Source organism: Pantoea sp. SJZ147, assembly GCF_007828605.1.
GTDB classification, from domain to species: Bacteria; Pseudomonadota; Gammaproteobacteria; order Enterobacterales; family Enterobacteriaceae; genus Pantoea; species Pantoea allii.
Genome location: NZ_VIVB01000013.1, coordinates 1 through 115,343 on the forward strand (window position 1 = coordinate 1; position 115,343 = coordinate 115,343).

Annotated in this window: 105 protein-coding genes, 3 tRNA genes and 1 rRNA gene (1 of these 109 running past the window's edge); 68 read left to right on the top strand and 41 right to left on the bottom strand. The window is 53.8% G+C overall.

Annotation, left to right across the window (positions count from 1 at the left end):
• Positions 1-86 (top strand): 5S ribosomal RNA (gene rrf, locus FBY13_RS18080); the annotation flags it as partial.
• A gap of 353 nt (positions 87-439) precedes the next feature.
• Here rrf and FBY13_RS18085 read toward each other — a convergent pair.
• The 14 genes from FBY13_RS18085 to msrP form a co-directional block, all read right to left on the bottom strand.
• On the bottom strand, positions 440-1,198 hold the full coding sequence (locus FBY13_RS18085) for an amino acid ABC transporter ATP-binding protein (protein WP_063877447.1): 759 nt from the start codon (positions 1,196-1,198) through the stop codon (positions 440-442).
• Positions 1,199-1,205: 7 nt separating this feature from the next.
• On the bottom strand, positions 1,206-2,306 hold the full coding sequence (locus FBY13_RS18090) for an amino acid ABC transporter permease (RefSeq protein ID WP_109716809.1): 1,101 nt from the start codon (positions 2,304-2,306) through the stop codon (positions 1,206-1,208).
• 15 nt (positions 2,307-2,321) lie between these two features.
• On the bottom strand, positions 2,322-3,500 hold the full coding sequence (locus FBY13_RS18095; RefSeq protein ID WP_096011271.1) for an amino acid ABC transporter permease: 1,179 nt from the start codon (positions 3,498-3,500) through the stop codon (positions 2,322-2,324).
• Positions 3,501-3,569: 69 nt separating this feature from the next.
• On the bottom strand, positions 3,570-4,595 hold the full coding sequence (locus tag FBY13_RS18100; RefSeq protein ID WP_063877444.1) for an amino acid ABC transporter substrate-binding protein: 1,026 nt from the start codon (positions 4,593-4,595) through the stop codon (positions 3,570-3,572).
• Between the two features lie 544 nt (positions 4,596-5,139).
• Positions 5,140-5,436: a DNA-binding transcriptional regulator Fis gene (fis, locus tag FBY13_RS18105; protein WP_003855228.1), complete on the bottom strand. Its 297-nt coding sequence runs from the start codon at positions 5,434-5,436 to the stop codon at positions 5,140-5,142.
• A 23-nt stretch (positions 5,437-5,459) separates the two neighbouring features.
• The gene (gene dusB, locus FBY13_RS18110) at positions 5,460-6,425 is read right to left on the bottom strand and encodes a tRNA dihydrouridine synthase DusB (RefSeq protein ID WP_063877443.1); all 966 of its coding nucleotides are present in this window, start codon (positions 6,423-6,425) and stop codon (positions 5,460-5,462) included.
• A gap of 411 nt (positions 6,426-6,836) precedes the next feature.
• Positions 6,837-7,721, bottom strand: a complete 885-nt coding sequence (gene prmA, locus FBY13_RS18115) for a 50S ribosomal protein L11 methyltransferase (RefSeq protein ID WP_145394817.1) — start codon at positions 7,719-7,721, stop codon at positions 6,837-6,839.
• A gap of 15 nt (positions 7,722-7,736) precedes the next feature.
• On the bottom strand, positions 7,737-9,182 hold the full coding sequence (panF, locus tag FBY13_RS18120) for a sodium/pantothenate symporter (protein ID WP_145394818.1): 1,446 nt from the start codon (positions 9,180-9,182) through the stop codon (positions 7,737-7,739).
• Positions 9,172-9,414, bottom strand: coding sequence for a YhdT family protein (locus FBY13_RS18125; RefSeq protein WP_063877440.1), 243 nt, complete (start codon positions 9,412-9,414; stop codon positions 9,172-9,174). The genes panF and FBY13_RS18125 overlap by 11 nt, the downstream gene beginning before the upstream one ends.
• Before the next feature lie 72 nt (positions 9,415-9,486).
• Entirely contained in the window at positions 9,487-10,836 is a 1,350-nt protein-coding gene (gene accC, locus FBY13_RS18130; protein WP_145394819.1) for an acetyl-CoA carboxylase biotin carboxylase subunit, read from the bottom strand.
• Positions 10,837-10,847: 11 nt separating this feature from the next.
• Positions 10,848-11,312 (bottom strand): acetyl-CoA carboxylase biotin carboxyl carrier protein, encoded by a 465-nt coding sequence (accB, locus tag FBY13_RS18135; protein ID WP_096011267.1) that lies wholly within the window; start codon positions 11,310-11,312, stop codon positions 10,848-10,850.
• A gap of 25 nt (positions 11,313-11,337) precedes the next feature.
• Positions 11,338-11,790, bottom strand: a complete 453-nt coding sequence (gene aroQ / locus FBY13_RS18140; RefSeq protein ID WP_145394820.1) for a type II 3-dehydroquinate dehydratase — start codon at positions 11,788-11,790, stop codon at positions 11,338-11,340.
• Positions 11,791-12,011: 221 nt separating this feature from the next.
• Entirely contained in the window at positions 12,012-12,614 is a 603-nt protein-coding gene (gene msrQ / locus FBY13_RS18145; RefSeq protein ID WP_063877437.1) for a protein-methionine-sulfoxide reductase heme-binding subunit MsrQ, read from the bottom strand.
• Entirely contained in the window at positions 12,615-13,619 is a 1,005-nt protein-coding gene (msrP, locus tag FBY13_RS18150) for a protein-methionine-sulfoxide reductase catalytic subunit MsrP (RefSeq protein WP_096011265.1), read from the bottom strand.
• A gap of 284 nt (positions 13,620-13,903) precedes the next feature.
• On the opposite strand from msrP, the gene csrD reads away from it, so the two are divergent.
• The 8 genes from csrD to tldD all read left to right on the top strand — a co-directional run bounded on the left by csrD (position 13,904) and on the right by tldD (position 26,396).
• Positions 13,904-15,853 (top strand): RNase E specificity factor CsrD, encoded by a 1,950-nt coding sequence (gene csrD, locus FBY13_RS18155; RefSeq protein ID WP_109716812.1) that lies wholly within the window; start codon positions 13,904-13,906, stop codon positions 15,851-15,853.
• 309 nt (positions 15,854-16,162) lie between these two features.
• Complete coding sequence (gene mreB, locus FBY13_RS18160) at positions 16,163-17,206, top strand: rod shape-determining protein MreB (RefSeq protein ID WP_003855260.1); 1,044 nt, start codon at positions 16,163-16,165, stop codon at positions 17,204-17,206.
• A 147-nt stretch (positions 17,207-17,353) separates the two neighbouring features.
• A complete protein-coding gene (gene mreC, locus FBY13_RS18165; RefSeq protein ID WP_063877434.1) occupies positions 17,354-18,376 on the top strand; it encodes a rod shape-determining protein MreC in 1,023 nt (340 codons plus the stop codon).
• A complete protein-coding gene (mreD, locus tag FBY13_RS18170) occupies positions 18,373-18,861 on the top strand; it encodes a rod shape-determining protein MreD (RefSeq protein WP_006120976.1) in 489 nt (162 codons plus the stop codon). Before mreC ends, mreD begins: the two co-directional genes overlap by 4 nt.
• A gap of 8 nt (positions 18,862-18,869) precedes the next feature.
• Positions 18,870-19,451 carry a nucleoside triphosphate pyrophosphatase gene (locus FBY13_RS18175; protein ID WP_145394821.1) on the top strand — a complete coding sequence of 194 codons (582 nt, stop codon included), beginning with the start codon at positions 18,870-18,872 and terminating at the stop codon, positions 19,449-19,451.
• Position 19,452: 1 nt separating this feature from the next.
• Entirely contained in the window at positions 19,453-20,922 is a 1,470-nt protein-coding gene (gene rng / locus FBY13_RS18180) for a ribonuclease G (protein WP_063877432.1), read from the top strand.
• A 132-nt stretch (positions 20,923-21,054) separates the two neighbouring features.
• Positions 21,055-24,885 carry an AsmA2 domain-containing protein YhdP gene (gene yhdP, locus FBY13_RS18185; protein ID WP_145394822.1) on the top strand — a complete coding sequence of 1,277 codons (3,831 nt, stop codon included), beginning with the start codon at positions 21,055-21,057 and terminating at the stop codon, positions 24,883-24,885.
• Positions 24,886-24,950: 65 nt separating this feature from the next.
• Complete coding sequence (gene tldD, locus FBY13_RS18190) at positions 24,951-26,396, top strand: metalloprotease TldD (RefSeq protein ID WP_096011260.1); 1,446 nt, start codon at positions 24,951-24,953, stop codon at positions 26,394-26,396.
• 32 nt (positions 26,397-26,428) lie between these two features.
• On the opposite strand, the gene aaeR is transcribed toward tldD, so the two are convergent.
• Positions 26,429-27,346 carry an HTH-type transcriptional activator AaeR gene (gene aaeR, locus FBY13_RS18195; RefSeq protein WP_063877429.1) on the bottom strand — a complete coding sequence of 306 codons (918 nt, stop codon included), beginning with the start codon at positions 27,344-27,346 and terminating at the stop codon, positions 26,429-26,431.
• 230 nt (positions 27,347-27,576) lie between these two features.
• On the opposite strand from aaeR, the gene aaeX reads away from it, so the two are divergent.
• The 6 genes from aaeX to FBY13_RS18225 all read left to right on the top strand — a co-directional run bounded on the left by aaeX (position 27,577) and on the right by FBY13_RS18225 (position 33,719).
• Positions 27,577-27,780, top strand: a complete 204-nt coding sequence (aaeX, locus tag FBY13_RS18200) for a p-hydroxybenzoic acid efflux pump operon protein AaeX (RefSeq protein ID WP_006120970.1) — start codon at positions 27,577-27,579, stop codon at positions 27,778-27,780.
• A 7-nt stretch (positions 27,781-27,787) separates the two neighbouring features.
• On the top strand, positions 27,788-28,720 hold the full coding sequence (gene aaeA / locus FBY13_RS18205) for a p-hydroxybenzoic acid efflux pump subunit AaeA (protein ID WP_145394823.1): 933 nt from the start codon (positions 27,788-27,790) through the stop codon (positions 28,718-28,720).
• 9 nt (positions 28,721-28,729) lie between these two features.
• Positions 28,730-30,682 carry a p-hydroxybenzoic acid efflux pump subunit AaeB gene (gene aaeB, locus FBY13_RS18210; RefSeq protein ID WP_145394824.1) on the top strand — a complete coding sequence of 651 codons (1,953 nt, stop codon included), beginning with the start codon at positions 28,730-28,732 and terminating at the stop codon, positions 30,680-30,682.
• A gap of 112 nt (positions 30,683-30,794) precedes the next feature.
• The gene (locus tag FBY13_RS18215) at positions 30,795-32,249 is read left to right on the top strand and encodes an NAD-dependent succinate-semialdehyde dehydrogenase (RefSeq protein WP_063877427.1); all 1,455 of its coding nucleotides are present in this window, start codon (positions 30,795-30,797) and stop codon (positions 32,247-32,249) included.
• A 55-nt stretch (positions 32,250-32,304) separates the two neighbouring features.
• The gene (locus FBY13_RS18220) at positions 32,305-32,574 is read left to right on the top strand and encodes a barstar family protein (RefSeq protein ID WP_096011258.1); all 270 of its coding nucleotides are present in this window, start codon (positions 32,305-32,307) and stop codon (positions 32,572-32,574) included.
• A 188-nt stretch (positions 32,575-32,762) separates the two neighbouring features.
• Positions 32,763-33,719: an Rpn family recombination-promoting nuclease/putative transposase gene (locus FBY13_RS18225; protein WP_096011257.1), complete on the top strand. Its 957-nt coding sequence runs from the start codon at positions 32,763-32,765 to the stop codon at positions 33,717-33,719.
• 244 nt (positions 33,720-33,963) lie between these two features.
• On the opposite strand, the gene yhcN (FBY13_RS18230) is transcribed toward FBY13_RS18225, so the two are convergent.
• The 4 genes from yhcN (FBY13_RS18230) to argR all read right to left on the bottom strand — a co-directional run bounded on the left by yhcN (FBY13_RS18230) (position 33,964) and on the right by argR (position 35,897).
• A complete protein-coding gene (yhcN, locus tag FBY13_RS18230) occupies positions 33,964-34,227 on the bottom strand; it encodes a peroxide/acid stress response protein YhcN (protein ID WP_063877424.1) in 264 nt (87 codons plus the stop codon).
• 93 nt (positions 34,228-34,320) lie between these two features.
• Positions 34,321-34,593: a YdgH/BhsA/McbA-like domain containing protein gene (locus tag FBY13_RS18235; protein ID WP_063877423.1), complete on the bottom strand. Its 273-nt coding sequence runs from the start codon at positions 34,591-34,593 to the stop codon at positions 34,321-34,323.
• 75 nt (positions 34,594-34,668) lie between these two features.
• A complete protein-coding gene (yhcN, locus tag FBY13_RS18240) occupies positions 34,669-34,932 on the bottom strand; it encodes a peroxide/acid stress response protein YhcN (RefSeq protein WP_063877422.1) in 264 nt (87 codons plus the stop codon).
• Positions 34,933-35,426: 494 nt separating this feature from the next.
• The gene (gene argR / locus FBY13_RS18245) at positions 35,427-35,897 is read right to left on the bottom strand and encodes a transcriptional regulator ArgR (RefSeq protein WP_013027416.1); all 471 of its coding nucleotides are present in this window, start codon (positions 35,895-35,897) and stop codon (positions 35,427-35,429) included.
• A gap of 552 nt (positions 35,898-36,449) precedes the next feature.
• Here argR and mdh point away from each other — a divergent pair.
• The gene (gene mdh, locus FBY13_RS18250; RefSeq protein ID WP_145394825.1) at positions 36,450-37,388 is read left to right on the top strand and encodes a malate dehydrogenase; all 939 of its coding nucleotides are present in this window, start codon (positions 36,450-36,452) and stop codon (positions 37,386-37,388) included.
• A gap of 50 nt (positions 37,389-37,438) precedes the next feature.
• Here the strand turns inward: mdh and mscM are convergent, their stop codons facing one another.
• The 3 genes from mscM to rsgA form a co-directional block, all read right to left on the bottom strand.
• Entirely contained in the window at positions 37,439-40,774 is a 3,336-nt protein-coding gene (mscM, locus tag FBY13_RS18255) for a miniconductance mechanosensitive channel MscM (protein WP_186440836.1), read from the bottom strand.
• Between the two features lie 5 nt (positions 40,775-40,779).
• A complete protein-coding gene (gene asd, locus FBY13_RS18260) occupies positions 40,780-41,676 on the bottom strand; it encodes an archaetidylserine decarboxylase (protein ID WP_145394826.1) in 897 nt (298 codons plus the stop codon).
• Between the two features lie 92 nt (positions 41,677-41,768).
• Entirely contained in the window at positions 41,769-42,818 is a 1,050-nt protein-coding gene (gene rsgA, locus FBY13_RS18265) for a small ribosomal subunit biogenesis GTPase RsgA (RefSeq protein WP_063877419.1), read from the bottom strand.
• Between the two features lie 100 nt (positions 42,819-42,918).
• Here rsgA and orn point away from each other — a divergent pair, with 100 nt between their 5' ends.
• From orn to FBY13_RS18285, 4 genes are all read left to right on the top strand, one after another.
• Positions 42,919-43,467: an oligoribonuclease gene (gene orn / locus FBY13_RS18270; protein ID WP_063881043.1), complete on the top strand. Its 549-nt coding sequence runs from the start codon at positions 42,919-42,921 to the stop codon at positions 43,465-43,467.
• Between the two features lie 153 nt (positions 43,468-43,620).
• Positions 43,621-43,696 (top strand) — tRNA-Gly (locus FBY13_RS18275).
• A gap of 25 nt (positions 43,697-43,721) precedes the next feature.
• Positions 43,722-43,797 (top strand) — tRNA-Gly (locus tag FBY13_RS18280).
• A gap of 26 nt (positions 43,798-43,823) precedes the next feature.
• Positions 43,824-43,899: transfer RNA gene (locus tag FBY13_RS18285), tRNA-Gly, on the top strand.
• Positions 43,900-44,239: 340 nt separating this feature from the next.
• Here FBY13_RS18285 and queG read toward each other — a convergent pair.
• A complete protein-coding gene (gene queG, locus FBY13_RS18290) occupies positions 44,240-45,379 on the bottom strand; it encodes a tRNA epoxyqueuosine(34) reductase QueG (RefSeq protein ID WP_145394827.1) in 1,140 nt (379 codons plus the stop codon).
• Between queG and nnr the strand changes: the two genes are divergently transcribed.
• The 15 genes from nnr (at position 45,378) to FBY13_RS18365 (ending at position 63,415) form a co-directional block, all read left to right on the top strand.
• Complete coding sequence (gene nnr, locus FBY13_RS18295; RefSeq protein WP_145394828.1) at positions 45,378-46,898, top strand: bifunctional ADP-dependent NAD(P)H-hydrate dehydratase/NAD(P)H-hydrate epimerase; 1,521 nt, start codon at positions 45,378-45,380, stop codon at positions 46,896-46,898. The two genes, queG and nnr, sit on opposite strands and share 2 nt — an antisense overlap.
• Complete coding sequence (tsaE, locus tag FBY13_RS18300; RefSeq protein WP_096011250.1) at positions 46,895-47,371, top strand: tRNA (adenosine(37)-N6)-threonylcarbamoyltransferase complex ATPase subunit type 1 TsaE; 477 nt, start codon at positions 46,895-46,897, stop codon at positions 47,369-47,371. Before nnr ends, tsaE begins: the two co-directional genes overlap by 4 nt.
• Positions 47,368-49,044 carry an N-acetylmuramoyl-L-alanine amidase AmiB gene (amiB, locus tag FBY13_RS18305; protein ID WP_145394829.1) on the top strand — a complete coding sequence of 559 codons (1,677 nt, stop codon included), beginning with the start codon at positions 47,368-47,370 and terminating at the stop codon, positions 49,042-49,044. Before tsaE ends, amiB begins: the two co-directional genes overlap by 4 nt.
• A gap of 49 nt (positions 49,045-49,093) precedes the next feature.
• Positions 49,094-50,938: a DNA mismatch repair endonuclease MutL gene (gene mutL / locus FBY13_RS18310; RefSeq protein ID WP_145394830.1), complete on the top strand. Its 1,845-nt coding sequence runs from the start codon at positions 49,094-49,096 to the stop codon at positions 50,936-50,938.
• The gene (gene miaA / locus FBY13_RS18315) at positions 50,931-51,881 is read left to right on the top strand and encodes a tRNA (adenosine(37)-N6)-dimethylallyltransferase MiaA (protein WP_145394831.1); all 951 of its coding nucleotides are present in this window, start codon (positions 50,931-50,933) and stop codon (positions 51,879-51,881) included. Before mutL ends, miaA begins: the two co-directional genes overlap by 8 nt.
• Positions 51,882-51,985: 104 nt before the next feature.
• The gene (gene hfq / locus FBY13_RS18320) at positions 51,986-52,300 is read left to right on the top strand and encodes an RNA chaperone Hfq (protein ID WP_063877413.1); all 315 of its coding nucleotides are present in this window, start codon (positions 51,986-51,988) and stop codon (positions 52,298-52,300) included.
• A gap of 75 nt (positions 52,301-52,375) precedes the next feature.
• Entirely contained in the window at positions 52,376-53,656 is a 1,281-nt protein-coding gene (gene hflX / locus FBY13_RS18325) for a ribosome rescue GTPase HflX (protein ID WP_096011273.1), read from the top strand.
• A 165-nt stretch (positions 53,657-53,821) separates the two neighbouring features.
• Positions 53,822-55,054 carry an FtsH protease activity modulator HflK gene (gene hflK, locus FBY13_RS18330; protein ID WP_096011246.1) on the top strand — a complete coding sequence of 411 codons (1,233 nt, stop codon included), beginning with the start codon at positions 53,822-53,824 and terminating at the stop codon, positions 55,052-55,054.
• Between the two features lie 3 nt (positions 55,055-55,057).
• Positions 55,058-56,062, top strand: a complete 1,005-nt coding sequence (gene hflC / locus FBY13_RS18335; protein ID WP_063877411.1) for a protease modulator HflC — start codon at positions 55,058-55,060, stop codon at positions 56,060-56,062.
• Positions 56,063-56,117: 55 nt separating this feature from the next.
• Positions 56,118-56,318 carry a DUF2065 domain-containing protein gene (locus tag FBY13_RS18340; protein WP_013027400.1) on the top strand — a complete coding sequence of 67 codons (201 nt, stop codon included), beginning with the start codon at positions 56,118-56,120 and terminating at the stop codon, positions 56,316-56,318.
• Between the two features lie 165 nt (positions 56,319-56,483).
• Positions 56,484-57,782: an adenylosuccinate synthase gene (locus FBY13_RS18345; protein WP_063877410.1), complete on the top strand. Its 1,299-nt coding sequence runs from the start codon at positions 56,484-56,486 to the stop codon at positions 57,780-57,782.
• Positions 57,783-58,004: 222 nt separating this feature from the next.
• Positions 58,005-58,448 (top strand): nitric oxide-sensing transcriptional repressor NsrR, encoded by a 444-nt coding sequence (nsrR, locus tag FBY13_RS18350; protein ID WP_063877409.1) that lies wholly within the window; start codon positions 58,005-58,007, stop codon positions 58,446-58,448.
• A gap of 16 nt (positions 58,449-58,464) precedes the next feature.
• Positions 58,465-60,900, top strand: a complete 2,436-nt coding sequence (gene rnr, locus FBY13_RS18355; RefSeq protein ID WP_145394832.1) for a ribonuclease R — start codon at positions 58,465-58,467, stop codon at positions 60,898-60,900.
• A gap of 66 nt (positions 60,901-60,966) precedes the next feature.
• Entirely contained in the window at positions 60,967-61,701 is a 735-nt protein-coding gene (gene rlmB, locus FBY13_RS18360) for a 23S rRNA (guanosine(2251)-2'-O)-methyltransferase RlmB (protein WP_096011272.1), read from the top strand.
• 85 nt (positions 61,702-61,786) lie between these two features.
• A complete protein-coding gene (locus FBY13_RS18365) occupies positions 61,787-63,415 on the top strand; it encodes an isovaleryl-CoA dehydrogenase (RefSeq protein ID WP_096011244.1) in 1,629 nt (542 codons plus the stop codon).
• Here FBY13_RS18365 and bsmA read toward each other — a convergent pair.
• Together bsmA and FBY13_RS18375 are read right to left on the bottom strand one after the other, a co-directional pair.
• Complete coding sequence (gene bsmA, locus FBY13_RS18370) at positions 63,389-63,715, bottom strand: biofilm peroxide resistance protein BsmA (RefSeq protein ID WP_063877406.1); 327 nt, start codon at positions 63,713-63,715, stop codon at positions 63,389-63,391. The genes FBY13_RS18365 and bsmA overlap by 27 nt on opposite strands.
• A 57-nt stretch (positions 63,716-63,772) precedes the next feature.
• Entirely contained in the window at positions 63,773-65,704 is a 1,932-nt protein-coding gene (locus FBY13_RS18375; RefSeq protein ID WP_109716827.1) for a methyl-accepting chemotaxis protein, read from the bottom strand.
• Between the two features lie 156 nt (positions 65,705-65,860).
• Here FBY13_RS18375 and yjfP point away from each other — a divergent pair, with 156 nt between their 5' ends.
• The 5 genes from yjfP (at position 65,861) to rplI (ending at position 68,324) form a co-directional block, all read left to right on the top strand.
• Entirely contained in the window at positions 65,861-66,610 is a 750-nt protein-coding gene (gene yjfP, locus FBY13_RS18380; RefSeq protein WP_145394833.1) for an esterase, read from the top strand.
• Positions 66,611-66,883: 273 nt separating this feature from the next.
• Positions 66,884-67,279 carry a 30S ribosomal protein S6 gene (rpsF, locus tag FBY13_RS18385; protein WP_063877403.1) on the top strand — a complete coding sequence of 132 codons (396 nt, stop codon included), beginning with the start codon at positions 66,884-66,886 and terminating at the stop codon, positions 67,277-67,279.
• A gap of 6 nt (positions 67,280-67,285) precedes the next feature.
• A complete protein-coding gene (priB, locus tag FBY13_RS18390; RefSeq protein WP_013027390.1) occupies positions 67,286-67,603 on the top strand; it encodes a primosomal replication protein N in 318 nt (105 codons plus the stop codon).
• Between the two features lie 4 nt (positions 67,604-67,607).
• On the top strand, positions 67,608-67,835 hold the full coding sequence (gene rpsR / locus FBY13_RS18395) for a 30S ribosomal protein S18 (RefSeq protein WP_000135199.1): 228 nt from the start codon (positions 67,608-67,610) through the stop codon (positions 67,833-67,835).
• A 39-nt stretch (positions 67,836-67,874) separates the two neighbouring features.
• Positions 67,875-68,324 (top strand): 50S ribosomal protein L9, encoded by a 450-nt coding sequence (gene rplI / locus FBY13_RS18400; RefSeq protein ID WP_006120926.1) that lies wholly within the window; start codon positions 67,875-67,877, stop codon positions 68,322-68,324.
• Positions 68,325-68,662: 338 nt separating this feature from the next.
• Here the strand turns inward: rplI and FBY13_RS18405 are convergent, their stop codons facing one another.
• Positions 68,663-69,328 carry an OapA family protein gene (locus tag FBY13_RS18405; protein WP_156506640.1) on the bottom strand — a complete coding sequence of 222 codons (666 nt, stop codon included), beginning with the start codon at positions 69,326-69,328 and terminating at the stop codon, positions 68,663-68,665.
• 220 nt (positions 69,329-69,548) lie between these two features.
• Here FBY13_RS18405 and fklB point away from each other — a divergent pair, with 220 nt between their 5' ends.
• Positions 69,549-70,169 carry an FKBP-type peptidyl-prolyl cis-trans isomerase gene (fklB, locus tag FBY13_RS18410; RefSeq protein WP_063877400.1) on the top strand — a complete coding sequence of 207 codons (621 nt, stop codon included), beginning with the start codon at positions 69,549-69,551 and terminating at the stop codon, positions 70,167-70,169.
• 35 nt (positions 70,170-70,204) lie between these two features.
• Here fklB and FBY13_RS18415 read toward each other — a convergent pair whose 3' ends face one another.
• Entirely contained in the window at positions 70,205-72,145 is a 1,941-nt protein-coding gene (locus tag FBY13_RS18415; protein WP_145394834.1) for a bifunctional 2',3'-cyclic-nucleotide 2'-phosphodiesterase/3'-nucleotidase, read from the bottom strand.
• 294 nt (positions 72,146-72,439) lie between these two features.
• On the opposite strand from FBY13_RS18415, the gene cysQ reads away from it, so the two are divergent.
• Positions 72,440-73,183 (top strand): 3'(2'),5'-bisphosphate nucleotidase CysQ, encoded by a 744-nt coding sequence (gene cysQ, locus FBY13_RS18420; protein WP_109716830.1) that lies wholly within the window; start codon positions 72,440-72,442, stop codon positions 73,181-73,183.
• 40 nt (positions 73,184-73,223) lie between these two features.
• Here cysQ and FBY13_RS18425 read toward each other — a convergent pair whose 3' ends face one another.
• Positions 73,224-73,781 (bottom strand): YtfJ family protein, encoded by a 558-nt coding sequence (locus FBY13_RS18425; RefSeq protein ID WP_186440837.1) that lies wholly within the window; start codon positions 73,779-73,781, stop codon positions 73,224-73,226.
• A 313-nt stretch (positions 73,782-74,094) separates the two neighbouring features.
• Here FBY13_RS18425 and FBY13_RS18430 point away from each other — a divergent pair, with 313 nt between their 5' ends.
• Positions 74,095-74,301 carry a DUF1107 domain-containing protein gene (locus tag FBY13_RS18430; RefSeq protein WP_003855513.1) on the top strand — a complete coding sequence of 69 codons (207 nt, stop codon included), beginning with the start codon at positions 74,095-74,097 and terminating at the stop codon, positions 74,299-74,301.
• A 32-nt stretch (positions 74,302-74,333) separates the two neighbouring features.
• On the opposite strand, the gene FBY13_RS18435 is transcribed toward FBY13_RS18430, so the two are convergent.
• Entirely contained in the window at positions 74,334-75,653 is a 1,320-nt protein-coding gene (locus FBY13_RS18435; RefSeq protein WP_063877397.1) for a hemolysin family protein, read from the bottom strand.
• A gap of 513 nt (positions 75,654-76,166) precedes the next feature.
• On the opposite strand from FBY13_RS18435, the gene FBY13_RS18440 reads away from it, so the two are divergent.
• The 3 genes from FBY13_RS18440 to FBY13_RS18450 are packed head-to-tail and all read left to right on the top strand — an operon-like array spanning position 76,167 to position 82,002.
• The gene (locus FBY13_RS18440) at positions 76,167-77,882 is read left to right on the top strand and encodes an autotransporter assembly complex family protein (protein ID WP_172823915.1); all 1,716 of its coding nucleotides are present in this window, start codon (positions 76,167-76,169) and stop codon (positions 77,880-77,882) included.
• Entirely contained in the window at positions 77,879-81,646 is a 3,768-nt protein-coding gene (locus tag FBY13_RS18445; protein ID WP_145394836.1) for a translocation/assembly module TamB domain-containing protein, read from the top strand. Before FBY13_RS18440 ends, FBY13_RS18445 begins: the two co-directional genes overlap by 4 nt.
• A gap of 2 nt (positions 81,647-81,648) precedes the next feature.
• Positions 81,649-82,002, top strand: a complete 354-nt coding sequence (locus FBY13_RS18450) for a gamma-glutamylcyclotransferase (protein ID WP_063877394.1) — start codon at positions 81,649-81,651, stop codon at positions 82,000-82,002.
• Between the two features lie 73 nt (positions 82,003-82,075).
• On the opposite strand, the gene ppa is transcribed toward FBY13_RS18450, so the two are convergent.
• The 3 genes from ppa to FBY13_RS18465 form a co-directional block, all read right to left on the bottom strand.
• Positions 82,076-82,606 (bottom strand): inorganic diphosphatase, encoded by a 531-nt coding sequence (ppa, locus tag FBY13_RS18455; RefSeq protein WP_063877393.1) that lies wholly within the window; start codon positions 82,604-82,606, stop codon positions 82,076-82,078.
• 100 nt (positions 82,607-82,706) lie between these two features.
• The gene (locus FBY13_RS18460) at positions 82,707-83,156 is read right to left on the bottom strand and encodes a DUF441 domain-containing protein (protein ID WP_063881038.1); all 450 of its coding nucleotides are present in this window, start codon (positions 83,154-83,156) and stop codon (positions 82,707-82,709) included.
• 60 nt (positions 83,157-83,216) lie between these two features.
• Positions 83,217-83,627 carry a lysozyme inhibitor LprI family protein gene (locus FBY13_RS18465; RefSeq protein WP_063881037.1) on the bottom strand — a complete coding sequence of 137 codons (411 nt, stop codon included), beginning with the start codon at positions 83,625-83,627 and terminating at the stop codon, positions 83,217-83,219.
• A 176-nt stretch (positions 83,628-83,803) separates the two neighbouring features.
• On the opposite strand from FBY13_RS18465, the gene FBY13_RS18470 reads away from it, so the two are divergent.
• The gene (locus FBY13_RS18470; protein ID WP_096011238.1) at positions 83,804-85,363 is read left to right on the top strand and encodes a methyl-accepting chemotaxis protein; all 1,560 of its coding nucleotides are present in this window, start codon (positions 83,804-83,806) and stop codon (positions 85,361-85,363) included.
• A gap of 34 nt (positions 85,364-85,397) precedes the next feature.
• Here the strand turns inward: FBY13_RS18470 and fbp are convergent, their stop codons facing one another.
• Entirely contained in the window at positions 85,398-86,405 is a 1,008-nt protein-coding gene (gene fbp / locus FBY13_RS18475) for a class 1 fructose-bisphosphatase (protein WP_145394837.1), read from the bottom strand.
• A gap of 167 nt (positions 86,406-86,572) precedes the next feature.
• Between fbp and mpl the strand changes: the two genes are divergently transcribed.
• Positions 86,573-87,928, top strand: coding sequence for a UDP-N-acetylmuramate:L-alanyl-gamma-D-glutamyl-meso-diaminopimelate ligase (gene mpl / locus FBY13_RS18480; protein WP_063877390.1), 1,356 nt, complete (start codon positions 86,573-86,575; stop codon positions 87,926-87,928).
• Positions 87,929-88,013: 85 nt separating this feature from the next.
• On the opposite strand, the gene yjgA is transcribed toward mpl, so the two are convergent.
• Positions 88,014-88,559, bottom strand: coding sequence for a ribosome biogenesis factor YjgA (gene yjgA, locus FBY13_RS18485; protein WP_063877389.1), 546 nt, complete (start codon positions 88,557-88,559; stop codon positions 88,014-88,016).
• Positions 88,560-88,672: 113 nt separating this feature from the next.
• Here yjgA and pmbA point away from each other — a divergent pair, with 113 nt between their 5' ends.
• Both pmbA and cybC read left to right on the top strand, forming a co-directional pair.
• Complete coding sequence (gene pmbA, locus FBY13_RS18490) at positions 88,673-90,013, top strand: metalloprotease PmbA (protein ID WP_063877388.1); 1,341 nt, start codon at positions 88,673-88,675, stop codon at positions 90,011-90,013.
• A gap of 95 nt (positions 90,014-90,108) precedes the next feature.
• Entirely contained in the window at positions 90,109-90,495 is a 387-nt protein-coding gene (cybC, locus tag FBY13_RS18495; RefSeq protein ID WP_063877387.1) for a cytochrome b562, read from the top strand.
• Positions 90,496-90,532: 37 nt separating this feature from the next.
• Here cybC and FBY13_RS18500 read toward each other — a convergent pair whose 3' ends face one another.
• Both FBY13_RS18500 and FBY13_RS18505 read right to left on the bottom strand, forming a co-directional pair.
• Positions 90,533-91,330, bottom strand: coding sequence for a DeoR/GlpR family DNA-binding transcription regulator (locus FBY13_RS18500; protein WP_063877386.1), 798 nt, complete (start codon positions 91,328-91,330; stop codon positions 90,533-90,535).
• A gap of 34 nt (positions 91,331-91,364) precedes the next feature.
• Positions 91,365-92,261, bottom strand: coding sequence for a sugar kinase (locus FBY13_RS18505; RefSeq protein ID WP_063877385.1), 897 nt, complete (start codon positions 92,259-92,261; stop codon positions 91,365-91,367).
• 165 nt (positions 92,262-92,426) lie between these two features.
• Here FBY13_RS18505 and yihU point away from each other — a divergent pair, with 165 nt between their 5' ends.
• The 17 genes from yihU (at position 92,427) to FBY13_RS18590 (ending at position 110,169) form a co-directional block, all read left to right on the top strand.
• Positions 92,427-93,323: a sulfolactaldehyde 3-reductase gene (yihU, locus tag FBY13_RS18510; RefSeq protein ID WP_145394838.1), complete on the top strand. Its 897-nt coding sequence runs from the start codon at positions 92,427-92,429 to the stop codon at positions 93,321-93,323.
• Between the two features lie 22 nt (positions 93,324-93,345).
• Entirely contained in the window at positions 93,346-94,221 is an 876-nt protein-coding gene (gene yihT, locus FBY13_RS18515; protein WP_145394839.1) for a sulfofructosephosphate aldolase, read from the top strand.
• A 14-nt stretch (positions 94,222-94,235) separates the two neighbouring features.
• Positions 94,236-95,477 carry a sulfoquinovose isomerase gene (yihS, locus tag FBY13_RS18520; RefSeq protein ID WP_145394840.1) on the top strand — a complete coding sequence of 414 codons (1,242 nt, stop codon included), beginning with the start codon at positions 94,236-94,238 and terminating at the stop codon, positions 95,475-95,477.
• Between the two features lie 60 nt (positions 95,478-95,537).
• A complete protein-coding gene (locus FBY13_RS18525; protein ID WP_063877381.1) occupies positions 95,538-96,380 on the top strand; it encodes an aldose-1-epimerase in 843 nt (280 codons plus the stop codon).
• Between the two features lie 42 nt (positions 96,381-96,422).
• A complete protein-coding gene (locus tag FBY13_RS18530; RefSeq protein WP_145394841.1) occupies positions 96,423-98,480 on the top strand; it encodes an alpha-glucosidase in 2,058 nt (685 codons plus the stop codon).
• A 14-nt stretch (positions 98,481-98,494) separates the two neighbouring features.
• Entirely contained in the window at positions 98,495-99,388 is an 894-nt protein-coding gene (locus FBY13_RS18535) for a sulfite exporter TauE/SafE family protein (RefSeq protein ID WP_145394842.1), read from the top strand.
• Between the two features lie 47 nt (positions 99,389-99,435).
• The gene (locus tag FBY13_RS18540; protein WP_096011230.1) at positions 99,436-100,830 is read left to right on the top strand and encodes an MFS transporter; all 1,395 of its coding nucleotides are present in this window, start codon (positions 99,436-99,438) and stop codon (positions 100,828-100,830) included.
• A gap of 45 nt (positions 100,831-100,875) precedes the next feature.
• Positions 100,876-102,312 (top strand): MFS transporter, encoded by a 1,437-nt coding sequence (locus tag FBY13_RS18545; protein WP_145394843.1) that lies wholly within the window; start codon positions 100,876-100,878, stop codon positions 102,310-102,312.
• Between the two features lie 295 nt (positions 102,313-102,607).
• Positions 102,608-102,952 carry a glycine dehydrogenase gene (locus tag FBY13_RS18550; RefSeq protein WP_370513243.1) on the top strand — a complete coding sequence of 115 codons (345 nt, stop codon included), beginning with the start codon at positions 102,608-102,610 and terminating at the stop codon, positions 102,950-102,952.
• Positions 102,953-102,979: 27 nt separating this feature from the next.
• On the top strand, positions 102,980-103,336 hold the full coding sequence (locus tag FBY13_RS18555; RefSeq protein WP_063877375.1) for an SFCGS family glycine-rich protein: 357 nt from the start codon (positions 102,980-102,982) through the stop codon (positions 103,334-103,336).
• A 3-nt stretch (positions 103,337-103,339) separates the two neighbouring features.
• Positions 103,340-103,636 carry a DUF4312 family protein gene (locus FBY13_RS18560; protein ID WP_063877374.1) on the top strand — a complete coding sequence of 99 codons (297 nt, stop codon included), beginning with the start codon at positions 103,340-103,342 and terminating at the stop codon, positions 103,634-103,636.
• A 34-nt stretch (positions 103,637-103,670) separates the two neighbouring features.
• Positions 103,671-104,447 carry a DUF4311 domain-containing protein gene (locus FBY13_RS18565; protein WP_063877373.1) on the top strand — a complete coding sequence of 259 codons (777 nt, stop codon included), beginning with the start codon at positions 103,671-103,673 and terminating at the stop codon, positions 104,445-104,447.
• A 13-nt stretch (positions 104,448-104,460) separates the two neighbouring features.
• Positions 104,461-105,105 carry a DUF4310 family protein gene (locus FBY13_RS18570; RefSeq protein WP_013027353.1) on the top strand — a complete coding sequence of 215 codons (645 nt, stop codon included), beginning with the start codon at positions 104,461-104,463 and terminating at the stop codon, positions 105,103-105,105.
• Between the two features lie 54 nt (positions 105,106-105,159).
• Positions 105,160-106,293 (top strand): amidohydrolase/deacetylase family metallohydrolase, encoded by a 1,134-nt coding sequence (locus FBY13_RS18575; RefSeq protein WP_145394844.1) that lies wholly within the window; start codon positions 105,160-105,162, stop codon positions 106,291-106,293.
• Positions 106,277-107,392: a DgaE family pyridoxal phosphate-dependent ammonia lyase gene (locus FBY13_RS18580; RefSeq protein ID WP_063877370.1), complete on the top strand. Its 1,116-nt coding sequence runs from the start codon at positions 106,277-106,279 to the stop codon at positions 107,390-107,392. Before FBY13_RS18575 ends, FBY13_RS18580 begins: the two co-directional genes overlap by 17 nt.
• Before the next feature lies 1 nt (position 107,393).
• Positions 107,394-108,134 carry a KDGP aldolase family protein gene (locus FBY13_RS18585; RefSeq protein WP_145394845.1) on the top strand — a complete coding sequence of 247 codons (741 nt, stop codon included), beginning with the start codon at positions 107,394-107,396 and terminating at the stop codon, positions 108,132-108,134.
• A gap of 124 nt (positions 108,135-108,258) precedes the next feature.
• On the top strand, positions 108,259-110,169 hold the full coding sequence (locus FBY13_RS18590; RefSeq protein ID WP_145394846.1) for a transcription antiterminator: 1,911 nt from the start codon (positions 108,259-108,261) through the stop codon (positions 110,167-110,169).
• 25 nt (positions 110,170-110,194) lie between these two features.
• Here the strand turns inward: FBY13_RS18590 and FBY13_RS18595 are convergent, their stop codons facing one another.
• The gene (locus tag FBY13_RS18595) at positions 110,195-111,094 is read right to left on the bottom strand and encodes a LysR family transcriptional regulator (protein WP_063877367.1); all 900 of its coding nucleotides are present in this window, start codon (positions 111,092-111,094) and stop codon (positions 110,195-110,197) included.
• 129 nt (positions 111,095-111,223) lie between these two features.
• On the opposite strand from FBY13_RS18595, the gene FBY13_RS18600 reads away from it, so the two are divergent.
• Positions 111,224-111,928 carry a pirin family protein gene (locus FBY13_RS18600; RefSeq protein ID WP_063877366.1) on the top strand — a complete coding sequence of 235 codons (705 nt, stop codon included), beginning with the start codon at positions 111,224-111,226 and terminating at the stop codon, positions 111,926-111,928.
• Between the two features lie 166 nt (positions 111,929-112,094).
• Here the strand turns inward: FBY13_RS18600 and dolP are convergent, their stop codons facing one another.
• The 4 genes in view from dolP to FBY13_RS18620 are tightly spaced (at most 14 nt apart) and all read right to left on the bottom strand, a layout consistent with a single transcriptional unit that may run on beyond the window.
• The gene (gene dolP / locus FBY13_RS18605; RefSeq protein WP_063877365.1) at positions 112,095-112,667 is read right to left on the bottom strand and encodes a division/outer membrane stress-associated lipid-binding lipoprotein; all 573 of its coding nucleotides are present in this window, start codon (positions 112,665-112,667) and stop codon (positions 112,095-112,097) included.
• Between the two features lie 14 nt (positions 112,668-112,681).
• On the bottom strand, positions 112,682-113,269 hold the full coding sequence (diaA, locus tag FBY13_RS18610) for a DnaA initiator-associating protein DiaA (protein WP_013027345.1): 588 nt from the start codon (positions 113,267-113,269) through the stop codon (positions 112,682-112,684).
• A gap of 14 nt (positions 113,270-113,283) precedes the next feature.
• On the bottom strand, positions 113,284-113,679 hold the full coding sequence (locus FBY13_RS18615; RefSeq protein WP_063877364.1) for a YraN family protein: 396 nt from the start codon (positions 113,677-113,679) through the stop codon (positions 113,284-113,286).
• On the bottom strand, positions 113,637-115,343 hold the 3' portion of the coding sequence (locus tag FBY13_RS18620; protein WP_145394847.1) for a penicillin-binding protein activator. It continues 333 nt past the right edge of the window; 1,707 of the gene's 2,040 nt are visible here — the last part of the coding sequence; its start codon lies off the right edge, out of view — the gene reads right to left on this strand; its stop codon occupies positions 113,637-113,639. Before FBY13_RS18620 ends, FBY13_RS18615 begins: the two co-directional genes overlap by 43 nt.

Below are 115,343 nucleotides of genomic sequence, written 5' to 3' on the forward strand. Positions count from 1 at the left end.
GACCCCATGCCGAACTCAGAAGTGAAACGCCGTAGCGCCGATGGTAGTGTGGGGTCTCCCCATGCGAGAGTAGGGAACTGCCAGGCATCAAACAAAAAAGCCCTGAACGAAAGTTCAGGGCTTTTTTACGTCTGTTATTCGGTAAAAAGTCTCTGTTAAACGTATATGGGTCGCCACAAACACTGTTGATGCACTTAAAACAGCCGGGTGGCTCTCTCCTGACCCGTAAAATGGCCAATAAAAGCCATGTAACCGGCCAGAAGAAGGACCGCTGGCGCAATGAAGTATGATTGCGGACAGGCAACTCTGGCAGTTGAAGCTTTGTGTAATCAGCGTTAGCGAAGTGAGAATATACGGGGAATAGACGCGCTGTATGCAGTTGTCAGGCGCGGCAGAACAGCACCTCCGTATGACGGAGGTGCTGAGAGATGGAGCAGGGTCAGTGAATAACCTGAGACAGGAAAGCGCGGGTGCGTTCTGACCGGGGATTCGCAAAAAACTCCTGCGGCGGCGCAACTTCTACGATCTCACCGCGATCCATAAAGATCACTCTGTCGGCCACCGTACGCGCAAAGCCCATTTCATGCGTCACACACAACATCGTCATACCGTCTTCTGCCAGCCCAATCATCGTATCGAGTACTTCTTTTACCATCTCTGGATCCAGGGCAGATGTCGGCTCGTCAAACAACATGATCTTGGGTTTCATACATAACGAACGTGCGATAGCGACACGCTGCTGCTGTCCCCCAGACAGTTGACCTGGAAACTTATGCGCATGCTCTTCAATACGCACCCGCTTCAGGTAATGCATAGCAAGCTCTTCAGCCTCTTTTTTGGCAATCTTACGAACCCACATCGGTGCCAGCGTACAGTTTTGTAAAACGGTAAGATGAGGGAAAAGATTGAAGTGTTGAAACACCATACCGACCTCAGTACGAACTCGCTCGATATTGCGCACATCCTCATTCAAATGAATACCATCTACAACAATACGGCCCTTCTGATGCTCTTCAAGATGATTGATGCAGCGAATCGTGGTGGATTTACCTGAACCAGAGGGACCACACAACACGATACGTTCACGAGGTTTCACCTGCAGATTAATATCTTTCAGCACGTGAAATTGCCCGTACCACTTGTTCACATTTTCAAGCGAAATCATCGCATTGGTTGAATCAGTTATTATTTGTGTCATAGAAACCTCAGTGCGATTTGCGCCCGGTGTGAAAACGTTTTTCCAGATACTGGCTGTAACGCGACATGCTAAAACAGAAAATCCAGTAGACCAGCGCGGCAAAGACATAGCCTTCAGTAGACATGCCTAACCAGGCGGGATCGACGGTAGCCTGTTGCACGCTACTAAACAGATCGAACAAACCAATAATGATCACCAGGCTGGTATCTTTGAATAACGCAATAATGGTATTCACCAGTCCCGGAATAGTCAGCTTTAATGCCTGCGGCAGGATGACCAGCATCTGGGTCTTCCAGTATCCCAACGCCAATGATTCAGCGGCTTCAAACTGCCCTTTTGGTAACGCCTGTAACCCACCACGTACCACTTCGGCCACATAGGCCGACTGGAACAAAATGACGCCAACCAATGCGCGCACCAGTTTGTCGATGGTTGTCCCTTCTGCCATAAACAGCGGCAACATAACCGATGACATAAACAGCACCGTTATCAGCGGCACGCCACGCCAGAACTCAATAAAAATCACTGACAGCGTTCGTACCACCGGCATCCGGGAGCGTCGCCCCAGCGCCAGCAAAATACCCAGAGGTAATGCCCCCGCGATACCAACAGACGCGATGATTAACGTCAGCGTGAGCCCACCCCATTGACGGGTTTCGACCCGGTCGAGTCCTAAGAAGCCGCCATACAACAGAAACCAGACAACGAGGGGATAACATACTGCCCAGGCGGCAATATAGCGCCCACGGTAAGGCAGACGTTTAACAAACATCGGAACGAGAGACGCGAGCCCAATGATCAGCGCCAGATTGATGCGCCAGCGCAGTTCATGAGGATAGAGCCCATACATAAACTGACCGAAGCGAGCATGAATGAAGACCCAACATGCGCCCTCTTTGGTGCAGTCAGCCCGTGTTGTGCCAAACCAGTTCGCATCAAAGATCAGCCAGTTCAGAGCAGGTGGAATCACATGCCAGATAAGCCAGATACAGAACAGGGTCAATAAAGTATTAAACCAACCTGAAAACAGGTTCTTGCGTGCCCATCGCCATGCCCGATTCAACGGCGAGGAGGCTATCAGCGGTGTTTCATGTGCAGTGACAGACATAATTATCCCGTTCTCTTAACGCTCAACCAGCGCGATTTTGCGGTTGTAGAAGTTCATCAACATTGAAATCAGCAGGCTGATAATCAGGTAAACGCTCATGGTGATAGCAATGGTCTCAATGGCTTGTCCGGTCTGATTGAGCACCGTGCCGGCAAACAACGACACCATATCGGGATAACCAATTGCAGCAGCCAGTGAAGAGTTCTTCACAATATTCAGATACTGGCTGGTAAGGGGCGGAATAATTACGCGCATGGCCTGCGGGATAATGACCTGACGCAGCGTAACGGGATTCGGCAACCCCAGCGAGCGGGCCGCTTCATGCTGCCCATAGGGCACGGCCTGGATACCTGAGCGAATCACTTCCGCAATAAAAGAGGAGGTATAGATCGACAGCGCCAACGTAAGGGCGGCCAGTTCAGGAATCATGACAAAGCCGCCCCTGAAGTTGAAACCGCGTAACTCAGGTATATCCCAGTGCATCGCTGCGCCAAAGCCCAGATGTGCAATGAAAGGGAACACCAATAACATCGCAATGGCAGCAGGCCAGGTACGACGTAATTGACCGGTTTTAAGCTGATGCTGACGATTAAAACGGAACAGGCCGTAAATCGCTACAATAGCCAGTGCAAGGGCAATAACGAAAGGCCAGCTGCCCGGCGCATAGGTCGGCCAGGGTACGTACAGACCGCGGTTACTGACAAAGGCGAGATCAAAAGCGTTAAGGGCCTGACGTGGACCGGGCAGATTACGTAATACCGCAAAGTACCAAAAGAAAATCTGCAGCAAAGGGGGAATATTGCGGAAGGTTTCAATGTAGATATTGGCGATTTTACGCAGTAACCAGTTATCGGAAAGACGCGCCAGACCAATAAAAAAACCCAGTATTGAAGCAAAAACAATACAGAGTGCCGACACCAGTAACGTGTTAGTCAGGCCCACCAAAAAGACGCGTGCGTAGGTGTCACCTTCAGTGTAATCAATAAGATGCTGCACAATGCCGAAACCAGCATTGCGTTCCAGAAAACCAAAGCCGGAAGTAATACCGCGATTAGCGAGATTGATAACGGTGTTGTGGATGAGATAGCCCACCACAGCAAGTACGGTAATGATCGCAACTATCTGGTAAAGCCAGGCTCGAACCGTGGGATTACCGAACGAAAAATCCCTTTTCACGGTTGGGCGTTGTGACATGTTTAAACCTCAGTAACGAAAGCTTTGCTGGGGCACCGTAGAAAACGGTGCCCGACGGGTGAGGCGTGATTAACGTACCGGTGGTGCGTACTGAATGCCGCCTTTGTTCCAGAGCGCATTCTGACCACGGGCAATTTTCAGCGGGCTGTCTTTACCGACGTTACGATCAAAACTTTCCTGATAGTTACCAACCTGTTTAATGATGTTGTAAGCCCATTTGTTATCCAGCTTCAAATCTTTGCCAAAGTCGCCTTCAGCGCCCAGCAGGTGCGCCATATCAGGTGTGGTAGGTTTAGCCGTCATCTCATCAACGTTTTTAGAGCTGATGCCCATCTCTTCTGCGTTCAGCATGGCGAAAAGCGACCATTTAACGATGGTGAACCAGTCATCATCACCGCGACGCACAACCGGGCCCAATGGCTCTTTAGAGATCACTTCAGGTAAGACGATGAAGTCATCTGGTTTACCTAATTTAATGCGCAGGGCGTACAGCTGAGACTGGTCGGATGCCAGCGTATCGCAGCGGCCACTATCCAGTGCTTTGGCGGATTCATCCGAGCGGTCAAAGGTGACCGGCGTGTACTGCATTTTGTTGGCTTTGAAGAAGTCAGCCACATTCAGCTCGGTATCAGTACCAGCCTGGATACAGACGGTCGCACCATCCAGCTCTTTCGCACTCTTCAGGCCGGCTTTCTTATGGGTCAGGAAGCCAATGCCATCGTAGTAGTTAACGCCGGTAAACATGAAGCCCATGCCGCCGTCACGTGATGAAGTCCAGGTGGTGTTACGAGAAAGAATATCGACTTCCCCTGACTGCAAAGCGGTAAAACGTTCTTTTGCGGTCAGCGGGGTATATTTCACTTTTGTTGCGTCACCAAACACGGCGGCGGCGGCTGCACGACAGATATCCACATCAAGGCCGGTAAATTTGCCGCTGGCATCTGCATAAGAGAAACCCGGCAGGCCATCGCTGATACCACATTGAACGAACCCTTTCTTTTTAATCGCATCAAGTGTGGTACCTGCATGAGCCTGCTGAGCAACGGCAAGCAGAGAAGCCGCAGCAACCAGAGTAGAGAGCATCATCTTTTTCATAAAGCATCCTGTGTGGCATGTCGTGTTGTGTTGTTATGTATTGCGCACTTTGATGTGCGTTCCTGTCTGTGGCGATCGGCCATCCACGACTTTGCAAAGCCAGTGCCAGGTTTGCATAATCCTGAAGTCACCTGAAAGATCGGGTAATAATCTGAATCATCTGGAGGGCTGCAATAATATGACGCACCAAAAGGAAGCATTTCGAGTCGAAGGGATCACATTTAGTGCAAATTGTTTCACTATTTAGCAACATTGTGAGCTGCATGGCAGGTGGTGGCTGTAAACGATTGAGGTGTTGCGTAAAATGTTAATCAGGCTCACAAAAGGCTGTTATGACAGGGTTGTAAGGCAGGCGATCAGAAAAAGATGAGCGTGTAGCGGGAGACAGTTTAAAAAGGACGGCCTGTAAAAATCACGCTGGCGACTGCAACTACAGCTACCATATTTGACGCAACTGTTTCACAGGATTTAAAAAAATTTGCGCGTTAGCGCACAAATAAAAACGCCAGCCCTGAGGCTGGCGAGATTAACGGTCTGAACTGAATCAGTTCATGCCGTATTTTTTCAGTTTCTTACGCAGCGTACCGCGGTTGATACCCATCATCAGGGCAGCACGGGTCTGGTTGCCACGGGTATACTGCATCACCATGTCCAACAGAGGCTGCTCGACTTCAGCCAAAACCAGCTCATACAGGTCACTCACATCCTGACCATTCAGTTGAGCAAAATAGTTCTTCAGTGCCTGTTTAACCGAATCACGCAAAGGTTTTTGAGTTACCTGATCCTGTGAGTTAACGGTAGAAACGGTCAGTACGTCAGAATTTACGCGTTGTTCGAACATAGTTCTTTCAGCTCTTTATTTCGTTACGCAAGATTTTCGAAGTATGCCTCCAACGCCTCCAGCTGTTCGCTGGCATCCTCAATGGCGTTGAATGTGCGCCGAAACTGGTCATTTGGGGCATGTTCCTGGAGATACCAGGAGACGTGCTTTCGCGCTATACGGTATCCCTTGCCTGAACCGTAAAAGTCGTGCAGCTCACGTATATGCGAAACAAGCAAACGCTTGACCTCTGCCAGTGGCAGCGGGGCAAGCAGCTCCCCAGTGTCCAGATAATGCTGGATTTCCCGGAAGATCCACGGTCTTCCCTGAGCAGCGCGTCCTATCATCAGAGCATCGGCTCCGGTGTAGTCGAGCACTGCTCTGGCTTTATGCGGGTCAGTTATGTCTCCATTCGCGATAATCGGAATAGAAACACTCTGCTTAACTGTCCGAATACTGTCGTATTCAGCGTCTCCGTTGAACAGGCAGGCACGAGTGCGGCCATGTATCGTCAAAGCCTGAATGCCACAGCGTTCAGCCAATTGGGCAATCGCGACACAGTTTCTGTTTTCTGGATCCCATCCGGTACGAATTTTTAATGTTACCGGAACATCAACGGCATTCACCACGGCAGAGAGAATAGACTCCACTACTGTGGGATACTGCAATAAGGCGGAACCCGCCATTTTGCGGTTCACCTTTTTTGCCGGGCAACCCATATTAATATCAATAACCTGTGCACCAGCATCGACATTAATACGCGCAGCCTGGGCCATCTCACTGGGATCGCATCCTGCAATCTGGACGGCACGAATGCCGGGTTCATCACTGTGCACCATGCGTAAACGAGATTTGTCACTGGCCCAGACTTCGGGATTCGATGACAACATCTCAGAAACCGCCATCCCTGCACCCATCTCGTGACAAAGCGTTCTGAAAGGCCTGTCAGTAATACCGGCCATCGGCGCTGCAATCAGTCGATTTCTCAGTTGGAGGTTTCCAATGCGCATGAAGTCGTAATGCCATACTGTATCTGCAAGGCGGCGTATATTACGCATTTTTTTAGGAAGATGAAAGGCCAAACTTTGAACAATTCATAAGAAAACGGCTTTTGCCCTCATCTTATCGCAGGCATATGAATTAATTTATTTATAAATCAAATGCTTAAGTATTTGTGTTTATTTTGTGAACAAAGGTTTTTCCGACGAAGATTCGGCATTTGCCAGATAAAAAACGTCACATACCGTGATTAACGATACAAGCAACGGCTTAAGCGACGGCAAAAGCTGTGCTGCTGAGTGTTACAGCCTTCGGTGCTGTCGGTAACGGTTGTAAGCGAAACGCGGAACCGACGGCACAGGCATTCAGGCAGTCCTGTCGAACTGGCAGGACTGCTTCTGTGACGGGCAACGTCTTAAAGACTAGGCTGTTTTGACGCCCGTAATACGACACCACTCTTCCTTGACCGCAACAGGATCGAGTGCAAAGTGCGCCACGTAAGCTTCACAGACGCTCTCGGCCTGGCTCTCCAGCACGCCGGATAAACCAAGATGCCCGCCCGATTTAGGCAGCACGCTGATAAGCGGTGCCAACTCACGTAGCGGCCCGGCAAGGATATTGGCCACCACAACATCGGCCTGAAGGTTTTCCGGCTGCTGGTGCGGCAGGTACAGCGATAAACGATCGGCAACGCCATTACGCTCTGCATTGTCACGGCTGGCCTGGATCGCCTGAGGATCGATATCAATACCGATCGCCTGCGCCGCGCCGAGCTTAAGCGCCGCGATCGCAAGTATTCCTGAACCGCAGCCAAAATCGATCACGGTTTTACCGGCCAGATCCAGACCATCGAGCCAGGTCAGGCAAAGCGAGGTGGTAGGGTGAGTACCGGTACCGAAAGCAAGTCCGGGATCGAGCATTACATTGACGGCATCCGGATCGGGTACATCGCGCCAGCTCGGGCAGATCCACAGGCGCTCACCAAAACGCATAGGATGGAAGTTTGCCATCCACTCACGTTCCCAGTCTTTGTCCTCGATCTGTTCGATCTTGTGACGGAAATTCTCACCAAGAAGAGGATGCTGAGAAAGTTCAGCAATTACGCCCTCCATGTCGCTTTCCGCGTCGAATAACCCGATAACGTCGGTATCGCCCCACAGGCGGGTTTCGCCCGGCATAGGTTCATAGACCGGTGTATCGTGCGTATCCTGGAAGGTGACAGATACGGCACCTGTTTCCATTAACGCATCGCTTAGTTCTTCAGCGTTTGCGCCAGAACTGTTAATTTTGATTTGAATCCACGGCATAACGTCTCTCTTAATTCAGTGTTGTGGTGCGCTGACCGCATGCGGTAAACGCCCAAACAGGTTGCCGACCAGGAACGCCAGCAGACTTAACAATAATGAAGGCACAATGGGATGAAAACCCCACAGTTGCAGACCCAGGGTCGCCAGAACGGCATAGCAGCCTCCGCCCACCGCCATGCCGCTGAGCGCACCGACCGCATTGGCGCGCGCCCAATATAAACCCAGAACCAGTGGCCAGAGGAAAACCGCTTCCAGACCGCCAAAAGCCAGCAGGTTGAGCCAGATAATCATGTCTGGCGGATGCCAGGCGACGAAAAGCAGTATGATCCCGAGCAAAAAGGTCACCGTTCCCGATAAAATCCGCAGGCGTGGCTCATTATCACTTTGCTGCGGGGCGATGCGCAGATACAGGTCTTTGACCAGCGTAGCGGAGGCCTGCAACAGCTGGGCGTTGATGGTGGACATAATCGCCGCCATCGGTGCCGCTAAAAACAGCCCTGCAGCCAGAGGCGGTAACACGGTGATCATCAGTGTGGGGATAACGCTGTCCGGCACGGTCAGATTCGGTAATATCGCCCGACCGAGTGCGCCAGCCAGGTGCATCCCCAGCATCAGGAGCACAACGACAATGGTGCCAAGAATAATGGCCCGATGCAGCGCTTTACTGTCCTTATAAGAGATACAGCGCACCGCCGTATGGGGCAGGCCGATGACGCCAAAGCAGACCAGCACAATAAACGAGCTCAGGAAGGTCGGCGTAATAATATCGCCCGGGCCCTCAGGAGACAGCAGTTTGGGGTCGATCGCGTGCAGCTTGTCTACGGCCGAATGAATACCGCCAGCGTGATGAATGACGGCAAACAGCAGTAAGAAGGTGCCTATCAGCATCACAATGCCCTGCATCGCATCATTGAGGACACTGGCACGGAAGCCGCCAAAGGCGGTATAGAGTGCGATAGTGCCACCAAAAATAAGCAGTCCGGTGTCGTAAGGGATGCCGGCAGCGGTTTCCAGCAGACGTGCGCCACCAATAAACTGCACGGCCATCGCGCCCACAAAGGCAATCAGTAGGCTCAGGCTGGCTAACCAGACCAGCAGCGTGCTGCCATAGCGTGCATAGAGCATATCGTTGAGTGTTACCGCATTGTGCTTGCGTGCCAGAATGGCAAACTTTTTACCCAGTACGCCCAACGACAGCCAGACCGCGGGAACCTGCACCATTGCCAGCAACACCCAGCCCAAACCGTATTTATAGGCCGCACCCGGGCCGCCTATAAACGAGCTGGCGCTGATATAGGTGGTCGTGATGGTCATTGCCAGGACAAATCCGCCCATTGAGCGGCTGCCCAGGAAATACTCGGTCAGAAAGTTGCCTTTGCGTTGTTTACGCATCGCAAATACGGACAAGCCAGCAATGACGGCCAAATAAGCCAGTAGCGGAAGAATGATTTCAGTGTTCATTGTCATCCTCCAGCGACATATTCCGGAAGACCTTACGCACCATCATCCAGCATAAAAAAATGAACAGCAGAGGAGCAAAAATACAGGAGAGCTCAAACCAGCGCGGCAAGCCGGTTATGCCCATCGCATTTCCCCCTAACCAGGCCGAACCGCCCCAGACGGCTAACCATGCCAGTGTCAGATAGAGTGACCAGCGAGCTTCTTTGTGAGCCTGTAAATAACGCGCGTCCATAGTGTGACCTTAACGCCTGCGGGAAAAGAAAAAGGCCGGAATATCCGGCCTCAAACTGACTCAGCGTTGCGATTACTTCTCGTGCAGGCCGAGCTTTTTCTCCAGATAGTGGATATTGGTTCCACCCTGCTGGAAGTTTTCATCGGACATGATTCGCATCTGCAGTTCGATGTTGGTTTTAATCCCGTCGATAATCAGCTCCGCCAGGGCATTTTTCATACGTGCAATGGCGATATCACGGGTTTCACCGTAGGTGATTAACTTGCCGATCATGGAGTCATAATAAGGCGGCACGCTGTAGCCGGCATAAATATGGGACTCCCAACGTACGCCAAAACCACCCGGCGCATGAAAGCGGGTAATCTTACCAGGACTTGGCAGGAAGCTCACCGGATCTTCTGCGTTGATACGGCACTCGACCGCATGACCACGAATGACCACGTCTTCCTGTTTAATCGACAGCGGTTGACCCGCAGCAATGCGCAACTGCTCTTTAATCAGGTCAATGCCCGTGATCATCTCGGTAACCGGATGCTCAACCTGAATACGGGTGTTCATTTCAATGAAATAGAACTCGCCGTTTTCGTACAGGAACTCAAAGGTACCTGCACCGCGATAGCCGATGTCAATACAGGCGCGGGTACAACGCTCACCGATAAATCCACGTAATTCTGGCGTGATGCCCGGTGCTGGCGCTTCTTCCACCACTTTCTGGTGACGACGCTGCATCGAACAGTCACGTTCGCCCAGATAGATGGCATTGCCCTGACCGTCTGCCAGTACCTGAATCTCAATGTGGCGAGGATTCTCCAGATACTTTTCCATGTAAACCATGTCGTTGTTGAAAGCCGCTTTGGCTTCCGCTTTCGTCATGTTGATGGACTGTTCCAGATCTTTATCGCTGCGCACAACGCGCATGCCGCGACCGCCGCCGCCGCCAGAGGCTTTGATGATGACCGGATAGCCGATGCGCTTGGCGAAGGCACGGTTCTTTTCCATGTCATCGGTCAGTGAGCCATCGGAGCCGGGAACGGTAGGCACACCGGCTTTCTTCATCGCCGTAATCGCGGACACTTTATCGCCCATCAGGCGAATGGTGTCGGCTTTTGGACCAACAAAGATAAAGCCAGAGCGTTCAACCTGCTCGGCGAAATCGGCATTCTCAGAAAGGAAGCCGTAACCGGGGTGAATCGCCACCGCGCCGGTGATCTCGGCAGCAGAAATCAGCGCCGGGATATTAAGGTAACTTTTGACCGACTGCGCCGGGCCGATGCAAACCGTTTCGTCTGCCAGCAGCACGTGCTTAAGGTCACGATCCGCGCTTGAGTGAACCGCAACAGTCTTAATGCCCAGTTCTTTACAGGCACGCAGAATGCGCAGCGCAATCTCACCGCGGTTAGCAATAACAATTTTATCCAGCATGGTTCGCCCCGTTATTCGATGACAACAAGTGGCTCGTCAAATTCTACCGGCTGACCACTTTCCACCAGAATGGCTTTAACTACGCCAGATTTATCGGCTTCAATCTGGTTCATCATTTTCATGGCTTCAACAATGCACAGCGTGTCACCTGCATTGACTTTCTGGCCCACTTCCACAAATGCTTTCGCATCCGGGCTTGGTGTGCGATAGAAGGTCCCTACCATAGGTGAACGTACGATGTGGCCACTGATTTCAGCAGGCGCGGCTTCTGCGACGGCGGCAACAGGTGCGACGGCATTCGCCAGAGCAGGCTGCTGAGCGATGGGCGCAGCATAAGCCTGTTGCATCATCGGATAACCAGTATTTGCAGGTGCACGACTGATACGAACAGACTCTTCGCCTTCGGAGATCTCCAGCTCAGAAATGCCAGATTCTTCAACCAGTTCGATCAGTTTTTTAATTTTACGAATATCCATGAATGGGGTTCCGTACTCAGTTTGATTAATTAGTATGAGACAGGCGCTTCACTGCCGTTTGTAATGCCCACGAGTAACCGTCAGCGCCAAGCCCACAAATGACGCCAGCAGAGACATCAGAAAAATAGGAGTGATGGCGAAAAGGCTCGCGGCTGTGCACATTTGACAGGTGAACTTCAATAAATGGAATGTTCACCGCTAACAGAGCATCACGCATTGCTACGCTGGTATGCGTAAACGCGGCAGGATTGATAATGATATAATCCACATTGCCTTTTGCCTCATGAATGCGATCAATGAGCTGATACTCAGCATTGGATTGCAAATGGCTTAACCTTACATTCAACTGGTCTGCCTGATGGCTAAGACTGGAAACAATCTGAGCCAGGGTAACATCCCCGTATTTATCAGGCTCACGCGTCCCTAACAGGTTAAGGTTGGGACCGTTCAAAAGCAGAATATGTAATTTATCGGCCATCTTGCTGCCATCTCCCGCAATCATTGAGGCATCGCGTAAAATACCTTGCCGCTTTCCATTTGTCACCCGTCACAGTGAAAAAGAAGCGTCACATCGCAATAAAGCCGGGCATTATATCCGTTTCGTGGCATTTCGCAGCAAAATACTGGTCTTATCTGCGAAGTTGATCGGATGCGGCTCGCAGGCCGCATTTTTCGCAGACGATCGGCAATAAGAAGAGACTAGCGCGGCCACCATTTAATGAACTTTTTATAGCGCCAGGCTAACAATATCAGGGCTAAAAGCGCATAAATGATCGGTTGGGGAGACAGGATTTTTACCGACCACATATAGTGAATCGGCGCCAAAATAGCGACCAGATAGATAAAGTTATGCAAGGTTTGCCAGCGTCTGCCCAGTTTGCGCTGCATGCGTTGAAAAGAGGTGATCGCCAGCGCCAGCAGAATAAACCAGCAAATAATGCCCAGTGTCAGATAAGGACGTGAAATCAATTCGCTTCCGAGCAGGCCGAGGTTATTCACGCCCAGCTCCAACAGGTAGTAACTGGTTAGATGCAGGCTGGCCCAGAAAAAAGTCCAGATACCCAACAGGCGACGGGTCCGAATGAGCAGCGGTTGCCTGGCCACGCGTGTTAACGGCGAGACAAGCAAGGTTGCTAACAGCAGTTTCAGCGCCATACGGCCGGTAAAATGCTGGATATCTTTGGCAGGATCGGCGCTGAGTCCTCCCTGCATCGCGGCCATAATCAAGTAAACCAGCGGTAAGAAAGCCGCCAGATGCAGTAGCACTTTAAGCCAGCCGATCTGCTTTATTGACAGGCGCACTCAATAATTCTCCCGCAAATCCATACCGCGATAGAGTGATGCAACCTGATCGGCATAACCGTTGAACAGTAATGTGGGCTGACGATCAACATTAAAAGCACTACCCGGACCAATAAAACGTTCGGTGGCCTGCGACCAGCGAGGATGATTCACATGCGGGTTCACGTTGGCATAGAAGCCGTACTCATTATCCGCAATCTGGTTCCATGTGGTAGGCGGCTGGTCGTGCGTCAGCGTAATTTTCACAATAGACTTAATGCCCTTAAAGCCATATTTCCAGGGTACGGTAAGCCGAATTGGCGCACCGTTCTGTGGCGGCAGGGCTTTACCGTAAACGCCCGTCGTCAGAATGGTCAGGGGATGCATGGCTTCATCCAGCCGTAAGCCTTCTACATAAGGATAATTTAGCCCACCCCCGATAAAGCGGTCCTTTTGACCCGGCATCTGATCGGGGGCATAAAGTGTCTGAAAAGCAACAAAGCGCGCTTTGCTGGTGGGTTCCGCCAGCTTCAGGAGTTTATTGAGTTCAAAACCTATCCACGGCACCACCATCGACCAGGCTTCAACGCAACGCATCCGGTAGATACGTTGCTCCATGGCAAAGCGTTTAAAAATATCATCCATGTCTAACGTCACGGGCTTTGCCACTTCGCCTTCTATCGTCAGCTTCCAGGGATCGGTTTTTAACGTTCCCGCGTTCGCTGCCGGATCGGCTTTATCCAGGCCAAATTCGTAGAAATTGTTATAGCCGGAAACCTTATCCGCAGGCGTTAACGGCAGGTTGGCCTGATATTGTGCGGGCTTGGTAAAGTCCAGCGCCCGACCCGCCGGCGCGGGCGGGCGGTCATTACCTTTGAACCAACTCAGAATATCGGCGTTGGCCATGCCCGGGACGCTGATTGCAGCAGCCCCCAGTCCCAGGGTCTGAAGCACCCGACGACGATTCATATTAAAGATGCTTTCTGGCGTTACATCTGCTTCGGTCAGGCGTTTTGTCGGCTTCATCGTCTCTTCTCCAGCTCGATTTTCACAATCAGCATGATGACTATTGCTTAAGCTGGCGAATTTTGCTGCAAAAATGTGAAATTTCCTGGCTGAAGCTTCCAATGAGAATGCGCTGAAAAAAGGATAATTAAGCGTTCTGGGCCTTTCTCAACGTTATACTGCGGCTTCGCGTATGACCTCGCTGTTGCCGGAAACAATTTGTGTTATTTTGCTCAAAATTCTTCCGGCTAACGTGCAGAGAGGCGGCGTGATCCGGCGGCAACCGTAGTGAAACAGGCACAGGGATGCGATTAACTACCAAACTTTCTGCATTTATTACATTTATTAGCGTACTGGCAATGGTTTTAATGCTGGTGGGCTGTGCTTTTAGTGTTTTCTGGCTCACCCATCAGCGTGTAGAAAATCGGGTACAGGTTTTGGCAACCGAAGTGGATAAAGTCCTGCTGAAACAGCCTCCCGAAGCGCTGGAAGCCTGGCTTACGCCGGTATTACCCGTGATTAACGCCGAACAGCTGTCCTTATATAATGGTCGGCAGACTGTTTTCACGCTTTCCCGCCATGAAAACCAAATGCTGCAGCATCAAAAAAATCGCTATATCCATTTTGACATTGCGCTGATGCACCAGCCGGGTATGCGATTGCAACTGACGATACTCGATCCCGCACAAACCTGGCTGCACTCTATTCCCGCGACATATACGCTTGCCGCGCTGCTGTTGGTCGTACTGATCGTGGCCGTTATGCTGTCCATTACTCATCGTTGGCTGGTACGTCAATGGCGCGGGATGGAGCAACTGGAAAGCCGCTCAGCATTAATACTTGGTGGAGAACGTCGGCATTGTCGGCAAAAGCATGCTGATGAGTGGCCGCCCAGAGCCAGCCGTGCGATCGACCTGTTACTGTCCGATTTACAGGAAGCGGGCGAGCAGCGCGTCCGCATCGATACGCTGATTCGAACCTTTGCGGCTCAGGATGGCCGGACGGGGCTGAATAACCGCCTTTTCTTCGATAGTCAGCTGGCAACGCTGCTTGAGGATCAGGAAGATGTCGGGACGCATGGCGTAGTCATGATGATACGTTTTCCTGAGCTCGACACCCACGATGATTCACTGGGGCCAGTGCTGGTCGAAGAGTACCTGTTTAACGTCGTCAACATGCTGTCCACGTTTGTCATGCGTTATCCTGGCGCACTTCTGGCGCGCTATTTTCGCAGTGATTTCGCGGTATTACTGCCGCATCGTAGCCTGAAAGAGGCAAACAGTATCGCTGATCACCTCATCAATGCGGTTGACGCGTTGCCGCCTATGCGCAAGGTTAACCGCGACGATTTTATTCACATCGGCATCAGTGCCTGGCACAGCGGACAGACGGTGCCGCAGGTCATGGAAAATGTCGAAATGGCCACGCGCCGCGCGACATTGTCAGGCGGCAATAACTGGTCTAATGGCGCAGGAAACCCTCTGGATGCAGGACGCGGCAGCGTTCGTTGGCGGACCTTGCTGGAAAATACCTTAAGTCGCGGCGGACCACGTTTATATCAGAAGCCTGCGGTGGACAAAGAGGGTAAGGTGCGACATCGGGTACTGCTCACGCGCATTTATGATGGGGACAAAGAGGTGCTGTCGGCTGAATATATGCCATTGGTGCAGCAGCTCGGCATGGCCGAAAGCTGGGACCGCCAGATGGTATTACGCGTTGCCGCCTTATCTGAACTGTGGCCAGAAGAGACACTGGTCATCCCCATTAATATCGACTCGCTGCTGAAACGTCCGTTTATTGTCTGGTTGTACAATATGTTGCTGCAGTGCCCAAAATCTCAAAGAAAGCGATTTTTATTTGAACTTGCGGAAGGGGATGTCTGTCAACACATCAGCGATTTGATTCCGATCTTCCACTCATTGCAGGCATTCGGCTGTCGTATCGCGGTTAATCAGGCCGGTCTGACGGTAGTCAGCAGTGCTTACATCCGGCAGTTACCGGTTGAATTAATCAAGCTGGATGCAGGACTGGTGCGCAACATTGAGCGGCGTACGGAAAACCAGCTGTTTGTGCGAAGCTTGCTGGACGTCTGTAAGCCCACCGGGACGCAGCTGTATGCCGCGGGCGTGCGCACCAATGCAGAGTGGCAAACCCTGGTAGGATTAGGGGTAGAAGGTGGACAGGGTGACTTTTTTTCACCTTCACAGCCGGTTAACAGTAACGTAAAAAAGTACTCCCAGCGTTACCGTTTTTAACCGTTTGACCGGTTTTACGTTCTTCGCCTCAGCTTTTGATGAATATGGAACGATAAACGTGCAGAATACGTCGCCTGAAATGTTAGATTTTATGTCGGAGTAAAGTTAAGAAAATTCTTTAACATGCTGCTCTGATGCCGTGATATCGCTGTTCCGCTCGTATGCGTAACAGGCTTAAATGATGTAAAACGAATGCCGTCTATTTTTTCACCGAAGCAGAACGTTTTTGCGCCTTGTGGCAGCTTCGTGTGGTTGGTAAAGTAAGCGGATTTTATTTTCCGCCTCCAGCTTGCAGGATTATCCTTTAGTATGTTTAAAAAATTTCGTGGCATGTTTTCAAATGACTTGTCCATTGACCTGGGTACCGCGAACACCCTGATTTATGTAAAAGGACAAGGCATCGTGCTGAACGAGCCTTCCGTGGTTGCTATCCGCCAGGATCGTGCAGGTTCACCGAAAAGCGTGGCGGCTGTGGGTCATGACGCCAAACAGATGCTTGGCCGTACGCCAGGCAATATCGCAGCTATTCGTCCAATGAAAGACGGCGTTATTGCCGATTTCTTTGTGACGGAAAAAATGTTGCAGCACTTCATCAAACAGGTTCACAGCAACAGCTTCATGCGCCCAAGTCCGCGCGTGCTGGTCTGTGTGCCTGTAGGCGCAACCCAGGTTGAACGCCGCGCGATTCGTGAATCGGCCCAAGGCGCGGGCGCACGTGAAGTTTTCCTGATTGAAGAGCCAATGGCGGCCGCGATTGGTGCAGGTTTACCGGTTTCTGAAGCCACCGGCTCAATGGTCGTGGATATCGGTGGTGGTACCACTGAAGTTGCCGTGATTTCCCTGAATGGCGTTGTGTACTCTTCATCCGTTCGTATCGGCGGTGACCGTTTTGACGAAGCCATTATTAATTATGTGCGCCGTAACTACGGTTCATTGATTGGTGAAGCGACAGCAGAACGTATCAAGCATGAAATCGGCTCGGCTTATCCGGGTGATGAAGTGCGTGAAATTGAAGTGCGTGGTCGTAACCTGGCGGAAGGTGTGCCACGCGGCTTTACACTCAACTCCAATGAAATTCTCGAAGCCCTGCAAGAGCCACTGACCGGTATCGTAAGTGCGGTAATGGTTGCGCTGGAACAGTGCCCACCGGAACTGGCGTCTGATATTTCTGAGCGCGGCATGGTCCTGACCGGTGGCGGCGCATTACTGCGTAACCTGGATCGCCTGCTGATGGAAGAAACAGGTATTCCTGTTGTCGTCGCTGAAGATCCACTGACCTGCGTTGCGCGCGGTGGCGGAAAAGCGTTGGAAATGATCGACATGCATGGCGGCGATTTATTCAGCGAAGAATAATTGCCTCAACCGGCTGGAATCGTTGTAACAGTGCGCAGGGAGTAGCGTGTAAACCGGCGCTGCACGCATCGGTATGATGTGACCAGCCCAGGAAAGTGCGGCTCGCCCGTACTTTCTTACCTTGTAGTCGAGGAACACGCAGATTATATGAAGCCGATTTTTAGCAGAGGGCCTTCTCTGCAATTGCGTCTATTTTTGGCGGTGATTGTGGCGATTGCCATTATCATCGCTGATAGTCGCGTGAGTTCATTTACTCAAATACGCAACTATCTGGACACGTCGGTCAGTCCGTTTTACTTCCTGGCCAATGGGCCGCGCCAGCTTCTTGATGGCGTGTCAGACACGCTGGCTTCTCGCCAGCAGCTCGAACTGGAAAATAAAGCGTTACGTCGAGAGCTTTTTCTGAAGAACAGCGACCTGCTTATGCTGGGGCAATACAAGCAGGAGAACGCGCGCCTGCGCGAGCTGCTGGGTTCCCCGCTGCGTCAGGACGAGCACAAGATGGTGACTCAGGTTATCTCCACCGGTACCGATCCCTACACCGATCAAGTGGTTATCGATAAAGGCAGTGCTAACGGTGTTTACGAAGGCCAGCCGGTTATCAGTGATAAAGGTGTCGTGGGCCAGGTCATCGCCGTCGGCCAGTTTACCAGTCGTGTACTGCTGATTTGTGACGCATCACATGCGCTGCCTATCCAGGTACTGCGTAATGATATTCGCGTGATTGCGGCAGGCAACGGGTGTACGGAAGATCTGCAACTGGAACACTTGCCAGGCAATACCGATATTCGTGTCGGTGACGTACTGGTGACGTCGGGCTTAGGTGGGCGTTTCCCTGAGGGCTATCCGGTAGGAGTGGTTTCATCGGTTAAGGTCGATACGCAACGCGCGTACACGGTCATCCAGGCACATCCAACCGCAGGTCTGCAACGTCTGCGTTACCTGTTGCTACTGTGGGGCGCGGATCACAACGGTGATATGCCGATGGCACCTGACGAAGTCCATCGGGTCGCTAATGAACGCCTGATGCAGATGATGCCGCAGGTTCTGCCCCCCGCGGGTGAAATGGGCCCGCCTGCACCTGCTACGCAGACCACCACGCCTGCTTCTGGCAGTAGCGAAAGCAACCCACAAGGGTCCGCTTCCCGCTCACGCGGAGGCCAGAATTGAGTCGATATCGCAGCCAGGGACGATGGGTTATCTGGCTGTCCTTTCTTATGGCCTTTATTCTGCAAATCATGCCATGGCCGGAACAAATCTATATGTTCCGGCCTTCATGGTTATTGCTGATCCTGGTCTACTGGGTACTGGCGCTTCCGCACCGTGTTAATGTGGGAAGTGGGTTTCTGCTGGGCGCGATTATGGATTTAATCGCGGGTTCCACGCTTGGCGTTCGCGCGTTGGCGCTTAGCATCATCGCCTATCTGGTGGCGTTTAAATTCCAGTTATTCCGTAACTTAGCGTTGTGGCAGCAGGCGTTAATGGTTATGGTGCTGTCATTAGCAATGGATGTGATCGTCTTCTGGGCGGAGTTTCTGGTGATCAACGTCTCATTCCGCCCTGAAATTTTCTGGAGCAGTGTTGTCGACGGGATTCTCTGGCCGTGGCTATTCTTATTAATGAGAAAGATCCGCCGTCAGTTCGCTGTTCAATAAGGAAATTTATGGTAACCCTTTATCTGGCATCCGCGTCTCCCCGTCGACGCGAACTGCTGACTCAACTTGGTCTGAACTTTGAGCGCATCATCACTGACGTTGAAGAACAACGTCAGCCGCATGAATCGGCCGAGGTGTATGTCCGTCGCCTGGCGCATGACAAAGCGAAAGCCGGTACGCTGATTGCCCCGCACGACCTGCCTGTATTGGGCGCGGATACCATCGTCGTGCTCAACGGTGAGGTGCTGGAAAAACCGCGCGATGCCGACCATGCCAGCGCGATGCTCAGTAAACTCTCAGGAAAAACCCATCAGGTCATGACGGCGATTGCTCTGGCTGACCGTCGGCAGGTACTGGACTGTCTGGTGGTCACCGAGGTGACTTTTCGTAACTTAAACCTGAGCGACATTACCGATTACATCGCGACAGGTGAACCTATGGATAAAGCCGGCGCTTACGGTATTCAGGGGAAGGGCGGAAACTTTGTGCGTAAAATCAATGGAAGTTATCACGCGGTGGTCGGATTGCCCTTGGTTGAGACAGCAGAGCTGATCGACCATTTTCAGTCACTGCGTGCCGTAAGGGGTTAACATGACGGCTGAGCTACTGGTTAACGTTACGCCTGCTGAAACGCGAGTCGCCTATATTGATGGCGGAATCCTGCAGGAAATCCATATCGAGCGTGAAGCCCGACGCGGCATTGTCGGCAATATTTACAAAGGACGCGTCAGCCGGGTGCTGCCTGGCATGCAGGCGGCATTTGTGGATATCGGACTGGATAAAGCCGCGTTCCTGCACGCTTCTGACATCATGCCGCACACCGAATGTGTTGCGGGTGATGAAAAGAAAAATTTTGTCGTACGGGATATCGCAGAACTGGTTCGCCAGGGACAGGATCTGGTGGTTCAGGTGGTGAAAGATCCGCTGGGCACCAAAGGCGCGCGACTGACAACGGATATCACATTGCCTTCGCGCTACCTGGTGTTCATGCCTGGGGCAGCGCATGTTGGCGTTTCTCAACGTATCGCCAGTGAAAAAGAGCGAGAGCGGCTGAAAGCCGTGGTAGCCGACTACTGTGACGATTTGGGCGGCTTTATTATCCGCACCGCAGCCGAAGGCATTGGTGAAGAAGAACTGGCACAGGATGCGGCCTTTCTGAAGCGCCTGTGGACCAAAGTCAGCGAACGAAAAAAACGTAATCAAACGCGTTGTCTGCTTTATGGTGAACTGGCGCTGGCACAACGTATTCTGCGTGATTTTGCTGGCGCAGCGCTGGACCGCATTCGTGTCGATTCGCGGCTGACCTGCGATTTGCTCAACGAGTTCACCAGTGAATACATTCCCGAGATGTCCAGCAAGCTTGAGCTTTACAACGGTAAGCAGCCTATCTTCGATCTGTTTGATGTTGAAAATGAGATTCAGCGCTCGCTGGAACGAAAAGTTGAACTCAAATCTGGCGGATACTTAATCATCGATCAAACTGAAGCGATGACGACGATAGACATCAATACGGGGGCATTTGTCGGGCACCGAAACCTTGATGAGACTATCTTTAATACCAATGTGGAAGCCACTCAGGCGATTGCACGTCAGCTAAGGCTCCGTAATCTGGGGGGCATCATTATCATCGACTTTATCGATATGAGTAATGAGGACCACCGCCGTCGCGTGCTGCATTCGCTGGAAACGGCACTGAATAAAGATCGGGTTAAGACCGGTATCAGCGGCTTTTCAGCGTTAGGGCTGGTGGAAATGACCCGCAAGCGCACGCGCGAAAGTATTGAGCACGTGCTGTGTGAGGACTGTCCGGTCTGTAAAGGGCGCGGCACGCTGAAAACAGTTGAAACGGTGTGCTACGAAATCATGCGCGAAATTGTCCGCGTGCATCATGCTTATGACTCGGATCGATTCCTGGTGTACGTTTCGCCAACCGTCGGTGAGGCCTTGAAAACAGATGAGTCCCATGCGCTGGCCGAAGTCGAACTTTTCGTAGGTAAACAGGTGAAGGTGCACGTAGAAGCGCTTTATACCCAGGAACAGTTTGACGTGGTGATGATGTAATACTGGCTGGTCAGGCTCACCATGCCTGACTGCACATTTTGGGGTAAAATGTGAACCCATACCGCTATGTCATAAGACGCCGGGTATGAGCAGCAACCATCCGTCGTTAACGGTAGACAAGGAGAGGTGTGAGTGAGGCAGTTGCCAAGAATTATGTTACTGCTGCTCGCGACAGTCATTGTGATTGTGGCGCTGCTTGTCAGCGCGCTGCGTCTGGCGATGCCGCATCTTGACGCCTATCGTAGTCAGGTTCTTCAGTTCGTCTCCGACACCAGCGGTGTCAAGGTTAACGCCAGCCAACTCCGAGGAAAGTGGGAGAATTTCGGCCCCACGCTACAAATCCGCGACTTAAATGTCGATATGAAGGAGACCGGCTCGCTCTCCATCGCACGCATCACCGTTGCGCTGGATGTCTGGCAGTCACTGCTCCACTGGCGCTGGCAGTTCCGCGATCTGACCTTCTGGCAATTACATCTCGACAGCACTCAGCCTCTGCTGACCAGTGACAGCGACAAGCACAGCTTTAAGCTCACTCAGGTCAACGACCTGTTTTTGCGTCAGTTCGATCACTTTACTCTGCGTGACAGCACCATTCGCTTTATCACCCCATCCGGTCAGCATGCTGAACTGGCGATTCCTAACCTCACCTGGTTGAACGAAAACACCCGACATCGAGCAGAAGGTGAAGTCAGCCTGTCGAGCTTTACTGGACAACACGGCGTAGTGCAGGTTCGTCTTGACCTGAAAGACAGTAATGGCTTACTCAACGACGGTCGTATCTGGATGCAGGCCGATGATGTTGATATGCGTCCATGGCTGGGCCGCTGGGTGCGGGATAACACCCGGCTTGACAGTGCCCGGTTCAGCCTGGCGGCCTGGGTTAATCTGCGTGATGGCGACGTCTATGCCGGCGATCTGCTGTTAAGTAAGGGCGGCGCAAGCTGGCAGGGCGAGAGCGGTCCCCACACGCTGAACGTTGATAACCTCACTGCCCACCTGTCGCGTTACAAAAATGGCTGGGTGGTCAATGTGCCGCAAACCAGGCTCAGCACAGACGGTAATGCCTGGCCTGCCGGTCATTTCTCACTCCTCTGGCAACCTCAGGACCCGCAGATGCTGGGCAGCAACAGCGAGCCTGAGATTCGCGTACGAGCGACACAGCTGGCGCTGGACCACATCGCACCGTTGGTGCCGCTGTTTGCGCCCTTATCACCGGCATTGTTTGATAACTGGCGCGCATTACGACCGCGCGGCACCATTGACGGGCTGGCGCTGGATATTCCTGTCGATCAGCCTGAGCAGACGCGCTTTCAGGTTAAGTGGCGCGATTTCAGCTGGCAGTTCTGGAAACTGGTTCCCGGCATCAGCCATTTAAATGGCGAAGCGACAGGCAGCCTGAATAATGGGCAGGCCACGATTGCGATGGGCCAGGCCACGGTGCCCTATGGTGATATGTTCCAGGCACCGCTGGAGATCAAGCAGGTGACCGGCAGTATGAGCTGGTTGCGTGACCCGCACGGCCTGACCCTGGCAGGTCATAATCTTGATATCCAGGCGCGTTCACTTTGGGCACATGGCGACTTCCGTTATCAGCAGAACACCGATACGCAGCCTCAACTTGATATCCTGGCCGGTATTAACGTCAGCGATGCGGGCGATGCCTGGCGCTATTTCCCCACACCGCTGATGGGGCATTCGCTCACGCGCTACCTGAGCGGTGCGGTTAAAGGCGGCAAGGTGGAGAATGCCACGCTGCTGTTCAACGGCAATCCGGCGCTTTTTCCTTTTCAGCATAACGACGGCATGTTTCAGGTCTGGGTGCCTTTACGCCACGCAACCTATGGTTTCCAGCCCGGCTGGCCGGATATCAGCAACCTCGATATCGATCTAAACTTCCTGAATGATGGCCTGTGGATGCATGCACCCCTGGCTAAACTGGGTGAAGTGGAGGCGCGTAATGTCAGCGCCACCATTCCTGATTACATGAAGGAAAAGCTGATTATCAACGGCGATATCAGCGGTGATGGTCAGCAAATTGGCGACTACTTCCAGCACACGCCACTCAAGTCCTCCCTGGGGGCGGCCCTTGAACAGTTACAGATTAAAGGTCTGACCAAAGGCCACCTTAAGCTTGATATTCCTCTGAATGGCAAGGACGTTCACGCCAGTGGTGATGTGGTGATGAATAACAATAGCCTGCATATCAAGCCGCTGAATACCACCATGACCCATTTGACCGGGCAGTTCCGTTATAACAACGGCAATCTTGAAAGCGATCAGATGCGGGCGGACTGGTTTGGTCAGCCCCTTAATGTCAGCTTTAGCACAAAAGAAAATCCTGATGATTTTGGCATTAACGTTAAGTTACTGGCTGACTGGCAACTGGCAAAAATCACCGGTATTCCGCCCCAGGTGGGCAGCCAACTGGCTGGGCATCTTCCCTGGCAGGGCGAGGTTAACGTCGCCTTACCGCATAAGGGCGGTGCGCATTACGACATCGCGCTGAAAGGTGACGGGAAGGAAGTAAGTAGTCGCTTACCTTCGCCACTGGATAAAAAAGCGGGCGAAAGCCTGCCTGTGGCCATCAACGCTAAAGGCGATTTAACGCACTTTGATCTCAGCGGTAGCGTAGATGAACGGCACAAATTTAACAGCCGCTGGCTGCTGGAGCCGGCCCTGCGCGTTGACCGTGGTATCTGGCTCAACGATACGAAGACAATACCGACGCTGCCAGATCATTCAGGCATGGTACTCAACTTACCTGCGCTGGATGGTGAGGCGTGGGCGGCACTGATGACGGCTGGCGAAGGTGGTGCGACCCGTTCAACCGGTGAGCATCAGGTGGGCGGTGCAACGCTTCCGGGCAATATTATCCTGCGTAGCCCTTCTGTGAGTCTGGCAGGCCAGCGCTGGCATAACGTTGATACCTCATTAACCCAGGACATGGGTGGAAAAAACCGGATTAACGTCAATGCTGACGAGCTAAGAGGGCAGTTAATCACCTCACCTTCAGCGCCGTGGCAAATAGCCCTGGATTACCTTTATTACAATCCAGACTGGGAGAGCACTGGCGATAAGAAAAGTGCGTCCGCCTCACCTCTGGGGCAAAAAAGCGATCAGATCGACTTTAGCCAGTGGCCTGCTTTACAACTGCAATGCGCTGAATGCTGGCTGATGGGGCAGAAGTATGGACGGGTCACGGCCCGGCTTCAGCCTAAAGGAAGTACGTTAGCACTTACTAACGGTTTGGTGGATACCGGCAGCTCGCGGCTGAACATTCAGGGCGAATGGGTTAACCGTCCAAGCGACCAGCGCACCTCTTTAAAAGGCACGCTGCAGGGCAGCAACATCAATAACGCGACCAACTGGTTTGGCGTGAATACGCCGCTGCGAGATGCGCCCTTCAAGATTGATTATGACCTGCACTGGCGCTCGGCACCGTGGCAGCCCGCGGCAGAAACGCTGAGCGGCACGCTGAAAACGCACTTTGGTAAAGGACAAATAAGCGATGTGGATACCGGCGCCGCGGGACAGATTCTGCGCCTGCTAAGCTTCGATGCCCTGTTACGCAAACTGCGTTTTGATTTCAGCGATACCTTTAACAAGGGGTTCTATTTCGACTCCATCAACGGCACCGCCTGGATTGAAAATGGCGTCGTGAGAACTGACAACCTGTTGGTTGACGGCCTGGAAGCGGATATCGCCATGCAGGGCAATATGGACCTGGTGAAACGCCGCATTGATATGGAAGCGATAGTCACGCCAGAAATTTCTGCGTCAGTGGGTGTGGCGGCTGCTTTTGCCATTAATCCGGTGGTGGGGGCGGCGGTATTTGCCGCCAGCAAGGTGCTGGGACCGCTCTGGAGTAAAATTTCAGTCCTGCGTTATCACATCAGCGGACCGCTGGATAAGCCTGAAATAGATGAAGTAATGCGTAAGCCACGCGAAACCTATAACAAGTGATATTTGACGGCGTAACATAATTGCCGCAGGCTATGATTATCCGAGCACATATTAAGTGAGAAACGATGACTCTGAATCTGGTAAGTGAGCAGTTGCTAACTGCTAACAACATTAATCAGCAGGACCTTTTTTCCCTGTTAGGGCAGCTTTCAGAACGTCGTCTGGACTATGCCGATCTTTACTTCCAGTCCAGCTTCCATGAATCCTGGGTTCTGGAAGATAAAATCATTAAAGACGGGTCCTATCATATCGATCAGGGCGTGGGCGTGCGTGCCGTCAGCGGTGAGAAAACGGGTTTTGCGTATGCCGACCAAATCACGCTGAATGCCTTACGCTTATCCTCCGAAGCGGCACGAAGCATCGTGCGTGAACAGGGCAACGGCAAGGCTCAGACGCTGTCTGCCGTGGTTAACCGTTCTCTGTATGCGCCAGTCGATCCGCTCGGCAGCCTGAGCCGTGAGGACAAAATTGCGTTGCTACATCGTGTTGACCAGGTTGCACGTGCTGCCGATCCCCGCGTTCAGGAAGTGAATGCCAGCCTGACCGGCGTATATGAGCAGGTGCTGGTAGCCGCAACCGACGGTACTTTAGCTGCCGATGTGCGTCCGCTGGTTCGTCTGTCCATCAGTGTCCAGGTTGAAGACCAGGGCAAGCGTGAGCGCGGTTCAAGCGGCGGCGGCGCGCGTACCGGCTATGCATTTTTCCTGGCCGATGAGAATGGCGACGTGCGGGCCGATGCCTGGGCACGTGAGGCCGTACGCATGGCGCTGGTCAATCTGTCTGCTGTGGCTGCGCCGGCAGGCGCCTTGCCGGTTGTGCTGGGCGCAGGCTGGCCGGGCGTACTGTTGCACGAAGCCGTAGGTCACGGTCTGGAAGGTGACTTTAATCGCCGTGGCACGTCAGTGTTTAGCGGCAAGATGGGCCAACTGGTTGCCTCGGATCTGTGTACCGTGGTTGATGACGGGACCATTGAGGGATTACGTGGGTCGCTGGCTATCGACGATGAAGGCGTTCCTGGACAGTACAATGTGCTGATCGAAAATGGCGTATTGAAAGGCTATATGCAGGATAAGCTGAATGCACGACTGATGGGGGTAAATCCTACCGGTAACGGTCGTCGCGAATCCTATGCGCACCTGCCGATGCCGCGCATGACGAACACCTATATGCTGGCCGGTAAATCCACGCCACAGGATATTATCGAAAGCGTGGAGTACGGTTTGTATGCGCCTAACTTTGGCGGCGGTCAGGTCGATATCACCTCTGGTAAGTTTGTGTTCTCAACGTCAGAAGCCTATCTGATTGAGAAAGGCAAAGTGACTAAACCAGTGAAAGGGGCGACCTTGATCGGCTCCGGTATCGAAGCGATGCAGCAAATCTCTATGGTCGGTAACGATCTGGCGTTGGATAAAGGCGTTGGCGTGTGTGGTAAAGAGGGACAGAGCCTGCCGGTTGGCGTGGGCCAGCCTACGCTGAAGCTGGATAAGCTCACTATCGGTGGCACCGCCTGACAGAGACAGAAAACCCGCCAGCTGGCGGGTTTTTAGCTTTTACGGTGCTGTTTGTACTGCTCGGCAACCTGCTCAAAATAGTGGGTCAAATAGTCGATACAGACCTGTACTTTCAGCGGCAGTTTGTCTTTTTCGGTATAGAGCGCATAAACCGGTCGCGGATCGGATTGGTACTGCGGGAACAAAATATCAATCTCGCCTTTCTTGATTTCATCCGCCACCCACATCATCGGTACATAGGCGATGCCATTGCCAGCCTTAAGCCAGCGGATCAGCGTCTGAGAATCATTGGTAACGAAACGCCCCTGTGGCGACAGACGGGTGACGATGCCTTCGGGGGCAATCAGCTCAAAATTGTTATCAGGTCTGACGCTGTATTCCAGCCAGGCAAATTTCGCGATATCGCCAGGTTTTTCCGGCGTCCCGTGCTGCGTCAGATAGTGTTTAGCGGCACAGACCACCATCGGCATCGCCCCAAGTCGGCGCGAGAACAGGCTGGAATCCTTTAATGCTCCCACCCGGATCACCACGTCCAGCCCGTCCGCAATCAAATCTGGCGCGGGAATGCCGGTCACCAGGTTGACACTCAATCCGGGATAATCACGCAGCATATCGCTGGTCATACCGGCCAGCACGTTCTGCGCCATTGTAGAAGAGCTGCCAATACGTAATATACCGATCGGCGTGTTATTAAAGGCATACAGCTGTTCATGAACCTGGTTAGCCTCTGCCAGCATGCGGCGGCAGCCCTGATAATAGATTTTACCGGCCTCAGTAAGTCCTATGCTGCGTGTACTGCGGTTAAGTAACTTAACCTGGAGCGCATCCTCGAGTTTGGCGACGATCTGGCTGATCGATGACACGCTAAGATGAAGCTGCCGTGCGGCCGCGGTGAAAGAACCCAGTTCTACCACCTTCGCGAATATCGACATACCTTTAAGTCGTTCCATTGTTTACTCTGGCTAAAAAGTGATTTAGATCACATTCAGTAGAAAACGTATAGTTAAGCGCGTTACTATAAGCCTACCGGGGTATGACCTGGCGACGCTTCATTACCTGAAAACACCCGATGATACGCTATTATTAAGCCAGCCGTAGTTCAGATGTGGCTTATGGCGCACTGGCGTTTGCGTCCTTCAGGCGGTGAATTATCCCGGCCGTATCGAACTAAGGATTTTTAATGAGTGTACTTCCGGTATTTGTCATGTTTGGGCTCTCTTTTCCGCCCATCTTCATCGAACTCATTGTTTCACTCATGCTGTTCTGGTTGGTGAAACGCGTGCTGACGCCCAGCGGTATCTACGATCTTGTCTGGCACCCGGCACTCTTCAATACAGCCCTTTACTGCTGTGTATTTTATCTGGTATCCCGTTTATTTGTTTGAGGTTTACGTGAACACGCTTATAAGAAAAATCGCGCGTTACGCCATCACCCTTTTGCTGGTCATCATCGCTGTCATTATCATATTCCGTGCCTGGGTGTTCTACACCGAATCGCCCTGGACGCGCGATGCACGATTTGCGGCCGATGTCGTTGCGATTTCACCTGATGTCACCGGGTTGATTACCGAAGTCCCCGTTCGCGATAACCAACTGGTAAAAAAAGGCGACACGCTGTTTGTGGTCGATCGCCCACGCTATCAAAAAGCCTTAGATGAAGCACAGGCCGACGTGGAATATTACCAGGCGCTGGTTAATGAAAAACGCCGAGAGGCCGGACGTCGAAACCGACTCGGCACGTCTGCGATGTCACGTGAAGCAATTGAACAATCCAACAACGATTTGCAAACCAGCGAACACCAACTGGCAAAATCTATCGCTACCCGCGATCTGGCGAAGATCGACCTGGAGCGCACCACCATCAAGGCCCCGGCAGATGGATGGGTAACTAACCTGAATGTCTACCAGGGCGAATTTATTACGCGTGGCTCAGTTGCCGTCGCGCTGGTACAGCAGCGCTCATTTTACGTGCTGGCCTATCTGGAAGAGACCAAACTGCACGGCGTACAACCCGGCTTCCGGGCAGAAATTACCCCGCTGGGCAGCAACGTGACGTTGCGCGGTACGGTTGACAGCATCGCGGCAGGCGTGACCAACAGCAGTAGCAGCGTTGACAGTAAAGGAATGGCAACGGTGCAGTCGAATCTGGAGTGGGTGCGCCTGGCGCAGCGCGTGCCGGTACGCATCCGTCTCGATCAGGAACCGGGCAATCTTTATCCCGCCGGGACGACGGCCACCGTGGTCATCACCGGTGCAAATGATCGTCAGCATACTGAGACCTCGCCCATCATGTCCTTCCTTAACCGTCTGCGTGAGTTTGGTTAAGAGGGCGATATGATTGAGTTCCTGCGTTTCCCGATAAAGCTGACCTTTGCGCTGGTTGCCGCGTTGATGATCGGCTTTCATCTTAACCTTGAAACCCCCCGCTGGGCGGTCATGACTGCGGGGATTGTGGCGGGCGGAACGGCGTTTGCGGCAGGCGGCGATCCCTATTCGGGTGCATTACGCTATCGCGGTATTCTTCGTATCATCGGGACGTTTATCGGTTGTATCGCCGCGCTGGTCATCATGATTGCGACCGTACGCGCGCCGGTCGTTATGCTGCTGCTATGTTGTATCTGGGCGGGTTTGTGCGTATGGCTGTCTTCACTGATTAAGGTAGAGAATTCCTATGCGCTCGGGCTGGCAGGCTACACCGCATTAATCATTGTCGTCACGGCAAATGCCAATAGTGGACTGACGCTGGTTCCGCAATATGCCGTGGAACGCTGTAGCGAAATCATATTGGGGATTCTGTGCGCCATTCTGGCCGATATGATTTTCTCGCCACGTTCGATTAAGAAAGTGATTGATGCCGAAGTCGAGTCGCTGCTGGTGGCGCATTACAGGTTGCTACAACTGTGTGTCGCGCATGAGGACAAAGAAGAAGTCGATAAAGCCTGGGGGGCGTTGGTGCGGCGTACCACGGCGCTCAGCAGCATGCGCAGTCAGTTAATGATGGAGTCTTCGCGCTGGCAGAATACCAGCCGCCGGCTGCAAATGCTGAATACTCTGTCATTGACGCTGATTACTCAGGCCGCCGAAACGTTCTTAATCCAAAACTCACGGCCTGACTACATTCCTACCCAGTATCGCGTGCTGATCGGAAAAGAAGCCGCCACGGCAGAAGCTGTACACAAGCGTATGAAAACGCTGCGACGGTTAATTGCCGCCGGCAGTAAAACGGCACCAGAGACGCTGGAAAGCTGGGTTGAGGCCGCAACGGAATATCAGCTGCTGATTAACGGCATCAAAAGTAATGGCCGTATTACTGACCTGGAAGAGCGTATTCTTCAGCGAGAGGTGGTGATCCAGGCGCGTTCTGCGGAAACCCATCATGCGATGATTAACGGTATTCGCACCTTCGTGGCCACCGCCCTCGGTTCGTTGTTCTGGCTGTATACTGGCTGGACCTCAGGAAGCGGCTGTATGGTCATGCTGGGTGTGATTACGGCACTGGCGATGCGGATGCCCAATCCGCTGATGATGGCCAAAGACTTTGTTTACGGTATGACGGTGGCTGTGCCGCTGGGTGCGCTCTATTTTATGTATATTTTGCCCAATACCCAACAAAGCGCCACGCTACTGTGCATTGCCATTGGCCTGTTAGGGTTTATTTCAGGCATGTTAATTCAGCGCCGACAGATCGGAACACTCGGTGCCATGGTCGGCACAATTAACGTCCTGGTGCTGGATAATCCGATGCAGTTCAACTTCACGCTGTTCATCGACAGTGCACTGGGACAGTGGATAGGCAGCTTTGTTGCGCTGATGGTCATCCTGTTAATTCGGGATAAATCCAAAGCGCGCACGGGACGTAAACTGCTTAACCGCTTCATGTATGCGGCGGTTTCGGCGATGACGACAAACCAGGCTCGCCGCCGTGAAAATCATCTTCCGGCGCTCTATCAGCAGCTCTTTTTGCTGCTTAACCTGTTCCCTGGGGATATTGATAAATATCGCATTGCGCTGACCTTAATTATTGGTCATCAACGCCTGCGCGCTGCAGATGTGCCGGTTAACGCCGATTTATCCGCGTATCACCGCCAGTTACGGCACACTGCCGATCGGGTTATCTCGGTGCGCAGTGATGAAAAGCGACGTTATTATTTTGAACGGTTACTCAAAGAGTTGGATGTCTATCAGCATAAGCTGGCGCACTATGACGCGCCGGACAGCGTGACCGAGCCGGTGAAGCGGCTGGCTGAGATGCTGACAAAATATCAAAACACGCTCGTCCAAATCTGAATTATGGCTGCCACAGGTGCTGGCGGCCATGATGCTGCCCCCTGTTACCTGACCTGTCATTTTTGCCATCTATACTTTCCTGACAGAAGACAAAACTGACAGGAGCAACCCAATGCATTCTCCACTGCAAGACAGCGAACTGTTCCAGACGGGCTATCTGGTAAACGGTCAGTGGCTGCAAACGGCGTCCACCTTTGACGTGACCAATCCTGCCACCGGTGAGCGTGTGGCTCAGGTAGCCAAAGCGGGTAAAACCGAAACGGAAGCAGCGATTAAGGCGGCACAAGAGGCCTTTCCGGCATGGCGTGCACAGACCGCGAAGGCGCGTTCAGAACTGCTTTACCGCTGGTACAGGTTGATCATTGAAAATAAACGCTGGCTGGCTGAGCTGATGACAACGGAGCAAGGTAAGCCGCTCAAGGAAGCCGAGGGCGAAGTGGAATACGCCGCGAGCTTTATTCAGTGGTTTGCCGAGCAGGCTAAACGCGCCAATGGTGAAATTATTCCGCCAGCCAAAGCGGGGTCGCGTATTCTGGCAACCCGTGAGCCGGTCGGCGTAGTTGCCGCTATCACGCCATGGAATTTCCCGATGGCGATGCTGACACGTAAGTTAGGTCCCGCGCTGGCAGCAGGATGCACAGGCATTATTAAACCTGCGAATAACACGCCGCTTTCCGCATTCGCCTTACTGGCGCTGGCAAAAAAAGCCGGTATCCCTGATGGCGTGCTTAATGGGGTGGCTGGCGACACACATGCCATTAGCGATGCCATTATGGCCAGCAAGGCCGTCCGTAAAATTTCCTTTACCGGTTCAACGGCGGTAGGGAAAACGCTCATGCGTAACGCTGCAGAGACGATGAAAAAAGTCTCGATGGAGCTGGGCGGCAACGCACCCTATATCGTGTTTGAGGATGCAGATATTGATGCGGCCGTGCAGGGCGCCATTGCTAACAAATTCCGTAATGCCGGTCAGGTTTGCGTCAGCGTTAACCGTTTTTTCATCCACAGTGCGGTCTACGAACGTTTTACCACTCAGCTTGCAGCAGAAGTGGACAAGCTCAAGGTCGGAAACGGGATGGAGGACGGCGTGATTGTCGGTCCGTTGATTGAAACCTCAGCACTGGAAAAAGTTGAAGAGCATGTCAAGGATGCGGTGGCTCAGGGCGGCAAGGTGCTGGCTGGCGGCAAGCGACATGCGCTGGGAGGAAACTTCTGGCAACCCACCGTCATCGGCGATGCACATGAAGGGATGAAGCTGGCCCAGGAAGAAACATTTGGCCCAGTGGCAGCCTGCTTCCGCTTTGATGATGAAGAAGAGGTGATCCGTCGCGCCAACCAGACTGAATATGGCCTGGCGGCCTATTTTTATACGCAAAACCTGCAGCGTGTATTCCGGGTATCTTCGGCGCTGGAGAGCGGAATGATTGGCATTAATGAATGTGCTGTCTCGACAGAGCTGGCACCCTTTGGCGGCGTGAAAGAATCGGGCCTGGGACGTGAAGGATCGGTGCTGGGGATGGATGAGTACCTGGAGGTCAAAGCGCTGCACCTCGGCGGTTTAAGCTAGATGAATATCCGGGCGGCCTCAGGTCGCCCAGAGCCGGATAACGGGAGTCGTCAGTATGAGAGTCGAGCGTTTTGATTTTAATGAGATTGTCGATCAGGCCCATTTCTTACGCCAGTTCTGCGATCGCTTCGCCCTGAAAGCGCGGTTTATCTGCGATCTCGATGGGCTCTGGGACGTCATTGTCAGCCAGGGGCTACCCATGCCGTTAAAAATTGAATTTGTGAATCTTGGCCAGGGGCAAAAACGCCGCTATGGTGCCTTAATTCTGTTGTTCGACGAGGCTGAAGAAGAGCTGGAAGGACAGCTCCAGTTTAACGTCGTATAACCTATCGCTCGATAGCATGCCACCACGTTAAGACATCCTCAGCGTTCGGTGGGTTAACCGGTCGCCGGAAGTGTGCAGCTACGGCAGAAAATCGACATTTCTCGACAGCCCTCGCAACCTCTTGTTTGGTTTCTCTTCAAATTTTTAGAGCGTGATAACCTGCGCCCGTTATGGTCTGGTCAGGTTAAATGAAAAGAAAAAAAAGCCCACTCACGCCCCACGACGCGACATTCCGGCAGTTTCTGTCTCAGCCCGCCATCGCGCGTGATTTTATGGAACTGCATCTTCCAGCAGAGTTTCTCGCTATTTGCGATCTGAGCACGCTGAAGCTGGAGTCAGGATCTTTTGTTGAAGAGGATCTACGTCAGTATTTTAGTGATGTGCTTTACAGCTTAAAAACCACGCGCCGCGATGAGGGATATATCCATGTGCTGATTGAACATCAGTCTTCTCCGGACAGGCATATGGCATTCAGGATGATGCGCTATGCAATAGCGGCCATGCAGCGCCATCTTGATGCGGGATATAAAACGATCCCACTCGTGATACCGGTTTTATTCTACAGTGGTAAACGTAGTCCTTACCCTTTCAGTACCCGATGGCTGGACGAATTCACAACACCTGCGCTCGCCGCTAAGCTGTACGGTAGCGCCTTCCCGCTGGTGGATGTTACCGTCATACCGGATGATGATATTGTCGGTCATCGCAGCATGGCCGCGCTGACATTACTGCAGAAGCATATCCATCAACGCGATCTGGCTGAGCTGATTGATAAACTGGCCCCTGTTTTACTCACCGGATATCTTTCTTCATCACAGGTTATATCGTTGGTACACTATATCGTGCAGGCGGGTGAAGCGTCTGATGCCGACGCTTTTTTACGTAATTTGGCACAGCGAGTGCCGCAACACGGGGACGCACTAATGACCATTGCCCAGCAACTTGAGCAGAAAGGCATTGAGAAAGGCCTCGAGCAAGGTATTCAGCTCGGTGAACAACGTGGTCTTGAGAAAGGACGCAGTGAGGGTGAACGTGCCGCCGCACTTAAAATCGCTCACACCATGCTGAAAAGTGGACTCGATCGCAGCACCGTCATCACAATGACAGGGCTGTCCGACGAGGATCTGACACAGCTTTCTCACTAACGTTTCTCTCTGTTAGCCGCTGGCGTGCTGATCGTATCGGCGGTCATGAACGGCTTTCCGCCACCGCCTCGCGATATCTGCCTACTGACATCCCTGAACACCGCGATAACCCCTTTTATGCTGCCAGAACGGCTTCGGGTTCCCGGCATGGATCGTGACAAATGCCGGACTTTCTCTGTTTGACGGACATAAAAAAAGCCCCGGCGAGCGGGGCTAAAGGGTTCGTCATACTTAAGACGAGGAACTATTTATACAGCTGCGCGGTGATGTGATAGCTGTCACCGGTGTTCGCTTCGATAATTTTATAAGCGCTGGCACCTTGTTCATCTGCCTTCTGAGACAGCTGTGAACGGTAGTCGACAGGGGCACCTGCAACGCCACTGATGCTTACGGTTCCCACAGGTTGCAAGTTCTGCGTTTGGTCTGCTGTCACGAGTTGCGCTGCGGAAGCGCCAAAAGTCATTACGGAGAGCAGACTAACAGTTGCGATGGTTGCTTTGATTTTCATGATTTTTCCTCATTTATATCAACAACCTGCGGAATGAATAACATAGAGCGGGTCGTCGATCTTGTCAGGGGCGGCCGCCTGGCCGCGGATAGCTTATTTGTACAGTTCAGCGGTGACGTGGAAGGTATCGTCACGGTTGTTCTCAATGACGCGATAGTGGCCTGCACCTTGTGCATCGGCTTTCTGCGACAGGACCTGGCGAATATTGGTCTGGTCGCCGTTGATACCACTCACGCTAATTGTTTGATTCAGCGGCTGCAGGTTCATATCCTGCGCCTGTTGATTCGTTACCATGCTGGCGGCGTTAGCACCAAAAGAGAGCAGTGAAGCCAGGCTCAGCGCGGCAATCGTTAATTGGGTTTTCATGATTCATTCTCCGGTAATAATGTTTAACCAGCGAACGCGTGGATAGCAGCTGGTTACCTGTCAGTACCAACGATTTTATTTGTACAGCTCAGCGGTCGCGTGATAGTTGCCATCGTTGTAGGCCTCAATAACACGGAAGGCTTTTGCACCTTGCTGATCGGCTTTATCGCTCAGTTGCTGTCTGATATCGGATGGCGCACCGGCCACACCACTGACACTGACTGTGCCGACAGATTGCAGATTCTGTGCTTGCGAAGCAGAGATATAATCTGCTGCTGAAGCGCCGAATGACAGGGCAGATAAAATGCTTAAGGCAGCGATGGTAGTTTTAATTTTCATAAAAAGATGTCCTCGTCGTGGTTGTTCTTCTTTTTTATTAGTGTGATTCACATCACGAAAGTAAGTATAGGACTAATAACGGAAGAAATTAATACCTGCCTAATAATGTTTTGTTGACTCAATTTAACCTTATGGGATTTTTTTATAACCAAAAGTTATTAAAATTGGTGAAAAACCTATCTCAGGCAGGTAATTACGCATAAAAACAGTAAGATGCGTGACTTTAACTTTTAGTGCGAAAAATCATGGTCGATCTGACTGCTTAACTATTTTGGTCTGGGTGATAGCGCCACTATTTGAATGTAAAGCAGTGTAAAATAGCGCGTAATGGTAAGTTGCATAAAAGGTATGACCAATATTTCTTGTTCTGAAAGCATCACGGCTTAATGTTAATTCATTGAAAAGTAATGTATTTGGCGAGCGATGGTCTGGAGAAGGGATGAAAGAGAAAGGGCAGGGTAAACCGGCAGTGTGCTGCCGGTCAGGCGTAACGACTACAACTCTTGTTCAAACAGCACAAGGATCGCGTCGTGAAGTTGTTTGACGGTAAAGGCGCGGGCTGGGGTAATAAAGATAGTGTCATCACCAGCAATGGTGCCAAGAATACCTTCGGACTTACCCAGAGAATCCAGCAGGCGAGCAATCAACTGTGCGGCACCAGGACTGGTATGGATCACCACCAGCGCGTCATTGTAGTCAATGTCCAGAACCAGATTCTTCAGAGGGCTGGTCGTGGTAGGCACCCCGAGTTCGGCGGGTAAACAGTACACCATTTCCATTTTGGCATTGCGGGTGCGCACCGCGCCAAACTTTGTCAGCATCCGAGAAACTTTAGACTGGTTGATGTTCTCAAAGCCGTCTTCCTGCAGCGCCTGAACAATTTCGCCCTGAGAACTGAATTTTTCTTCTTTTAATAAAGCCTTGAAGGCTTTGATCAGATCGTCTTGTTTCGATGGGTTTCGCATAAGTTACCAGTAAACGTAAGAAAAACCGCGGTTCGGGCCGCAGTAAAGTCATTATTATGCATATAAATGAATTTTTATGCAATCGGTTGTTAATTGTACGAAGCGGTATCCATCGCGGGCGGCGATAATAGCAAAGAATTTACTCAGACCAAAACCCAGCTCACAGCCTGAAAAGGCAAAGGTTGCAAAGGTGTTATATTATTGATGAGGTAAGAAAATAAAAATGTACACTGCCGTTCTCTGTCTGCCGACGTCAAGATTGTCGGTCTCAGGTTATATCGATCACACTCTGGAGGGTTACCGGGTGGAAAGGCTGCATTTGTGAATGTCACTTACCCAGGGTAATGCTGACGGGACGAACAGGTCTGCCATCTGACTGCAATCCGGCGTGAGGAAGATAGTGAGATGATTAAGTGCGTTTTTAATCCGGAGATTAAGTGCGTAAGCACGTAAAATAGTCGCGGATGCGCGTCATCGCCTGAGCAGTTGATTTAGGTCTGACACAGATGGAATTTCTGCTTTTCTCTGCCCCATCTTAATAAGGAGTTATGAATGAAAGTTGCCGTACTCGGTGCCGCTGGTGGCATAGGCCAGGCGCTAGCACTTCTACTCAAAACCCAGCTTCCCGCAGGTTCAGAACTTTCTCTCTACGACATTGCTCCCGTTACACCGGGCGTTGCGGTCGATCTTAGCCACATTCCTACCGCGGTTAAGGTCAAGGGTTTCAGTGGAGAAGATGCCACCCCCGCTTTAAAAGGTGCTGATGTCGTGCTTATCTCCGCCGGGGTTGCACGCAAACCCGGTATGGATCGCGCCGATCTGTTTAACGTCAATGCTGGCATTGTACGTAATCTCATTGAGCAGGTTGCCACTACGGCACCTAAAGCGTTGATTGGGGTGATCACCAACCCTGTTAACACCACAGTGGCGATTGCGGCTGAGGTGCTGAAGAAACACGGTGTTTATGACAAGAATCGTCTGTTTGGCGTAACGACGCTGGACATTATTCGCGCCAACACCTTTGTGGCTGAACTCAAAGGTAAAAAACCTGGCGAAGTAGAAGTCCCGGTGATCGGTGGGCACTCCGGTGTCACTATTCTGCCGTTACTGTCTCAGGTTCCTGGCGTCACCTTCAGCGAGCAGGAAGTCGCAGATCTCACCAAACGTATCCAGAATGCCGGTACAGAAGTGGTGGAAGCGAAGGCCGGCGGGGGTTCAGCAACGTTATCTATGGGGCAGGCCGCCGCACGTTTTGGTCTGTCACTGGTCCGTGCTTTAAACGGCGAAGCGAATGTTGTGGAGTGTGCCTACGTTGAAGGCGAGGGTGAGCATGCCCGTTTCTTCTCGCAACCGCTGCTGTTGGGTAAGAACGGTATCGCGGAGCATAAAGCTGTCGGTGCGCTGAGTCCGTTTGAGCAGCAGGCGCTGGAAGGCATGTTGGAAACCCTGAAAAAAGATATCGCCCAGGGCGAAGCGTTTGTGAAGCAATAATATCACCGCCCAAACAGGAAAACGCCCGGTCATACCGGGCGTTTTTTATTTTACAACCCGCCTGATCTGAAGGTCCGCGTTGTTGGCGCCCCCGTCCCGGCAGCGCTTTTTCTGCTTAAGGTTTCGACACGCATCTGGAACGGTGGGAACGGCATTTCAATGCCATGTTCGGCAAAGCCATGCAGGATAAGCTGATGTAATTCATGGCGAAGCGGCATGCGATGGCCCATCTCGGCCGCATGCACACGCAGTTCAAACAACTGTATGCCCTGTTGCAAATCCACCAGGAAGACTTCCGGCGGTGGTGTATCCAGGACATAGCTGCACCGTTCAGCCGCCAGTTTCAGCAAGGTAGTCACCTCCTCGCTGCTTACCTGCGCGGGCGCAGGGATGGTCAGCACCACGCGGGTGACGGAGTCTGACAGCGACCAGTTAACGAACTGTTCTGTGATAAAGGCCTTATTGGGCACAATAATCTCTTTGCGATCCCAGTCGGTAATTGTGGTGGCGCGGGTGTTAATGCGCGTAATACTGCCAGTCAGATCGCGAATAGTGACGGTATCGCCGATACGAATGGGTTTTTCAAACAGGATAATCAGACCGGAGATAAAATTCGCAAAAATCTCCTGCAGGCCAAATCCCAGGCCAACGCCCAGGCCGGTCACCAGCCATTGTAGCTTCGACCATTCAATCCCAATCAATGAGAAGCCCAGCAAGCCACCAATCAGCAACAACAGATATTTAGTCAGTGTGGTGATGGCATAACCTGTGCCTGGCGACAAATCAAGATGCTGCAACAGCGCCAGCTCAAGCAGGGCGGGCATATTACGCACCAACTGCGTAGTAATCACGAACACCAGAATGGCGATCAGGACGGCACCCAACGTAATAGGTTGAATGCTTTCCACGCCCTGTACGGAGGTGTTCACATCCCATAAGCGGATATTCTCAAGGAAACCAAACGCAGAATGGATTTCTGACCACAGGACAATAAATGAGACCAGTGCAATCAGCGTCAGAATCGAACGCACCAGACGCAGTGACTGGGCGCTGATTGCATCTAAATCGATCACAGGCTCTTCAATTTCAATGACGTCAGTGTTTTGCGCCTGATCTTTTTCTTCTTCATTACGTGCGCGGTTGGCCAGCATGTCGGCCCGACGCTGACGTGCGCGATCGAAACCCAACCTGCGCCGTTGAATCAGCATCCAGCGGCGGATGATATGGTAAATAACCAGCAGGAAAAACCAGATTGCCACGGAGGTTTCCAGACGCGCCAGCAGCGCCTGAGCCGTTTCAAGATAGCCAATCATTGAGGCCAGCGCCGCCAGCAACGGAATGGCGATCATGATATTCCACAGCAGGCGGTTAATCATATTTTCGCCGTTACCTTCTTTATCAAGGTAAAGCGGAATACCCGCTCGCTTCAGGCTCACCGTGACAATACTCAGGGCACCGCAGATTAAAATAAAACACAGCCGGCCAAGCGTTGCTGAAAACAGGCGATCGTCGAGGTTATCAAAAGTTATCAGCAGCATGATCAAGGGCACGATCAGGCCAATACTCAATGAGTAGTAGCGCATCGCGCGTGCCACGCGCACCTGCGGCCAGCGGAAGTGCACGATAAACAGGCCGTTAGAACGGGCAAACTGGGCGCTGACCATGAATATCCACAGCAGAGGCAGGGTAGCTGTGATGCCATCGCCAATGGCCACAGCGACAGGATAGGGCCAGGCATTTTGCAGGCCGTATCCCAGAGTTGCCCAAAGCACGGGAAGCGGAAGCGCCACCAGAATCGACCAGAACACGGTTCGGATGGTCAGGCGGAAGCGATCCTGAGTGACCTTGCCGACCTTGCTGGCTGAGCGCTCAAGAAAAGCATTGAAGTGACGACGTGTGCTAAGGCTAAAACCGACCAGCAGCACTGCACCCAGAATGGGTAAGACGGTGCTGCGACTGGTAAACATCATCGCCAGGGCTTTGCCAAGCTGCCCCAGCGTATCCAGGGTCAGCAAATGGGACAGGCCTTTCGCCACGTCCAGAGGATAGCTTAATGAAATAGGGCTAACATCAGCCGTCCAGAACAGATAGCGATGCGTGGCATCTTTAACTTCGGTTAACGCATCCTGAAGCTGAGTATTGGCAACTTTAAGTTTGGTGATTTCCAGAATCAGCGTATCGCAGCCAGAAATCAGGGAATTCAGCAGTTCTCGCTGCGTTTTTAACTGTGCATCCAGAATACGCTTTTGGTCACTGGTAAAAGGCTGCCCGTCTGCCTGATGGGCTTTACGCAGTGCGTTCTGACGTTCGAGCAGATCTTCATAATGCAGGCGCTGGACGCGCAGCTGTGCCATTTCATTGTCGATCTGCTGCGACTTCGGCATGTCAGGTAAACGCGCAACCTGCGCGCGAAGCGCATCACCGAGTAAGTTAGAGGCGCCCAGCCATTGAGACTGCTCCCGTAACGTCGCCAGCGCCTGACGTACCTGGATAATTTGATTCGTCGCGAGGCGCTGTTGCGACGCGACCAGATCCATGCGCTGCGCCTGCTGGTTCAGCGCACCAGATAAATCGCGGTTAACACGAAACTGCTCGCTAATCGCGGGCGGTAAATCGCCGCTGTTTTCCGCCAGCTGCTCCGTCCGTGCCAGCGCGGTTTCCGCCTCGCGCTGACGTTGTTCGTTCAACTGATTACGCAAAGCCTGCAGATAATTATCGAGCTGGGTCACTTTGCGCTGATGAACTTCGGCGCGCATGCGAGCCAGCTCCTGACGATTATTTGCTGACAGCTGCGCCAGCTCATACTCATCCACTTTGGCTTTGTTCGCGGCATTTTCTGCCTGGCGTGCCACTAGCTGGGCCTGACCGGCCGGTGTGGCAGCGCTGCCCGCGCTTTGTAAGCGCCGCTCACTCTCGGTTAACGCACGGCGCGCTTCTGTTTGCTGCTGCGGCAGCTGCGACAAGGAGTCACTGATCTCCCTGGCGCGATCCTGCTCCTGCTGCGCCTGGCGTCCTTCTTCGATCAATTGACTGCTGATTTGCAGGATCTCTTGTTCCAGCTCCGCGCTGCTCATAGTGCTGCGCACGCTCTTAGCGTTGTCGTTAAGCGTGGCGATCTGCTGCCTCAGCTCACGGGCAAGGCGCGGGAAGTCATCAATAACCTGCTGGTACTGTTGCGCGCGTTCGATAGCATCATCGCGTTCAGAAAGTGAGGCAAGGGCGGCCTCCAGCGACTGGATTTGCTCGGTTTGCGAGGCGGAATTTTTCGCTGCTTTGACCTCTTCCAACTGCTGTTTGAGTTGGCTGGCATCAGGCAGAGTGGCGGCTAGCGTGGCGGTGCTGAGCCAGAGGCTCAGCAGCAGACAAAAGATCGAACGCACGAACATAGGTTCTACTCGACAGCGTCAGGCGCGGTAGTCGTCAGTGGAAGGGCAATCGCCATAGGCTGTCCCAACCGAACTTTAGTTTCGGCCTCAAGGCTTTCTGCCAGTTTGATCCTGCCAGGCGCAAACAGATTGATAACGGTTGAACCCAGTTTGAAGCGGCCCATTTCCTGACCTTTAAGTAATACGACGGCACCGTCATGATCGGCTGCCGGGTAATGCCAGCGTTTGATAATCCCTTCGCGTGGCGGCGTCACTGTGCCCGCCCAAACCGTTTCAATGCTGCCGACAATGGTGGCACCCACCAGAATTTGCACCATAGGTCCCATATCGGTCTCAAAGTAACAAATTACGCGCTCGTTACGGGCAAAGAGATTAGGGATATTGCGCGCGGTCAGTGGATTAACGGAGTAAAGATCGCCGGGCACGTAGATCATTTCCCGCAGGATACCGTTACATGGCATGTGTACGCGGTGATAATCGCGCGGGGCCAGATAGGTGGTGGCGAATGCGCCATCACGAAACTGGGCGGCCATTTGCTCATTACCGGCCAGCAGGGCATCAATCGTGTAATAGTGGCCTTTCGCCTGGAAAATCTGGTCGCCTTCAATACATCCGAGCTGGCTTATTGCGCCATCAGCAGGCAGGACGATCAGGCTGGCATCGGTATCGATCGGGCGTGCATCGTCTTTCAACGGGCGCACAAAAAAATCGTTAAAGGTGCGGTAACTGGCTGTATCAGGTTTACGCGCTTCCGCCATATCGACTTTGTAGTACCAGACAAAACCATCAATGACCAGTTTTGTCAGCCAGCCGCCGCGACGGCTTGCTCCCCAACCTGCAAGTTCAGTCAGCCATTTTTTTGGGAGAATGTGATTCAAGCCGAGTTTAAAACGATCAAACACCCTAGCCTCCTGGCTATCTTTCATAACATTGACAAAAAGGGAGCGGATTGTAACAGCGCCCCAGTCAGATGGCGAATACGTCGTTACGGGCCTTAATCTTCACTCTCAGCGAAGTTTTTCCGGCTTTTCATTTGTGCCATGCTTTCCAGAATACGGTGGTAGTTATAGAAGCGAGATTGATCGATTTTTCCGTTTTCAACGGCTTCACGAATCGCACAGCCCGGATCGGTGTCATGTTTGCAGTCACGAAACTTACAATCACCTAAGAATGCACGGAATTCGACAAATCCACGCGTGATTTGTTCCGGCTCAAGATGCCACAAACCAAACTCACGTACGCCGGGAGAATCAATAACGTCCCCGCCTTCTGGAAAATGATAAAGCCGGGATGCGGTGGTCGTGTGTTGACCCAGCCCGGATACGTCAGAAACGTCGTTGGTCAGAATAGCCGTCTCTTTCTGTTGGTCGAAGCCGAGCAGGGCATTCAGCAGACTGGATTTGCCTACGCCAGACTGACCCGCAAAGATGCTTATCCGGTCAGTCAACGCATTCTGCAGCGCATTCAGGCCATCTTTCGCATGGCTGGAAACCATCAAGACGCGATAACCAATCTTGCGGTAAATCTCCATCTGCTCATCAACCAATGCACGTGCGTTGTCATCCAGCAGATCGATTTTGTTCAGCACCAGCAGGGGCTCAATATCCAGCGTTTCGCTGGCCACCAGGTAGCGATCGATAATGTTCAATGACAGCTCTGGCAGAATGGCTGACACGATAATAATTTGATCGATGTTCGCGGCAATGGGTTTCACGCCGTCATAGAAGTCGGGACGCGTCAGAACGCTGGTACGCTCATGCACAGCCTCAACAATACCTTTGCCGCCGTTTAACGCGGGACGCCACACCACGCGATCGCCTGTGACCAGTGAGCGGATCGTGCGGCGAATATTACAACGGTGCGTCAGGCCTGCACTGTCCTCGACATCGGCATGCATGCCAAATCGGCTGACCACCACGCCTTCTGCGTCCTGACCGAACATATTATCGTCCGCTTCCGGGCGCATTTTGCGCTGGTTTAAACGGCGATCGTGGTTAGCGCTGACGCGACGTTGTTGACCTTTCGACAGTTTATTTTTACTCACTCACCCTCACTGGTTTAGCTGGATTTCGCCCTGGGGGGCAAAACGTCTATGATACACCTTATTCACGATGAATGACGACTCAGCAACCACAGGTAACAGCATGGCAACTGGAAACGAAAATAATCTAATTTGGATTGACCTTGAAATGACCGGACTCGATCCGGAACGCGATCGCATTATTGAGATTGCCACTATCGTTACCGACGCCGACCTTAACATTCTGGCAGAAGGTCCGGTCATGGCGGTTCATCAGTCAGATGCGCAGCTGGGCTTGATGGACGAATGGAACGTCCGTACACATACTCATAGCGGTTTAGTGGAACGTGTGAAGGCCAGCAAGATTGACGATCGCGCAGCAGAAAAGGCGACCATCGAATTCCTGCAGCAGTGGGTGCCAGCCAATACGTCCCCGATTTGCGGCAACAGCATTGGGCAGGATCGCCGTTTCCTGTTTAAGTACATGCCGGAGCTGGAAGCCTATTTCCATTACCGTTATCTGGATGTCAGCACGCTGAAAGAACTGGCTCGTCGCTGGAAGCCAGACATTCTTCCGGGTTTCAAAAAGAGCGGATCGCACCAGGCTTTAGATGATATTCGCGAGTCTGTTGCCGAGCTGGCGTACTACCGCCAACACTTTTTGCAGCTTTAAACCGCAAAGGGTGCGCAGGAAATCGCCAGGTTGCTGCAATTATCAGCAAACGCATCAAAAGCGCAAAATTTTGCTGTAAGCATCTTGCAGCAGCAGCGATTTCTCGTATAATGCGCACCCCGTACCGGTGAAGAATTTATTACGGTACAAGGCGCGGGAATAGCTCAGTTGGTAGAGCACGACCTTGCCAAGGTCGGGGTCGCGAGTTCGAGTCTCGTTTCCCGCTCCAAATTATGTTTAGCAGTACCCTCTATGCGGGAATAGCTCAGTTGGTAGAGCACGACCTTGCCAAGGTCGGGGTCGCGAGTTCGAGTCTCGTTTCCCGCTCCAAAATGTGTTTAGTAGTGCCCTTCTATGCGGGAATAGCTCAGTTGGTAGAGCACGACCTTGCCAAGGTCGGGGTCGCGAGTTCGAGTCTCGTTTCCCGCTCCAGTTTTTTGTCACTTACTTCGTCTCAGTGTTACAGGCTGAATGAAGATCTTCAGCACGACAATCAGAGTTATCCACAGCAGGCAGGTTACTGTCCACGCCACTTTTGCCATTCCGTAAAACTTTTTTAAACAGAGTTATCCACAGCTTTATGGATTAAGCCAGACGCTAGCCTTATTTGCAAAATAACACAAATTTTATTTAAATGTATGATATATAAAGAATTAATAATATTTCATTATGTTATTTGATTCTGTCACTTGTGTTATTACGATTGAATGACAAGGTGTTTTTATTTTTATTCACAGGATGTGGAAATCTATAGCTTGCGAACGTTGCGCAATCAAGCATCACGGGGTAATCCCTTCTCAACAGCCCTGACCAGCCTTTTCTGCTGCGCGGGTTGAACGTCAATCTCATCGCGTTTCCGCTTAACCTGTTGTTGAGTAATAGCCCATTGAATATGCTCATCCAGCAAATCACTTTCACCTCGTCGCTGTTCAAGTACGTTGAGGATCTCAGTGCTCCAGGGCGCATTGCCCAGCGCCACCGCAATATTGCGTGACCAGCGCTGATAGCCGATACGGCGGATGGGAGAGCCTTCAGTAATCCGCAGGAATTTGGCTTCATCCCACTGAAACAGCGCCGTTAGCTCTGGCGCATGCAGTGCTGCACGAGGTGAAAAATCCTCTTCATCTGTCAACTGTCCATAACGGTTCCAGGGACAGATGAGCTGGCAGTCATCACAACCATAAATCCGGTTCCCCATTAGTGGTCGCAACGCTTCGGGGATGGCACCTTCAAGTTCAATCGTCAGATAGGAGATGCAGCGTCGGGCGTCCACCGTATAGGGCGCGACAATGGCCCCTGTCGGGCAAATGGTCATGCAGGCCACGCAGCGTCCACATTGTTCTTCCTGAGGTGTGTCGACGGGAAGGGGCAGGTCAATCAGCAGTTCACCCAGGAAAAACCATGAGCCCGCTTCCCGGTTCAGAATGAGCGAGTGCTTGCCAGTCCAGCCTAATCCCGCCTTCACCGCCAGAGGGCGTTCAAGCAGGGGGGCAGAATCAACAAACGGCCGAAAATGGCTTTCACCGCAGTGGGCCTGAATCATTTCTCCAAGCTTTTTCAGTCGATTGCGCAATACTTTGTGGTAATCACGGCCCAGCGCATAGCGGCTGACATAACCTAACTGGGGATTTTTCAGTGTGCTGGCGAAAGCGGCTTTGGCAGGCAGATAGTTCATGCGAACACTGATAACCCGAAGCGTACCGGGTAGCAGTTCATGCGGACGGGCACGCATCATTCCGTGGCGTGCCATCCATTCCATCTCGCCATGGTACTGCTTGTCCAGCCAGGCCTGCAGGCGCGGCTCTTCAGCGCTGAGATCGGTGTCGGCGATGCCGACCTGCTGAAAGCCCAGATCGCGTCCCCACTGTTTAATGTGTTGAGCGAGTTGATCAAGATCGAGAGGGTATGACATGACTAACCAGAATTCGAAGAGAAACGCCGACAGTTTACCACACTCTGTCTGGCCTGCGCAGGCACTGGCGCAACTTGAGCGTGAGGGGGCAGATGCGCTCGGCATCACCCTGTATGAACTGATGTTACGTGCGGGCCAGGCGGTCTATGAGCATATTCGTGCGCACTGGCCGGATGCAGAGCACTGGCTGGTTTTGTGTGGACCCGGCAATAACGGGGGCGACGGTTACGTCGTTGCGAGGCTGGCACAGGCCGCAGGCAAACAGGTAACGCTGCTGGCCTGCGAAGGCAGCAAACCCTTGCCTGAAGAAGCAGAAACCGCCAGAAGCAGCTGGCTTGAAGCGGGCGGTGAGATCCATGCGCCTCATGCGGTCTGGCCCGAAAAGGTCGATATTATCGTCGATGCGTTACTGGGGACGGGAATCAGCCGTGCGCCCGGCGACCCTTTTTCCACGCTGATAGACCAGGCAAACGTGCATGCCGCGCCGGTGATGGCGGTGGACATTCCTTCCGGCCTGTCTGCAGCAACGGGAAATACGCCGGGAAGCGTCATGAATGCCACGCACACGTTAAGCGTTATTGCGCTGAAACCCGGGCAGCTTACCGGCAAAGCCCGTGACTGTATTGGATCGCTTTACCTTGCCGACCTGGGATTACAGGGTTTTCTGGCGGCACAGCAGCCGCCCATGGCCCGCTACGATGCGCGTTTCCTGTCTCACTGGCTGACACCGCGTAAGGCGACATCCCATAAAGGCGATCAGGGCCGTTTGCTGGTGATTGGCGGCGACAGCGGGACGGCAGGCGCTATTCGGATGTCGGCAGAAGCCGCACTGCGCACGGGAAGTGGATTGGTGCGAGTACTTACTCACAAAGATAATATTCTCCCCATCCTGACTGCGCGCCCTGAGATCATGGTGGATGCGTTAACCGAGGCGCGACTGGATGAAGCACTCGCGTGGGCTGACGTTATCGCAATTGGGCCGGGGCTGGGACAGCGGGAATGGGGCAAAAAGGCACTCGAAAAGGTTAAAAGCACTGAAAAGCCCATGCTTTGGGATGCAGATGCACTTAACTTGCTGGCAATAAGCGCGGAGAAACGTCAGAATCGCATTATAACGCCGCATCCTGGTGAGGCTGCTCGCTTACTGGGCGTCAAAACCAGCGAAATTGAAAGTGACCGCTTACAAGCTGCTCGGGATCTGGCGAAACGCTATGGTGGTGTGGCTGTCTTAAAAGGTGCGGGCACAATTATCGCCAGTGAAAGCGGGCAAATGGCTTTTGCCGATGTGGGTAATGCCGGGATGGCATCGGGTGGTATGGGTGATGTGCTCACCGGTATTATTGCCTCGTTAATGGGACAAAAATTGGCGCTGTTTGATGCTGCCTGTGCAGGTTGCGTTGTTCAAGGTGCTGCCGCTGATACGTTGGCTGAGCAGCGGGGCACGCGCGGCATGCTGGCATCAGACTTATTTGATCTGCTGTGGCAGTTTGTTAATCCAGAGATGAATCAAGAAGCATGAAGAGCTGTGTTATACCTTTGCCCAATGAGGCGGCAACACTCGAACTGGGTGCTCAACTGGCGCATGCCTGCGGCAATGCGGCGGTGATCTATCTTTATGGCGACCTCGGCGCGGGGAAGACCACATTCAGCCGCGGTTTCTTGCAGGCATCCGGTCACGCGGGCAATGTGAAAAGCCCGACCTATACCCTGGTTGAGCCTTATGCTCTGGAGGGGCGTTCCGTCTATCATTTCGATCTCTATCGCCTTGCCGATCCAGAAGAGCTGGAATTCATGGGCATTCGTGACTACTTCACGAATGACGCTATTTGTCTGGTCGAATGGCCTCAGCAGGGCGCAGGCATTTTGCCACCGCCGGATGTCGCGCTGACGCTGCGTTACGTCAATGAGGCACGTGAAGCCGAGCTGGTAGCGCATTCCGCGCTGGGGCAGCGCTGGGTTGAACAGATTGAACAAGGCAGGGCGCAGGCATGATGTCATGGATGAAAATGCTTGTACTGGCAGGATTGCTACTTATCGCCAGGCCTCTTTTTGCGGCGAATCTGTCTGATATTCAGGTATCAAACGGTGGAAATCAGGCCACGGTGACGCTGAGTTTTTCCGGTCAGCCGATTTACGCCTATTTTCCGTTGCACAATCCCGATCGCGTGGTGCTGGATATTCGCCAAAGCGGTGTCATTAAAGGCTTACCGCTGACGTTTAGTGGCGATAACATCGTTAAGCGCATTCGAACCAGTACCCCGAAAGATAAACAAAGCATACGGTTGGTCTTTGAGCTGACTCAGTCGGGAAAAACCCGTGCCGTCACGCAACGTAATGGTAATAACTACAGCGTGGTTTTCACCATTCAGGGCAAACGTCCTGCCGTCACACGCAGTGCGCCTGTTGTCACGACGGAAGCACAACCATCGCGTGCGCGGGAAACCGCCGCCAGCAATCCGTTTAACGCTAATCCGGTGACCACGGTAACCAACACCAACAGCACCGCTCGTCCGGGTGGTGTGGCCAACCGGGATGATACGGTGATCGTGGCGATTGATGCCGGTCACGGCGGTCAGGACCCTGGGGCGATAGGCCAGCATGGGCTTAAAGAGAAAAACGTCACCATCGCCATCGCGCGCAAACTGAAAGTGCTGTTAAACGACGACCCGATGTTTAAAGGCGTTTTAACCCGTGATGGCGACTATTTTATCTCTGTGATGGGCCGCTCGGATGTTGCGCGTAAAGCAAATGCTAACGTACTGGTGTCGATTCACGCCGATGCGGCACCGAGTCATGCAGCAACGGGAGCCTCGGTCTGGGTATTATCCAACCGTCGTGCCAACAGTGAAATGGCCAACTGGCTGGAACAGAAAGAGAAACAGTCTGAGCTCTTAGGTGGAGCCGGTGATTTGCTGGCGAACAGCCAGGCCGATCCTTACCTGAGTCAGGCCGTACTGGATTTGCAGTTTGGTCACTCGCAGCGCGTCGGCTACGACATCGCCACAAAGGTCATACAGCAACTGCGTGGCGTGACGTCCTTACACAAGCGTTTACCTGAGCATGCCAGCCTTGGCGTGTTACGTTCGCCGGATATTCCTTCGCTTCTGGTGGAAACCGGTTTTATCAGTAATGCCTCGGAGGAGCGACTGCTCGGCAGTAGCGCACACCAGGATAAGATTGCTCAGTCGATATATAAAGGACTGCGCGCTTATTTCCTGGCGCACCCGCTACAATCGGTCCCAAAGGAGGAAAACCGGCCGCTGGATACGCCGCCAGCGGTCAGCGTAGCCAGTAATCCGGCGACCGGCGAGACGCAGTATACGGGGGCTATTCAGCGTCATACCGTGACGCGCGGCGAAACGCTCTCAGGGATTGCAGCGAAATATGGCGTCAGCATGGCCACCTTGCGGCAAATGAATACCCTGAAGCGGGATGTGGTCTGGGTCGGTCAGCGGTTGAAAGTGCCTGCCAGTGCCGCGGCAAGCCGCACTGCGCCCGCTTCGCCAGTGGCGCGTCGTCCGGTACGGCATAAAGTGGTGCGCGGTGACTCGCTGAGCAGTATCGCCGCCCATTATGGCGTCAGCCCAAAATCGATTCTCCAGGCGAATAACCTGAAATCCACCAACGTGATGTTGGGTCAGAATCTGAAAATCCCTGCATCCTGATTGTTAGCCCGGCCTCTGCGCCGGGTTGCCAGCCACGAGGATATCCACCATGCCAATACAAATTTTGCCGCCGCAACTTGCTAACCAGATTGCCGCCGGAGAAGTGGTTGAGCGTCCCGCATCGGTTGTCAAAGAGCTGGTGGAAAACAGCCTTGATGCAGGTGCAACGCGCATTGAGGTGGATATTGAGAAGGGCGGCGCAAAACTGATTCGTATCCGCGATAACGGCTGTGGGATTGCAAAGAACGAACTGGCCATGGCGCTGGCTCGCCATGCCACCAGTAAAATTGCTTCGCTGGACGATCTTGAAGCCATCATGAGTCTGGGCTTTCGCGGTGAAGCCTTAGCCAGTATCAGTTCGGTTTCTCGCCTGACCCTGACATCGCGCACGGCCGAACAAACCGAAGCCTGGCAGGCCTACGCCGAAGGGCGTGATATGGCGGTTACCGTTAAACCCGCCGCCCATCCTTGTGGCTCTACGCTGGAAGTGCTCGACCTGTTTTACAACACGCCGGCTCGTCGCAAATTTATGCGCACCGAAAAAACCGAATTTGGTCATATTGATGAAGTGATCCGACGCATCGCGCTGGCGCGCTTTGATGTTGCTATCTCATTGAGCCATAACGGCAAGCTGATGCGTCAGTACCGGGCTGTCAACGATGAAGGGCAACGTGAGCGTCGGCTGGGAGCGATTTGCGGCACGACATTTATGCAGCATGCGCTTCGCATTGAGTGGCAGCATGATGATCTGGCGTTACGCGGCTGGGTTGCCGATCCGGCCGGGTCGCGTCAGGTGAGCGATATACAGTACTGTTATGTGAATGGTCGCATGATGCGTGACAAGCTGATTAATCATGCCATTCGCCAGGCGTTTCAGAGCCAGCTGCAGGATGACCAACAACCTGCCTACGTGTTGTATTTAGAGATAGATCCTCATCAGGTGGATGTGAATGTGCATCCGGCAAAACACGAAGTGCGCTTTCATCAGTCGCGTCTGGTGCACGACTTCATCTATCAGGGCGTGATGAGTGTGTTGCAGGAAAGTGCCTCGCCCGTCCTGCCGACGTTGCAGGCGGAAGAACCGGCTCCGCGCTGGCAGCAAGAAAACCGTCAGGCGGCGGGCGGCAACCATTTTAGCCAGCCGGCTGTCACGGCGAAGGCTGCCGGGCCAGCGGCATCGGCAGCTCCCGCCTGGCAAAGCAAAGAGCCGGGATACAGTCAGCGCGAAGGCCGGGTTTACCAGCAACTGCTGAAAACGCCTGCCAGTGCACCTGCAGCAAAAAGTGCAGAGCCTGCGGCACGCGCGCCGGTCAGTGCCGCATCGCCTTTGGCGGCACATTCCCACAGCTTTGGCCGTGTGTTGACCGTGCTTGACGGGCAATATGCCCTGCTTGAACAGGACCAGAGTTTACTGCTGATGGCGCTGCCTGTGGCGACCCGCTGGTTAAAGCAGGCACAGCTAGAACCCCGCGAAAGTGGGCTGAAATCACAGCCGCTGTTGATTCCGGTGCGCTTAAAAATCGCCCCTGCCGAACGCAAAGCAGCCCAGGAAAATCTGAGCCTGCTTAATCAGATGGGCATTGATTTACACCCTGAGGGTGACCACATTATTTTGCGGGCGGTGCCTTTACCGTTACGAACACAAAATTTACAAATCTTGATTCCTGAACTGTTAGGCTATCTCGCCCGGCAGCAAGAGAACTCTGCTACGCAACTGGCCCAGTGGCTGGCGCGACGTGAAGATGCAGAGCCTCAAAACTGGAATCACTCCCAGGCGATTACCCTGTTGGCTGAGCTCGAAAGGCTTTGTCCGCAGTTACTTAAATCGCCACCTTCTGGCTTAGTACAAGCCATCGAGATTGAGAGCGCGGTAAACGCGTTGAAGCATGAGTGAACTGAACCAGGCTGGCCGGCCTAAGGCAATATTTTTGATGGGGCCTACAGCGTCAGGTAAAACCGCACTTGCGATTGAACTGCGCAAACAGTTGCCTGTAGAGCTTATCAGCGTTGATTCGGCTTTGATTTATCGTCAGATGGATGTCGGTACGGCAAAACCTTCTGCTGAAGAGCTGGCACAGGCGCCTCATCGTTTGCTGGACATTCGCGATCCGGCTGAAGCCTATTCGGCGGCAGAGTTTCGACGTGATGCGTTAGCAGAAATGGCGGATATCGTTCAGCATGGACGAATTCCGTTGCTTGTTGGTGGAACTATGCTCTACTTCAAGGCGTTACTTGAAGGATTGTCGCCGCTGCCCTCGGCCGATCCGGAGGTTCGTCAAAAAATAGAGCAAATGGCGAATGAAAGAGGCTGGGAAGCTTTACATCGTCAACTTTGCGAAATTGATCCGGTCGCAGGCAGTCGTATTCATCCGAATGATCCGCAGAGACTTTCGCGAGCACTGGAAGTTTTTTTTATTTCGGGTAAAACTTTAACGGAACTGACAAAAATTTCTGGTGAAGCGTTACCCTACGATGTCCATCAGTTTGCTATCGCCCCCGCGAGTCGCGAGCTGTTGCATCAGCGCATCGCATTGCGTTTTGAGCAGATGTTGGCGTCAGGATTTGAAGCGGAGTCTCGGGCCCTGTTTGCACGAGGTGATTTGCATACGGATATGCCTTCCATTCGTTGTGTTGGCTATCGCCAGATGTGGTCTTATTTAGTTGGCGAGATCGATTACGACGAAATGGTTTATCGGGGAGTTTGCGCAACCCGGCAACTCGCTAAACGCCAGATGACCTGGTTACGTGGTTGGGAGAATATTCACTGGCTAGACAGTGATGAACCTCACTTAGCGCGTGATACAGTACTGAAGGTTGTTAGTGCGAAGCATGGGTGATTGTGTACAATTGGCAAGTTACGTGCGCAAATTTTTACGCAGTTTTTTTCAGAACCACTGTGTTCTACAAGCAACAAACAACAAGCATATAAGGAAAAGATAGAATGGCTAAGGGGCAATCATTACAAGACCCGTTTCTGAACGCACTGCGTCGTGAACGTGTTCCGGTTTCGATTTATTTGGTCAACGGTATTAAGCTGCAAGGTCAGATTGAATCCTTTGATCAGTTCGTAATTTTGTTGAAAAACACGGTAAGTCAGATGGTTTATAAACATGCCATTTCTACCGTTGTGCCTTCACGCCCGGTTTCTCACCATAGCAATAATCCTGGCGGTGGCAGCAGCAATAATTACCATCATGGCGGCAGCAGCACTTCTGCTCAGTCGCAGCCACAACAAGACGGTGATAACGCAGAGTAAAGCGGCACCGTTTCACCAGGATTGGAAAGCGTCATGCTTTCCGTCCTGGTCTTTTTATATAAGCGAGGTTATAGCTTGTTTGACCGTTATGATGCCGGTGAGCAGGCCGTACTGGTACACATCTGGTTCTCCCAAGACAAAGAGCTGGAAGATTTACAGGAATTCGAAACCCTGGTGTCTTCTGCTGGCGTTGAAGCACTGCAGGTTATTACCGGCAGTCGTAAAGCGCCACATCCCAAGTATTTTGTCGGTGAAGGAAAGGCCGTTGAAATTGCCGATGCGGTAAAAACAAGTGGAGCATCGGTCGTCCTTTTCGATCATGCCTTAACGCCCGCTCAGGAACGTAATCTTGAGCGCCTGTGCGAGTGCCGTGTTATCGACCGCACTGGCCTTATTCTTGATATCTTTGCCCAGCGCGCGCGTACCCATGAAGGTAAATTGCAGGTTGAGCTGGCGCAGTTGCGTCACCTTGCAACACGTCTGGTACGTGGCTGGACTCACCTTGAACGCCAGAAGGGCGGTATCGGCCTGCGTGGCCCGGGTGAAACCCAGTTAGAAACTGACCGCCGTTTGCTGCGTGGGCGCATTAGCCAAATTTTGTCGCGTCTTGAACGTGTTGAGAAACAGCGCGAGCAGGGACGACAGGCGCGTGCCAAAGCCGATGTGCCGACCGTTTCACTGGTGGGCTACACCAACGCCGGTAAATCTACCCTCTTCAATGCCATCACGTCTGCCAATGTCTATGCCGCGGATCAACTCTTTGCGACGCTGGACCCAACGCTACGTCGGCTGAACGTTGCCGATGTGGGCGAAGTGGTGTTGGCCGATACCGTCGGTTTTATTCGCCATCTTCCGCACGACCTGGTTGCCGCCTTTAAAGCCACTCTGCAAGAGACGCGTCAGGCCACACTGCTGATGCACGTCATTGATGCTGCCGATGTGCGGGTTAACGAAAACATCGATGCGGTTAATGAGGTGCTGGAAGAAATCGAAGCTGATGAAATCCCCACGCTATTGATCATGAATAAGATCGATGTGCTGGACGGTTTCGAGCCACGCATTGACCGTGATGAAGACAATATGCCGGTTCGCGTGTGGCTGTCCGCGCAGTCCGGTGTCGGTATTCCCTTATTATGGCAGGCGCTTTCCGAGCGACTGTCAGGTGAGATTGCGCAGTATGATTTACGTCTGCCACCGGATGCGGGTCGCTTACGCAGCCGCTTCTATCAGTTGCAGGCGATTGAAAAAGAGTGGAACGAAGAAGACGGCAGTGTAGGTTTGCATGTGCGAATGCCGATTATTGACTGGCGCCGCTTATGCAAGCAGGAGCCGTCGCTGACCAGTTATATTGTTTGATATTGCCAAATCGAACTTACTCTGAGGATTTTATGTTGTCGTGCGGTGTGGGTTGATTCATCTCTGACTGCGATTTTGCTTACGGTCAGGCAAGGAGCACAACCCGCGCTGTGACAATATCAAATACAACGGGTAAGCCGCTAAAACTATAAATGGAGTAATGACATGGCGTGGAATCAGCCCGGAAATAACGGACAGGACCGCGACCCGTGGGGAAGCAGCAATAATCAAGGCGGCAACTCTGGGGGGAATAAGGGAGGTAAGGAATCTGGGCCTCCTGATCTGGATGATATCTTCCGTAAACTGAGCAAAAAGCTCGGCGGATTCGGTGGTGGCAAAAAAGGTGATAACGGTCAGCGCAGTGCCGGCGGTAGCGGCAAAATTTTTGGCATCGTCGCCGTGGCGGCCATCGTCATCTGGGCCGCGAGCGGATTTTACACCATTAAAGAAGCGGAGCGCGGCGTCGTTACTCGCTTTGGTAAGTTCAGCCACCTGGTCGAGCCCGGCCTGAACTGGAAACCGACCTTTATCGATCAGGTTCGTGCCGTCAACGTCGAGGCCGTTCGCGAACTGGCCGCGTCTGGCGTGATGCTGACCTCGGATGAAAATGTCGTGCGCGTTGAAATGAACGTGCAGTATCGCGTAACCGATCCTGAACGCTATCTGTTTGCTGTGACCAGTGCTGATGACAGCCTGCGTCAGGCCACCGACAGCGCCCTGCGCGGCGTGATTGGCCGTTCTACCATGGATCGTATTTTGACTGAAGGTCGTACGGTCGTGCGTAGCGAAACGCAACGTGAAATCGACGAAACCATTCGTCCGTACGATATGGGCATCACGGTGCTTGACGTCAACTTCCAGGCGGCACGTCCACCGGAAGAAGTGAAGTCTGCCTTTGACGATGCGATTGCCGCACGTGAAAACCGTGAGCAATACGTACGTGAAGCCGAGGCCTATGCCAACGAAGTTCAGCCGCGTGCGAACGGTCGGGCACAACGTGTTCTGGAAGAAGCGCGCGCTTATAAAGAGCGTACGGTTCTGGAAGCCCAGGGTGAAGTGGCGCGTTTTGCCAAGATTTTACCTGAATACAAAGCTGCGCCAGAAATCACTAAAGAGCGTCTGTACATTGAGACCATGGAGCGCGTACTGAGCCATACACGGAAAGTGCTGGTAAGCGACCGTGGTAATAACCTCATGGTCCTGCCTCTTGATCAACTGATGCGTGGCGGTCAGTCTTCATCCGCGAAAAGTGGACAGAAAAGCAGCTCAACATTGCCATCGCTTGGCGATCGCAGTGCCAGCCGCAGTGACACCTCGTCATACAGTCCAGACAGCATCATGGATCAGCGTCGGGCTAATGCTCAGCGCAACGATACCCAGCGCGAAGGGAGAGAGTAATCAATGCGTAAGCCAGTAATTGTACTAATCATTATCGCGTTGGTGGCACTTTATGCGTCGCTGTTCGTGGTACAGGAAGGTGAGCGAGGCATTGTTCTGCGCTTTGGTAAAGTGTTGCGCGACGGCGAAAACAAACCGCAGGTGTTTGCGCCGGGTCTGCATTTCAAGATTCCGTTTATCGAAACGGTGAAAACGCTTGATGCGCGTATCCAGACCATGGACAACCAGGCCGATCGCTTTGTGACCAAAGAGAAGAAAGACCTGATCGTGGACTCTTACATTAAGTGGCGCATCAGCGATTTCAGTCGTTACTACCTGGCGACCGGCGGTGGTGATGTTTCTCAGGCCGAAGTGCTGCTGAAACGCAAATTCAGTGACCGTTTACGTTCAGAGATGGGACGTCTTGATGTCAAAGACATCGTGACCGATTCCCGTGGGCGTTTAACCACCGATGTCCGTGATGCGTTGAATACCGGCACGGCAGGGGGCGACGATGAAGTGGCCACGCCTGCAGCGGATAATGCTATCGCCAGTGCGGCCGCGCGTGTCGAGCGTGAAACCAACAGCAGTGAGCCTGCGCCAAATCCAAACAGTATGGCGGCGCTAGGCATTCAGGTGGTTGATGTGCGGATCAAACAGATCAATCTGCCAACAGAAGTGTCAGATGCGATCTTTAACCGTATGCGTGCAGAACGTGAAGCCGTTGCACGAAGCCAGCGTTCGCAGGGTCAGGAAGAGGCCGAAAAACTGCGTGCTCAGGCCGATTACCAGGTCACCCGTACGCTTGCAGAAGCACAGCGTGAGGCATTGATTACCCGCGGTGATGGTGATGCAGAAGCCGCGAAGCTGTTTGCCAACGCATTCAGTCAGGACCCTGATTTCTATGCGTTTATCCGCAGCCTGCGCGCGTATGAAAACAGCTTCAATGACAATCAGGATGTGATGGTACTGAGCCCGGATAGCGACTTCTTCCGCTACATGAAGGCACCTTCTAACGCCACGCGTTAAGAACTGATATAACTAACAGGCCGACAATGTTGTCGGCCTTTTTTTTGGATGCAGTATGAACGTGAATATCTGGATGGCACTGGCGTTAGTGCTGGTGCTTGAGGGCTTGGGGCCGATGTTTATGCCACGGCTGTGGCGACGGGTGATTTTGAGCATGACGCAGCTACCCGATCGCCTGTTACATCGGTTTGGCGGTGGCTTAGTGGTGGCAGGTATGGTGATCTATTGTATGTTGCGGCTGCATGGCGAGCTGTAATGGGTCAGTATCGCCGTCTGAATGGTATCTCAGCCTTGTTTTTACCCCTGGATGTTGTAGTGATCAAAACCCAGGCAAAAAAGCGCGCAATCGTATGCTAAAAGTGCTGAAAACCGCAAAATCAGATGGTAGAATCCTTTTTTAAGCAATCGGTGATTTTGAGAAATGGGTAAGAACGTCGTCGTACTGGGCACCCAATGGGGTGACGAAGGTAAAGGTAAGATTGTAGACCTTCTGACTGAGCGCGCTAATTACGTTGTGCGTTATCAAGGCGGCCACAATGCGGGCCATACACTTGTCATCAACGGTGAAAAAACCGTACTCCACTTAATCCCTTCTGGCATTCTGCGCGACAACGTGACCAGCATTATTGGTAACGGTGTGGTGCTTTCACCTGAAGCTCTGATGAAAGAGATGAAAGGCCTGGAAGCGCGTGGGATTCCGGTACGCGAACGTCTGCTGATTTCTGAAGCCTGTCCGTTAATCCTGCAATACCATGTGGCCATGGATATGGCGCGTGAAAAAGCGCGCGGTGCGAAAGCCATTGGTACAACAGGCCGCGGTATTGGACCGGCTTATGAAGACAAAGTTGCCCGTCGTGCACTGCGCGTCAGCGACCTGTTTAATAAAGAAACCTTCGCCGCCAAGCTGAAAGAAGTCATGGATCTCTATAACTTCCAGCTGGTGCATTACTACAAAGAAGAAGCCGTTGACTACGACAAAGTGCTGAGTGATGTGATGGCGGTTGCCGACATTCTCACCGGTATGGTCGTTGACGTTTCTGAACTGCTGGACGTGGCGCGCAAGCGTGGCGATCTGATTATGTTCGAAGGCGCGCAAGGGACACTGCTGGATATTGACCACGGTACTTATCCCTATGTCACGTCCTCTAATACCACTGCAGGTGGCGTTGCGACCGGCTCAGGTATTGGTCCACGCTATGTGGATTACGTGCTGGGTATCGTTAAAGCGTATTCAACGCGTGTGGGTGCAGGCCCGTTCCCGACCGAGTTATTCGATGAAACCGGTGAGTTCCTTTGCAAGCAGGGTAACGAATTTGGTGCCACAACTGGCCGCCGTCGTCGCACAGGCTGGCTGGATGCGGTCGCGGTACGCCGTGCCGTGCAGATCAACTCGCTCTCCGGCTTCTGTATGACCAAGCTGGACGTCCTGGACGGTCTGAAAGAAGTGAAAATTTGTGTGGCTTACCGCATGCCTGACGGCAGCGAAGTGACCACCACGCCGCTGGCAGCGGAAAACTGGGAAGGCATTGAGCCGATCTATGAAACCATGCCGGGCTGGAGCGAAACCACTTTTGGTGTCAAAACGCTGGAAGGCCTGCCTCAGGCCGCGCGTAACTACATTAAACGTGTAGAAGACGTGACGGGTGTACCGATTGATATTATTTCAACAGGTCCCGATCGCAGCGAAACGATGATTCTGCGCGATCCTTTCAACGCCTAATCATCCTGTGGCCGGACATTGTCCGGCCTTTGTTTTTTATGTTATTTAATGCCACTAAATGCCCCTTCGCTTGTCAAACCTTTCACTGGCTGAAAAAAATACACAGCCGTCATCAGTCTGGTTTATCATCGTAGCTCGATACGTAAGAGCCAGTTCAATATTGAAATAAAAAGCAGGACGGGCGAGCATAGACGTGCCACCGGATGATTGACTGAGGTCACTGTGCAGCTAACAAGTTTTACCGATTACGGCCTGCGGGCGCTGATCTATATGGCCACCTTGCCTGAAGGCAGGCTGACCAATATTTCTGAAGTCACCGATACGTATGGCGTATCGCGTAATCATATGGTCAAAATTATCAATCAGCTTAGTCGTGCAGGGTTTGTCTCGGCCATTCGGGGCAAAAACGGTGGTATTCGCCTGGGAATGCGCGCCAGCGACATCGTGATTGGTGAAGTGGTACGCAAAATGGAGCCACTACAGTTAGTCGATTGCACGACCTGTTCCATCGCGCCTGCCTGCCGCCTCAAAAAGGCCTTACATGATGCCGTGCAGCTGTTTTTACAGGAGCTGGATGGCTATACGCTGGCAGATTTAGTGGAAGGTAATACACCTTTATATGAAATTATATTGTCCGAACCGCCGGTGGCAATGAATATTAAATGACATCGGAGGAACCCTAATGTCAAAAGATCCTTTTCTGGACAGAGAAGCTGAAAAGTACGAAAACCCTATTCCAAGCCGTGAATTTATTCTGGCTCTATTAGAAAAACGAGAAAAACCCGCCAGCCGTGAAGAGCTGGCACAAGAGATGAACCTGCAGGAAGAAGAGCACCTCGAAGCCTTGCGCCGTCGTCTACGTGCGATGGAACGTGACGGTCAGTTAGTTTTTACCCGCCGCCAGTGTTATGCCCTGCCAGAACGTCTCGATCTGCTCCGTGGAAAAGTCATTGGTCACCGTGATGGCTATGGCTTTCTCCGTGCAGAAGGACAAAAGGATGACCTCTACCTGTCGGCTGAACAGATGAAATTCTGTATGCATGGCGATGTGATTCTCGCTCAGCCACTGGGTGCCGATCGCAAAGGTCGCCGTGAAGCACGCGTGGTGCGGGTGCAGGAACCGCGTAACAATCAGATCGTCGGCCGCTATTTTACGGACGCAGGTGTCGGTTTTGTGGTGCCAGACGACAGTCGTCTGAGCTTCGACATCCTGATTGGCCCTGAAGAAACCATGAATGCCCGTATGGGCTCCGTGGTGGTGGTCGAGCTGTTGCAGCGTCCCACGCGTCGTTCGAAGGCGATTGGCAAAATCGCCGAGATTCTGGGCGATGACATGGGCACCAGCCTCGCGGTCGATATGGCACTGCGCACCCATGAGATTCCACACAACTGGCCGCCAGAAGTTGAGGCGCAGGTTGGCAAACTGAATGAAGAAGTACCAGAGTCGGCGAAAAAAGGCCGCGTTGACCTGCGCGACCTGCCGTTAGTGACCATTGATGGCGAAGATGCGCGTGACTTTGATGATGCGGTTTACTGCGAGAAAAAACGCGGTGGCGGCTGGCGGCTGTGGGTTGCCATTGCGGATGTGAGTTACTACGTGCGCCCCGGTACACCGCTGGATAACGAAGCGCAGCAGCGCGGTACCTCGGTATATTTCCCTTCGCAGGTCGTTCCGATGCTGCCAGAAGTGCTGTCGAACGGTTTGTGTTCACTGAATCCACAGGTCGATCGCCTGTGTATGGTGTGCGAAATGACCGTGTCGTCAAAAGGTAAGCTTACCGGCTTTAAACATTACGAAGCGGTGATGAATTCCCACGCACGTCTGACCTACAACAAAGTCTGGAATATCCTGCAGGGCAACCCGGAACTGCGCGAGCAATACGCGCCGCTGGTGAAAGATCTGCAGGAACTGCACAACATGTATCAGGTGTTGGAAACCGCGCGTGAAGAGCGCGGCGGAATCTCATTTGAAACCGAAGAAGCGAAATTTATTTTTAACGCGGAACGTCGCATCGAACGCGTCGAGCGTACCTCGCGTAATGATGCTCACAAGCTGATTGAAGAGTGCATGATTCTGGCGAACATCGCCTCCGCGCGTTTCGTTGAGAAGCACCAGGAGCCGGCGCTGTTCCGCGATCACGATCGTCCAAGCGATGACAGCATCAAGAGCTTCCGCACCGTGTTGAATGAGCTGGGCCTGAGCTTACCGGGCGGTAATAAACCACAACCGATCGATTATGCCGCGCTGCTGAAGCAGGTTGCCGATCGTCCGGATGCGGAAATGCTGCAAACTATGCTGCTGCGCTCCATGAAACAGGCGGTGTACGATCCAGAAAACCGCGGCCACTTTGGTCTGGCGCTGTCCTCTTATGCCCACTTTACCTCGCCAATCCGCCGCTATCCGGATTTATTGCTGCACCGCGCCATCAAGTATCTGCTGGCAAAAGAGCAGGGCGAAGTGAAAGGGCTGACCACGGAAACCGGCGGTTACCACTACGACATGCAGCAAATGCTGCAGTTGGGCCAGCACTGTTCCCTGACCGAGCGCCGTGCCGATGAAGCGACCCGCGACGTTGCGGACTGGCTGAAGTGCGACTTTATGCAGGATCAGGTGGGCAACGTCTTCAATGGCGTGATCTCCAGCGTAACCGGGTTCGGCTTCTTTGTGCGCCTTAGCGATCTGTTTATCGACGGGCTGGTTCACGTCTCGACGCTGGACAACGATTACTATCGTTTCGATCCTGTAGGACAGCGACTGATTGGTGAATCCGGCGGTCGTACCTATCGTCTCGGTGATACCGTTCAAGTGCGGGTCGAAGCGGTCCATATGGACGAGCGTAAAATCGACTTTGCGCTGGTGTCCAGTAAGCGCCAGGTTCGTGGTGAAGGCAAAACCGAACGGGATAAGGCGAAGCGTGATGGCAAAGCGCCGACAAAACATCGTCGCCAGGCCAGCCGTAAAACCAATTTCGAGCCGGATTCAGCCTTCCGCAACAGCAGCAGTAAGCCTGCCGAGGCCCGGACTGAGAAAAAAAGTAAAAAAGTTTCAGAGAAAACCCGTAAAATCGCCGCCGCCACTAAGGCCAAGCGTGCCGCGAAGAAGGCGAAGCCTGCCTGATGCGCACATCAGCCCCTGCAAGCGCAGGGGCTGTTATCCATTCATTTCCAACCACTGAGCAGATTGATGAGCGAAATTATTTTTGGTATCCATGCCGTGCAGGCACTGCTGGAACGTGATCCTCAGCGTTTCCAGGACGTCTTTATTCTCAAAGGCCGCGACGATCGTCGCCTGCAACCGCTGGTGACCGCGTTAGAAGCTCAAGGGATCGTGATTCAGCTGGCCGACCGTAAATGGCTGGACAGCCAGGTAGAAGGCGGCGTGCATCAGGGGATTGTGGCGCGGGTGAAGCCCGGCCGCCAGTATCAGGAAGGGGATCTGCCCGACCTGTTACAGAGCCTGGAGAAGCCATTCCTGCTGGTGCTGGACGGCGTTACCGATCCGCACAACCTCGGTGCCTGCTTACGTAGCGCCGATGCTGCCGGTGTCCATGCCGTGATTGTTCCCAAAGATCGCTCCGCACCGCTGAACGCGACCGCGAAAAAAGTCGCCAGTGGTGCTGCCGAAAACGTTCCCCTGATCAGGGTGACGAACCTGGCGCGCACCTTACGCCTGTTGCAGGAATATAACATCTGGGTTGTCGGCACCGCCGGCGAAGCCGACCATACCGTTTACCAAAGCAAGATGACCGGCCCGATGGCGCTGGTGATGGGCGCAGAAGGTGAAGGTATGCGCCGCCTGACACGTGAGCATTGTGATGAGTTGATCAGCATTCCGATGGCCGGAAGCGTTTCATCCCTCAATGTCTCAGTCGCCACTGGCGTGTGTCTGTTTGAAGCGGTACGTCAGCGCAACGCGTGATCGCTGCCGCAAATTCGTTTCTCTGTCCGGTCATAATGGTAACGCACCTTACATACTAAGTGGGTGACATCCGCGAGGAGCCGTTATGACCTGGACAACGCACACCGTTTTCAATCAACCTTTTCCCCTCAGTAACAGCAACCTGTTTCTGTCCGATGTTCCCCTCTGTGACGCACTGTTACGTGAAGGCGGCGGATGGGACAGTGAATGGCTGGCGTCGGTGGGCAGGCAACTGGGCAGCGCCGAATCCCTGGAGCTGGGCAGGCTCGCCAATGCCTGTCCGCCGGAACTCCATCGTTACGACGCTCGCGGTGTCAGGCTGGATGATGTCCGCTTTCATCCGGCCTGGCATTTACTGATGCAGGGCCTTTGCGCCAGCCGCCTGCATAACCTTAGCTGGCAGCCCGACGTACTACCCAATGCCAGTGTGGCCCGTGCGGCCCGGTTTATTCTACATGCCCAGGTCGAGGCCGGGACGCTCTGCCCGGTGACCATGACCCACGCTGCGATTCCCTTGCTACAGCGCTATCTGCCTGCCCATTTTGAATCCTGGATCGATCCTTTACTCAGCGATCATTATGATACGCATGCGGTTTCGGGCGATCAAAAGCGTGGACTGCTGATTGGCATGGGCATGACCGAAAAGCAGGGCGGCAGCGATGTGCTGACCAATACGACGCGTGCGGAGCCTCTTAATGGGCGCGGAAGTGGCGAAGCGTATCGAATCGTCGGCCACAAATGGTTTTTCTCTGTGCCACAAAGTGATGCGCATGTGATTCTTGCGCAAACCCAGCAGGGGCTAAGCGCCTTCTTTTTACCCCGCTTACTGCCGGATGGATCTCGTAACGCCATTTTCATTGAGCGGCTAAAAGACAAGCTCGGTAACCGATCCAATGCCAGCAGCGAGGTTGAGTTCAAAGAGGCGACCGGCTGGCTGCTGGGCGACGAGGGAGACGGCGTGCGCCTGATCCTGAAGATGGCGGGCATGACGCGTTTTGACTGCGCGCTGGGCAGCCACGGCCAAATGCGCCGTGCCTTTTCCGTCGCGCTTTATCACACGCATCAGCGTCAGGTTATGGGGAAAAATCTGGTGGATCAGCCGCTGATGCGGCAAGTGCTGGCACGTCAGGCTTTGCAGTTAGAAGGGCAAACGGCACTGCTGATGCGGCTGGCACGCGCGTGGTCCTCGCCGGGCGATGCACATGAGGCGGCGTTTGCCCGGTTATTTACCCCGGCGGCAAAATACGTGATTTGCAAAGCGGGATCGCCCTTTATTGCCGAGTCGATGGAGATGCTGGGCGGTGCAGGCTACTGCGAAGAGAGTGAACTGCCTCGCCTCTATCGTGATATCCCGGTAAACAGCATCTGGGAAGGATCGGGCAACGTGATGTGCCTGGACGTCCTGCGGGTTTTGACCAAACAGGGCGGCATGCTGGACATGCTCAAACAGGAATTTGACGCAGTGAAAGGATGTAATCGCCATTTCGATCGCAGTTGGCGACAGTTAGCCCTGGGCCTGAGGAAAATTGATGAGGTTCAGGCCCGCGAACTCAGCGAAAATCTGCTGCATCTGGCAACCGCAACGCAGCTGTTGAAGCATGCCGAGCCCTTGCTGGCGGATGCGTGGTGCAGTCAGTGGCTCGACAGGCGCGGTATGCGCTTACTCGAGGGCCCACTGACTGACCGGTTACTGGCGCGCGCCAGCGGCAGGTGAGGCGCCATACAGGATAGCGGTCGTGTACCAGATGCCTGGCGTGATCGTCTCATCAACCATCAGAATCTGATAGTAAACGGCACCGGCCTGGTTGGCGCGCGCGGCAATGGCGCGCTCCGCGTCATCGGGCGAGCCGCGTACGCTGGCGCTAATGGTACCCAGCTTCGGTAAACCGTAACTTTGGGCACGGGTAATGGACTGCGCCTCGCCAGTCGGCGCGGGCGGGGCTTTTGGCGTATCCTGGAACAGCGAGCAGCCACTTAAAAACAGACTTAACGTCAGTAACAGAGCGTAACGCATAGCAGATTCCTGGCAGTCATGTTAACAGGACAAGTGTAAGCCACTGGCTCGCAATCATCACGACTTGATTGAGAACACGCTGACTAACTGTGTCAAATGATGACCTTTGTCACTCAGGCTCTGCGCCGTCTGTTCTGCCTGTGCCACCAACTCGCTATTTTGATGCGTCGCCTGGCTAATCTGGTTCATCGCCAGGTTTACCTGACCAATGCCCGCCGACTGCTGTTGCGCGGCCACGTTAATTTCACCCATCAATGCCTGTACCTGCTCAATATGCGTCACGATATTACTCATCGCATCCCGGGTTTGCTCGGATAACGTATGACCTTCCGCGACGTGACGTATCGAAGTCGCAATCAGCGTATCGATTTCTTTTGCTGCCTGAGCCGAACGCTGTGCCAGCGCGCGCACCTCGGCGGCCACCACGGCAAATCCGCGACCGTGTTCACCTGCACGCGCGGCTTCAACGGCGGCATTCAGGGCCAGAATATTGGTCTGGAATGCAATGGACTCAATGACATGAGTAATGTCAGCAATGCTCTGCGACGATACGTTAATCGCCGACATGGTACTGACCGAGCGCGTCACCGTCTGGTTGCCGTTATTCACGATACCGCTGGCTTCGGCGACCAGAGACATCGCCTGACGCAGGCTATCGGCGGTGTGCTCAACGGTTGCACCAAACTGCTCCATGCTGGCCGATGTCTCTTCGACACTGCTGGCCTGGCGTCCAATCTGCGCACTAATGTTGTGGCTGCTGGCCGCAATCGTATCCGTGCCGTCGCTGATCTCCTGCGCGGCGCTGCGAACCTGAGCGACAATTTTCTCCAGACCTTCGCCAATACCGTTGATCGCGTTAATCAACTGGCCAACTTCGTCATGGCGCCTGGTGTCCAGGTGCTCCAGCAAATTACCGGCGGCATACTGCTCGGCTAAGTGAATAACCTGTTGCAATGGGCGCGTGATGGCGCGGCGGCTGTACCAGACAAAGCAGGGGGCAAACAGCAACACCAGAATCAGTCCGGTGATAAGAAACATATTTCGGCTGTGAATAACCGGTGCCAGCAGGCTGTCACGATTAACTTCACCGACCACAATCCAGTTCCAGCCGGGTAACTGTTGCCAGGCCAGCATCCTGGCTTCACCGTCGATCTCGGCTTGCTGCACGCCCTCGGGCTGGGTCAGCAGCTGCTTCATGACGCTATCCTGCCAGTCTGGACGTTTGCCTTCGTTCTGTTTATCAAACAGATACTGACCTTGCGCTGCGCCCGGCGATCCGTTTAGCACATAAAAATGTCCGCTATCGCCAAGACGGCGAGCCAGCACTTTTTCGCGCATCAGGCCATACTGTTTGTCGATCTGTACGCCGACAAATAAAATCGCGATGACGGTGCCGCTGTCGTCTTTTATCGGTTGGTACTGGGTGATGTAGCGGTGGTCAAATAAGGTGGCCAGTCCGCGGTAGGTTTCCCCCTTCGTCACGCTTTTCCAGGCGGCACTGGCGCGGTCCAGTTGGGTACCGATCGCCCGGCTACCATCCTGCTTTTTCAGTGAGGTTGAAATCCGGATGAAATTATCACCATCACGGACAAAGATGGTGGCGACTGCCGCGGTGCGATCTGTAAAATCATCAACGGCAGTCTGATCAAGGTTAAGGGTTTTAAGTCCGGCGCGCAGCGTCGGGGTGGAAAACTCACCAACCTGAATACGTGCGGTTTCATCACGGCTGAAGCGCTTAGGTAAAAAGCTGACGAAGAGCTGAGTGTAGTTGCCCACTTCCTGGGTCAGCGTCGCATTAAACATGGACGTCATTTCAGTGATGCCCTGCACCTGATTGACCATGTCATCTACGGCAAGACTTTCCAGCTGGCGTGAAGCATTCTGGCTTTGAATAAGTGTCAAGGCCAACAACAAAACGCCTACACTGAAGGACGTTATGACGCACAGCTTCACTCCGAGGCTAGTGCGGCTAAGAGAGAAACGTTTCATAGAATACCTTTGTTTTCTTGTCAAATATGCATTAACAACGGCAGCGCAGCGGAAATGTTTAGTTAAGAAATTATTACTATTGTAATGTTGAAAACCCTCACCCAGCTTCTGTTCGCTGGCGAGGCGTCCTAATCAGCCCCTGTTTCAGGAGAAAAAATGATAGAACTCACCACGGAAAGGTTTGCAGGTATTGAATGTCTGCATGCGGCACCTGCGGGCCAGCGCCAGCAGCGACTGCCAACGGTAGTGTTTTATCATGGCTTTACCTCGTCGAAAGAGGTGTACGCCTACTTTGCTGTGGCACTGGCACAGGCGGGATTTCGTGCGCTGATGCCCGACGCCGATATGCACGGCGCGCGCTACAATGGCGATGCCGACACGCGGTTTACGCATTTTTGGGACATTCTTAAACAGAACATCGATGAATTCCCGTTGATAGAAACGGCGTTGCGCGCCGACGATCTGATTGCCGGTGAACGTCTTGCCGTGGCGGGCGCTTCCATGGGCGGCATGACGGCGCTGGGCATTATGGCGCGCTATCCGCATATTCACAGCGTCGCCTGTATGATGGGTTCCGGCTATTTTATGCAGCTCAGCCAGACGCTTTTCCCTCCCGTCACGGTGACGAGCGAAGAGCATAAAGCCCTGTTCACGAAACGCATGGCTCCGCTGGCGGAGTATGATCCTTCAAACCGCCTGCCGAATCTTGCGAACCGGCCGCTCCTGTTATGGCACGGCGAGGCTGACGAAGTGGTGCCTTTCGCGGAAATCCAGCGGCTGGATCGCGCTCTGCGCGAACAGGGGCTTGATGCTCATCTGATCACCTTGTCTGAAAAGCATATCGGCCACAAAATCACGCCGTCGGGCCTGACCGCGCTGGTCAGCTTTTTCAAGCGTCAGCTGTAGCCGTCAACGCCATCACCTCCTGCGTCTGCCACGGTTTATCGCCCTGTTCCCGCTTTCCGCACAAAAGGGCGGGAAACAGGGCGATTTCCGACCATTTACATGAAATCCCCGCTTGAGTTTGTCCGGCGTCGCCAGTATGATTACGCGTCAATTTTTCAGCTGCATTCAGAGGTGTGTGTCATTTCAATGATTCACAACCTATAACGTTCCTTGCTTCCGTGGGCCGCAGCTGACCCTGACAGGAGGCTGAATAATCCGTAAGGAGCAATTTCGATGCGTCATTACGAAATCGTATTTATGGTTCATCCTGACCAGAGCGAACAGGTTCCGGGCATGATCGAGCGTTACACTGGTGCTATCACTGGTGCAGAGGGCACGATCCACCGTCTGGAAGACTGGGGCCGTCGTCAGCTGGCTTACCCGATCAACAAACTGCACAAAGCACACTACGTTCTGCTGAACGTAGAAGCGCCGCAGGAAGCGATCGATGAGCTGGAAACGAACTTCCGCTTCAACGACGCCGTTATCCGTAGCATGGTTATGCGCGTTAAAAACGCGGTAACTGAAGCATCACCGATGGTTAAAGCGAAAGACGAGCGTCGTGAGCGCCGCGAAGATTTTGCTAACGAATCCGCTGATGACTCAGATGCTGGGGATTCTGAAGAGTAATCCATCGTGACGGTTAATCGGCTGCGCTTGTCTGGCACTGTGTGTAAGACGCCAGTTCGGAAAATTAGCCCGTCAGGAATTCCGCACTGTCAGTTCGTGCTTGAGCACAACTCGGTGCAGGAGGAGGCCGGATTTCACCGGCAAGCCTGGTGTCGAATGCCTGTTATTATTAGCGGCAGCGCCCATCAGGTGATTACTCAACATATAACGGTCGGCACGCAACTCATTCTCGAAGGCTTTATCAGCTGCCATCAGGCGCGAAATGGTCAGAGTAAAATGGTGTTACATGCCGAGCAGATTGAATTGATAGATTCTGGAGACTAGCCAAATGGCACGTTATTTCCGTCGTCGCAAGTTCTGCCGTTTCACCGCGGAAGGCGTTCAAGAGATCGATTATAAAGATATCGCAACGCTGAAAAACTACATCACTGAAAGCGGCAAGATTGTACCAAGCCGTATCACTGGTACTCGCGCAAAATACCAGCGTCAGCTGGCTCGTGCTATCAAGCGCGCGCGTTACCTGTCTCTGCTGCCGTACACTGATCGTCATCAGTAATCGGCAACTGTCCATTAACGACTTTAAGAGGATAAGGTAATGCAAGTTATTCTGCTTGATAAAGTAGCAAACCTGGGCAGCCTGGGTGATCAGGTTAACGTTAAAGCGGGCTACGCTCGTAACTTCCTGGTTCCACAGGGTAAAGCTGTTCCTGCTACCAAGAAAAACGTTGAATTCTTCGAAGCACGCCGTGCAGAACTGGAAGCCAAACTGGCTGACGTTCTGGCAGCATCAAATGCGCGCGCAGAAAAAATCAACGCACTGGGCACCGTTACCATCACGTCTAAAGCAGGCGATGAAGGTAAACTGTTCGGTTCCATCGGTACTCGCGACATCGCTGACGCTGTAACTGCAGCTGGCGTTGACGTGGCTAAGAGCGAAGTTCGTTTACCGAACGGCGTTCTGCGCACCACCGGTGAGCACGAAGTGGACTTCCAGGTTCACAGCGAAGTATTCGCGAAACTGATCGTGAACGTAGTAGCAGGTTAATTTTATTAATCTGCCGCACCTGAACGCCGACACTTGTGTCGGCGTTTTTGTTTTAAGCCCTGAATAACCTTCCTTTTGCCCGCTTGCCGCACCGCACAAGCATCGACATGTTCAACACAGAATGCAGCGCTATTTTATTGTTGGCCAACCGGGTGCCAAATCTCTGTCTCTGTCTCTGTTCCTGTAGCCGGAACGCTGCGCCCGGCGCGCTTTCCTGCCGAGGCTGAAATCATCCTGTCTCTACTTGCGCTGCGGGTCTGCGTGGGAAGCGTGCTGGTAAAGAACATCAAACAACCGTGTTAGCGCCCATCCAGTGGCGTTTCGCCACCGGTTGTCGCTTATTCCACGCGCAGAAAGCTGCCGTCTGGCTGGCGGGTAAACAGCACCGGGCCGTTCGTACCATCCAGTGTTAATCCTGTTACCACACCTTTCGCATCCCGACGTACTTTCACCTGTTGACCTTCTTTCAGCGTACTGAGCGGCTGACCGTTGCCCTCCACGCGCGCCATCGCAAACACGTCATTAACCGGGAGGTTATTGTCGCGGAACAGCTGCGCCAGCGTCTGCCCGGAGGCGATTTGGTAGCTGCGCCAGTCGCCCTGCGAATCGGCTTTTGCCTCCGGCTGGGAGGTGGATTTAGCGGGTTTGTTATCATAAATGTCCGCCTGCATCGGTACCTCTTTTTCAGCCGATGGGGTAACGGGACGCTCTACCGGATACTGCGGTGTGCTGGACGGCCAGAGGAAGGCCAGCAACAGGATGAATACGGCAATCACAATTCCACGGCGGTGCAACGCCGGCAGCGGGTCCATCCAGCGAATATCGTCTGTAAAATGCCAGAGGCGATACAGCCAGTTTGGCAGGCGAGACGGGACGTCTGAAGTCATATCGGGTTCCTCCGCTCCGGCACCTTGCGGCTGCTTTCGTTGCGGCAGTCGAGCTTGTAACCGGGTTAACATACGCCGTGCGAGCATCCTGCGGCGACGAGGGGCAATCTGGCCCATATTTTCTCTCTTTCTTATTGTGCCACTGATAAGGGGAAACGTGTCACTTATACAGTATGGGCAATGTGGACGCGAAGTGCCTGCCAGCATTGATAAATTTGACCTGCGTATTGTTTCTCTTTCGCCAGCAAAAGTCATCTACGACGCTGCGGATTTTACGCCAGCGGCCTGCGCTGCTATGCTGCCCGTCTTACTATATCCGAGAGTGAAAGGAACGAAGATGACTACCCCTTCTTTCGACAGCGTCGAAGCACAAGCAAGTTACGGTATTGGTTTACAGGTTGGCCAGCAGCTGCTGGAGTCTGGTCTGCAGGGGCTGCAGCCAGAAGCACTGCTCGCGGGCCTGCGCGACGCGCTGGAAGGGAACTCACCCGCGGTGCCTGTTGATGTAGTTCACCGCGCGCTGCGTGAAGTTCATGAGCGGGCTGAAAGCGTGCGTCGTGAGCGCGTGGAAGCGATGGCCGCAGAAGGCCAGGCTTTCCTGCAGCAGCATGCCCAGCGTGAAGGCGTCAGCAGCACCGAGTCAGGTTTACAGTTCAGCGTGATTACCCAGGGCGAAGGCGCGATTCCTTCCCGTCAGGACCGCGTACGTGTGCACTATACCGGCAAACTGATTGACGGCACCGTATTCGACAGCTCCGTTGCCCGTGGCGAACCCGCTGAATTCCCGGTGACTGGCGTGATTGCAGGCTGGATCGAAGCGCTGACGCTGATGCCTGTTGGCTCTAAGTGGGAACTGGTGATCCCGCACGACCTCGCTTACGGTGAGCGCGGTGCCGGTGCTTCCATTCCGCCGTTCAGCACCCTGATTTTTGAAGTTGAACTGCTGGAAATCCTGTAAAGGATAAGGGCGGCGCCGTGCCGCCCTTAGTTATTTTACTGCTGTAGATTTACCTGCCAGATAGCAAATCCCGTCTCGTCATTCCCTGTTGCCTTCATCGGATATTGCGCATACTGCTGAATAAAGCGAGTTGCTTTATCGCCAGGTGCGGTCTCAAAGCGAATATCAAGAGGCTGTGCGCTATGTATCGCGGCCAGTCGCCAGTTATGATCGGCCTGCGGACGGACCTCGCCATTCTTTTTGGTTTCTGCACTGATATAAGCCGCCAGTATTGCGCGATTCTCATCCGGCGAGGCAAAAGCAATGTACTTATCGCCTGTTCCGGCAAATTTTCCGCTGTAGGCCCGGTAGTTATTGGTCGCCACCAGGAAGGTCGCTTTAGGATCGACAGGTTTCCCCTGCCAGCGCAGATCTTTAATGCGTGAAGCATCAGGATGGATCAGTTTGCACTCTTCGTCGTAACGGGCCGGTTGTGTCACATCAATTTGATAGCTGACACCGTCGATAACGTCGAAGTTATAGGTGCGAAAATCCCAGTTGATCAACGGCTGCGTCCGGCTGCTGGCAGGATCGATCTGATTAAACTGGCCCGCAGAGCATTCCAGCCACTCTTTCACCTGTTCGCCGCTGACTTTCATCACCACCAGGGTGTTGGGATACAAATAGAGGTCGGCCGCATTACGGAACGTCAGGTTGCCTTTCTCGACCTCCACATAGCTGGCAGGATCGTTCTTGCGCCCGCCGGCTTTAAAGGGGGCCGCCGCTGACAGCACCGGCAGCTTCGCCAGGTCGGGATCGCCCTGAATAAAATGTTCAACATAGGCACGCTGCGCATTATTCACAATCTGTACGGTCGGATCGTCCTGAACCAGTGACAGATAGCTGTACATCACATCAGCCGATTTGCCGATGGGCTGAGCTACAAATTCGCGGGTAGCATGATGATCGTCTTTCAGAACCTTAACCAGTGCGGGATCTTCAGCGGCCAGCGATTTTTTATGGGCGGTGTCATAGATGGGGCGCGCCTGTGCTGTACCGCCAGTGACCTGCCAGCGACCACCACCGTTGCTTAGCACCAGATCTACCACACCCAAATGATCGCCCCACATGCCTGGCATCACCGCAGGAATACCGTTTAGTGTGCCTTTGTCGATATCCGCACCTTTGATCCCGGCAAACTCCTTGCCCGGGAACACGGCATGCGCATGACCAAACATAATGGCATCAATGCCCGCAACTTCGCTGAGGTAGTAGACAGAGTTTTCGGCCATCGCCTGATAGGGTTCGCTGCTCAGGCCCGAGTGGGCTAGGGCGATAACCACATCCGCGCCTTTCGCTCGCATTTCTGGCACGTAGCGGCGTGCGGTTTCAGTGATGTCATCCACCCGGACGTTGTTCTGCAGGTTCGTTTTATCCCACACCATAATCTGCGGGGGAACAAAACCGATATAGCCTACCTGCAAAGTATGCGTTTTCCCGTCACGATCGGTCACGCGAGTGGGTTTAATCAGATAAGGGGTAAAAAGGGGCTTGCCGCTTTTAAGATCGATGACGTTTGCATTGACATAGGGAAAACGCGCGCCCGCCAGTGCCTTGTGCAGATAGGGCAGACCGTAGTTGAATTCATGGTTACCCAGCGTACCCACGCTATAGTCCAGCGTGTTCATGGCTTTATAGACCGGATGAACATCGCCCTGTTTAAGTCCTTTGGCTGCCATATAGTCGCCTAATGGACTGCCCTGAATAAGGTCGCCATTGTCCACTAATACGCTGTTGGTGACTTCCTGACGTGCTGCATGGATCAGCGACGCCGTGCGCACCAGACCGTATTTTTCTGTGGGCGTATCTTTGTAATAGTCGAAGTCCATCATATTACTGTGCAGATCGGTTGTTTCCAGCACGCGCAAATCCACGGTGGCTCCCTGTACTGCAACTGAAACGCTCAACGCCAGTAACATCATTCCCGCCTTAAACATGCTCTCTCCCAAAGCTAAAAGATCAAGGCTACAAAAATAATGTAAAAGTCTGATGAAAGGGCAGATTAAATCGTGATGGATGTAACGTTTTGAGCCTGCCATCCGTCGGGCTCGGGCCGTCGATCTCATCGCTTAAGCCGAATAAGATCGTTGCTATTTCTGTCTATTGTGTTGATATAGCTGAAAAATGATTCAGAATGTTTGCCTGAAATCAGCGGTAAGCGTGAAGCTGCTAGACTGTACTCCAACGGGTATGACAGTTAACGCGTAGCATTCGCATACATGAGGTGAAAAATGTTAGAGCAAATAAGCCAACTGGCGCGTGAAGCAGGCGACGCGATTATGCAGGTCTACAACGGTTCTGTTCCGGCAGAGATTTCCCACAAAGCGGATGATTCTCCTGTCACGGCGGCAGACCTGGCCGCTCATGATGTGATTGTATCGGGCTTAAAACGGCTGACGCCGGATATCCCGATCCTGTCAGAAGAAGATCCGCCTGGCTGGGATGTCCGCCAGCACTGGCAGCGCTACTGGCTGGTCGACCCGCTGGATGGCACCAAAGAATTTATCAAACGTAACGGTGAGTTTACCGTGAACATCGCATTGATTGAGCAGGGTAAGCCGGTCATGGGCGTGGTTTACGCGCCCGCACTGGGCGTGATGTATTCCGCCGCAGAGGGCAAAGCCTGGAAAGAAGAGAACGGAGAACGACAGCAAATTCATGTGCTTGATGCGCGTCCGCCGTTAGTGGTGGTGAGTCGTTCACATAATGACGATGAAGAGATGCAGGAATACCTGAAGCAACTGGGTGAACACCAGACGGTTGCGACCGGCTCTTCCTTGAAGTTTTGCCTGGTGGCTGAAGGTAAAGCCCAACTCTATCCGCGTTTTGGGCCAACCAACATCTGGGATACCGGTGCAGGCCATGCCGTAGCCGCTGCTGCGGGTGCGCACGTACATGACTGGCAGGGAAGAACGCTGGACTACGCGCCGCGTGAGTCTTTCCTTAACCCGGGCTTTCGCGTTTCACTGTTTTGATGCAGTGCGGGAGGCATCAGCCTCCCGCCTTCATCTTTATCTACTCTTGCAACAGCGACCTTAATAAGGTCATCACCTGCTCAACCTCCTGCTGAGACAGGGCACCATCTTTAACGTATTTAACCTGGCCTGTTTTATCCAACACCACAATAGCCGAGCCGCCCTGCTGCAATTGCCAGGCGTGCTGCACGTTACCCTGGCCGTCGACAATAAACTGCGACCACGGATACTGCTGCTTATTACTGTGAATACTGCTGCGGACAAACATGCTGGTGCCGGGAATAGCATCATCGGTGTTAACAATCGTGGTGGTCTGATAGCGATCGTGAGGCAACCTGGCTGCCTTAATTGCTTCAACCAACGCAGCGTTCATCTCTTTCGCTGATGAGCGTCCGGCAATATGTTGTACCACCCGCACTTTTCCACTTAGCTGGGCGCTGTTCCAGTTTTTATAACTGAATTTTTCCTGCTGTAAAATCAGCTCGCCTTTATCATTAACGCCTACCGCCGGCACACGTTTTCCCAGCTCGATATCGTGAGCCAGCGCGCTGACGGGAATCAACAGTGATAAAGCCAGTGCTGCCAGAGTTACACGCATCATCATCCTCTCCAGTGATCAGACCAGTTAGTCATTCAACTGTAATAGTAAGCAGGGATGATGCGCCTGTCTCAAAAAGCTGTCAGCTTTGTTATCAACTACACAATTCCGTAACGAATGAAGGTTTATACTGAATAGTGAAAAGTAAATAACAGAGTATTCTGTAATGTTCTGTCAGAACGGTAAAAAAACTTATTTCTTATCGTGCGAAGTAAACAGAGTGTTCTATAGTTTATCTCGAATTCGCGCTTCATGGACCCGTACCGAATTTGGCAACGGTGAAGCGTGCTTAAAAATGAAGGAGTTAATCAGTATGAAAATCTTCCAGCGCTATAATCCACTACAGATAGCAAAATATGTTAAGACGCTGTTTAAAGGAAGGTTATACATCAAGGATGTTGGCGCATTCGAGTTCGATAAAGGTAAAGTCCTGATCCCACGGGTCAAAGACAAACAGCACCTGAGCGTGATGTCAGAAATTAACCGCCAGGTCGTTCGTCTCAAGCTAGAGTTCAACTAAAAAACAGGGCGCCGATGGCGCCCTTAGTCTTTCTATTCTTCGGTTTTTGCCACATTCAGCATTGGCGGTCGTTCATCAATCCGCGTTACCAGCAGCTGGTCAATTCGGTAGCTGTCGATATCCACCACTTCAAACTTGTAGCCTGCAAACTTCACAAAGTCCGTCCGTTTCGGGATCTTGCGCAGCATATACATCATAAAGCCGCCAATCGTTTCGTAGTTACCCGACTGCGGAAAATCATCGATATCCAGCACGCGCATAACATCATCAATTGGCGTACCGCCTTCCACCAGCCAGGAATTCTCGTCACGCGCGACAATTTGCTCTTCCATGCCCTGGCCTACCAGGTCGCCCATCAGCGTCGTCATGACATCGTTAAGTGTGATGATGCCGACCACCAGCGCATACTCGTTCATGATGACCGCGAAGTCATCGCCTGCCGTTTTAAAGCTTTCCAGCGCCTCAGACAATGTCAGGGTATCCGGTACGATAAGCGCAGAGCGGATTTGAACGCCGCTGTTCAGCGCCATGCTCTGATTACCCAGCACGCGCAGCAACAATTCTTTGGAATCAACGTAGCCGACAATGTGGTCAATATCGCCATTACAGACCAGGAATTTGGAGTGAGGATGTTGAGCGATTTTGGTTTTCAGGCTGACTTCATCTTCATGCAGATCGAACCAGACGATGTTTTCACGTGAGGTCATGGATGAAGGTACGGTGCGGGATTCCAGTTCGAATACGTTTTCGATCAGCTCATGTTCCTGTTTGCGCAGTACACCAGCCAGCGCGCCTGCTTCCACAACCGCATAGATATCATCTGAGGTGATATCGTCTTTGCGCACCATCGGCAGTTTAAAGACGCGAAAGAACACGTTGGCCAGACCGTTAAACAACCACACCAGCGGGCGCATCACCAGCAAACAGAAGCGCATGGGATTGATAATCCGCAGGGCAATGGTTTCGGGCGCGATCATGCCGACCCGTTTCGGCGTTAAGTCGGCAAACAGAATAAACAGGCTGGTTACGATGGTGAACGAGCAGATAAAGCTGAGTTGTTCGGCAAGGTCATGTGACACAAAACGGTTGAACAGGCTGGAAAAGGCCGGCGAAAACGCTGCATCACCCACGATACCACCGAGGATAGCCACGGCATTCAGACCGATTTGCACCACGGTGAAGAACATGCCAGGGGTTTCCTGCATTTTCAAAACGCGCTGGGCGTTGATGTTGCCCTGGTCAGCAAGAAGTTTCAGCTTAATCTTGCGGGCGGCGGCCAACGAGATTTCCGACAGAGAGAAAAAAGCACTGATTACTATCAGTAGCAGAATGACAAGTAGGCTATCAAGCATATGAGATCCAAAGAGTTATTCACTTGTCATTTTTGGCCTGGGCAGCGTGCGGTTTATGCGCTCATTCCCTGTAGTGGCGACTTAAGGGGAGCTATCCGTGCCAAAAATGTCTGCGCCCATTCAACAATATCAGTGAGGTGCAGGGGCAGAAATGAAGACAGGCGGGATGCCTGCGGTGGGTGATTATAGCAGCAGCGACGATGCCGCCGCCAGAGGGCAAACGATGGCTCTCTGCGTGAGTATTTATTGTCTTGTCCTCCCCCGCGCCGATAAGCAGGCAAACCGCGAAGCGCCCAGGACGTTACAACGCCGTTGTAACCTAAGTGGGTTTTGCCGACAATAATGCTCAATTTGGCTTAGATCTCGTTGTACACTGCCAGTTGGCAAAAAGTGCGGCTATGATGAGTGAGTTGCCGTCGCGATTGTATCGGTAACGAGGATTAACACGCGCCCTGTGGAATGGGGCAGGCATGACAGACAGGAGTACAAGTGCCACGATTTTATGTTTATTGCATGACGGGTTTGCTGCTCGTCGCGCCCGCCTTCGGGGCGGCACCGGTTCGACTACAGCTGGAAGGGCTAACCGGAGAACTGCAAAAAAACGTCAGGGCACGCCTGTCGACCATTAGCAGCGACGAAGTCACCAACGACGGCCGCTTTCGCTCTCGCGTCTCTTCGGCGATCAAAGAGGGACTCCGCGCGCTTGGCTATTATGAGCCGGATATCGACTTCGAATCGCGCCCCGCGCCTCCTCAGGGCGGCCGTCCGGTGTTAATCGCCCGTGTTACGCCTGGTCAGCCGATAAAAATTGCGGGCAGTACGATTGTCGTCACCGGTCAGGCGAAAAACGATGCGGATTATAAAAACTGGATTGCGCAGGGGCGGCCCAAAGTCGGGACGGTGCTTAACCACGGTCAGTACGATAAATTTAAAAGCGGCTTTACCAACCTTGCCCTGCGTAACGGCTATTTCGATGGTGAGTTTGAAAAAAGCCAGTTAGGTGTTTCTGTTGACCGCCATGAAGCCTTTTGGGATCTGGACTACAACAGCGGTCCGCGTTATCGCTTTGGTGATGTCACCTTTGAAGGCTCGCAGATCCGCGAAGCTTATCTGCAAAATTTAGTGCCCTTCAAAGAGGGGGATTACTACAGTTCCCGCGATCTGGCTGAACTTAACCGCCGTCTTTCCGCGACCGGCTGGTTCCAGTCAGTGGTGGTTGCGCCCGAGTTTAAGCAGGGCCGTAAAACCAAAGTTCTGCCCTTAAATGCCGTGGTGTCACCCCGCGCTAAAAATACCATTGAAGCCGGTGTCGGTTACTCGACGGATGTTGGACCGCGCCTGAAAGGAACGTGGAGAAAACCCTGGGTTAACGATCGGGGCCACAGTATGGCCGCCAGTGCCTATGTTTCCGCGCCCGAGCAACAGGTCGATCTCAGTTACAAAGTCCCGTTGCTGAAAAGCCCACTGGAGCAGTACTACACCTTTTCCGGCGGTCTGAAACGCACCGATCTTAACGACACCAAAGCAGATACCAGTACGCTGGCGGTATCGCGCAACTGGGACAGCAGCAGCGGCTGGCAAAGAGCCCTTAACCTGCGCTGGAGCCTGGATCACTTTACGCAGGGTAACGTCACCAATACCACGATGCTGCTCTATCCCGGCGTCAGTCTGAACCGCACCCGTTCACGCGGCGGCTTAATGCCAACCTGGGGCGATTCGCAGCGTTATTCCGCAGATGTGTCCGATACCACCTGGGGTTCGGATGTCGATTTCTTAATCCTGCAGGCGCAAAACGTCTGGATTCGCACGCTGGGTGAAAAGAACCGTTTTATTGCCCGCGGTACGGTGGGCTGGATTGAAACCAACGACTTTGACAAAGTGCCGCCGGATCTGCGCTTCTTTGCCGGTGGTGACCGCAGTATTCGCGGTTATAAATATAAAAACGTCTCTCCACGTGACAGTGACGGCAAGCTGACAGGCGCATCCAAAATGGTTACCGGCTCGCTGGAATATCAGTACAACGTCAGCGGCAAATGGTGGGGCGCGGTGTTTGTCGACTCAGGCGAGGCGGTCAATGACATTAAGCAAAGCAATGTAAAAACCGGCGCAGGTATTGGGGTGCGCTGGTCATCACCGGTGGGGCCCATTAAGTTTGATATTGCCCGCCCCATTGGGGATAGCGAGGAGCATGGTGTGCAATTTTACGTAGGGTTGGGGCCTGAACTATGAAGCGCTGGAAAAAGGTCCTGATTGGCTTTCTGATTTTTTTGGTCTTGCTGTTTGCGGGTTTGGCATTTTTGATTGGTACGACGCCGGGATTACATCTGGTGTTAAACGGCGCGTCGCGCTGGGTGCCGGGCTTGTCGATCAACAAAGTGGACGGCGGCTGGCGTAATCTTACCCTTAGTGGATTGCGCTATGAGATGCCTGGCGTCAGCGTTAATGCGGGCACTATCCATCTGGCTGTGGATCTCAACTGCCTGCTGCACTCGTCGGTCTGTGTTAATGATCTGACGCTGAAAGATATCAGCGTGGTGGTCGACAGCAAAAAGATGACGCCGTCGACGGCACCCCCGGAAGAAGAGAGCGGCACCAGCAATCTCAGCACACCTTATCCGATCAGCCTGCGTCATGTGGGCCTGCACAACATCAGCGTGAAAGTCGATGAGAGCGCTATTTCGCTGGCGGATTTTACCACCGGCTTGCAGTGGCAGGATCGTGCCCTGACGCTGAATCCCACCCATATCCAAAGTTTGCTGATAGCGCTGCCTAAAGCGGCGCAGGTGGCTAAAGAGCAGGTGGTGCAACCCAAAATACAACAGCCTCAGCCGGATGAGAAGCCGTTGGGCGAAACCTTGCAGGCGCTGTTTGCAAAACCGCTGTTGCCCGCGCTGCCCGACTTTCAGTTACCGCTGGATATTGATGTACAGGAAATTCTGGGCGAGCAGCTACGCATCACCGGTGATACTGATATTTCGGTTAGCCGACTGCGGGTGAAGGCGAAAACGCTGGACCGCCATATGCAGTTGCAAACGCTGGAGGTTGACTCAAATCTGGGCAAGCTGAACGGCGGTGGTCAGGCTACGCTTGCTGACAACTGGCCCGTTGATTTTGCCCTGAACGGCGAGGTGAACGTTGACCCTGTCAAAGGGGAAAAACTCAGTTTGACCTTAAAGGGGGCGATGCGTGACGAGTTGAAACTGGCGCTGAACCTTTCCGGCCCGGTACGCGCACAACTTGATGCCAGCGCTCAACCCGCCGTGGCTGGTCTACCGCTGGCGTTAAACCTGACCAGTCCGCAGTTGCGCTGGCCGCTGACCGGGGCGATTCAGTATCAGGCCGATAACCTTAACTATCAGTTCAAAGGCAAGGCGACAGACTATGTCATGTCTCTGCGCACCTCGGTCAAAGGGGAATCGGTGCCGCCTGCTACGGTCGCGCTGGATGGCAAGGGCAACGTGCAACAGTTCAGTCTGGATAAGCTGCGTGTGGCGGCGTTGCAGGGCAACATCGATCTCACCGCGCTGGTGGACTGGAGCAAAGCCATCAGCTGGCGCAGTGAGTTGACGCTGGACGGCATCAATACCGCGCGCCAGTATCCTGACTGGCCGGCTAAACTGGACGGTAAGATTACCACCCGTGGCAGCCTGTATGGTGGCAGCTGGCAGGTGAGCGTACCGCAGCTGATGCTAAAAGGTAACGTTAAACAGAACGCGGTAAGCGCTGACGGCACCTTACGGGGCAACAGCTACAACCAGTGGGATATCCCCGGCATCAAGATAGCGCTGGGACGTAATCATCTGGATGTAAAAGGCAGCCTGGCCGATACACTCAACCTGGATGCCAGCGTTGATGCTCTGCATCTCGATAATGCGCTGCCGGGGCTGGGCGGGGTGGTCAAAGGGGATATCAAGGCACGGGGTACGCTGAAAGCGCCACAACTGCTGGCCGATCTTACCGCCACCGGTTTACGCTGGCAGCAACTGCTTGTCCGCCGCATCACCCTGAAGAGTGATGTGCGCTCCAGCGAGCAAATCGCCGGTAAGCTGCAGTTGCGGGTTGAGCAGTTGACGCAGGATGCACTTAATATCAGCCTGCTGACGCTCAATGCCGATGGCGATGAAAAGCAGCACCAGCTCAAACTCAACGTGCAGGGCAAGCCGGTGTCAGGCCAACTCGCGCTGACAGGCAGCTTCGACCGTCAGACCGAGCAGTGGAAGGGCAATCTGAACAATACGCGTTTTGATACGCCGGTGGGTGAATGGCGACTGACGCGCGCCATGGCGATCGACTATGTCAATCAGAAACAGACTGCCACTATTGGCCCGCACTGCTGGCAAAATCCCAATGCGCAACTCTGTGTGCCTGAACCCATAGAAGCCGGGCCAGATGGTCATGCTCATGTGGTGTTAAACCGTTTTGACCTTGCGATGTTAAAACCTTTCCTCACTAACCAGACACAGCTGAGCGGCGTGTTTAGCGGGGATGCCCGAGTAAACTGGACGGCGGACGGCAAACTGCCGACCGGCAGCCTGGCGCTGAAGGGCAACGGCGTTAAAGTCGCGCAGGATGTGCAGGGCAATACGCTGCCTGTCGCCTTTAACACGCTTAATATCAATGCCGCACTGCGCGATGGACGGGCGCAGCTCGACTGGCTGATTCGTATCGTCAACAACGGTCAACTGGATGGCAATGTGCAGATCACCGATCCGCAACAGCGCCGAACGCTGGGCGGTAATGTGAATATCCGCAATATCTCCCTGGCGATAATCAATCCGGCGTTGATGCAGGGCGAAAGCATTAAAGGCAACCTGAACAGTAACCTACGCCTCGGCGGAACGGCACAGCAGCCCCAGGTCTTTGGTCAACTCGGCCTGAAAGATGTGAATGTGAAAGGCAACTTCATGCCGGTGGATTTAACCCGCGCCAGCCTCAATATGGTGTTTAACGGCATGAGCTCAACCCTGAATGGTCTGCTGCAGACCGCGCAGGGCAATATCAACCTCACGGGTGATGCGGACTGGAGCCAACTGGATAACTGGCGGGCACGTGTCGCCGCCAAAGGAAGTCGGGTACGGGTTACGGTGCCGCCAATGGTGCGGATGGATGTCTCGCCGGATGTGGTCTTTGAAGCCACGCCAGCCGCCTTTAACCTTGACGGGCGGGTGGATATTCCCTGGGCACGCATTACGGTACAAGAGGTGCCAGAGAGCGCGGTGGGCGTCTCCTCTGACGAGGTCATGCTGGATAAAAACCTTAAACCGATTGAGCCTCAAACCGCTTCAATACCGATTAACAGTAACCTGATTATCCATGTCGGCAACGACGTGCGCCTGTCCGCATTTGGCCTGAAAGCGCGACTGAATGGCGACCTGAAAATGGTACAGGATAAATCAGGTCTTGGACTGAACGGACAGATCAACATTCCTTCCGGCCGTTTCCATGCCTATGGCCAGGATTTGATCGTACGCAAAGGTGAACTGCAATTCGCTGGGCCACCGGATCAGCCTTACATCAACCTGGAGGCGATTCGTAATCCGGATGCGACAGAGGACAGCGTGACGGCAGGCCTGCGCGTTACCGGACTGGCGGACGAGCCGAAAGTTGAAGTGTTCTCGGACCCGGCGATGTCACAGCAGGAAGCCCTTTCTTACCTGTTACGGGGTCAGGGACTGAAGAGCGACGGTGACGGTAATGCACTAACTTCAGCGTTAGTGGGGTTAGGGGTTGCACAAAGTGGTCAGGTTGTGGGTAAAATCGGCGAGACATTCGGCGTCAGTAACCTTGCTCTTGATACCACCGGCGTTGGCGACAGTCAGCAGGTGCAGGTCAGTGGCTATGTACTGCCGGGTCTACAAGTAAAATACGGAGTGGGCATCTTTGATTCACTGGCAACGTTAACCTTACGTTACCGCCTGATGCCTAAACTCTATTTGGAAGCCGTGTCCGGTGTGGATCAGGCTCTTGATTTGCTTTATCAGTTTGAGTTTTAGCAATGCGAATAATTGTCTATGGCAGTTTACGGCGCAAACAGGGAAACAGTCACTGGATGACACACGCGCAATGGTTGGGTGACCATCAGATTGAGGGCTATGAACTCTACAGTCTTGGTCACTATCCCGGCGTGGTTAATGGCGAAGGAAAGGTATATTGCGAAGTATACCGGATTGATGCCTCCATCCTCGCCGAGTTAGATGCGCTTCGTACTAAAGGTGGAGAATACAAACGTCATCTGATTCAGACGCCGTTCGGTAGCGCATGGCTTTATGTCTATCAACGTTCAGTCTCAGGACGCCAGCGTATCATGAGTGGTGACTGGCTGAAGCGTGATGAGGAGTCGAAAGCCTGAATAAAAACACCGTCCAGTTGGACGGTGTTTTTATCTGTTCAGCTGAGATGAATCACGCAGCCTGGAAACAGAATTACTTCTTAGCCGCACGCTCGAAAGAAGAGATGATTTCGGCTTTTGCCGCTTCAGCGTTATCCCAGCCGTCAACCTTAACCCATTTGCCTTTTTCCAGATCTTTGTAGTGCTCAAAGAAGTGGGTGATCTGCGCACGCAGCAGTTCTGGCAGGTCGTTCACATCTTTAATGTGATCGTACTCTTTGGTGAGCTTGGTGTGCGGAACGGCAACCAGTTTGGCATCTTCTCCTGACTCGTCGGTCATTTTCAACACGCCAACTGGGCGGCAACGGATGACTGAGCCTGGCTCCAGTGGGTACTGGGTTGGTACCAGCACGTCGACCGGATCACCATCCAGCGACAGGGTATGGTTGATGTAACCATAGTTGCACGGATAGAACATCGCAGTGGACATGAAGCGATCCACAAACAGGGCACCAGACTCTTTATCAACTTCATATTTGATCGGATCGGCATTGGCCGGGATCTCAATAATTACGTAGATATCTTCTGGCAGGTCTTTACCTGCTGGCACCTGGTTCAAACTCATCGGGTATTCCTTTAGTCGTCGTATGTTGAGTGTCGGTTATTATAGCCAACTGACTGTGAAAGTCCGCCCCCTTTTTGGCGTTTCAGAATGCTCCTCAACGCTATTTGGCGGTGATAAACAAGGAAACAATGCCCGCAGCAATCAGTGGCCCTACCGGGACGCCACGGAAAAACGCCACACCAATCACCGTCCCCATTAACAATCCGCCAATAACGGAAGGCTGTACGCTCATAAAACTCACGCCACGTCCGCCCAGCCAGGCGACAAAAATGCCCACCAGAATCGCCACAATCGACTGCCAGCTGGCAAAGGACTTCAGCAGGGATGACGCAGGCAGCGAACCGCTCGCCAGCGGTGCCATGACCGCCACCGTAAGAATGATAATGCCTAACGTAATGCCCTGTTTTTCCACGTAAGGAAAGAACTGTGCCAGCGGAGTCAGTTTAATGGCCAGCAGAATCAATATAGAAAGGGTTACGGCGGTGTTGTGAACAAAGTAACTCAGCACGGCAAGGCCGATTAAAATAAGCGTGGAGGCATAAGCAGCCATGATTTTTTCCTGCAGGTAAATGAAAACGTCGGCGAATAGCCAGTAACGAACTGACATTAATCAACAATCGTCGGGGTTAGCGCAACTGCCTTTGTTTAAAGATTGCAGCATCAGCGTTTGATCGCGCACCAGCGCAATGCCCTGTGTGCCGAGCGCAACGGACCCCAGCGTGCCCTGGGTGCTGAGCTGGCTGCGGCTGGCGGCCAGCCAGGCATCACGATAGCTGAGCCAGGCCCGCTGTGCCGCACGCAATTTATCCTTGGGTTCACCGCTTAATTTTTTCATCAGTAAACCGTACTGGGTGTTCATTTCCTTATCCCAGCCTTTCATGGCGCTGTCATTACACTGCACCATTGCAAGCGTGGTGCTGGCTTTATTAAGGCACTGATTTAGCTGAAGATCGATATCGGACTGCTGCGCGAATGCGCCTCCGCAGTTAACCACCAGCGCCAGTATTAACCCTCTCTTCATGCTTTTCCTCTTTGGCTTACCCACATAACCGGTCAGTTTCATTAACAGGTTAACGGTAATAGAGATGTTAATCATCTATTGACGTTAAAGTTTAGCCAGGTCATTGCCGATACTTTCTCCGTTTAAGGGTTGTCGAAATTATTTCGCCTTTTACTACTCATACGGAAACGATCAAGATGAAACAGTTATCACTGCGCACGGGGTTGCTGGCGTTGCTGGCGTTCATGACACTGCTGCTGTTGGCGGTGAGTGTGATGGGCATTGTGGCAATTAATAAGGGGAATCGTTCGCTGGATGTGGTTAACCGCATTCAGGGGATTGAGTTAAACAGCTTGTATCAAAGTAATGCCGATTTAATGCGCGCACGTGCCAGTGCTGCGCTGGCAGTGCGTAAAATTGAGATTGGTTTACTGGATGAGGGAGCAAGCATCACCAAAACCGCGCAGGCGGATGTGGTGGCATCTCAACAGAATCTTAAGCGTTTTGTTGATGCCGGTACGGTGACTGCCGAAGGGAAGATTATGGCCGATGCGATTGCATCAAGCTATAAGGACTACCTTGATCAGGGCATCCTGCCGATGATGAAGGCGCTGGATAAACAGTACAACGATGAATACTACCAGTTGCTGGAAGGCAAACTGGAGCCGCTGTCAGTGAAATACAGCAATGCGGTAGAAACCTTCGGTAAAAAAGCCGATGAAATTACGCATGCGCAGTTGGCTGAAGCCCAGCGTAACGAAATCATGATGAAGGTGCTGATTGCCATCGCCGTGCTGCTGTCACTGCTGCTTCTGGTGCTGGCCTGGGTACTGTTACGCCGTATGCTGCTGACGCCGTTAAACAACGCGATTACTCACCTGGAGCAAATTGCGGCGGGCGATTTGTCCCAGGCCTTACCGCTGGCGGGCAATAATGAACTGGGCCGACTGAATAATGCGCTGGCAGGCATGCAGCACGCGCTGCGTGAATCGGTTAATCAGGTCCGTGAAGCCGGCCTGAAGATCGATATCGGCAGCCGTGAACTGGCGGCAGGCAACGTGCATCTTTCTCAACGTACGGAAGAGTCCGCTGCATCGCTGGAGCAAACGGCTGCCAGCATGGAGCAGTTGACGGCCACCGTCCGTCTCAACGCCAGCAACGCCCAGCAGGCACATCAGCTGGCTAACGCCGTGTCTGACAGTGCCGATCGCGGTGCGGAAGTGGTGAATTACGTGATGGAAAAAATGCATGAAATCACCGACAGCGCTAACCGCATCGGCGATATCCTGAGCGTGATTGACGGCATTGCTTTCCAGACCAACATCCTTGCCCTGAACGCGGCAGTTGAAGCGGCACGCGCCGGAGAACAGGGACGCGGTTTTGCCGTCGTCGCCAACGAAGTCCGTACGCTGGCACAGCGCAGTGCCAGTGCGGCCAAAGAGATTCGTACGCTGATCAGCGACTCACAAACGCGGGTCAAAGAGGGCAGTGAAATGGCGACGCGCGCGGGCGAAACGATGGATGAGATCGCCGGTGAAGTCATGCGGGTTACGGCGCTGATGAAAGAGATTTCCATGGCCTCAGAAGAACAGAGTCGTGGTATCGATCAGGTCAATCATGCAGTGACGCAAATGGATGAAGCAGCGCAGCAGAACGCGGCGCTGGTGGAACAGGCAACCGCCGCGACCCATTCACTGGAGTCGCAGTCAGAGCAGTTACAGGCTGCGATGGCACAGTTCAGGCTACAGCAGTCGTAAACCAAAAAGGGCGCGAATATCGCGCCCTTCGTCTTTAGCCCTGACGGCAGTCGGGGAACTCACCCAGGAAACGCTCCACGTCCTCTACCATGGCGGTGTTGCCACAGTAGAACGGACAACGCTGGTGCAACGTGATCGGTGGAATATCCAGAATACGGTTTTGACCATCGCTGGCTTTACCGCCAGCCTGCTCAGCCAGGAATGCCATTGGGTTGCACTCATAGAGCAGGCGCAGTTTACCCTTAGGATGGCTGGCAGTGCTTGGATAGAGATAGATGCCGCCCTTCAGCAGGTTGCGGTGAAAATCCGCCACCAGAGAACCGATATAACGTGAGGTGTAAGGACGATGAGTCGCCACGTCCTCTTCCTGACAGAATTTCAGGTATTTTTTCACGCCCTGCGGGAAACGAATGTAGTTACCTTCGTTAATGGAGTAGGTATAACCCACGTCCGGATAGGTCATACGTTCATGGCTCAGGCAGAACACACCCAAAGACGGATCGTAAGTAAACGCATGTACGCCACAACCGGTGGTGTACACCATCATGGTGGATGAGCCGTAAACCACGTAACCGGCGGCAACCTGCTTATTACCCGGCTGCATAAAGTCGGCTTCGACAACCGGCGTACCCGGTTCGCTAACGCGACGATAGATAGAGAAAATGGTGCCGACAGAGACGTTAACATCGATGTTCGACGACCCATCAAGCGGGTCCATCAAGACGACGTATTTCCCGTTTTCTTCGCCTTCAAAGATCACAAACTCATCTTCTTCTTCAGAGGCGATACCGGCAACGATGCCACGTGCTTTCAGTGCTGCTTTGAGTTTTTCATTGGCGAACAGATCCAGTTTCATCTGCTGCTCACCCTGAATATTCTCAACGCCGCTGGCACCAAGAATATCGACCAGACCGGCTTTGTTAATATCACGGTGAATAATTTTAGCGCCCAGCTTAATGGCTGAGATAAGCGCCGTCAGTTCACCTGTGGCGTGCGGAAAGTCGTGTTGCTTCTCGACGATAAATTCGCCCAACGTTTTCATAACACATTCCCTGAATCATCGATGGAGTGGCAGCGGCATACTTAACTGCCCGTGGATGCGTACGCAGTTTAGCCGATTGAACTTTAAAAACCATAGTCCTAATCCGTTTCTTCCGTGTGCAAGCAAGGTTACACTGTGCGCCGAACTTTTGAGTTATGGACTTCGTTATGCGCATTCACATCCTTGGGATATGTGGCACTTTTATGGGCGGACTGGCCATGCTGGCCCGCTCGCTTGGCCATCAGGTGACAGGCTCAGATGCCAACGTCTATCCACCGATGAGCACCTTACTTGAGCAGCAAGGTATAGCATTAACAGAGGGTTACGACGCAAGTCAGCTTGATCCTGTACCGGACCTGGTCATTATCGGCAACGCCATGACGCGCGGGAATCCCTGTGTGGAAGCGGTGCTGGAACGTAATATTCCTTACCTCTCAGGCCCACAGTGGCTGCACGATTTTGTGCTGCGCGACCGTTGGGTGCTGGCCGTGGCGGGTACCCACGGTAAAACCACCACGGCAGGCATGGCAGCGTGGATTCTTGAGGCCTGTGGCCTGGAACCTGGCTTTATTATTGGTGGTGTGCCCGGCAACTTCGATGTTTCTGCAAAATTAGGAAAAAGCCCATTCTTTGTGATTGAGGCGGATGAATACGACTGCGCGTTTTTTGATAAGCGTTCCAAATTCGTCCATTACTGCCCCCGCACGCTGATCCTGAATAACCTGGAATTCGATCATGCCGATATTTTTGACGATTTGCGGGCGATCCAGAAACAGTTCCATCATCTGGTGCGCATTGTACCAGGCCAGGGCAAGATCCTGCTGCCAGAGCACGATCCTAATCTGAAACAGGTGATGGCAATGGGCTGCTGGAGTGAACAGGAACACGTCGGCGATGGCGGTCACTGGCAGGCGAAAAAACTGACCCCGGATGCATCACGCTGGGAAGTTCTGCTTGATGGCGAGAACGTTGGCGAAGTGAACTGGGCGCTGGTGGGCGAGCACAACATGCACAATGGCCTGATGGCCATTGCGGCAGCGCGCCACGTCGGCGTGAAGCCGGAAGACGCCAGCCAGGCGCTGGGCAGCTTTATCAATGCCCGTCGTCGCCTTGAACTGCGCGGTGAGGTAAACGGCATCAAAATTTATGATGACTTTGCCCACCATCCTACCGCGATTCTTGCCACGCTCAGCGCACTGCGCAGTAAAGTGGGCGGTACCGCGCGTATTCTGGCGGTACTGGAACCGCGTTCAAACACCATGAAAATGGGCGTGAATAAAAACGAGCTGGCGCCATCACTGGCACGCGCCGACGAAGTGTTCCTGTTCCAGCCGGGACATATTCCGTGGCAGGTGGCGGATGTTGCAGATGCCTGCATGCAGCCTGCTCACTGTAGCGCGGATATTGATACGCTGGTTGAGATGATCGCAAAAACGGCTCAGCCGGGGGATTCTGTGCTGGTCATGAGCAACGGGGGCTTTGGTGGGATTCATCAAAAGCTGCTGGATCGTCTGGATCGCTAATCGCTAGCGGATCATTTCCTCTCCCTCTGATGGGAGAAGAAAACCCTGCGGCTGGGCGTTGCTCAGCCGCAAATACCAGGAAAGGTCAGACGGTTTCTGCTAACTCACGCAGGTACTGAAAAATCTGACGGGCGGATTTCGGCGGTTTGTTGCCCGCTTTTTCCTTCTGCGCATTACGAATCATGCTACGTAGCTGCTGGCGGTCCGCCTGCGGATAAAGGGCAATCACGTCTGTCATCGCCTCATCACCTTCATCAATCAGGCGATCGCGCAGCATTTCCAGTTTGTGAAACAGGGCGACCTGCTGATTATGGCGGTTCTTGAGTTTGTCGAGCGCAATGCGGATCGGCTCAACATCTATACTGCGCAACAGCTTACCGATGAGCTGTAACTGACGGCGGCGGCCTTCTTTCTTAATGCGCTGTGCCAGTTCAATCTCGTTACGTAAACGCTCATCCAGCGGGATTTTATCCAGCGAGTTTTTACCCAGGTCGACCAGTTCGGCACCCAGGCGTTTTAGCTCTTCCGCATCGCGTTTTATTTCGCTCTTACTAACCCAAATAATCTCTTCTTCGTCTTCTTCGTGATTATCGGGTACATCGTCGAGCCACTCATCAGGCTGCTTTGTCATATCTGGCTCCAAAAAAAAGAGGCTAATCCTACCAGTTTATCGGGTGACTGCGAAATTGTTCTCTGACTCTGATAGACTCAAATTATTCAACCATAAGATTAGACGGCAGGTCGATGAACGTATCAACTCAAGTTGCAGAACAGCGAAAAGCACTGGAACAGGCAATTGCACAGGCGCTTGAACTGGCAAAAGCAAGTACAGATGGCGCGGAAGTCGCGGTGAGCAAGACCACCGGTATCGGTGTGAGCACCCGCTACGGCGAAGTAGAAAACGTCGAATTCAACAGTGACGGCGCACTGGGCATCACCGTTTATCATCAAAACCGCAAAGGCAGTGCTTCATCGACCGATCTTAGCCCGGATGCGATTAAACGGACCGTGCAGGCGGCGATTGATATCGCACGTTACACGTCTCCCGATCCCTTTGCCGGACCGGCGGATGCCGAGTTGCTGGCCTATCAGGCTCCGGATCTTGACCTCTATCATCCGTGGGAGATCGATGCCGATTATGCCATCAAACTGGCGGCGCAGGCAGAGCAGGCGGCGTTGCAGGCAGACAAGCGCATCACCAATACCGAAGGCGGCAGCTTTAACAGTCACGTCGGTATCAAAGTGTTCGGCAACAGCCATGGCATGTTACAGAGCTACTGCTCCAGCCGCCATTCGCTGTCCAGCTGCGTGATTGCTGAGCAGAACGGCAATATGGAGCGTGACTACGCTTACACCATTGGGCGTGCCATCGAAGATTTAAAAAGCCCTGACTGGGTTGGTGCGGAATGCGCGCGTCGGACGCTGTCGCGCCTTGCGCCACGTAAGCTCGACACCATGAAAGCGCCGGTGATCTTTGCACCCGAAGTGGCGACCGGCCTGTTTGGGCATCTGGTCGGTGCCATCAGCGGCAGCAGCGTTTATCGCAAATCCACCTTTTTGCTGGATGCCATGGGCAAACAGATTCTGCCGGAATGGCTCACCATCCAGGAGCAGCCACACCTGTTAAAAGGATTAGCATCGACGCCGTTTGACAGCGAAGGCGTGCGTACTGAGGCTCGCGACATCATCAAAGATGGCGTGCTGCAGACCTGGTTGATGACCAGCTATTCAGCGCGCAAGCTGGGCTTAACCAGCACCGGCCACGCGGGCGGTATTCACAACTGGCGCATCGCCGGTCAGGGACACAGCTTCAACGATCTGCTGAAGCAGATGGGAACCGGCCTGGTGGTGACCGAGTTGATGGGACAGGGCGTCAGCGCGATCACCGGTGACTATTCACGCGGCGCGGCGGGCTTCTGGGTTGAAAACGGTGAAATCCAGTATCCGGTAAGCGAAATTACCATTGCTGGCAACTTAGGCGACATGTGGCGAAACATCGTCACCGTGGGCGATGACATCGAAACCCGCAGCAATATTCAGTGCGGCTCGGTCTTACTCCCCGAAATGTATATTGCCGGACAGTAAAATCTCTTTTAAGTTGTTTATGCGATAGCAAGCGGAGGGCATCGACCCTCCGTTTTTTTATAAAAAGCATTCCCACAATAAAAAGGAAGCTGAGCATGCGTAAAGAGCTTATGTCGTTGTTCGCTGTAGCCGTCTTATCCGTTAGCGTTACCGCCGGTGCTGCCTCTCTTGAGCACGATATGAAAGATATGTCGGGTATCTACAAGTCACTGGACGGGGCGAAAAGCGCCGATCAGCTGCACAAAATGTTAAGTGATTTGCGTGCCAAAGCCGAGGATGCCAAAAAAGGCACCCCGGATAAACTGGAAGGTAAAGCACCTGACAGCCCGGAAATGAAAGACTTCCATAAAGGCATGGATGACCTGATTGCCCAGATTGATAAAGCCGATGCACTGGCGAAGCAGGGCAAGCTGGATGAAGCCAAAGCAGAAGCGCAAAAACTGGCTGCGATCCGTAACGAAAACCACAAGAAGTTCCGCTAACGATGTTAATAACCCCGGCGCGGCCGGGGTTAGTTATTCAGGCATCCTCATCGCCGCCTGGCGTAGCCTGGATGATTTCCACCTGATGGGCTTTCAGTAAATTTTGCAGGGCCGCTGCGGGCAGTTTATCCGTAAACAGCGCGGTTGCCTGCTTTATGCTGCCCATTTCTACCGCTGCCGAGGCCTGAAATTTGGTGTGGTCTGCCGCTAACAAAATATGACGCGCGTGCGTCATCATGGTTTGCGCCACACAGGCTTCATTGACATCAAATTCCAGTAGCGCACCATCACTTTCAATCGCGCCCATGCTGGTGACCAGATAATCCGCGCGAAAACCGGCGACAAAAGCGGTGGTGACCGGGCCGATAATGCCACCGTTGTGCGGGCGCAGCGTGCCGCCCGGCACCATGACTTCAAACTGCGGGCATTTATACAGAATATGGGCAACCCGCAGGCTGTTGGTAATGATGCGCAGATGCTTGTGGTTCAACAGCGCACGGGCGACGTGTTCAACCGTGGTGCCAATGGTGATAAATACCGTTGAGCCATCAGGAATATAGTCCGCAATCGCGTCAGCAATGGCGCGTTTTTCTTCCGTCTGCGAGACTTCCCGCTGTTCAAAAGCGGTATTCACTACGCTGGATGCACGCCCTGCGCCACCATGATGGCGCGTGATCAATCCCTGATCGCTAAGCTTACGAATATCACGGCGTACCGTTTGTGTGGAAACGTCGAGCAGCAAGGCAAGTTCATCAATATTCATGTAGCCACGTTCGGCGATCAGCCTGAGTAAACGATCGTGGCGGGGATTACCGGTTACGTCCGTAAGGATCATGGGTTGTTCTCTGAATACCACCATGGCTCACAGTTTATACATTAACTGACATAAAAGAACAGGTCTGATCATAATCCGGAATCCCCGCGCGTCCGCCCGGCCGGGTACATTTTAGTGCGGCCACCGCGCTGGCAAAACGTACCGCCTCGGCGACTGCGCCGTTCTGTGCCAGCCTGAAGGCCAGGGCCCCATGAAAGACATCGCCCGCGCCGGTGGTATCGACCACCTTCACCTCGAAAGCCGGCTGATGCTGCAGCGTGCCGGCTTCCAGCCAGACACAGCCCTGCACGCCCTGCGTCACATAGACATGACCATTTGTGAGCAGTTGTGCTTTTTTCAACGCCGCCGTTTCTCCCTCCAGACCGGTAAGACGTTGCAGACCAGGAGCTGAAAACGCCGCATGATCGCTTAACGCCACCAGCTCACCAATGTCCTGCGGGGTCACATCCCCATCCAGAATCGTTGGGACGCCCTGTTGACGTGCCAGGATAAATGCGCGCTTTGCGCCCTGATGCCAGCGAACATCTGCCAGCACGGCATCCCATTGAGAAAAGTCGATTTTTGTTAACCAGTCTGCGCATTCCGGCAAGTCCGGGCTAGGGTAGTTGGCAATCATGCGTTCCCCTTCGGCATCCACAAGAATCGCGGATTGCGAAGAGCGGGCGGCTTCATAAATCTTTGTATAGCGGGTGTTTACGCCGTACTGATTTAATTCAGACAGCAGCCTTTTACCGGTGTCGTCGTCACCCACGCGACCAATAAAATCCACCTCTGCGCCCAGCTTTGCGGCAGCAACCGCCGCGGTTGCCGCCGGACCGCCGCCCACTTCCCGATAGTTGTTTGCCACATATTTTCCGCCCTGATGCGGCAACGTATCCAGATACCAAATGCGATCTAATACGGCGATCCCTACACAAGCAATACGTGTCATGACCCTTCCTCCCTTTTTTCAGTGCTGTCATTTTAATTTCATCAAATGTTTTAAAAGTGACACCTGTCAATTTTTTGACCATAAATTACAAATATGATCGAAAACAGACAGTAAATATCATCAATGATGACAAAATATGACAATCACAGGGTTTGGGAGAGCGCTATGTCGGTAATTGCTTTTATTGGGTTGGGGCAAATGGGCGGGCCGATGGCAAGCAATCTGCTTAAGCAAGGCCATCAGCTCAACGTCTTTGATGTGGATCGTCAGGCGGTCGCGCGGCTGGCCGACAAGGGTGCCCGGGCGGCCGTCTCCGCAGCCGAGGCGGCAACAGGCGCCGGGTTTGCGATCACCATGCTGCCCAACGGCGACGTAGTGCGTGATGTGCTGTTTGGCGACCAGGGGATTTGCACCACGCTGTCACCCAATGCGCTGGTGATTGATATGTCGACGATCCATCCGCTGCAAACCGATCAGCTGATCGGCGAAATGACCGCTCGCGGTTTCAGCATGATGGATGTGCCCGTGGGGCGCACATCTGACCACGCAATAGCCGGAACGCTGCTGCTGCTGGCGGGCGGCACGCCACAACAGATTGAGCGGGCAAGGCCGGTGTTAATGGCGATGGGTGATGCGCTGATCCCTGCCGGCGGGCCTGGCATGGGGATTCGCGTCAAGCTGATCAACAACTACATGAGCATCGCGCTGAATGCGCTTTCTGCGGAAGCGGCGGTGCTGTGTGAAGGGTTAGGACTGTCGTTTGACGTCGCGCTGCAGGTGATGAACGGCACGCCTGCGGGCAAAGGGCATTTCACCACGACCTGGCCCAACAAGGTCCTGAAAGGGGATTGTTCACCGGCCTTTATGATCGATCTGGCCCACAAGGACTTAGGGATTGCGCTGGATGTCGCCAACCAACTGCATGTACCGATGCCGCTTGGCGCGGCCTCACGTGAAGTTTACAACCAGGCCCGTGCTGCCGGACGCGGACGCGAGGACTGGACCGCCATTCTCGAACATGTTCGCGCCAGCGCGGGCCTTACCACTTCCAACACATTGTGACGCTTACTCAGAGGAAAGAAGCATGACTCATTACACCCTTAACGATATCACCCGACCTTCAGGTGGTTTCGCCATGCTCGCAGTCGATCAGCGTGAGGCGATGCGTTTGATGTTCGCCGCCGCTGGCGCGTCACTTCCGGTCAGCGATCGCGTGCTGACCGAGTTTAAAGTCAATGCTGCCACTGTTTTATCGCCCTATGCCTCGGCGATCCTGGTCGATCAACAGTTTTGTTTTCAGCAAATCGTCGAACGGCAAGCGGTTGCCCCCGGCTGCGGCCTGATCGTCGCGGCAGATGAATTTATTCCAGGCAATGGCATCCCGGTAGACAGCGTGGTGATCGATAAAAACGTCGATCCGGCGGCGGTAAAGCGTGACGGCGCGAAGGCGCTCAAGCTGCTGGTGCTGTGGCGCAGTGATGAAGATCCGCAGCAGCGTCTTGACATGGTTAAGGCCTTCAACGCGCGCTGCCACAGCCATGGACTGCTCAGCATTATCGAACCGGTGGTGAGGCCGCCGCGTCGTGGCGATCGTTTTGATCGCGAGCAGGCGATCCTCGATGCCGCCACAGAATTAGGCAACAGCGGAGCGGATCTCTACAAGGTGGAAATGCCGCTGTTTGGCAAAGGCTCGCAGTCTGATCTGCTGGCGGCAGCGCAAAAGCTCAACGATCGGATCGCCATGCCGTGGGTCATCCTCTCGTCGGGCATTGATGAAAAATTGTTCCCGCGCGCCGTCCGGGTGGCCATGCAGGCGGGCGCATCGGGCTTCCTGGCCGGGCGTGCCGTCTGGTCTTCCGTCATCGGATTACCTGACACCGACCTGATGTTACGGGATGTTTCCGTCCCCAGGCTGCAACGGCTGGGCGAGATCGTAGATGAAATGATGGCTAAACGTTAAGAGGGCAAAAGCACATGAAATGGTTTAACACATTGAGCCACAACCGCTGGCTCGAACAGGAAACGGACCGAATTCTCGACTTTGGTAAAAACGCAGCGGTCCCCACTGGATTTGGCTGGCTGGGAAATACCGGCCAGGTAAAACCTGATATGGGTACGCACCTGTGGATTACCGCACGCATGCTGCATGTCTATGCCGTGGCCGCCTCAATGGGCCGCCCGGGAGCTTACTCGCTGGTCGAACACGGTATTAACGCCCTGAATGGCGCGCTGCGCGATAAAAAGTACGGCGGCTGGTACGCCTGCGTAAACGATGAAGGTGTCGTCGATGCCTCCAAGCAGGGTTATCAGCACTTTTTCGTGCTACTGGGCGCGGCCAGCGCGGTCACGACGGGGCATCCTGCTGCCCGTCAGTTGCTGAATGACGCTATCGACGTGATCGAGCGGTACTTCTGGAGTGAAGACGAGCAGATGTGCCTGGAGTCCTGGGATGAAGCCTTCAGCAAGACAGAAGACTACCGTGGCGGCAACGCCAATATGCACGCCGTGGAAGCCTTCCTGATTGTCTATGACGTCACGCACGATAAGAAATGGCTGGACCGCGCCCTGCGTGTCACCTCGGTGATCATTCACGACGTCGCGCGCAACGGTGAGTACCGGGTCAATGAGCACTTCGATACTGACTGGAATCCCCTGCGCGATTACAACAAAGAGAATCCGGCTCACCGCTTCCGGGCTTACGGCGGTACGCCGGGACACTGGATTGAGTGGGGACGCCTGATGCTGCATCTGCATGCTGCGCTGGAGGCGCGCTTCGAAACGCCCCCGGACTGGCTTATTGAAGATGCGAAAGGCTTATTCCACGCCACCATTCGCGACGCCTGGGCGCCGGATGGTGCAGACGGCTTTGTTTACACCGTGGACTGGGAGGGCAAGCCGGTGGTGAGTGAAAGAGTGCGCTGGCCCGTGGTCGAGGCAATGGGCACGGCTTACGCCTTATATACCGTCACGGGTGAAGCGCAATACGAAGCCTGGTACCAGAAATGGTGGGATTACTGCATCACCTACATGATGGATTTCGAGAACGGCTCATGGTGGCAAGAGCTGGATTGCGAAAACAAGGTGACCACCAAAGTGTGGGACGGCAAACAGGATATCTATCACCTGTTGCATTGCCTGGTGATCCCGCGCCTTCCACTGGCTCCGGGTCTGGCACCGGCTGTGGCGGCAGGCTTACTGGACTGTAACGCGAAATAATCCCTAAAAAACCTAAAAAACCTAAAAAACCTAAAAAACCTAAAAACGGGAGTACCAGCTATGCACAGCAGCGGACAAACCCTTGTTCTTCGTGCCGGAGACTATCAGGCAAAAATCGTTACCGTGGGTGCCGGCCTGGCTGAGTTGAGGCACGCTGACCACCACCTGGTGCTCCCACATCCGCCTGAAATCATGCCGCTGGCGCATATGGGCAAAGTGCTTATTCCCTGGCCCAATCGCATTGCGAAGGGAACCTGGCGTCATAACGGCAATCTGCTTCAGCTTCCAATCAACGACCACGAAGGGGGCACCGCCATTCACGGCTTGCTGGCCTGGCGTGACTGGCAGATTACCAAACAGACAGACAGCGAGGCGACCTTAACGGTATTTCTGCCGCCCAGTTACGGCTACCCATTTGCATTGCTGTCGCAGGCCACTTACCGACTTGATGCCGCGCAGGGCCTACAGGTCACTCTCAGCAGCCAGAATGTGGGCAATCAACCCGCGCCTTACGGTGTCGGCTCGCATCCTTATCTGACCTGCAACATGACCCAGGTCGATGACTGCCTGCTTACGCTGCCCGCGGCGATTGCCGAAGGGGATTTTCTTACCCCGCGTCGGCTGGCATCGACGCAGATCGACTGCAGTGTGAACACCTGCACGGCCGGACGCGAATGGGCGGTGCGATTAACCTGCCCACACCAATCACTTTCGGTTTTCTTACGCAGCGATCAACCCTGGCTGCAAATTTACAGCGGCGAAAAACTTGGCCGCACTGGCCTGGCCGCTGAACCGATGAGTTGTCCACCTGATGCGTTCAACTCTGGCATTGATGTGATTTTTCTTGCGCCGCAGGCGCGCCATCACATGACGTTCACGATTGGCTGTGATCGGCTCAAATAACGCCAAACCTTACCTTCTTTATCCTACAACACAGAGGTCAGAATGCACTTACAACATCCTGAGACGGCAGGCGTAACGCTTACTGCCGCCGGTGACGGCTTTTCACTGACTTATCAAAACCGACAGATTATGAGCCACAGCAAGGAAAAACCCTGTCTGTGGATTGGCAACGGCGAGGCCGATATCGATATGTTTCGCGGCAATTTCAGCATCAAAGACCGGCTGAATGAAAAGCTGGCGCTCACAGAGGCGGTGATTACCACCCAGGACACCGGCTGGACGGTACGCTTCTCACGCGGCGAGGTGTTCAGTGCCACGCTGACGATTGGCACGGATGAAAAAGGCCGCCTTCAGCTTGCGCTGACAAATGATTCTGGCGGGCTTAATCGTATCTGGCTGAGGTTGTCAGCGCAGGCAGACGATCACATCTACGGCTGTGGTGAGCAATTCTCCTGTTTTGATCTGCGAGGTAAACCTTTCCCACTCTGGACCAGCGAACAGGGCGTCGGGCGCAATAAAAAAAGCGCGGTGACCTGGCAGGCTGACTGTGCCGAGAATGCCGGGGGGGATTACTACTGGACCTTCTTCCCGCAGCCGACGTTTGTCAGCAGCCAGAAGTACTACTGCCACGCGGATAACAGCGGCTACATGAATTTTGACTTCAGTGCCGCGGATTACCACGAACTGGCTTTCTGGGAAAATAACGCCACGTTACGTTTTGAGTGCGCTGACACTTATATTGCTCTGCTGGAAAAAATGAGTGCCCTGTTGGGTCGTCAGCCGGAACTGCCTGACTGGGTTTACGATGGCATCACGCTGGGTATTCAGGGCGGCACCGAGGTATGCCAGCAGAAGCTCGACAGAATGCGTCAGGCGGGCGTGAAAGTGAACGGTATCTGGGCGCAGGACTGGTCCGGCATCCGAATGACCTCCTTCGGCAAGCGCGTGATGTGGAACTGGCAGTGGGACAGCGCGCGTTATCCCCATCTGGACGCGCGTATTCAGCAGTGGAAAGCGGAAGGCGTTCAGTTCCTGTCGTATATCAACCCTTATGTGGCCAGCGACCGCAGTCTGTGCGAAGAGGCCGCCCGCAAGGGTTATCTGACCAAAGATGCGGCAGGGCAGGATTACCACGTTGAATTTGGCGAGTTTTATGCGGGCGTGGTCGATCTCACCAATCCGGAGGCATATCAGTGGTTCAAAGGCGTGATCAAAGACAATTTGATTGCCCTGGGCTGTCGCGGCTGGATGGCGGATTTTGGCGAGTACCTGCCGACGGACACCCACTTGCACAATGGCGTCAGTGCCGAAATTATGCATAACGCCTGGCCAGCGCTATGGGCGAAGTGCAACTATGAGGCGCTGGAAGAAACCGGCAAACTCGGTGACGTTCTGTTCTTTATGCGCGCGGGTTATACCGGCAGCCAGAAGTACTCCGTGATGATGTGGGCCGGTGATCAAAATGTGGACTGGAGCCTGGACGATGGCCTGGCCTCGGTGGTGCCTGCCGCCTTGTCACTGGCGATGAGTGGTCACGGTTTGCATCACAGCGATATCGGTGGCTACACCACGCTGTATGGGATGCAACGCAGTAAAGAACTCCTGCTTCGCTGGTGTGACTTCAATACCTTTACCCCGATGATGCGCACCCATGAAGGGAACCGTCCCGGTGATAACTGGCAGTTCGATAGCGATGAAGAAACCATTGCCCACTTTGCCCGCATGTCCACGATCTTCACCACGTTAAAACCCTATCTCAAACAGGCTGTCGCGCAGAACGCCCGCGCCGGGTTGCCCGTGATGCGTCCGTTATTTCTGCACTATGAAGCGGATGCCCGTACCTATGCGCTGAAATACCAATATCTGTTGGGGCGTGACCTGCTGGTTGCGCCGGTCTATGAAGAAGGCCGCCGCGACTGGTCGCTCTACCTGCCCGAAGACCACTGGGTCAACATGTGGACCGGTGAAAGCGTTAACGGCGGTGACATCACCGTCGCCGCCCCGCTGGGCAAACCGCCGGTGTTTTATCGTGCCGACAGCGAATGGCAGCCATTGTTTGCTTCATTAGGGTTAACAGGCAGCCAAACATTGCCACAGTAGCGGGAGAAAAGATTATGGATTTCTTTACTCTGTTTACACCGGAAGGGCTGGAAATCACCACCGATGTGGTCTGGATCATTATTGCCATTATGTTCCTGTACACCTTTATCGGCATCTGTGCGGGGTTTGGCGGTGCACTGGTTACCATGCCGCTGATAACCTTACTGCTACCGGTCAAAATGGCGGCCCCGATGTCGGTCATCGTGGGCACGGCAACCGCGCTGTATGCCGCCTGGCTGTCGCGCAAAGAAACCAACTGGAAGTCAGCCCTGGTGCTGATCCTGTTCTCGTTTGCTGGTATCCCGTTGGGGATCTACGCGCTGTCCAATTTCCCGGATTACATCATGAAAACCGGACTGGGCACCTTCCTGATTCTGTATTCGTTCTACAGCCTGTTTATTCCTCGTCTGCCTGTGTATGACAAAAACTGGATTGTGGTGCCAACGGGCGTGATTGCCGGGGCGCTGGGATCGGCTTTTGCCACCAATGGCCCACCGGTGGTGATCTACGGCATGTTAAGGAATCTGGCACCGGCGGCTTTTCGCGGCACACTCAATGCGTTTTTCACCGCGAATAACATCGCCATTATTGGCGGCCTGACCACCAGCGGCATGTTAACAATCTCAACAATCAAGCTGGTGATGTTCTGCATTCCCACCATGATTCTGGGATCGTTAGTGGGCCAGTACGTGCACCAGCGCATCTCCGTCAGTGCTTTCCGCCTGATGGTGTTTCTCCTGCTGATTGCCTCCGGCTCCATGCTGATTAAGGGCGCGCTGGCTATCCCCGCATGGTGGGTGCTGGTGCCGTCGTTTGGCTTGCTGGCCGTGATGCAGCTGCTGTTTGGCAAAAAAGTGGCGGCTATCCGGGCTGACATTGCGCAGCAGAACCCGTCTAACCCATCCTGAAAAAAGCAGCCTCACTGACTTTCTCAGTGGGGCTGCGGAGATAACTCATGAGCCAGCAACCCCTTCCTTCCGGCAATGAACCGGCAACATTACGTTTGCCCTTTAAAGAGAAAGTCGCCTATGGCATGGGCGATCTGGGTTCAAACATTTTGTTAGATATCGGTACGCTCTATCTACTGAAGTTTTATACCGACGTGCTGGAGCTGCCGGGCACCTACGGCGGAATCATCTTTCTGGTTGCCAAGTTTTTTACTGCCTTTACCGATATGGGCACCGGCATCATGCTGGATTCGCGGCGCAGGATTGGCCCGAAAGGCAAGTTCCGCCCCTTTGTGCTGTATGCCGCGTTTCCGGTGACCCTGTTGGCTATCGCCAATTTTGTTGGAACGCCGTTCGACATGACCGGCAAAACGATAGTGGCAACCGTGCTCTTCATGCTCTACGGCCTGTTCTTCAGCATGATGAACTGCTCCTACGGGGCGATGGTGCCGGCCATGACGAAAAACCCTAACGAACGGGCCTCGCTGGCCGCCTGGCGACAGGGCGGCGCAACGCTGGGCCTGCTGATCTGTACGGTGGGTTTTGTCCCGGTGATGAACCTGATTGAAGGGAATGCGCAACTGGGCTACATCGTAGCCGCCACGCTGTTTTCGGCGTTTGGGCTGTTTTTCATGTGGTGGTGCTACGCCGGTGTTAAAGAACGCTATGTCGACAGTGCGCCAGCCAACCCGACCCAAAAGCCTGGCCTGTTAGCCTCTTTTCGGGCGATAGCCGGTAACCGGCCGCTGTTTATCTTGTGCATTGCCAACCTCTGCACGCTGGGGGCGTTTAACGTCAAGCTGGCGATTCAGGTGTATTACACGCAGTACGTCCTCAACGATCCCGTTCTGCTTTCCTGGATGGGGTTTTTCAGCATGGGATGCATTTTTATCGGCGTGTTCATGATGCCGGGCGCGGTGCGGCGCTTTGGCAAGAAAAAAGTGTATATCGGTGGATTAGTGATTTGGGTTGTCGGTGACCTGCTCAACTATTTTATCGGTGGCGGTTCGGTCAGTTTTGTCGCCTGGTCCTGCCTGGCTTTTTTTGGCTCTGCCTTTGTTAACAGCCTCAACTGGGCGCTGGTGTCCGATACCGTAGAGTACGGCGAATGGCGGACGGGCGTCCGTTCTGAAGGCACGGTTTATACCGGCTTTACCTTCTTCCGTAAGGTATCCCAGGCGCTGGCTGGCTTCTTCCCCGGCTGGATGCTGACGCAAATCGGCTATGTCCCCAACGTCATTCAGTCTGCTGCCACTGTCGAGGGCTTAAAGCAGCTGATGTTTATTTATCCCGGCGCGCTGGCGGTCACCACGATTGTGGCAATGGGCTGCTTCTACAACCTCAATGAAAAAATGTACGTCCGTATCATTGAAGAGATTGATGCCCGTAAACGTCAGCGCTGATTTGGCTCTGTGACTGCGCCGGTCGCGGCGCTAAAAGGATCACTTATGAATACAGGCTCCGATCCCCTCACGCTGAAACTCCCTCTGCGCGAGAAGTTTGCTTACGGCCTCGGTGATTTTGGCTCCAACCTGATGCTGACTATTGGGACGCTTTATTTACTCAAGTTCTACACCGATGAGCTGGGCATGCCAGCCTGGTACGGCGGCGTGATTTTCCTGGTGGCCAAATTCTTCACCGCCGTCACGGATATGTTCACCGGCATTGTGCTGGATTCACGCCGCCATATTGGCACCAGGGGCAAATTCAGGCCGTTTATTCTCTGTTTCTCACTGCCGGTAGCGCTGGTGGCGGCGGCACAGTTTGTTGCTAACGACTTTAGCCTGACGGTAAAGACCACGATCGCGACGGCGCTGTTTATGATGTTCGGCCTGTTTTACAGCCTGATGAACTGTTCGTATGGGGCCATGGTGCCGGCAATCACCAAAAATCCCACGGAGCGCGCTCATCTTGCCGCCTGGCGACAAGGTGGGGCAACGTTGGGATTGCTGGTGTGTACCGTATGCTTTATGCCAATCCAGTCGCTGTTTGTCGGCAAAAGCGCGTTGGGCTATCAGGTGGCTGCTGCGCTCTTTGTGACCTGCGGAATGCTGTGCATGACGTGCTGTTACCGCGGCGTCAAAGAGCGCTATGTGGAGGTCACGCCAGCCCATCATAAACCCGGCGTAGCAACGGCATTTCGCGCTATCTTTCACAATCCACCGTTACGCGTCCTGTGCCTGGCGAACCTGTGTACCCTGGCGGCGTTTAACATCAAACTGGCCATCCAGGTGTATTACACCCAGTACGTCCTGAATGATGTGCATCTGCTCGCCTGGATGGGCTTTTTCAGTATGGGCTGTATCCTGGTCGGGGTACTGCTGGTGCCCACAGCGGTAAAACAGTTCGGTAAAAAACAGGTCTACCTGGGTGGGTTACTCCTGTGGGCCGTGGGCGATCTGTGTAACTTTCTCTGGGGGAACAGCTCTCTGCTGTTCGTCATGTTCTCCTGCGTGGCATTTTTCGGCACGGCGTTCGTTAACAGCCTTAACTGGGCGCTGGTACCGGATACCGTAGAATACGGCGAGTGGAAAACCGGTATTCGGGCAGAAGGTGCCTGTTACACCGGCTACACCTTCTTTCGTAAAATTTCTGCCGCGCTGGCGGGTTTTTTGCCTGGCCTGATGCTGACGCAGATAGGCTACGTGCCGAACACCGTACAAAGTAGCGCTACGCTGGCGGGGTTAAGGCAGTTGATCTTTATCTGGCCCTGCACGTTGGCGATTGTCGCGGCGCTGATCATGGGGTTCTGCTACAGGCTCAATGAAGCCCGTTTCGCCCTGATCGTGGCCGCCATTGGCCGACGTAAAAAGCATCGCCTCCAGCCTGCTGTCGACAACCCCGGCGTGAAGCGATTAACAAAACCCTCGAACGCGGCGTCATAAGTTTCTCTGTTAACCCGATCCTCAGGGTTGCTGTTTGTTGGTTTTGTGACGGCTAACCAGCAACCCAAATTTCCGCTTATCCCTCCCGTGCCGTCTTGCCCGTTTTACATCCGATTATTAACTCTCTGTTTCTGTTAACAAAAAAATCATTCCGGCCAGGCGATAGCTGAAGTTTGCGCTACCGATCGCTCACGGGTGCAGGATTTCCACTTTGAAACGGAAAAAGTCCTTCTCCACAGCCGTCCCGTCGCTGGTTAGTTTGGGATCGCGCTAAACGCGTAACGGTAAGCAGACGATGAGTATGTGTAATGGAGCGGTAGCGATGAATGCGTCACAAGACGAACAGCAAACTATTCAGGCCCTGGCGGATCGCGTGATGTCGCAGATTGGGGCGCTTTTTGCTGAGCGATCCATCCAGCCGAATGCCGTGCAGATCCAGATGCTGGCTTCGCATGTGCGGGCCATGGCATTGCGATCCGTGACCGGGGAAAGTCTGCCAGAGGTTGAGGCTGACCTGTTTGATGAAATCTCCAGGGAGTCGATGGCGCTGGCGCAGCAGGTGGTGGATCTGTTTGGCAATTTACCACCAGAAGAAGCCTGGCTGCTCTCCGTCCACTTTGAAGTAGCGAAGAACGACTAATTTTCCAACCATGAGAGGAACAGACATATGGTAACCGTAGTGATTGGCGATCGTTTAGGTAAAGGACAGAAAGTCGCGGCTGGCGTAGAGAAAGCGGGTGGCCGTGCGGTTGTCGTGCCCGGTGTCGCGGCGGACATGAAGCTGGGCGATGTCATGAAAGCAGAGGCGGCGGATTTTGGTATCTCCTTTTGCGGCAGCGGCGGTGCAGGTGCGATTACGGCGCAAAACAAATATGGCTATAAGGCCAAACACGGCATGCGCTCCGTTGACGAAGGCGTGACCGCCATTAATGAAGGGGCCAACGTGCTGGGCTTTGGCTTTATGGACAAAGAAGAGCTGGGTGAACGTCTGGTTCAGGCCTGGCGCAAAAAACACGGTGGATAAGGAATGAAAGAGACCTTTACAACCTCGGTTGCCGTAAGCGGTAAGGGCGATACCAAAGCGAAAGCCTTTGCAGATGCGCTTAGCCGGGTACAGCACGAAGTCCTGCGCAACGCCAATAAGATTCTGCTGCGCATTGAACCGCAGGACGTAAAGGTGGTGCGTGCACTGGAACGCGTCACAACTGAAAAATTCCTTTTCTTTTTCCTGGCACGTGAGCGCAGGCACTTCAGCGTCGACCTGGAGGTCACCATCAATGTGACCTGTCTGGACGGTGACAAAGTCGACTTCACCCGCGTGTAAACCTCGCCTCAAACAACTTATATAAGGAAAGAGGATGTTTCTCATCATTTTGCTCAAGTCGTTAATTATCGGCGGCCTTGTGGGCGTCGGTGTGGGTGCAGGTGCCGCCCGCATGTTCCATGCGCCGACGACACAAGGTATGGGCGCATTTCGCACACTGGGTGAACTCAACTCCTGTGAAGGCGATCCTGCTTCTCACTTCTCTTTTGGGTTGGGGTTCTTCTTTAATGCCTGGGCTTCCTCTGTGGCGGCTGGCGCATTCACCCAGGATGTGGATCACCGCATCATTCCCAACTGGGGCGCGGCGGCAATCATGGTTAAAAACCGCAATGTCGCGCAAACGCTGCACGATCCTAAAAAGATGGCTATCGCCTGCGGCATCATCGGCATGGTGGTGGTCGCTTTTCTCAACTCGACCGCCTCTGCTGTGCCAGCGGCCCTGCAGGTCACGGCGGTGAAGGTTCTGGTACCGGCCGCCAATCTGCTGGTTAACACGGTTATGCCGGTGATCTTCTGGCTGGCGGCGATTGATGCCGGTAAAAAATCGGGCTTCTGGGCCACCATCTTTGGCGGTCTGGCACAGCTGATTATGGGCAATGCCGTACCGGGCCTGGTGCTGGGCATTTTGATTGGTAAAGGGGTTGAAGAGAGCGGCTGGAACAAAGTGACCAAAGTCATGATGAGCGCCATCGTCGCCTTGTTTGTTCTCAGCGCCTTCTTCCGCGGTTTCGATATGAAGATGCTGCAATCCTTCCAGCTTGGCATTCCTGGCTGGCTCGACAGTATTCATAACAGCCTGAGCGGCAAATAACGGAGCGTCTGCAATGGAAGAATCAAACAAAGGTTTCTGGTATGCCGACTGGTCGTTCCCGATTTTTGTCGGTTTGCTCTCCTCCGGCGTGTTTGCCGGCACCCATATGTACTACCTGTACGGCATCGGGGCTTTCAACGAGGTGGCTTTCGTCTCTATGTTACGCGCGGGCATTGATACGGGGGTTTATGGTGCGGTTGCCGCTTTCGGTGCCAGCTTTTTGTTCGCCCGCATCATAGAAGGATCGCTGGTCGGGATTCTGGATATCGGTGGGGCGATTCAGACCGGCGTCGGGCTGGGCGTGCCCGCGCTGCTGCTGGGTGCGGGTTTTGTCTTCCCGGTTGCGAATTTTGCGGCTTCGCTGGTCACCGGTCTGGTTATTGGTGTGGCGATAGGCTACGTCATCATTCTGGCGCGTAAATTCACCATTAATCAAAGCAACAGTACCTATGGTGCGGACGTGATGATGGGCGCGGGCAATGCATCAGGACGCTTTCTGGGGCCGCTGATTATTCTGGCTGCCATGGGTGCCTCGATCCCGATTGGCCTCGGTTCACTGCTGGGTGCGCTGGTGTTCTATCTGTGGAATAAACCGATCACCGGCGGGGCGATCCTCGGCGCGATGATCCTGGGGGCGATTTTTCCGGTCGCGATCTGATCGCGGCGATGCCCGATCGGTTCAGGCCGATCGGGCGAGCCAAAGGAGGTTTCTATGTACGATCTGATTCTGCGTCGGGCACGTTTGCCGGATGACAGTCTGATCGATATCGCCATACGCGACGGTAAAATTGCCGCCGCAGGCGAGGTGAGCGGCAGGGCAACAGTGGAAAAAACGCTGGCGGCGGACTGTTATCTTAGCGCTGGCTGGATCGATTCGCACGTGCACTGCTACGCCAACTCGCCGATCTATCACGATCACCCTGACCACGTCGGTGTGGCGTGCGGTGTAACCTGCGTTGTGGATGCCGGCAGTACAGGGGCAGACGACATCGATGATTTCTGGCAGATCACGCGGGCCACCACCACCCAGGTCTACGCCCTGCTGAACATCGCCCGCACCGGCATTGTTACCCAAAATGAACTGGCGGATATGACGCAGATTGATCGCCCGGCGATAGCCGATGCGGTGCGGCGTCATCCTGACTTTATTCTGGGGTTCAAAGCCCGAATGAGCAGCAGTGTGGTGGGCGAAAACGGCATCACGCCGCTGGTGCTGGCAAAGGCGATTCAGCAAGAAAATGGCAACCTGCCCCTGATGGTACACATTGGTAACAATCCCCCGAACCTGGATGAAATCGCCGCGTTACTGACCTCCGGTGACATCATCACCCATTGTTACAACGGCAAGCCGAACCGCATTCTGACGCCCGACGGGCAGCTCCGTGCGGCTGTGAAAAATGCGCTGGCGCGGGACGTGCGCCTTGATGTCGGCCACGGCAGTGCCAGCTTCAGCTTTGAGGTGGCACGCGCGGCGATAGCGCAGGGCATTCTGCCGCACAGCATCAGTTCGGATATCTACTGCCGCAATCGCCTGAACGGGCCGGTTTATACCCTGGCGCACGTGATGTCGAAATTTTTCAATGTGGGGATGACGCTGCCGCAGATTATTGCCTGCGTAACTCATCAGGCGGCCAGCGGGCTGAGATTGCACAGCAAAGGCAGTATCCAACCCGGCTATGACGCCGACTTTACCCTGTTCCGTGTGGCGCAGGAACCCGTGTCATTTGTGGATGCACAAGGGCTGACCGAACAGGGCGATCGCCAACTTATTCCACTGGCGGCGATCGTCGCTGGTGAGTGCTGGATGACTGAAGAAGGGAAAAAACACAATGTCTTCACTGTATGAGAAATATGGCCTGAAGCAGGTCATTAATGCCTCTGGGCGCATGACCATCCTTGGCGTGTCCACACCGGCCCGCGACGTGGTTGAGACGGTTGAGTACGGCCTGGAGCACTATTTTGAAGTCAAGGATCTGGTCGATAAGACCGGCGCTTACATTGCCAGGCTGCTGCAGGTAGAAAATGCGCTGGTGGTATCCTGTGCCTCAGCGGGCATCGCCCAGAGCGTGGCGGCGGTGATTGTAAAAGACGATGACTGGCTGCTGGATAACCTGCACACGGCACCGCTAACCGTAGCGCATGACATCGTGGTGCCGAAAGGCCATAACGTGAATTACGGCGCGCCCGTCGGCAGCATGATCGCGCTGGGCGGCGGTCGGGTTGTGGAGGCCGGCTACAGTAATGAGTGCTCTCCACAGCAGCTTGCCGCCGCGATCACCGCCCAGACGGCGGCCATTCTTTATGTGAAGTCGCATCACTGCGTGCAAAAGAGCCACCTGAGCGTCGCGCAGGCGGCAGAGGTGGCACGTAAGCATGGCGTGCCGCTTATCGTGGATGCCGCCGCAGAAGAAGATCTGCAGTGTTATTACCAGGCGGGTGCCGACCTGGTCATCTACAGCGGAGCCAAAGCCATCGAAGGCCCTACCAGCGGCCTGGTTATCGGGAAGCATCAGCTTGTTGAGTGGGTGAAGCGCCAGAGCAACGGCATTGGTCGCACCATGAAAGTCGGTAAAGAGGGCATTCTGGGACTGACGCAGGCGATTGAGTCCTACCTGACCCAGCCAAAAACCACCGGCGCGCAGATGGTGGAAAAAATGACGCCTTTTATCAACAACCTCAACGGGCTGAACGGCGTGAGCGCCCGCGTTGTGTGGGATGCCGCCGGACGTGACATTGCCCGTGCAGAAATTCACTTTGATGAACGCGCGATCGGGCACCAAACCGGCGACCTGGTGCAGGCCCTGAAAAACGGCGATATCGCCATTTACTTCCGTGGCTACAAGGCCAACGAAGGCATTATTGAGGCCGACGTGCGCAGCGTCAGTGCTGACCAGTTGCATATTATTTTCACCCGCATTCAGGCGCTGTTAACAGGAGAAAAATAGCATGACGCTCACCCCAAATTTTTATCAGGACCGCCTGTGCCTTAACGTGCTGGCTGGCTCAAAAGAGAATGCCCGCGCTATCTGGCAGGCCGCAGAAGGGCACGTCCTGGTTGGCGTCTTATCGAAAAATTACACCAGCAACGACGCCGCCATTGCGGATATGCGCGAATACGCCGCGCTGATTGATAACGCGCTGTCCATCGGTCTGGGGGCGGGCGATCCTCGTATGTCGCAGAGGGTGAGTGAGATTGCAGCGGTGCTGCAGCCGCAGCACGTCAATCAGGTGTTCACCGGCGTGGGCACCAGTCGTGCGCTGCTCGGTCAGTCACAAACGGTGGTCAACGGGCTGGTTTCGCCCACCGGGACGCCGGGTAAAGTGAAGATTTCCACCGGGCCGCTCAGCTCACAGGCCAGCGACGGCATTGTGCCGGTCGATACCGCGATTGCGCTCCTGAAAGACATGGGCGGCAGTTCCGTGAAGTATTTCCCGATGGGCGGGCTGGCGACGGCAGAGGAGTTCCGCGCTGTCGCCGAAGCCTGTGCGAAGCAGGATTTTTGGCTGGAACCCACGGGCGGGATCGATCTGCAAAACGTCGGGCTGATCCTGCGCATTGCCCTGGATGCTGGCGTAAGCAAAGTGATTCCCCATGTTTACAGTTCGATCATCGACAGCGCCAGTGGCGAAACCCGCATAGAAGACGTGCGTCAGCTACTGGCCATCTGTAAAGGTCTGCTGGACTGAGTCCAGGCCTGTGCGCCGCTTCATGGACGTGATGACGGCGCACAGGCATGATAACGCTGCCGTCTGTTTTTGGCAGTCTGGCGTTTACCTCGTCCTTGTTAATGGCTGCAGCAGGTAACCCAACGTGAGATTTCCTAATCAGCGCCTTGCGCAACTGTTTGACGCGTTGAAAAACGAAACGCTGCCCCAGGATGAACTGGCGCGGCGCTTCGCTGTATCAACGCGCACCGTACGAACGGATATCACCGCGCTTAACGCCTTGCTACAGGAGCATGGGGCGCAGTTTGTGTTGAATCGCGGGGCGGGTTACCAGCTTAAAATTAGCGATGTGCAGCGTTTTAACGTGCTGCAACAGCAAACGCGCGCACCGCTGCGGGTGCCGCGTACTTCACACGACCGAATCCGCTACCTGCTGGTGCGCTTTCTGACCGCTGCTTATTCGTTGAAGCTGGAAAACCTGGCGGAGGAGTGGTTTGTCAGCCGTGCCACGCTGCAAAATGATATGGCTGACGTGCGCGACTGGCTCGGGCGTTATCAGTTGAGCATCGAAAGTAAACCCCATCACGGCATGAAACTGTTTGGCAGTGAAGTGGCGATCCGCACTTGCTTAACCGATCTGCTGATTCAGATCGAGCAAGAGCAGCCGGACAGCCCATTGATTGTGCCGGAATCGCTGGAAAACGGCCTGCTGGACACTCTGCAGCCGCTGCTGCAAAGCAGCTTTACCCAGCACAATATCCGCCTCAGCGATGAAGGCGAGCGCTATTTGCGCTTTTACTGCGCGGTGGCGATACGTCGTATCAATGAAGGCTACCCATTGAGCGATCCCCAGGCGGAAGAGATCGGTGATGACGTGCGCGAGTCGGCGCAAACCCTGATTCATGCGCTGCGGCCGCTCATCGCAAAACCCATTTCTCCGGCGGAAGAGAGCTGGCTGCGGGTAAATATCGCCGCCCGACGTATTCAGGACATGGCCCCCAGCGCCATTAATGCGGACGATGCGGATGCGCTGGTTGATTACCTGCTCAGTTTTATTAACACCCATTACTATTACAATCTCCAGAACGATCCACAGCTACGGGCCGATCTGCTGACCCACATTAAAACCATGATCACGCGGGTGCGTTACCAGATCCATATCCCCAATCCGCTGTTAAGCAACATCAAACAGCATTATCCGATGGCCTATGACGTGACCCTGGCGGCGGTGTCCAGCTGGGGCAAATATTCGCCCTATACCATCAGCGAAAATGAAATTGGCTTTCTGGTGCTCCACATCGGCGTCGGGCTGGAGCGCCATTATGATGTGGGCTATCAGCGTCACCCTCAGGTACTGCTGGTGTGCGACAGCGGCAACTCAACGCTCCGCATGATAGAAGCCATGCTGATGCGTAACTATCCGCAGTTGCAGGTCACCCAGTGCCTGTCGCAGCGTGAATATGAAGCCCGTCAGCGCATCGAAGAAGATTTTGTGATTTCCACCACGCGGCTGAGTGAAAAAGAGAAACCGGTTGTCGTGGTGGCGCCTTTCCCCACGGAATTTCAGCTGGAGCAGATAGGTAAGCTGGTGCTGGTCGATCGCACCCGACCCTATATGTTGGAGAAATTTTTTGATGCCCGTCATTTCAGGATTATCGACGAGCCGATGACTCAGTCTGCGCTGTTCCGGTTATTGTGCCATCAGCTGGAAGCGGAAGGCGTGGTGGACGACGCGTTTTATGCCTCCGTCGAGGAGCGTGAAGCCATTGTCAGCACCATGTTGGGTGAGGGCATCGCGCTACCGCACTCGCTGGGCCTGATGGCGAAAAAAACGGTCGTCTATACCGTTCTGGCCCCGCAAGGTATTCCCTGGGGAGACGATACGGCTTACGTGATATTCCTGCTGGCGATCAGCAAAAACGAGTATGAAGAAGCGATGGCTATCTACGACCTGTTTGTGACGTTTATGCGCGAGCGGGCCATGACGCGTTTACGTGACAGCAGCGACTTTGCCTGTTTTAAAACCGTCGCGCTGGACTGCCTGAGTCGACTGTAAACATCAGGGGATCGTTCTCGTCAGGTTAATTTTTCTTTGCCAGCAGGCGGGGGATTTCGCGCAGGCACCAGGCTTTTGCTTCCCCCATGCTGTCACGCCGCCATGCCATGATGATATCGACCTCGCGGGAATACTCCGGGCTGACCACCCGCAAGCGTCCCTCTGCAATGTCCTGTTCCACCATGTTATAAGGCATGGTTGCCACGCCCAAACCAGCCAGAAGCGCGCGACGTTTATCATCCATCGTACTGACGGTCAGGCGCTGTTGCTTATCCAGCAGTTGCACGGTCAGAACCGGGCGCTCACGGGCCGTATCCGCCACGGCAATACCGCGATATTTCACCCGCGTGACTTCTGAAAGCGGTTCAGGTTCGTCGTGGATCGGATGGTCCGGGCTGGCAACGTAAACGCTGATGATGCTGTAAAGTTTGCGGGTGTTAATCTCGGTAGAGGCGCGGAAATGCATATCCGGTGCAATCACGATATCGGCCCGCCCCTGTTCCAGCCTTTCCCATGCCCCCGCCAGGACTTCTGTCATGATGGAAATCTGCGTGTTGGCCTTGTCAGCCAGCTTAGTGACTAACGGAAACAGCGCATCGGTAGGGATTAATGCTTCCGTGACGATGGTCAGCTGGGTTTCCCAACCGCGCGCCAGCGCCTCGGCATCGGTAGTGAGTTTATCGGCGGCTTCCAGCAAAACCCGACCGCGCTCAAGCAGCATTCTTCCTACATTGGTGAACTTGGTACGGTGGCCTGAGCGGTCAAACAGGACCACATCCAGCTCTTCTTCCAGTTTCTGCATGGTGTAGCTGAGCGCCGAGGGCACGCGCCCTAACTCATCGGCGGCGGCGGCAAAGCTGCCACGGCGATCGATAGCATCCATCACACGCAATGCTTCGAGGGTTAACGCACGATCTTTAGCCATCCCGGTTCTCTGTCAGGAAATTTGAATATGCCGGGCAGATTAACTGGCTAACAATCCGGCGTCCAGACTTTTACCATAAAGGAATCATACCCGTCGTCGATCCTTGCCGACGGATGCAGGAGGTAAAGAATGATTACGACACGCAGTGCATCCGCTTGTGGTCAGGCCGATTACGGTTGGTTACAGGCGCGCTACAGTTTCTCTTTTGGCCACTATTTCGACCCCAAATTGATGGGTTATGCCTCCTTACGCGTTTTAAATCAGGAAGTTCTGGCACCTGGCGCGGCTTTTCAGCCGCGCACCTATCCTCAGGTGGATGTGCTGAACATCGTTTTGCAGGGAGAGGCGGAATACCGTGACAGCGAAGGCAATCACATCACCGTGAGTGAAGGTGAGGCGCTGCTCCTCTCCGCGCAGCCTGGCGTGAGCTATAGCGAACTTAACCCGAGTAAAGATCGCCCGTTAACGCGCATGCAGCTCTGGCTGGCAGCCTGCCCGGAACGTGAAAACCCGCGTATGCAGAAAATCACCCTGTCTGGCGGAACGCGTTCACAGTTGCTGGCTTCCCCCGATGGCAGCGACAACAGCCTTCAGCTGCGACAGCAGGTCTGGATTCATCAGCTTGAGCTGGCAGCAGGGGAACAACACCTGGTGCCGCTTCAGGGCGCGCGCGCCTATCTGCAATCCATCCACGGCGCGTTAGAGGCCTCAGCGGGTGCTGCGCACCATGAACAGTTGGGCTGTGGCGATGGCGCATTTTTGCAGGAAGAGCAGCAGCTGTGGCTGTCGGCAATAACGCCGACCCGCGCGCTGGTGATTGATATCCCGGTCTGATGTTTCTCGGGTGATGGCAGCGGATAACACCGCTGGTTGAGCGCAGTGTTCAGCCGCACGGCGAGCCGGTTAACGTTTGTTTGCCATATAAAAAAAGCCGCAACCCGAAAGGGTGCGGCTTTTCTGTGTGCGGCAGCAGCAGGTCTGGACAGCGGCTAACGCAGCGTTATTTCACCATCGTGAAGGCGGTAGTGACGTGTTTCACGCCGCTGACCCGGCTGGCAATATCTGCGGCGGCTTTGGCTTCGTCTGGCGTCACCAGGCCTAACAGGAACACTTCACCGTTTTCCGTGGTGACTTTCACACTTGACGATTTCACCTGATCGCTGCCCAGCAGCTGCGAACGGATCTTGGTGGTGATCCAGGTGTCAGACGATGAGGTGCCAAGGCTGACTTTCGGCCCAATCCGAATTTCGTTATACACTTCGGTTGCGCCGTCAACGCCCATGGTGATCTGTTTCGCGCGGTTGGCAATGTCCTGACTGGGTGCCTGGCCGGTTAACAGCACTTTGCCCTGATAGGCGGTGGCAATGACGCGGGCATCGGTTTTGATTTGCTGATCTTTTGCCAGCGCGTTGCTGACGCGTAATTCCAGCGTGCCATCATCAACCTGCGTCCCGACAGAGCGGGGATCGGTGGCGGTTTTGGTCGCAACAGCGGCGCTACCAGCAACTACCGCGACGCAGCCTTGCAGCAGCATGGCGGTTAAAACAATGGCTACAGCGTTCAATGCTTTCATTGGTGCTCCTTCCGTCATTCCTGGTGGGGAAACAAGGTGTTATCAATCAGATCGCACAAACAGTTGAGTGTTAACATATGCATCTCCTGAATGCGAGCACTGCGATGTGAAGGAATACGAATTTCCACATCCTGCGGTCCCAGCAATCCGGCTAATTCGCCCCCATCATAACCGGTAAGCGCAACGATAGTCATATCGCGCGTGACGGCGGCTTCAACCGCCTTCACGATGTCCCGTGTATTTCCTCGGGTAGAGATGGCCAGCAGCACGTCGCCGGTTTGTCCCAGCGCACGCACCTGTTTGGCATAGATCTCGTCATGCAGGCGATCGTTACTGATTGCCGTCAGCATCACGTTGTCCGCACTTAATGCCAGTGCGGGCAGGCTGGGGCGTTCGGTTTCAAAGCGGTTGATCATGCTGGCGGCAAAGTGCTGAGCATTCGCTGACGACGCGCCATTACCACAGCTCAGTATCTTGTTACCGTTAAGAAGTGACTGCACCATCGTCATCGCTGCCCGCGAAATGGCATCGGGTAACGCCTCTGCAGCTGCGATTTGAGTTTGAATACTTTCGGTAAAACACGCTTTAATTCTTTCCTGCACACGACCACCTGGTTCTAAACGTCTGCATTAAAGGCATTCGGCAACCATTCAAGCGCCGTGCCGGTAATGGCAATGATGTCGAAACGGCAATTCACTGTTTCAAAACTGCCGCCGCGTTGCGCCAGCCACAGAGAGGCGGCACGCAGCAGCTTGTGTTGTTTCTGTCGGGTAATGCTGGCCAGACTGCCGCCGAATCGGGCGTTACGTCGGTAACGCACTTCGACAAACACCCAACATTGTCTGTCTCGCATTATCAGGTCAAGTTCACCTGCGCGATAGTAAACATTGCTGGCGACCCATGTTAACCCCGCCCGCTCAAGATAGCGGCGGGCGAGTTGTTCATGCTCGGCACCCGTACGGCGGCGGTTTAGCTGGCCGGTACGATATTGCCCTGGCGATACTGGTTCCATGTCAACTTCCTGTTGATCACACAATCAGTGGTGGCGCTCAGCTTACCGGTATTGCCGTCGAGCGAGAAGCCCGGTACCTGACGCATCTGGTTGAAGTGGTTAGCCAGCGTCCAGGCATCAATCCCCATTGCGTACAGGCGCACCAGCGAATAGTCGTTATTAAACGATTTTGCGGCCTGCTGCATCAACGCCGGGTTAGCGCCGGACAGCAGAGGAATATCACTGAACTGCAGTCCTTCCATTTCCAGTCGGAAATCCGGGCCTGCTCCCGCCTGCGCGCTGCGCGAACTGGCATAGAGCGCAACGTTACTGCGGCTACCGGTACGCATGCTGATCATCGGTTTAATCAGCTGCAGTTCATCCTGAGTCGAGACGATGTAGGCGGCGTCTATCGCACCGCCACTGCTGGCTGCCGGAGCAGTGGTTTGAGGTGCCGGAATATTCAGTCCAGCAATGGATACGCTTTGCGGCTGAGAAGACGATGGCATGACAACCGGCGTACCGCTCATGCTGATACCGGCACCGCTGTTAATGCCTTGCTTGAGCTCTGAAACAGAACCAAAGCGCTGCTGAAGCACGGTGCTGCCACCCAGCGACTGCCACTCTTTCGTAAAGGCTGCCGTCACACGATCACCCAGACCATTACGCGGAACTAACAGCAGCGGCTGACGTTTACCCTGATCCCAGATGTGGTGCGCGGCATCGCGCGCTTCATCTTCAGGCGACAGCGCAAAATAGCACATATTGGGGTGGTTCTGGATGTGCTCTGGCTCGTTCAGGGCCAGTATGTTCAGCGGTGTCTGGCTGTTCGCGACGGATTCAACATTGTTTTTCAGCAGCGGTCCGACGACCAGTGTGGCACCGTCCTGCTGGGCCTGCTGCATCACCTGCGCGACAGGCTGGCTGCTGGTGTCATAAACCTTCACCTGGGCATTGCTGGCCGGTTCGGCAGCGGGCTGTTGCTGCTGTTGGGGCTGCTGCTGCGTCGTGGCCGGTTGCTGCCCGTTGCTGGCCTGCTGCGTTGCCGCAGGATTTGCTGACGGGCTGACGACCGCGTTCGCACCAGCAGGCTGCTGCTGATTCATCGCGATAGGATCTTGTGCACTGCCCGGCGTCGCCTGCGGGGCGGTCGCAAGGGTACCGTTTTTCGCGTCGTTGAACCCTTTCTGGATAGCACTGGCGAACATTTGCGCCTGACCGTTCAAGGGCAGCAGCAGCGCGATGGTGCTGGTCGAGGCTTTGGTGAAGTTCTGCGCCTGGCTCAGTTGGGTCGGTAGGGTTTTTGCCGCAGGGTTATCCGGATAGCGCGTCTGCCAGTCTTTGATAGCTGACTTCAGCATAGTGGCATCCTGGGCATTAGCATGCCAGGTCGTCAGCAGATCCAGCCAGCCCTGCAGAATGTTTTCATCGGCATTAATCACCAGCGAATTCATATCCTGCTGCGACAGTTGGGTCAGCGCCTGCCAGGTTGCATCAATATTCTTTTGGCGGTCATCACCTTTCAGCAATGGCTCCTGCGCAATATAGGCGCGAAGCAGGGCCAGGGATGTTTTACCCTGCGCACTGGCAATCTGTAAACCGAAGTAGCGGGCCAGTTGATCCTGAGACAGCTCACTGGTTTTCACCTGACTCAGGACCTGTTGAGCATCGGCAATCTTTTGCTG

Excerpts from the sequence above, each read along its gene's own strand:
- hfq (WP_063877413.1), top strand. The coding sequence starts at position 51,986 with ATGGCTAAGGGGCAATCATTACAAGACCCGTTTCTGAACGCACTGCGT.
- FBY13_RS18365 (WP_096011244.1), top strand. The coding sequence starts at position 61,787 with ATGACCTGGACAACGCACACCGTTTTCAATCAACCTTTTCCCCTCAGT.
- hflK (WP_096011246.1), top strand. The coding sequence starts at position 53,822 with ATGGCGTGGAATCAGCCCGGAAATAACGGACAGGACCGCGACCCGTGG.
- FBY13_RS18450 (WP_063877394.1), top strand. The coding sequence starts at position 81,649 with ATGCGAATAATTGTCTATGGCAGTTTACGGCGCAAACAGGGAAACAGT.
- FBY13_RS18470 (WP_096011238.1), top strand. The coding sequence starts at position 83,804 with ATGAAACAGTTATCACTGCGCACGGGGTTGCTGGCGTTGCTGGCGTTC.
- mdh (WP_145394825.1), top strand. The coding sequence starts at position 36,450 with ATGAAAGTTGCCGTACTCGGTGCCGCTGGTGGCATAGGCCAGGCGCTA.
- aroQ (WP_145394820.1), bottom strand. The coding sequence starts at position 11,790 with ATGGCCGATAAATTACATATTCTGCTTTTGAACGGTCCCAACCTTAAC.
- FBY13_RS18500 (WP_063877386.1), bottom strand. The coding sequence starts at position 91,330 with ATGATCCTTACGGACGTAACCGGTAATCCCCGCCACGATCGTTTACTC.
- rnr (WP_145394832.1), top strand. The coding sequence starts at position 58,465 with ATGTCAAAAGATCCTTTTCTGGACAGAGAAGCTGAAAAGTACGAAAAC.
- rlmB (WP_096011272.1), top strand. The coding sequence starts at position 60,967 with ATGAGCGAAATTATTTTTGGTATCCATGCCGTGCAGGCACTGCTGGAA.
- FBY13_RS18215 (WP_063877427.1), top strand. The coding sequence starts at position 30,795 with ATGCATTCTCCACTGCAAGACAGCGAACTGTTCCAGACGGGCTATCTG.
- queG (WP_145394827.1), bottom strand. The coding sequence starts at position 45,379 with ATGTCATACCCTCTCGATCTTGATCAACTCGCTCAACACATTAAACAG.
- FBY13_RS18465 (WP_063881037.1), bottom strand. The coding sequence starts at position 83,627 with ATGAAGAGAGGGTTAATACTGGCGCTGGTGGTTAACTGCGGAGGCGCA.
- yihS (WP_145394840.1), top strand. The coding sequence starts at position 94,236 with ATGAAATGGTTTAACACATTGAGCCACAACCGCTGGCTCGAACAGGAA.
- FBY13_RS18430 (WP_003855513.1), top strand. The coding sequence starts at position 74,095 with ATGAAAATCTTCCAGCGCTATAATCCACTACAGATAGCAAAATATGTT.
- FBY13_RS18555 (WP_063877375.1), top strand. The coding sequence starts at position 102,980 with ATGGTAACCGTAGTGATTGGCGATCGTTTAGGTAAAGGACAGAAAGTC.
- yhcN (WP_063877422.1), bottom strand. The coding sequence starts at position 34,932 with ATGAAAATTAAAACTACCATCGCTGCCTTAAGCATTTTATCTGCCCTG.
- fbp (WP_145394837.1), bottom strand. The coding sequence starts at position 86,405 with ATGAAAACGTTGGGCGAATTTATCGTCGAGAAGCAACACGACTTTCCG.
- pmbA (WP_063877388.1), top strand. The coding sequence starts at position 88,673 with ATGAACGTATCAACTCAAGTTGCAGAACAGCGAAAAGCACTGGAACAG.
- FBY13_RS18575 (WP_145394844.1), top strand. The coding sequence starts at position 105,160 with ATGTACGATCTGATTCTGCGTCGGGCACGTTTGCCGGATGACAGTCTG.
- FBY13_RS18585 (WP_145394845.1), top strand. The coding sequence starts at position 107,394 with ATGACGCTCACCCCAAATTTTTATCAGGACCGCCTGTGCCTTAACGTG.
- FBY13_RS18220 (WP_096011258.1), top strand. The coding sequence starts at position 32,305 with ATGAGAGTCGAGCGTTTTGATTTTAATGAGATTGTCGATCAGGCCCAT.
- yhcN (WP_063877424.1), bottom strand. The coding sequence starts at position 34,227 with ATGAAAATCAAAGCAACCATCGCAACTGTTAGTCTGCTCTCCGTAATG.
- mreC (WP_063877434.1), top strand. The coding sequence starts at position 17,354 with ATGAAGCCGATTTTTAGCAGAGGGCCTTCTCTGCAATTGCGTCTATTT.
- FBY13_RS18125 (WP_063877440.1), bottom strand. The coding sequence starts at position 9,414 with ATGGACGCGCGTTATTTACAGGCTCACAAAGAAGCTCGCTGGTCACTC.
- bsmA (WP_063877406.1), bottom strand. The coding sequence starts at position 63,715 with ATGCGTTACGCTCTGTTACTGACGTTAAGTCTGTTTTTAAGTGGCTGC.
- FBY13_RS18535 (WP_145394842.1), top strand. The coding sequence starts at position 98,495 with ATGGATTTCTTTACTCTGTTTACACCGGAAGGGCTGGAAATCACCACC.
- FBY13_RS18415 (WP_145394834.1), bottom strand. The coding sequence starts at position 72,145 with ATGTTTAAGGCGGGAATGATGTTACTGGCGTTGAGCGTTTCAGTTGCA.
- csrD (WP_109716812.1), top strand. The coding sequence starts at position 13,904 with ATGCGATTAACTACCAAACTTTCTGCATTTATTACATTTATTAGCGTA.
- FBY13_RS18505 (WP_063877385.1), bottom strand. The coding sequence starts at position 92,261 with ATGACACGTATTGCTTGTGTAGGGATCGCCGTATTAGATCGCATTTGG.
- amiB (WP_145394829.1), top strand. The coding sequence starts at position 47,368 with ATGATGTCATGGATGAAAATGCTTGTACTGGCAGGATTGCTACTTATC.
- mreB (WP_003855260.1), top strand. The coding sequence starts at position 16,163 with ATGTTTAAAAAATTTCGTGGCATGTTTTCAAATGACTTGTCCATTGAC.
- yihT (WP_145394839.1), top strand. The coding sequence starts at position 93,346 with ATGACTCATTACACCCTTAACGATATCACCCGACCTTCAGGTGGTTTC.
- FBY13_RS18375 (WP_109716827.1), bottom strand. The coding sequence starts at position 65,704 with ATGAAACGTTTCTCTCTTAGCCGCACTAGCCTCGGAGTGAAGCTGTGC.
- yihU (WP_145394838.1), top strand. The coding sequence starts at position 92,427 with ATGTCGGTAATTGCTTTTATTGGGTTGGGGCAAATGGGCGGGCCGATG.
- FBY13_RS18345 (WP_063877410.1), top strand. The coding sequence starts at position 56,484 with ATGGGTAAGAACGTCGTCGTACTGGGCACCCAATGGGGTGACGAAGGT.
- mpl (WP_063877390.1), top strand. The coding sequence starts at position 86,573 with ATGCGCATTCACATCCTTGGGATATGTGGCACTTTTATGGGCGGACTG.
- FBY13_RS18405 (WP_156506640.1), bottom strand. The coding sequence starts at position 69,328 with ATGGGCCAGATTGCCCCTCGTCGCCGCAGGATGCTCGCACGGCGTATG.
- FBY13_RS18560 (WP_063877374.1), top strand. The coding sequence starts at position 103,340 with ATGAAAGAGACCTTTACAACCTCGGTTGCCGTAAGCGGTAAGGGCGAT.
- FBY13_RS18100 (WP_063877444.1), bottom strand. The coding sequence starts at position 4,595 with ATGAAAAAGATGATGCTCTCTACTCTGGTTGCTGCGGCTTCTCTGCTT.
- rng (WP_063877432.1), top strand. The coding sequence starts at position 19,453 with ATGACGGCTGAGCTACTGGTTAACGTTACGCCTGCTGAAACGCGAGTC.
- tsaE (WP_096011250.1), top strand. The coding sequence starts at position 46,895 with ATGAAGAGCTGTGTTATACCTTTGCCCAATGAGGCGGCAACACTCGAA.
- FBY13_RS18175 (WP_145394821.1), top strand. The coding sequence starts at position 18,870 with ATGGTAACCCTTTATCTGGCATCCGCGTCTCCCCGTCGACGCGAACTG.
- FBY13_RS18235 (WP_063877423.1), bottom strand. The coding sequence starts at position 34,593 with ATGAAAACCCAATTAACGATTGCCGCGCTGAGCCTGGCTTCACTGCTC.
- FBY13_RS18545 (WP_145394843.1), top strand. The coding sequence starts at position 100,876 with ATGAATACAGGCTCCGATCCCCTCACGCTGAAACTCCCTCTGCGCGAG.
- FBY13_RS18565 (WP_063877373.1), top strand. The coding sequence starts at position 103,671 with ATGTTTCTCATCATTTTGCTCAAGTCGTTAATTATCGGCGGCCTTGTG.
- yjfP (WP_145394833.1), top strand. The coding sequence starts at position 65,861 with ATGATAGAACTCACCACGGAAAGGTTTGCAGGTATTGAATGTCTGCAT.
- yjgA (WP_063877389.1), bottom strand. The coding sequence starts at position 88,559 with ATGACAAAGCAGCCTGATGAGTGGCTCGACGATGTACCCGATAATCAC.
- ppa (WP_063877393.1), bottom strand. The coding sequence starts at position 82,606 with ATGAGTTTGAACCAGGTGCCAGCAGGTAAAGACCTGCCAGAAGATATC.
- accB (WP_096011267.1), bottom strand. The coding sequence starts at position 11,312 with ATGGATATTCGTAAAATTAAAAAACTGATCGAACTGGTTGAAGAATCT.
- dolP (WP_063877365.1), bottom strand. The coding sequence starts at position 112,667 with ATGAAAGCATTGAACGCTGTAGCCATTGTTTTAACCGCCATGCTGCTG.
- FBY13_RS18580 (WP_063877370.1), top strand. The coding sequence starts at position 106,277 with ATGTCTTCACTGTATGAGAAATATGGCCTGAAGCAGGTCATTAATGCC.
- cysQ (WP_109716830.1), top strand. The coding sequence starts at position 72,440 with ATGTTAGAGCAAATAAGCCAACTGGCGCGTGAAGCAGGCGACGCGATT.
- argR (WP_013027416.1), bottom strand. The coding sequence starts at position 35,897 with ATGCGAAACCCATCGAAACAAGACGATCTGATCAAAGCCTTCAAGGCT.
- rpsF (WP_063877403.1), top strand. The coding sequence starts at position 66,884 with ATGCGTCATTACGAAATCGTATTTATGGTTCATCCTGACCAGAGCGAA.
- FBY13_RS18095 (WP_096011271.1), bottom strand. The coding sequence starts at position 3,500 with ATGTCACAACGCCCAACCGTGAAAAGGGATTTTTCGTTCGGTAATCCC.
- prmA (WP_145394817.1), bottom strand. The coding sequence starts at position 7,721 with ATGCCGTGGATTCAAATCAAAATTAACAGTTCTGGCGCAAACGCTGAA.
- accC (WP_145394819.1), bottom strand. The coding sequence starts at position 10,836 with ATGCTGGATAAAATTGTTATTGCTAACCGCGGTGAGATTGCGCTGCGC.
- mscM (WP_186440836.1), bottom strand. The coding sequence starts at position 40,774 with ATGTTCGTGCGTTCGATCTTTTGTCTGCTGCTGAGCCTCTGGCTCAGC.
- tldD (WP_096011260.1), top strand. The coding sequence starts at position 24,951 with ATGACTCTGAATCTGGTAAGTGAGCAGTTGCTAACTGCTAACAACATT.
- mutL (WP_145394830.1), top strand. The coding sequence starts at position 49,094 with ATGCCAATACAAATTTTGCCGCCGCAACTTGCTAACCAGATTGCCGCC.
- FBY13_RS18460 (WP_063881038.1), bottom strand. The coding sequence starts at position 83,156 with ATGGCTGCTTATGCCTCCACGCTTATTTTAATCGGCCTTGCCGTGCTG.
- FBY13_RS18550 (WP_370513243.1), top strand. The coding sequence starts at position 102,608 with ATGAGTATGTGTAATGGAGCGGTAGCGATGAATGCGTCACAAGACGAA.
- hflC (WP_063877411.1), top strand. The coding sequence starts at position 55,058 with ATGCGTAAGCCAGTAATTGTACTAATCATTATCGCGTTGGTGGCACTT.
- rpsR (WP_000135199.1), top strand. The coding sequence starts at position 67,608 with ATGGCACGTTATTTCCGTCGTCGCAAGTTCTGCCGTTTCACCGCGGAA.
- FBY13_RS18090 (WP_109716809.1), bottom strand. The coding sequence starts at position 2,306 with ATGTCTGTCACTGCACATGAAACACCGCTGATAGCCTCCTCGCCGTTG.
- fklB (WP_063877400.1), top strand. The coding sequence starts at position 69,549 with ATGACTACCCCTTCTTTCGACAGCGTCGAAGCACAAGCAAGTTACGGT.
- aaeX (WP_006120970.1), top strand. The coding sequence starts at position 27,577 with ATGAGTGTACTTCCGGTATTTGTCATGTTTGGGCTCTCTTTTCCGCCC.
- FBY13_RS18595 (WP_063877367.1), bottom strand. The coding sequence starts at position 111,094 with ATGGCTAAAGATCGTGCGTTAACCCTCGAAGCATTGCGTGTGATGGAT.
- cybC (WP_063877387.1), top strand. The coding sequence starts at position 90,109 with ATGCGTAAAGAGCTTATGTCGTTGTTCGCTGTAGCCGTCTTATCCGTT.
- orn (WP_063881043.1), top strand. The coding sequence starts at position 42,919 with ATGGCAACTGGAAACGAAAATAATCTAATTTGGATTGACCTTGAAATG.
- FBY13_RS18435 (WP_063877397.1), bottom strand. The coding sequence starts at position 75,653 with ATGCTTGATAGCCTACTTGTCATTCTGCTACTGATAGTAATCAGTGCT.
- rplI (WP_006120926.1), top strand. The coding sequence starts at position 67,875 with ATGCAAGTTATTCTGCTTGATAAAGTAGCAAACCTGGGCAGCCTGGGT.
- aaeB (WP_145394824.1), top strand. The coding sequence starts at position 28,730 with ATGATTGAGTTCCTGCGTTTCCCGATAAAGCTGACCTTTGCGCTGGTT.
- msrP (WP_096011265.1), bottom strand. The coding sequence starts at position 13,619 with ATGAAGCCGACAAAACGCCTGACCGAAGCAGATGTAACGCCAGAAAGC.
- panF (WP_145394818.1), bottom strand. The coding sequence starts at position 9,182 with ATGAACACTGAAATCATTCTTCCGCTACTGGCTTATTTGGCCGTCATT.
- FBY13_RS18600 (WP_063877366.1), top strand. The coding sequence starts at position 111,224 with ATGATTACGACACGCAGTGCATCCGCTTGTGGTCAGGCCGATTACGGT.
- FBY13_RS18530 (WP_145394841.1), top strand. The coding sequence starts at position 96,423 with ATGCACTTACAACATCCTGAGACGGCAGGCGTAACGCTTACTGCCGCC.
- miaA (WP_145394831.1), top strand. The coding sequence starts at position 50,931 with ATGAGTGAACTGAACCAGGCTGGCCGGCCTAAGGCAATATTTTTGATG.
- fis (WP_003855228.1), bottom strand. The coding sequence starts at position 5,436 with ATGTTCGAACAACGCGTAAATTCTGACGTACTGACCGTTTCTACCGTT.
- FBY13_RS18225 (WP_096011257.1), top strand. The coding sequence starts at position 32,763 with ATGAAAAGAAAAAAAAGCCCACTCACGCCCCACGACGCGACATTCCGG.
- aaeR (WP_063877429.1), bottom strand. The coding sequence starts at position 27,346 with ATGGAACGACTTAAAGGTATGTCGATATTCGCGAAGGTGGTAGAACTG.
- FBY13_RS18440 (WP_172823915.1), top strand. The coding sequence starts at position 76,167 with ATGACGGGTTTGCTGCTCGTCGCGCCCGCCTTCGGGGCGGCACCGGTT.
- FBY13_RS18615 (WP_063877364.1), bottom strand. The coding sequence starts at position 113,679 with ATGGAACCAGTATCGCCAGGGCAATATCGTACCGGCCAGCTAAACCGC.
- nnr (WP_145394828.1), top strand. The coding sequence starts at position 45,378 with ATGACTAACCAGAATTCGAAGAGAAACGCCGACAGTTTACCACACTCT.
- FBY13_RS18525 (WP_063877381.1), top strand. The coding sequence starts at position 95,538 with ATGCACAGCAGCGGACAAACCCTTGTTCTTCGTGCCGGAGACTATCAG.
- FBY13_RS18445 (WP_145394836.1), top strand. The coding sequence starts at position 77,879 with ATGAAGCGCTGGAAAAAGGTCCTGATTGGCTTTCTGATTTTTTTGGTC.
- FBY13_RS18340 (WP_013027400.1), top strand. The coding sequence starts at position 56,118 with ATGAACGTGAATATCTGGATGGCACTGGCGTTAGTGCTGGTGCTTGAG.
- FBY13_RS18540 (WP_096011230.1), top strand. The coding sequence starts at position 99,436 with ATGAGCCAGCAACCCCTTCCTTCCGGCAATGAACCGGCAACATTACGT.
- FBY13_RS18425 (WP_186440837.1), bottom strand. The coding sequence starts at position 73,781 with ATGCGTGTAACTCTGGCAGCACTGGCTTTATCACTGTTGATTCCCGTC.
- FBY13_RS18085 (WP_063877447.1), bottom strand. The coding sequence starts at position 1,198 with ATGACACAAATAATAACTGATTCAACCAATGCGATGATTTCGCTTGAA.
- FBY13_RS18570 (WP_013027353.1), top strand. The coding sequence starts at position 104,461 with ATGGAAGAATCAAACAAAGGTTTCTGGTATGCCGACTGGTCGTTCCCG.
- dusB (WP_063877443.1), bottom strand. The coding sequence starts at position 6,425 with ATGCGCATTGGAAACCTCCAACTGAGAAATCGACTGATTGCAGCGCCG.